Origin of the sequence: Thermocrinis minervae (assembly GCF_900142435.1) — a bacterium.
Lineage (GTDB): Bacteria > Aquificota > Aquificia > Aquificales > Aquificaceae > Thermocrinis_A > Thermocrinis_A minervae.
The window spans coordinates 610,380-722,828 of the sequence record NZ_LT670846.1 but is presented as its reverse complement, the minus strand read 5'-3'; the positions used below and the strand labels follow the sequence as shown (position 1 = coordinate 722,828).

Annotated in this window: 120 protein-coding genes and 3 tRNA genes (2 of these 123 running past the window's edge); 53 read left to right on the top strand and 70 right to left on the bottom strand. The window is 44.1% G+C overall.

What is annotated here, in order from left to right; genetic code table 11:
* The 13 genes in view from metK to thpR are tightly spaced (at most 57 nt apart) and all read right to left on the bottom strand, a layout consistent with a single transcriptional unit that may run on beyond the window.
* Nucleotides 1-781, bottom strand: the 5' portion of a protein-coding gene (metK, locus tag B5444_RS03940; protein WP_079653938.1) for a methionine adenosyltransferase. The gene continues 350 nt to the left of window position 1, outside the view; only the first 781 of its 1,131 coding nucleotides appear in the window; the start codon lies at nt 779-781; its stop codon lies off the left edge, out of view.
* Nucleotides 782-799: 18 nt separating this feature from the next.
* Nucleotides 800-1,060 carry a hypothetical protein gene (locus B5444_RS03935; protein WP_079653937.1) on the bottom strand — a complete coding sequence of 87 codons (261 nt, stop codon included), beginning with the start codon at nt 1,058-1,060 and terminating at the stop codon, nt 800-802.
* Nucleotides 1,053-2,447: a UDP-N-acetylmuramoyl-L-alanyl-D-glutamate--2,6-diaminopimelate ligase gene (locus B5444_RS03930; RefSeq protein ID WP_079653936.1), complete on the bottom strand. Its 1,395-nt coding sequence runs from the start codon at nt 2,445-2,447 to the stop codon at nt 1,053-1,055. The genes B5444_RS03935 and B5444_RS03930 overlap by 8 nt, the downstream gene beginning before the upstream one ends.
* A complete protein-coding gene (locus B5444_RS03925; RefSeq protein WP_079653935.1) occupies nt 2,444-3,442 on the bottom strand; it encodes a 3-dehydroquinate synthase II in 999 nt (332 codons plus the stop codon). Before B5444_RS03925 ends, B5444_RS03930 begins: the two co-directional genes overlap by 4 nt.
* Nucleotides 3,443-3,467: 25 nt before the next feature.
* Complete coding sequence (mgtA, locus tag B5444_RS03920; protein ID WP_079653934.1) at nt 3,468-5,897, bottom strand: magnesium-translocating P-type ATPase; 2,430 nt, start codon at nt 5,895-5,897, stop codon at nt 3,468-3,470.
* Nucleotides 5,894-6,646 (bottom strand): phosphate ABC transporter ATP-binding protein PstB, encoded by a 753-nt coding sequence (gene pstB, locus B5444_RS03915; RefSeq protein WP_079653933.1) that lies wholly within the window; start codon nt 6,644-6,646, stop codon nt 5,894-5,896. The genes mgtA and pstB overlap by 4 nt, the downstream gene beginning before the upstream one ends.
* Before the next feature lie 3 nt (nt 6,647-6,649).
* A complete protein-coding gene (gene pstA, locus B5444_RS03910; protein ID WP_079653932.1) occupies nt 6,650-7,519 on the bottom strand; it encodes a phosphate ABC transporter permease PstA in 870 nt (289 codons plus the stop codon).
* A 9-nt stretch (nt 7,520-7,528) separates the two neighbouring features.
* A complete protein-coding gene (gene pstC, locus B5444_RS03905) occupies nt 7,529-8,449 on the bottom strand; it encodes a phosphate ABC transporter permease subunit PstC (protein ID WP_079653931.1) in 921 nt (306 codons plus the stop codon).
* A gap of 2 nt (nt 8,450-8,451) precedes the next feature.
* Entirely contained in the window at nt 8,452-9,441 is a 990-nt protein-coding gene (gene pstS / locus B5444_RS03900) for a phosphate ABC transporter substrate-binding protein PstS (RefSeq protein ID WP_079653930.1), read from the bottom strand.
* Nucleotides 9,442-9,498: 57 nt separating this feature from the next.
* Nucleotides 9,499-10,296 carry a bifunctional hydroxymethylpyrimidine kinase/phosphomethylpyrimidine kinase gene (thiD, locus tag B5444_RS03895; protein ID WP_079653929.1) on the bottom strand — a complete coding sequence of 266 codons (798 nt, stop codon included), beginning with the start codon at nt 10,294-10,296 and terminating at the stop codon, nt 9,499-9,501.
* Complete coding sequence (bamA, locus tag B5444_RS03890; RefSeq protein WP_079653928.1) at nt 10,296-12,617, bottom strand: outer membrane protein assembly factor BamA; 2,322 nt, start codon at nt 12,615-12,617, stop codon at nt 10,296-10,298. Before bamA ends, thiD begins: the two co-directional genes overlap by 1 nt.
* Nucleotides 12,601-13,605 carry a phosphoribosylformylglycinamidine cyclo-ligase gene (gene purM / locus B5444_RS03885; RefSeq protein ID WP_079653927.1) on the bottom strand — a complete coding sequence of 335 codons (1,005 nt, stop codon included), beginning with the start codon at nt 13,603-13,605 and terminating at the stop codon, nt 12,601-12,603. The genes bamA and purM overlap by 17 nt, the downstream gene beginning before the upstream one ends.
* The gene (gene thpR, locus B5444_RS03880; RefSeq protein ID WP_079653926.1) at nt 13,598-14,155 is read right to left on the bottom strand and encodes an RNA 2',3'-cyclic phosphodiesterase; all 558 of its coding nucleotides are present in this window, start codon (nt 14,153-14,155) and stop codon (nt 13,598-13,600) included. The genes purM and thpR overlap by 8 nt, the downstream gene beginning before the upstream one ends.
* A 167-nt stretch (nt 14,156-14,322) precedes the next feature.
* Here thpR and B5444_RS03875 point away from each other — a divergent pair, with 167 nt between their 5' ends.
* Nucleotides 14,323-16,299: a TonB-dependent receptor gene (locus B5444_RS03875; RefSeq protein WP_079653925.1), complete on the top strand. Its 1,977-nt coding sequence runs from the start codon at nt 14,323-14,325 to the stop codon at nt 16,297-16,299.
* A 25-nt stretch (nt 16,300-16,324) separates the two neighbouring features.
* On the opposite strand, the gene dnaA is transcribed toward B5444_RS03875, so the two are convergent.
* The 6 genes from dnaA to mog form a co-directional block, all read right to left on the bottom strand.
* Complete coding sequence (dnaA, locus tag B5444_RS03870; protein ID WP_079653924.1) at nt 16,325-17,533, bottom strand: chromosomal replication initiator protein DnaA; 1,209 nt, start codon at nt 17,531-17,533, stop codon at nt 16,325-16,327.
* A 105-nt stretch (nt 17,534-17,638) separates the two neighbouring features.
* Entirely contained in the window at nt 17,639-18,625 is a 987-nt protein-coding gene (locus tag B5444_RS03865; RefSeq protein WP_079653923.1) for an aldo/keto reductase, read from the bottom strand.
* Nucleotides 18,622-19,239, bottom strand: coding sequence for a riboflavin synthase (locus B5444_RS03860; RefSeq protein ID WP_079653922.1), 618 nt, complete (start codon nt 19,237-19,239; stop codon nt 18,622-18,624). Before B5444_RS03860 ends, B5444_RS03865 begins: the two co-directional genes overlap by 4 nt.
* Complete coding sequence (locus tag B5444_RS03855; RefSeq protein ID WP_079653921.1) at nt 19,239-19,982, bottom strand: dihydroorotate dehydrogenase electron transfer subunit; 744 nt, start codon at nt 19,980-19,982, stop codon at nt 19,239-19,241. Before B5444_RS03855 ends, B5444_RS03860 begins: the two co-directional genes overlap by 1 nt.
* Complete coding sequence (locus B5444_RS03850; protein WP_079653920.1) at nt 19,979-20,950, bottom strand: ABC transporter permease; 972 nt, start codon at nt 20,948-20,950, stop codon at nt 19,979-19,981. The genes B5444_RS03855 and B5444_RS03850 overlap by 4 nt, the downstream gene beginning before the upstream one ends.
* Complete coding sequence (gene mog, locus B5444_RS03845) at nt 20,947-21,477, bottom strand: molybdopterin adenylyltransferase (protein WP_079653919.1); 531 nt, start codon at nt 21,475-21,477, stop codon at nt 20,947-20,949. Before mog ends, B5444_RS03850 begins: the two co-directional genes overlap by 4 nt.
* A 15-nt stretch (nt 21,478-21,492) precedes the next feature.
* Between mog and B5444_RS03840 the strand changes: the two genes are divergently transcribed.
* From B5444_RS03840 to hisG, 5 genes are read left to right on the top strand one after another with little or no spacing between them, the layout of a single operon-like run.
* Entirely contained in the window at nt 21,493-22,752 is a 1,260-nt protein-coding gene (locus B5444_RS03840; RefSeq protein ID WP_079653918.1) for a nicotinate phosphoribosyltransferase, read from the top strand.
* 3 nt (nt 22,753-22,755) lie between these two features.
* A complete protein-coding gene (locus B5444_RS03835; RefSeq protein ID WP_079653917.1) occupies nt 22,756-23,451 on the top strand; it encodes an RsmE family RNA methyltransferase in 696 nt (231 codons plus the stop codon).
* A gap of 16 nt (nt 23,452-23,467) precedes the next feature.
* Nucleotides 23,468-26,671, top strand: coding sequence for a helicase-related protein (locus B5444_RS03830; RefSeq protein ID WP_079653916.1), 3,204 nt, complete (start codon nt 23,468-23,470; stop codon nt 26,669-26,671).
* Nucleotides 26,664-30,140, top strand: a complete 3,477-nt coding sequence (locus tag B5444_RS03825) for an Eco57I restriction-modification methylase domain-containing protein (protein WP_079653915.1) — start codon at nt 26,664-26,666, stop codon at nt 30,138-30,140. The genes B5444_RS03830 and B5444_RS03825 overlap by 8 nt, the downstream gene beginning before the upstream one ends.
* Nucleotides 30,141-30,159: 19 nt before the next feature.
* Nucleotides 30,160-30,786 (top strand): ATP phosphoribosyltransferase, encoded by a 627-nt coding sequence (gene hisG / locus B5444_RS03820; protein WP_154021732.1) that lies wholly within the window; start codon nt 30,160-30,162, stop codon nt 30,784-30,786.
* On the opposite strand, the gene B5444_RS03815 is transcribed toward hisG, so the two are convergent.
* Nucleotides 30,752-31,345: a hypothetical protein gene (locus B5444_RS03815; RefSeq protein WP_079653914.1), complete on the bottom strand. Its 594-nt coding sequence runs from the start codon at nt 31,343-31,345 to the stop codon at nt 30,752-30,754. The two genes, hisG and B5444_RS03815, sit on opposite strands and share 35 nt — an antisense overlap.
* A gap of 13 nt (nt 31,346-31,358) precedes the next feature.
* Complete coding sequence (gene prfB / locus B5444_RS03810; protein ID WP_079653913.1) at nt 31,359-32,471, bottom strand: peptide chain release factor 2; 1,113 nt, start codon at nt 32,469-32,471, stop codon at nt 31,359-31,361.
* An 18-nt stretch (nt 32,472-32,489) separates the two neighbouring features.
* Between prfB and B5444_RS03805 the strand changes: the two genes are divergently transcribed.
* The 5 genes from B5444_RS03805 to radA are packed head-to-tail and all read left to right on the top strand — an operon-like array spanning nt 32,490 to nt 36,504.
* Nucleotides 32,490-32,858 (top strand): Gfo/Idh/MocA family oxidoreductase, encoded by a 369-nt coding sequence (locus tag B5444_RS03805; protein ID WP_079653912.1) that lies wholly within the window; start codon nt 32,490-32,492, stop codon nt 32,856-32,858.
* Nucleotides 32,859-32,870: 12 nt separating this feature from the next.
* Nucleotides 32,871-33,872, top strand: a complete 1,002-nt coding sequence (ilvC, locus tag B5444_RS03800; RefSeq protein ID WP_079653911.1) for a ketol-acid reductoisomerase — start codon at nt 32,871-32,873, stop codon at nt 33,870-33,872.
* The gene (locus tag B5444_RS03795) at nt 33,869-34,492 is read left to right on the top strand and encodes a CDP-alcohol phosphatidyltransferase family protein (protein WP_079653910.1); all 624 of its coding nucleotides are present in this window, start codon (nt 33,869-33,871) and stop codon (nt 34,490-34,492) included. The genes ilvC and B5444_RS03795 overlap by 4 nt, the downstream gene beginning before the upstream one ends.
* A complete protein-coding gene (locus B5444_RS03790; protein WP_079653909.1) occupies nt 34,489-35,151 on the top strand; it encodes a RibD family protein in 663 nt (220 codons plus the stop codon). The genes B5444_RS03795 and B5444_RS03790 overlap by 4 nt, the downstream gene beginning before the upstream one ends.
* Before the next feature lie 21 nt (nt 35,152-35,172).
* Entirely contained in the window at nt 35,173-36,504 is a 1,332-nt protein-coding gene (gene radA, locus B5444_RS03785) for a DNA repair protein RadA (protein ID WP_079653908.1), read from the top strand.
* Here radA and B5444_RS03780 read toward each other — a convergent pair.
* From B5444_RS03780 to ahcY, 4 genes are read right to left on the bottom strand one after another with little or no spacing between them, the layout of a single operon-like run.
* Entirely contained in the window at nt 36,493-37,236 is a 744-nt protein-coding gene (locus tag B5444_RS03780; RefSeq protein WP_079653907.1) for a pseudouridine synthase, read from the bottom strand. The two genes, radA and B5444_RS03780, sit on opposite strands and share 12 nt — an antisense overlap.
* Nucleotides 37,212-37,769: a sulfite oxidase-like oxidoreductase gene (locus tag B5444_RS03775; RefSeq protein ID WP_079653906.1), complete on the bottom strand. Its 558-nt coding sequence runs from the start codon at nt 37,767-37,769 to the stop codon at nt 37,212-37,214. Before B5444_RS03775 ends, B5444_RS03780 begins: the two co-directional genes overlap by 25 nt.
* Before the next feature lie 4 nt (nt 37,770-37,773).
* On the bottom strand, nt 37,774-39,198 hold the full coding sequence (locus tag B5444_RS03770) for an RtcB family protein (protein WP_231967163.1): 1,425 nt from the start codon (nt 39,196-39,198) through the stop codon (nt 37,774-37,776).
* Nucleotides 39,199-39,216: 18 nt separating this feature from the next.
* On the bottom strand, nt 39,217-40,473 hold the full coding sequence (gene ahcY / locus B5444_RS03765; protein ID WP_079653904.1) for an adenosylhomocysteinase: 1,257 nt from the start codon (nt 40,471-40,473) through the stop codon (nt 39,217-39,219).
* Nucleotides 40,474-40,496: 23 nt separating this feature from the next.
* On the opposite strand from ahcY, the gene mqnC reads away from it, so the two are divergent.
* Nucleotides 40,497-41,582, top strand: a complete 1,086-nt coding sequence (gene mqnC / locus B5444_RS03760) for a cyclic dehypoxanthinyl futalosine synthase (protein ID WP_079653903.1) — start codon at nt 40,497-40,499, stop codon at nt 41,580-41,582.
* On the opposite strand, the gene B5444_RS03755 is transcribed toward mqnC, so the two are convergent.
* From B5444_RS03755 to leuS, 10 genes are read right to left on the bottom strand one after another with little or no spacing between them, the layout of a single operon-like run.
* Nucleotides 41,576-43,594, bottom strand: coding sequence for a primosomal protein N' (locus tag B5444_RS03755; protein ID WP_079653902.1), 2,019 nt, complete (start codon nt 43,592-43,594; stop codon nt 41,576-41,578). The genes mqnC and B5444_RS03755 overlap by 7 nt on opposite strands.
* Nucleotides 43,585-44,079, bottom strand: a complete 495-nt coding sequence (locus tag B5444_RS03750) for a 6-pyruvoyl trahydropterin synthase family protein (RefSeq protein ID WP_079653901.1) — start codon at nt 44,077-44,079, stop codon at nt 43,585-43,587. The genes B5444_RS03755 and B5444_RS03750 overlap by 10 nt, the downstream gene beginning before the upstream one ends.
* Nucleotides 44,073-44,312 (bottom strand): DsrH/TusB family sulfur metabolism protein, encoded by a 240-nt coding sequence (locus tag B5444_RS03745; RefSeq protein WP_079653900.1) that lies wholly within the window; start codon nt 44,310-44,312, stop codon nt 44,073-44,075. Before B5444_RS03745 ends, B5444_RS03750 begins: the two co-directional genes overlap by 7 nt.
* A complete protein-coding gene (locus B5444_RS03740; protein WP_079653899.1) occupies nt 44,306-44,650 on the bottom strand; it encodes a DsrE family protein in 345 nt (114 codons plus the stop codon). Before B5444_RS03740 ends, B5444_RS03745 begins: the two co-directional genes overlap by 7 nt.
* 1 nt (nt 44,651) lies before the next feature.
* A complete protein-coding gene (locus tag B5444_RS03735; RefSeq protein ID WP_079653898.1) occupies nt 44,652-44,954 on the bottom strand; it encodes a DsrE family protein in 303 nt (100 codons plus the stop codon).
* Nucleotides 44,951-45,184, bottom strand: coding sequence for a sulfurtransferase TusA family protein (locus B5444_RS03730; RefSeq protein WP_079653897.1), 234 nt, complete (start codon nt 45,182-45,184; stop codon nt 44,951-44,953). The genes B5444_RS03735 and B5444_RS03730 overlap by 4 nt, the downstream gene beginning before the upstream one ends.
* Before the next feature lie 15 nt (nt 45,185-45,199).
* On the bottom strand, nt 45,200-46,909 hold the full coding sequence (locus tag B5444_RS03725) for a GspE/PulE family protein (RefSeq protein WP_079653896.1): 1,710 nt from the start codon (nt 46,907-46,909) through the stop codon (nt 45,200-45,202).
* Nucleotides 46,902-47,702, bottom strand: coding sequence for a 3-methyl-2-oxobutanoate hydroxymethyltransferase (gene panB, locus B5444_RS03720; RefSeq protein ID WP_079653895.1), 801 nt, complete (start codon nt 47,700-47,702; stop codon nt 46,902-46,904). Before panB ends, B5444_RS03725 begins: the two co-directional genes overlap by 8 nt.
* Nucleotides 47,695-48,018 carry a hypothetical protein gene (locus tag B5444_RS03715; RefSeq protein ID WP_079653894.1) on the bottom strand — a complete coding sequence of 108 codons (324 nt, stop codon included), beginning with the start codon at nt 48,016-48,018 and terminating at the stop codon, nt 47,695-47,697. Before B5444_RS03715 ends, panB begins: the two co-directional genes overlap by 8 nt.
* Entirely contained in the window at nt 48,002-49,822 is a 1,821-nt protein-coding gene (leuS, locus tag B5444_RS03710) for a leucine--tRNA ligase (RefSeq protein ID WP_079653893.1), read from the bottom strand. Before leuS ends, B5444_RS03715 begins: the two co-directional genes overlap by 17 nt.
* Nucleotides 49,823-49,849: 27 nt before the next feature.
* On the opposite strand from leuS, the gene gatB reads away from it, so the two are divergent.
* Genes gatB through ndk form a run of 6 tightly spaced genes read left to right on the top strand, consistent with a single transcriptional unit; the run spans nt 49,850 to nt 53,638 of the window.
* Nucleotides 49,850-51,265 carry an Asp-tRNA(Asn)/Glu-tRNA(Gln) amidotransferase subunit GatB gene (gene gatB, locus B5444_RS03705; protein WP_079653892.1) on the top strand — a complete coding sequence of 472 codons (1,416 nt, stop codon included), beginning with the start codon at nt 49,850-49,852 and terminating at the stop codon, nt 51,263-51,265.
* Nucleotides 51,262-51,705, top strand: coding sequence for a ribose 5-phosphate isomerase B (gene rpiB / locus B5444_RS03700; RefSeq protein WP_079653891.1), 444 nt, complete (start codon nt 51,262-51,264; stop codon nt 51,703-51,705). The genes gatB and rpiB overlap by 4 nt, the downstream gene beginning before the upstream one ends.
* 13 nt (nt 51,706-51,718) lie before the next feature.
* Nucleotides 51,719-52,159, top strand: coding sequence for a F0F1 ATP synthase subunit B (locus B5444_RS03695; protein ID WP_079653890.1), 441 nt, complete (start codon nt 51,719-51,721; stop codon nt 52,157-52,159).
* Nucleotides 52,156-52,653 (top strand): F0F1 ATP synthase subunit B, encoded by a 498-nt coding sequence (locus B5444_RS03690; protein WP_079653889.1) that lies wholly within the window; start codon nt 52,156-52,158, stop codon nt 52,651-52,653. Before B5444_RS03695 ends, B5444_RS03690 begins: the two co-directional genes overlap by 4 nt.
* Nucleotides 52,650-53,183 (top strand): ATP synthase F1 subunit delta, encoded by a 534-nt coding sequence (gene atpH, locus B5444_RS03685; protein ID WP_079653888.1) that lies wholly within the window; start codon nt 52,650-52,652, stop codon nt 53,181-53,183. Before B5444_RS03690 ends, atpH begins: the two co-directional genes overlap by 4 nt.
* Nucleotides 53,184-53,215: 32 nt before the next feature.
* On the top strand, nt 53,216-53,638 hold the full coding sequence (gene ndk / locus B5444_RS03680) for a nucleoside-diphosphate kinase (protein WP_079653887.1): 423 nt from the start codon (nt 53,216-53,218) through the stop codon (nt 53,636-53,638).
* On the opposite strand, the gene kdsA is transcribed toward ndk, so the two are convergent.
* The 10 genes from kdsA to B5444_RS03630 all read right to left on the bottom strand — a co-directional run bounded on the left by kdsA (nt 53,610) and on the right by B5444_RS03630 (nt 62,312).
* Nucleotides 53,610-54,410: a 3-deoxy-8-phosphooctulonate synthase gene (gene kdsA, locus B5444_RS03675; RefSeq protein ID WP_197680861.1), complete on the bottom strand. Its 801-nt coding sequence runs from the start codon at nt 54,408-54,410 to the stop codon at nt 53,610-53,612. The two genes, ndk and kdsA, sit on opposite strands and share 29 nt — an antisense overlap.
* Nucleotides 54,400-55,236 (bottom strand): menaquinone biosynthesis family protein, encoded by an 837-nt coding sequence (locus B5444_RS03670; RefSeq protein WP_079653886.1) that lies wholly within the window; start codon nt 55,234-55,236, stop codon nt 54,400-54,402. The genes kdsA and B5444_RS03670 overlap by 11 nt, the downstream gene beginning before the upstream one ends.
* Nucleotides 55,226-56,203, bottom strand: a complete 978-nt coding sequence (gene lpxD, locus B5444_RS03665) for a UDP-3-O-(3-hydroxymyristoyl)glucosamine N-acyltransferase (RefSeq protein ID WP_079653885.1) — start codon at nt 56,201-56,203, stop codon at nt 55,226-55,228. Before lpxD ends, B5444_RS03670 begins: the two co-directional genes overlap by 11 nt.
* Nucleotides 56,200-56,682 carry an OmpH/Skp family outer membrane protein gene (locus B5444_RS03660; RefSeq protein WP_079653884.1) on the bottom strand — a complete coding sequence of 161 codons (483 nt, stop codon included), beginning with the start codon at nt 56,680-56,682 and terminating at the stop codon, nt 56,200-56,202. Before B5444_RS03660 ends, lpxD begins: the two co-directional genes overlap by 4 nt.
* Before the next feature lie 19 nt (nt 56,683-56,701).
* Complete coding sequence (clpX, locus tag B5444_RS03655; protein ID WP_079653883.1) at nt 56,702-57,940, bottom strand: ATP-dependent Clp protease ATP-binding subunit ClpX; 1,239 nt, start codon at nt 57,938-57,940, stop codon at nt 56,702-56,704.
* A 1-nt stretch (nt 57,941) separates the two neighbouring features.
* Complete coding sequence (clpP, locus tag B5444_RS03650; RefSeq protein ID WP_079653882.1) at nt 57,942-58,544, bottom strand: ATP-dependent Clp endopeptidase proteolytic subunit ClpP; 603 nt, start codon at nt 58,542-58,544, stop codon at nt 57,942-57,944.
* Entirely contained in the window at nt 58,525-59,817 is a 1,293-nt protein-coding gene (gene tig, locus B5444_RS03645) for a trigger factor (protein ID WP_079653881.1), read from the bottom strand. Before tig ends, clpP begins: the two co-directional genes overlap by 20 nt.
* A gap of 19 nt (nt 59,818-59,836) precedes the next feature.
* Nucleotides 59,837-59,920, bottom strand: a tRNA-Leu gene (locus B5444_RS03640).
* 15 nt (nt 59,921-59,935) lie between these two features.
* On the bottom strand, nt 59,936-61,648 hold the full coding sequence (gene rpoD / locus B5444_RS03635; RefSeq protein ID WP_079653880.1) for an RNA polymerase sigma factor RpoD: 1,713 nt from the start codon (nt 61,646-61,648) through the stop codon (nt 59,936-59,938).
* A gap of 31 nt (nt 61,649-61,679) precedes the next feature.
* Nucleotides 61,680-62,312, bottom strand: a complete 633-nt coding sequence (locus tag B5444_RS03630) for a phosphoribosyltransferase (protein WP_079653879.1) — start codon at nt 62,310-62,312, stop codon at nt 61,680-61,682.
* A 61-nt stretch (nt 62,313-62,373) separates the two neighbouring features.
* Here B5444_RS03630 and B5444_RS03625 point away from each other — a divergent pair, with 61 nt between their 5' ends.
* From B5444_RS03625 to topA, 4 genes are read left to right on the top strand one after another with little or no spacing between them, the layout of a single operon-like run.
* Entirely contained in the window at nt 62,374-62,931 is a 558-nt protein-coding gene (locus B5444_RS03625; protein ID WP_079653878.1) for a GTP-binding protein, read from the top strand.
* The gene (locus tag B5444_RS03620; RefSeq protein WP_079653877.1) at nt 62,918-64,000 is read left to right on the top strand and encodes a DUF8082 domain-containing protein; all 1,083 of its coding nucleotides are present in this window, start codon (nt 62,918-62,920) and stop codon (nt 63,998-64,000) included. Before B5444_RS03625 ends, B5444_RS03620 begins: the two co-directional genes overlap by 14 nt.
* Before the next feature lie 9 nt (nt 64,001-64,009).
* Nucleotides 64,010-65,029 (top strand): glycine cleavage system aminomethyltransferase GcvT, encoded by a 1,020-nt coding sequence (gcvT, locus tag B5444_RS03615; RefSeq protein ID WP_079653876.1) that lies wholly within the window; start codon nt 64,010-64,012, stop codon nt 65,027-65,029.
* Complete coding sequence (gene topA, locus B5444_RS03610) at nt 65,026-66,609, top strand: type I DNA topoisomerase (RefSeq protein ID WP_079653875.1); 1,584 nt, start codon at nt 65,026-65,028, stop codon at nt 66,607-66,609. The genes gcvT and topA overlap by 4 nt, the downstream gene beginning before the upstream one ends.
* On the opposite strand, the gene B5444_RS03605 is transcribed toward topA, so the two are convergent.
* The 4 genes from B5444_RS03605 to B5444_RS03590 form a co-directional block, all read right to left on the bottom strand.
* Nucleotides 66,596-67,441, bottom strand: coding sequence for a family 1 encapsulin nanocompartment shell protein (locus tag B5444_RS03605; RefSeq protein WP_079653874.1), 846 nt, complete (start codon nt 67,439-67,441; stop codon nt 66,596-66,598). The two genes, topA and B5444_RS03605, sit on opposite strands and share 14 nt — an antisense overlap.
* 24 nt (nt 67,442-67,465) lie before the next feature.
* Nucleotides 67,466-69,244: a glutamine--fructose-6-phosphate transaminase (isomerizing) gene (glmS, locus tag B5444_RS03600; protein WP_079653873.1), complete on the bottom strand. Its 1,779-nt coding sequence runs from the start codon at nt 69,242-69,244 to the stop codon at nt 67,466-67,468.
* Between the two features lie 12 nt (nt 69,245-69,256).
* Nucleotides 69,257-69,330, bottom strand: a tRNA-Arg gene (locus B5444_RS03595).
* 16 nt (nt 69,331-69,346) lie between these two features.
* Nucleotides 69,347-69,865: a YbhB/YbcL family Raf kinase inhibitor-like protein gene (locus tag B5444_RS03590; protein ID WP_231967161.1), complete on the bottom strand. Its 519-nt coding sequence runs from the start codon at nt 69,863-69,865 to the stop codon at nt 69,347-69,349.
* A gap of 36 nt (nt 69,866-69,901) precedes the next feature.
* Here B5444_RS03590 and B5444_RS03585 point away from each other — a divergent pair, with 36 nt between their 5' ends.
* The 5 genes from B5444_RS03585 to B5444_RS03565 are packed head-to-tail and all read left to right on the top strand — an operon-like array spanning nt 69,902 to nt 74,195.
* Nucleotides 69,902-70,342, top strand: coding sequence for a hypothetical protein (locus B5444_RS03585; RefSeq protein ID WP_079653872.1), 441 nt, complete (start codon nt 69,902-69,904; stop codon nt 70,340-70,342).
* Nucleotides 70,339-72,012, top strand: coding sequence for an NAD+ synthase (locus tag B5444_RS03580; protein WP_079653871.1), 1,674 nt, complete (start codon nt 70,339-70,341; stop codon nt 72,010-72,012). Before B5444_RS03585 ends, B5444_RS03580 begins: the two co-directional genes overlap by 4 nt.
* A complete protein-coding gene (locus B5444_RS03575) occupies nt 71,999-72,730 on the top strand; it encodes a 50S ribosomal protein L11 methyltransferase (RefSeq protein ID WP_079653870.1) in 732 nt (243 codons plus the stop codon). Before B5444_RS03580 ends, B5444_RS03575 begins: the two co-directional genes overlap by 14 nt.
* Nucleotides 72,731-72,733: 3 nt before the next feature.
* The gene (locus B5444_RS03570; RefSeq protein ID WP_079653869.1) at nt 72,734-73,492 is read left to right on the top strand and encodes a glycosyltransferase family 2 protein; all 759 of its coding nucleotides are present in this window, start codon (nt 72,734-72,736) and stop codon (nt 73,490-73,492) included.
* A complete protein-coding gene (locus B5444_RS03565) occupies nt 73,461-74,195 on the top strand; it encodes a 6-carboxyhexanoate--CoA ligase (RefSeq protein WP_079653868.1) in 735 nt (244 codons plus the stop codon). Before B5444_RS03570 ends, B5444_RS03565 begins: the two co-directional genes overlap by 32 nt.
* Here the strand turns inward: B5444_RS03565 and B5444_RS07705 are convergent.
* From B5444_RS07705 to B5444_RS03545, 5 genes are read right to left on the bottom strand one after another with little or no spacing between them, the layout of a single operon-like run.
* Nucleotides 74,178-74,336: a hypothetical protein gene (locus B5444_RS07705; protein ID WP_172838425.1), complete on the bottom strand. Its 159-nt coding sequence runs from the start codon at nt 74,334-74,336 to the stop codon at nt 74,178-74,180. The two genes, B5444_RS03565 and B5444_RS07705, sit on opposite strands and share 18 nt — an antisense overlap.
* 36 nt (nt 74,337-74,372) lie before the next feature.
* Nucleotides 74,373-75,971, bottom strand: a complete 1,599-nt coding sequence (locus B5444_RS03560; protein WP_079653867.1) for a cytochrome c oxidase subunit I — start codon at nt 75,969-75,971, stop codon at nt 74,373-74,375.
* Between the two features lie 12 nt (nt 75,972-75,983).
* The gene (coxB, locus tag B5444_RS03555; RefSeq protein WP_079653866.1) at nt 75,984-76,703 is read right to left on the bottom strand and encodes a cytochrome c oxidase subunit II; all 720 of its coding nucleotides are present in this window, start codon (nt 76,701-76,703) and stop codon (nt 75,984-75,986) included.
* 1 nt (nt 76,704) lies between these two features.
* A complete protein-coding gene (locus B5444_RS03550) occupies nt 76,705-77,481 on the bottom strand; it encodes an SCO family protein (protein WP_079653865.1) in 777 nt (258 codons plus the stop codon).
* Complete coding sequence (locus tag B5444_RS03545) at nt 77,478-78,257, bottom strand: cytochrome c oxidase subunit 3 (RefSeq protein ID WP_079653864.1); 780 nt, start codon at nt 78,255-78,257, stop codon at nt 77,478-77,480. The genes B5444_RS03550 and B5444_RS03545 overlap by 4 nt, the downstream gene beginning before the upstream one ends.
* A gap of 352 nt (nt 78,258-78,609) precedes the next feature.
* Between B5444_RS03545 and B5444_RS07770 the strand changes: the two genes are divergently transcribed.
* The 12 genes from B5444_RS07770 to B5444_RS03490 all read left to right on the top strand — a co-directional run bounded on the left by B5444_RS07770 (nt 78,610) and on the right by B5444_RS03490 (nt 89,171).
* Nucleotides 78,610-78,816 carry a hypothetical protein gene (locus B5444_RS07770; RefSeq protein ID WP_231967159.1) on the top strand — a complete coding sequence of 69 codons (207 nt, stop codon included), beginning with the start codon at nt 78,610-78,612 and terminating at the stop codon, nt 78,814-78,816.
* A 27-nt stretch (nt 78,817-78,843) separates the two neighbouring features.
* Nucleotides 78,844-78,969, top strand: coding sequence for a hypothetical protein (locus B5444_RS07805; RefSeq protein WP_269456710.1), 126 nt, complete (start codon nt 78,844-78,846; stop codon nt 78,967-78,969).
* 138 nt (nt 78,970-79,107) lie between these two features.
* Entirely contained in the window at nt 79,108-80,157 is a 1,050-nt protein-coding gene (locus B5444_RS03535) for a sensor histidine kinase (protein ID WP_172838424.1), read from the top strand.
* 299 nt (nt 80,158-80,456) lie between these two features.
* Complete coding sequence (locus tag B5444_RS03530; RefSeq protein WP_154021731.1) at nt 80,457-81,200, top strand: hypothetical protein; 744 nt, start codon at nt 80,457-80,459, stop codon at nt 81,198-81,200.
* 43 nt (nt 81,201-81,243) lie between these two features.
* Entirely contained in the window at nt 81,244-82,455 is a 1,212-nt protein-coding gene (locus B5444_RS03525; protein WP_079653861.1) for a TolC family protein, read from the top strand.
* Nucleotides 82,452-83,468: an efflux RND transporter periplasmic adaptor subunit gene (locus B5444_RS03520; RefSeq protein ID WP_079653860.1), complete on the top strand. Its 1,017-nt coding sequence runs from the start codon at nt 82,452-82,454 to the stop codon at nt 83,466-83,468. The genes B5444_RS03525 and B5444_RS03520 overlap by 4 nt, the downstream gene beginning before the upstream one ends.
* The gene (locus B5444_RS03515; RefSeq protein ID WP_079653859.1) at nt 83,465-86,497 is read left to right on the top strand and encodes an efflux RND transporter permease subunit; all 3,033 of its coding nucleotides are present in this window, start codon (nt 83,465-83,467) and stop codon (nt 86,495-86,497) included. The genes B5444_RS03520 and B5444_RS03515 overlap by 4 nt, the downstream gene beginning before the upstream one ends.
* Entirely contained in the window at nt 86,487-86,714 is a 228-nt protein-coding gene (locus B5444_RS03510) for a hypothetical protein (protein WP_079653858.1), read from the top strand. The genes B5444_RS03515 and B5444_RS03510 overlap by 11 nt, the downstream gene beginning before the upstream one ends.
* 41 nt (nt 86,715-86,755) lie before the next feature.
* Nucleotides 86,756-87,196, top strand: coding sequence for a hypothetical protein (locus B5444_RS03505; RefSeq protein WP_079653857.1), 441 nt, complete (start codon nt 86,756-86,758; stop codon nt 87,194-87,196).
* Entirely contained in the window at nt 87,171-87,836 is a 666-nt protein-coding gene (locus B5444_RS03500; RefSeq protein ID WP_079653856.1) for a response regulator transcription factor, read from the top strand. The genes B5444_RS03505 and B5444_RS03500 overlap by 26 nt, the downstream gene beginning before the upstream one ends.
* Nucleotide 87,837: 1 nt before the next feature.
* Entirely contained in the window at nt 87,838-88,524 is a 687-nt protein-coding gene (locus tag B5444_RS03495) for a type 1 glutamine amidotransferase (RefSeq protein ID WP_079653855.1), read from the top strand.
* Nucleotides 88,521-89,171: an ABC transporter ATP-binding protein gene (locus B5444_RS03490; protein WP_079653854.1), complete on the top strand. Its 651-nt coding sequence runs from the start codon at nt 88,521-88,523 to the stop codon at nt 89,169-89,171. The genes B5444_RS03495 and B5444_RS03490 overlap by 4 nt, the downstream gene beginning before the upstream one ends.
* Here B5444_RS03490 and B5444_RS03485 read toward each other — a convergent pair.
* From B5444_RS03485 to B5444_RS03455, 7 genes are all read right to left on the bottom strand, one after another.
* Nucleotides 89,149-90,393, bottom strand: coding sequence for a sensor histidine kinase (locus tag B5444_RS03485; RefSeq protein WP_079653853.1), 1,245 nt, complete (start codon nt 90,391-90,393; stop codon nt 89,149-89,151). The two genes, B5444_RS03490 and B5444_RS03485, sit on opposite strands and share 23 nt — an antisense overlap.
* On the bottom strand, nt 90,390-91,031 hold the full coding sequence (locus B5444_RS03480; protein WP_269456715.1) for a response regulator transcription factor: 642 nt from the start codon (nt 91,029-91,031) through the stop codon (nt 90,390-90,392). The genes B5444_RS03485 and B5444_RS03480 overlap by 4 nt, the downstream gene beginning before the upstream one ends.
* Nucleotides 91,032-91,042: 11 nt before the next feature.
* Complete coding sequence (locus B5444_RS03475) at nt 91,043-91,339, bottom strand: hypothetical protein (protein ID WP_079653851.1); 297 nt, start codon at nt 91,337-91,339, stop codon at nt 91,043-91,045.
* Between the two features lie 72 nt (nt 91,340-91,411).
* A tRNA-Val gene (locus B5444_RS03470) sits at nt 91,412-91,487 on the bottom strand.
* A gap of 15 nt (nt 91,488-91,502) precedes the next feature.
* Nucleotides 91,503-92,555 carry a glycosyltransferase family 4 protein gene (locus B5444_RS03465; protein WP_079653850.1) on the bottom strand — a complete coding sequence of 351 codons (1,053 nt, stop codon included), beginning with the start codon at nt 92,553-92,555 and terminating at the stop codon, nt 91,503-91,505.
* Nucleotides 92,546-93,223 (bottom strand): polysaccharide deacetylase family protein, encoded by a 678-nt coding sequence (locus B5444_RS03460; RefSeq protein ID WP_079653849.1) that lies wholly within the window; start codon nt 93,221-93,223, stop codon nt 92,546-92,548. The genes B5444_RS03465 and B5444_RS03460 overlap by 10 nt, the downstream gene beginning before the upstream one ends.
* On the bottom strand, nt 93,220-94,032 hold the full coding sequence (locus B5444_RS03455; RefSeq protein WP_079653848.1) for a serine/threonine protein kinase: 813 nt from the start codon (nt 94,030-94,032) through the stop codon (nt 93,220-93,222). Before B5444_RS03455 ends, B5444_RS03460 begins: the two co-directional genes overlap by 4 nt.
* Nucleotides 94,033-94,144: 112 nt before the next feature.
* Here B5444_RS03455 and B5444_RS03450 point away from each other — a divergent pair, with 112 nt between their 5' ends.
* From B5444_RS03450 to B5444_RS03435, 4 genes are read left to right on the top strand one after another with little or no spacing between them, the layout of a single operon-like run.
* Nucleotides 94,145-95,377: a molybdopterin-dependent oxidoreductase gene (locus B5444_RS03450; protein WP_079653847.1), complete on the top strand. Its 1,233-nt coding sequence runs from the start codon at nt 94,145-94,147 to the stop codon at nt 95,375-95,377.
* A gap of 14 nt (nt 95,378-95,391) precedes the next feature.
* Nucleotides 95,392-95,676, top strand: coding sequence for a sulfide dehydrogenase (locus B5444_RS03445; RefSeq protein ID WP_079653846.1), 285 nt, complete (start codon nt 95,392-95,394; stop codon nt 95,674-95,676).
* A 41-nt stretch (nt 95,677-95,717) separates the two neighbouring features.
* The gene (gene miaB / locus B5444_RS03440; RefSeq protein WP_079653845.1) at nt 95,718-97,016 is read left to right on the top strand and encodes a tRNA (N6-isopentenyl adenosine(37)-C2)-methylthiotransferase MiaB; all 1,299 of its coding nucleotides are present in this window, start codon (nt 95,718-95,720) and stop codon (nt 97,014-97,016) included.
* A 41-nt stretch (nt 97,017-97,057) separates the two neighbouring features.
* On the top strand, nt 97,058-97,549 hold the full coding sequence (locus B5444_RS03435; protein ID WP_079653844.1) for a bifunctional nuclease family protein: 492 nt from the start codon (nt 97,058-97,060) through the stop codon (nt 97,547-97,549).
* Here B5444_RS03435 and B5444_RS03430 read toward each other — a convergent pair.
* Both B5444_RS03430 and B5444_RS03425 read right to left on the bottom strand, forming a co-directional pair.
* Nucleotides 97,541-97,972 (bottom strand): hypothetical protein, encoded by a 432-nt coding sequence (locus B5444_RS03430; RefSeq protein WP_079653843.1) that lies wholly within the window; start codon nt 97,970-97,972, stop codon nt 97,541-97,543. The genes B5444_RS03435 and B5444_RS03430 overlap by 9 nt on opposite strands.
* Nucleotides 97,973-97,983: 11 nt before the next feature.
* On the bottom strand, nt 97,984-99,183 hold the full coding sequence (locus B5444_RS03425) for a sensor domain-containing diguanylate cyclase (protein ID WP_079653842.1): 1,200 nt from the start codon (nt 99,181-99,183) through the stop codon (nt 97,984-97,986).
* A 127-nt stretch (nt 99,184-99,310) separates the two neighbouring features.
* On the opposite strand from B5444_RS03425, the gene selD reads away from it, so the two are divergent.
* On the top strand, nt 99,311-100,291 hold the full coding sequence (selD, locus tag B5444_RS03420) for a selenide, water dikinase SelD (protein ID WP_079653841.1): 981 nt from the start codon (nt 99,311-99,313) through the stop codon (nt 100,289-100,291).
* Here the strand turns inward: selD and B5444_RS03415 are convergent.
* Genes B5444_RS03415 through rimI form a run of 3 tightly spaced genes read right to left on the bottom strand, consistent with a single transcriptional unit; the run spans nt 100,244 to nt 102,217 of the window.
* On the bottom strand, nt 100,244-101,176 hold the full coding sequence (locus B5444_RS03415) for an NAD(P)/FAD-dependent oxidoreductase (RefSeq protein ID WP_079653840.1): 933 nt from the start codon (nt 101,174-101,176) through the stop codon (nt 100,244-100,246). The genes selD and B5444_RS03415 overlap by 48 nt on opposite strands.
* Nucleotides 101,173-101,730, bottom strand: coding sequence for a Fe-S-containing hydro-lyase (locus B5444_RS03410; protein ID WP_079653839.1), 558 nt, complete (start codon nt 101,728-101,730; stop codon nt 101,173-101,175). Before B5444_RS03410 ends, B5444_RS03415 begins: the two co-directional genes overlap by 4 nt.
* Before the next feature lie 52 nt (nt 101,731-101,782).
* A complete protein-coding gene (gene rimI, locus B5444_RS03405) occupies nt 101,783-102,217 on the bottom strand; it encodes a ribosomal protein S18-alanine N-acetyltransferase (RefSeq protein WP_079653838.1) in 435 nt (144 codons plus the stop codon).
* Between the two features lie 19 nt (nt 102,218-102,236).
* On the opposite strand from rimI, the gene B5444_RS03400 reads away from it, so the two are divergent.
* Entirely contained in the window at nt 102,237-104,048 is a 1,812-nt protein-coding gene (locus B5444_RS03400) for a KUP/HAK/KT family potassium transporter (protein ID WP_079653837.1), read from the top strand.
* Here the strand turns inward: B5444_RS03400 and B5444_RS03395 are convergent.
* Both B5444_RS03395 and B5444_RS07650 read right to left on the bottom strand, forming a co-directional pair.
* Nucleotides 104,045-104,422, bottom strand: coding sequence for a zinc ribbon domain-containing protein (locus tag B5444_RS03395; RefSeq protein WP_079653836.1), 378 nt, complete (start codon nt 104,420-104,422; stop codon nt 104,045-104,047). The genes B5444_RS03400 and B5444_RS03395 overlap by 4 nt on opposite strands.
* Nucleotides 104,400-104,654: a hypothetical protein gene (locus B5444_RS07650; RefSeq protein ID WP_154021729.1), complete on the bottom strand. Its 255-nt coding sequence runs from the start codon at nt 104,652-104,654 to the stop codon at nt 104,400-104,402. Before B5444_RS07650 ends, B5444_RS03395 begins: the two co-directional genes overlap by 23 nt.
* An 81-nt stretch (nt 104,655-104,735) precedes the next feature.
* On the opposite strand from B5444_RS07650, the gene sucC reads away from it, so the two are divergent.
* From sucC to B5444_RS03360, 7 genes are all read left to right on the top strand, one after another.
* Nucleotides 104,736-105,893: an ADP-forming succinate--CoA ligase subunit beta gene (gene sucC / locus B5444_RS03390; protein ID WP_079653835.1), complete on the top strand. Its 1,158-nt coding sequence runs from the start codon at nt 104,736-104,738 to the stop codon at nt 105,891-105,893.
* A complete protein-coding gene (gene sucD, locus B5444_RS03385) occupies nt 105,893-106,774 on the top strand; it encodes a succinate--CoA ligase subunit alpha (protein ID WP_079653834.1) in 882 nt (293 codons plus the stop codon). The genes sucC and sucD overlap by 1 nt, the downstream gene beginning before the upstream one ends.
* A gap of 64 nt (nt 106,775-106,838) precedes the next feature.
* Complete coding sequence (locus tag B5444_RS03380) at nt 106,839-107,057, top strand: ferredoxin (protein WP_079653833.1); 219 nt, start codon at nt 106,839-106,841, stop codon at nt 107,055-107,057.
* The gene (locus B5444_RS03375) at nt 107,054-107,251 is read left to right on the top strand and encodes a ferredoxin (protein ID WP_079653832.1); all 198 of its coding nucleotides are present in this window, start codon (nt 107,054-107,056) and stop codon (nt 107,249-107,251) included. The genes B5444_RS03380 and B5444_RS03375 overlap by 4 nt, the downstream gene beginning before the upstream one ends.
* Nucleotides 107,244-107,999 (top strand): MBL fold metallo-hydrolase, encoded by a 756-nt coding sequence (locus tag B5444_RS03370; RefSeq protein WP_079653831.1) that lies wholly within the window; start codon nt 107,244-107,246, stop codon nt 107,997-107,999. The genes B5444_RS03375 and B5444_RS03370 overlap by 8 nt, the downstream gene beginning before the upstream one ends.
* Nucleotides 107,999-108,466, top strand: coding sequence for a YqaA family protein (locus B5444_RS03365; protein ID WP_079653830.1), 468 nt, complete (start codon nt 107,999-108,001; stop codon nt 108,464-108,466). The genes B5444_RS03370 and B5444_RS03365 overlap by 1 nt, the downstream gene beginning before the upstream one ends.
* 9 nt (nt 108,467-108,475) lie before the next feature.
* Nucleotides 108,476-108,898 carry a hypothetical protein gene (locus B5444_RS03360; RefSeq protein WP_079653829.1) on the top strand — a complete coding sequence of 141 codons (423 nt, stop codon included), beginning with the start codon at nt 108,476-108,478 and terminating at the stop codon, nt 108,896-108,898.
* On the opposite strand, the gene thrC is transcribed toward B5444_RS03360, so the two are convergent.
* On the bottom strand, nt 108,895-109,953 hold the full coding sequence (gene thrC / locus B5444_RS03355; protein ID WP_079653828.1) for a threonine synthase: 1,059 nt from the start codon (nt 109,951-109,953) through the stop codon (nt 108,895-108,897). The two genes, B5444_RS03360 and thrC, sit on opposite strands and share 4 nt — an antisense overlap.
* 75 nt (nt 109,954-110,028) lie before the next feature.
* Here thrC and dnaN point away from each other — a divergent pair, with 75 nt between their 5' ends.
* The gene (gene dnaN, locus B5444_RS03350) at nt 110,029-111,114 is read left to right on the top strand and encodes a DNA polymerase III subunit beta (protein ID WP_079654644.1); all 1,086 of its coding nucleotides are present in this window, start codon (nt 110,029-110,031) and stop codon (nt 111,112-111,114) included.
* On the opposite strand, the gene lon is transcribed toward dnaN, so the two are convergent.
* On the bottom strand, nt 111,101-112,449 hold the 3' portion of the coding sequence (lon, locus tag B5444_RS03345) for an endopeptidase La (RefSeq protein WP_079653827.1). 1,030 nt of this gene lie beyond the right edge of the window; the window shows 1,349 of its 2,379 coding nt (coding positions 1,031-2,379); its start codon lies off the right edge, out of view; the stop codon is at nt 111,101-111,103. The two genes, dnaN and lon, sit on opposite strands and share 14 nt — an antisense overlap.

Genomic DNA, 112,449 nt, shown 5'->3' with positions numbered 1-112,449 from the left:
CTTTCCCAGAGAAGGCACTGCCACCCGAATAGGCTACATCACCGTAAGCATCCGAAACTATCTTCCTTCCTGTCTGTCCTACGTCGGCAGCAGGTCCACCCATCACAAACCTTCCTGATGGGTTAACAAGATAACGGGTGTTGGCCCTTATGTACTGACTTGGTATGACTTTTTTGATAGCTTCCTCTACTATGAACTCCCTAAGCCTTTCCACAGATATGTCAGGATCATGCTGGCAGAAAACCACCACGTCCTTGACGTAAGAAGGTACTCCGTCCTCGTAAACGCATGTGATGAGAACCTTTCCATCGGGTCTTAAAAAGTTGGACCTTCCAAACTTTCTTAAGTCCGCTATCTTCTTTGATAGCTTGTGTGCCAGGCTTATAGGTAAGGGCATCAGTTCTTTGGTTTCATCGCACGCATACCCAACAACTATGGCCGTGTCCCCTGCACCTTCTGAAGAAAGTCCTAGCACTATCTCGGGACTCTGCTCCTCTATGGAGACTATGACGGCAGAGCTATCGGCATCAAAGCCATACTCTGGCCTGTTGTATCCCACCTCCTTTATACAGCTTCTGACTGTACCTGGTATATCTACGTAGGACTCTGTGGAGACATGCCCAGCTACGAAGGTCATACCCGCTATTATGGAGACCTCCAGGGACACTCTGCTGTATGGATCCTTCCTTATGAACTCGTCAAGCAAGGCATCTGCTATTAGGTCCGCCAGCTTATCGGGATGACCCTCCGTGGGAGATTCTGCCATCTTTATGCATTCCATGTTTATGATTATACATTCTTAGGAATATCCAAAAAGAAGGTCCAGAATGCCTGCCTCTATCTGTATTTCCCAGTTCTGGTAGCTGTCATCCTTGTTTGTGACAGTGATGTAACCTTCCCGCTCAAGGTAGAGTATCAGTTTGGCTAGGTTGGCAAGGCCACATAACTTTCCGCTGGACAGAGAGGTTATCTTGATCCTTGGTTGTGGTACCTCAGCCTCCTTGTAAATGTTTAAAAGCTCGTTTTTGAGCTGGTACAGGAGGGAGTCAAAATCACACATTGAGGACCTCCTTCACCACTTGTGAATCCTTGAAGGGATACCTAACGCCCTTTATCTCTTGGTAGCTTTCGTGTCCCTTACCTGCTATAACCAACACGTCTCCCTCTCTGCACTCCTTTATGGCAAGCTCTATGGCCATCCTCCTGTCTGGCTCTACTACCACCTTTGTTCTGTCCTCTATACCTGAAAGGATGTCTTCTATTATGTCCATGGGTTCCTCATACCTCGGGTTGTCGGAGGTTAAGAATATCTTATCGGCAAGCTCTTCAGCTACCTTGCCCATGAGGGGTCTTTTACTCCTGTCCCTGTTTCCACCAGCTCCGAAGAGGACCATGAGCCTACCCTTAGCTATAGCCCTGGCCGTAAGCAGAACATTCCTCAAAGCATCTGGCGTGTGAGCGTAATCTACCACCACTAGAAAACCCTTACCCTTGTAAGTCTCAAACCTTCCAGGAACGTACACGTTATTTACACCTTTTTTTATGTCCTCGTAGGAAAGGCCCACGAGGAAACCTACGAGGATACCCAACGAGAGGTTGTAAGCTTGGAAGTTACCCACGAGGTTTGAATAAAACTCGTACCTTCTCCCTTCCCACTCTACTACTAGCCTTGAACCATCGAGCCCTGTATAGAAATCTACTATCCTAAGATCTGCCTTCTTACCGTAGGTGATGAAAGGCCCCTTTCCTTCTTTCAGGATCCTTTGACCATAAGGATCATCCGCGTTTACTATGGCATACCTGTACGGGTATTCGGTGAAAAGTCTTAGCTTTGCTCTAAAGTACTCTTCCATGGTCCCATGGTAGTCAAGATGGTCCTGGGACAGGTTGGTAAATCCTACTATCTCAAAGGTGGTTCCCCACACTCTGTACTGGTCAAGGGCATGAGAAGAAACCTCACAGGATACGGCCTTGGCTCCATCTAAAAGCATCTCGCTTAGAGTTTTATGCCATAGGACAGGATCTGGTGTGGTCCTTCCTTCCTCAAGGTAGACCTTATTACCCAGTCTGTAGTAGAGGGTACCTATAAGACCCGTCTTTATGCCACCTGCGTTCAGTATATGCTCTATAAGGTGTGTACTCGTACTCTTCCCGTTGGTCCCCGTTATACCTATAACCTTTAACTTTTTGGAAGGCTGGCCATAGAAGAGGTCAGAGAGCTCCCCCAGCACCTTGCGTGTGTTTTCTACCTTTATTATCCTGTTAGATTCTAACCCTAGGTCTCTCTCTACAAAGACCCATTTTGCTCCCCTCTGGAGGGCTTCTTGGACAAAGTCATGGCCATCCTTGCTAGTACCCTTTATGGCAACAAATACGTAACCTTCCTGTACTTCCTTTGAATTGGCGGTTATTCCCTTTACACCCTCCAGGAACTTTTGCAGGTTCATTTCTCCGTTATGGTCTCTTCTACCTTTATACCAAAGTGTCTTCCTGCTTCTTCCACGTAACCCAAAACTTCATCCCCTTCCTTTAGCTCAACCACGGACACAGGGCTACCGTCTGGCCTCGTTAGTCTTATGGTCTCTGCGTTCTGCAAGATGGCGCTGACTTTTCTGCCCTCGTACCTCCCTTCCACCAGTAGCATAGGCCTCCTTTCTACCTTGGCCCTACCTACGTAAACTATCCTACCGTTTCCCTTATAGTCGTAAACCATAACCGTGTCACCTGCGCTTAGCTCACAAAGGTACTTGGTCTTACCCGATGGAACTCTTATGTACATGTGTACAGCACCCGCGTTTACCCTGAAGGGCCTTGATGCTACGTAAGGGTTTTCTTCTGTTTCGGCGTGTACCAAAAACATGCCAGCGGATGAATTCCCCACCAACATACCCTCACCACGCGAAAGTATTGATGTAGTGTCCACGCACACCCTGTCCCCGAGCCCTAAGGGTAATATCCTTGTTATCTTTACTACAACCAAGGGCAGCTTCTCCTCTTCCTCTTCTAAAGCTTTCCCAACCCTCTTTATCGTGTTTATATCTTTAGTCTTTAAGACGATACCTTTGACTCCCTTTTCCAATATCTTTATGGCCGTCTTGGCTTCTTCCTCATTCTTCACCACAGCGTAGAGCTCTTCCCGTTGGGCTATTAAGTTCTCCAGCGGTATTATGGTCCAATCGGTAGTTTCCACTATTACTTTTACATTTTGTGGGTACTTGGCAGCTCTCTCTTCGTCCTCCTTTCCTTTTATGAGGACGTAAACCACATCCTGACCAAGCTTTAGATCTCCACCCTCTGGAGAAACCACCTTAACAAGACCTAGCTTTTTGACCTCTTGAACCTTTGCTGGATCCTCTACTATAAGGGTTGTGGCTCCAGATTCCAAAGCGGTGGTGATGAGCTTCTTGTCAAACTCCTCTATCCAGTACCAGAACTCCTTCATAGGTTGAATATTTTAACAGTCCATGTTAAAGGTCTGTTCTACTGTAGAAAATACTTTTCAAAAATTCTATGAGGATAAGATAAGTAAGAGTCACTAACAGAATAAAAAAGTACAGCACCATGGGTAAGGTGTAAACTTCGAGCATGCTTGACAGCGGTGTGAAGGGGATGAGCAGACCAGCGATTACTGTCAAGATGAGTGTAAGCGTTAAGAGCTTTGATGGCCTGCTTTCATAGAATCTCATCTTCGTTCTGAGTATGGCTATAGCGAAAACTTGTGTGGTTAAACTTTCTAAAAACCATGCAGATCTAAAAGTGTGAGTGTCTACTTTGAACACGTAAAGCAAGGAAAGAAACATTATGTAGTCAAACAGGGAGCTTGCTGGACCAAAGACGTACATAAACTTCTTTATAAAGTTTATATTCCACCTCTTTGGCTGCATTATCCACCCACGGTCTACGTTATCCATAGGAACGCTCAAAAGTGCTATCACAGACAGAAGACCAAGCATGAGGACCTGTTTTGGTAGCATGGGTATGAAGGGTACTATGAGGGAAGCACCAGCCATGGAGAAAACGTTACCAAAGTTAGAACTAGTCTGTACGAAAAGGTACTTCATAGTGTTTATAAAGCTCCTTCTTCCTTCAAGCACAGCCGTCCTTATGGTTATTAGGTCCTCCCTCATTAGTAAAACATCTGCGGTATCTTTTGCTATGTCTACGGCGTTTTCCACGCTTATGGCTATGTCTGCTACGCGCATGGCCGCCACGTCGTTTATGCCATCACCCACATAACCTACTACATGGCCAGCCTTCTTTGTGGCCATTATTACTTCTTCCTTTTGAAGTGGAGTAAGCTCAGCAAAAATGGCCGTAGTCTTTACCTTTCTTATCAAAGCCTCCTCTGATAGTCTTTCTATGTCTTTTCCAGTAAGGATGTCACCCTTTAAAGAAAGGGCTTCCTTTATATGCATGGCCACATGTCTGTTGTCTCCTGTTATTATCTTCAACTCCACACCTACATCCCTCAAACTGTTTATGAGCCTTTTAGCATCGGGCTTTAGAGGATCCTGTAAAAGCAGAAAACCCGTAAAGACCATATCGCTCTCATCCTCGTAAGAAACATCTTCTTTAGACACATACTTATAGGCTATTGCTATCACCTTATAACCTTCTCTGCTGTACTTTTCATACAGCCTTTCTATGCTTTTTTTATGCTTTTCTACATCCACAGAGTTGTCTTCTCCTACCTCTACATGGGAGCATACTTCAAGTACATGATCAAAAGCGCCTTTGGTCACCAGTATGTTCCCCTCTTTGGACTTTAACAGCACAGAAAGCCTCTTCCTGTTAAAGTCGTAAGGAAGTTCATCCAGCTTTTGGTAGTCCTCAATCCTGATGGATTCTGGTCTTGCCTCTTTTATAGCCTCGTCCACAGGATTCCTATAACCCGTCTGAAAGTAAGAGTTAAGATAAGCCAGTTCAAGGACCTTTTTGTATTCCTTTCCATCTACACCTACCCAACCTTGGACCTTCATCTGACCTATGGTGAGCGTGCCCGTCTTGTCACTGCAAAGTACATCCATGCTTCCAAGGTTCTGTATAGCTGTAAGTCTTTTTACCAAAACTCCACGCTTTGCAAGCCTTGATGCACCATAAGAAAGACCAACACTTATAACGGCTGGTAGAAGTGTAGGAGTTATGCCTATACCTAAAGAAAGGGCAAAGAGCAAGGAGTCCAAAATTCCTTTATGCATGAGCGCGTTTACCATGAACACAAAGAGGACCAAGAGGGTAGCCACCTGGAGGAGCATAAAGCCAAAGCTCTTTAGACCTAGTTCAAATGATGTTTCCTCTTTACCGAGCTTTAGCCTCTGCACGAGCTTTCCGTATTCGGTATCCTTACCCGTAGCAAAAACCTGGGCTACTCCAAAACCGCTCATAACATGCGTACCCATGTAAAGCACATCTCCATCCCTCTTCTCTACAGGGAAGGATTCCCCGCTTATCAAAGATTCGTTCACAAACAAGTTTTTTGCCTCTATGAGCTTACAATCCCCGGGTATCATATCACCGGCTGTAAGGATAACCAGATCTCCTGGAACCACTTCCTTAAGCGGGATTTGCACTTCTCTACCGTCTCTGATAACGTTGGTACGTACCTCGGTGACTTCTAAAAGCTTTTCTACGGTTATGTTAGCCTTGAGCTCTTGCCAGAACTCAATGAGACTGCTTACAAGTATTATGAGCATTATGATCGCGGCATCTGTGCTGTCTCCCAAGAAGAAAGACAGACTAGCCACTATCAAAAGTAGTATTAAATAGGGATCTTTGAATTGGTTTAGTATGAGCTTTAGATACTTATACCTTTCTTTTTCCTTTACTGTGTTGTATCCGTGTACCTTTAGTCTTTCCTTTGCTTCACGGCTAGAAAGCCCTTGGTACCCTGAGGTCATCCAAACCTTCCGGTTACGTAATCTTCCGTAAGCTTTTGAGAGGGTTTTGTGAATATTTTTTCAGTAAGGTCAAACTCTATGAGCTTGCCCATGTACATAAAGGCTGTGTAATCGGAAATCCTCGCCGCCTGTTGCATGTTATGCGTGACTATTACTATGGTTATCCTGCTTTTGAGTTTTATCAAAAGCTCTTCTATGCTAGCCGTAGATATGGGGTCAAGGGCTGATGTAGGTTCATCACACAAAAGAACCTCTGGCTCTACAGCTATAGCCCTAGCTATGCACAACCTCTGCTGCTGACCACCAGACAGGGAAAAGGCACTCTGCTTTAGTCTGTCTTTGACCTCATCCCAAAGGGCAGCATCCTTTAGAGCTTGCTCTACTCTGTCCTTTAGCTCCGTTCCCTTTATACCCTTAAGCCTTAGTCCAAAGGCCACGTTGTCAAATATAGACATGGGAAAGGGTGTGGGTTTTTGGAACACCATACCCACCCTGCTTCTTAGCTCTATAAGGTCCACATCCTTCCCGAGTATGTTCTTACCGTCCAGAAGGATTTCACCTTCATACCTTATGTTGGGGTAAAGGTCGTGCATCCTGTTAAAGCACCTAAGGAGCGTCGTCTTTCCACATCCGGAAGGTCCTATTATGGCGGTTATCTTTTTCTCGTAGATGGGCATGTTTATGTTCTCCAGTGCTCTGTTCTTACCGTAGTAGAAATTAAGGTCCTTTACCTGGATCTTTACGTTCATCCTTTACCTCCTTTTAAATATGGAGTCCACTATGCCCGAGAAGATCCTAGAGAAGTCCGTGCGTAGCGTAAGCCTCGCGAGTATGGAGAAGAGTAAAACACCCATTGTTAGTATAAAGCCTGCTGCCCAAGCCTGTTTGTGCCAGTAGTCGTATGGCCCCATCACATAGTTGAATATGTTAACAGTAAGAGAAGCCATAGGCTTGAGTAGGTTGAAACTAAGGTCTGTGTTGTTGAAAGCGGTAAACAGCAAGGGTGCAGTCTCGCCAGATATACGAGCTACCCCCAGAAGGACAGCAGTTATTATGCCCTTCTTGGCTGCCTTCAGAGTTACATGCCATATCATCTGCCACTTGTAGGCACCAAGAGCATAAGCGGCTTCTCTCATCTGTTGAGGTATGAGCCTTAACATCTCATTGGTAGCGACTGCTATGACAGGTACCATGAGCAGAGCCAATGAGACGCTGCCAGCAAGGGCGTTAAAGTGGTGTAAAGGTTTCACTAAGAAGGCATACACAACAGCTCCCATCACTATAGATGGTGTACTTACCATTAGCTCTGTTACGTTTCTGAGTATTTCGACGAGCTTATCTTCCCTGTACTCGGCAAAGTATATACCGGCCATTATACCTATAGGGATGCCTATAAGGGTTGCTATGGAGGTTATGATGAAGTGGCCCACAAAGGCAGGTCTTAACCCACCACCCTCTACACCAGGCGGAGTAGGGTCTTCCAGTATCAGAGAAGGAGTTAGGTAACTTACACCTTCCATAAAAACAGACCCAAGGATCCAAAAGAGCCAAAATAGACCGTAAGCTGCCATAAGTGTGAACAAAAACAGCATGAAAGCGTTCTTGAGCTTTCTTCTTTTCATCCTTCTACCTTATCTCTTACCTATCCTCATATAGAGGACTTTAGAAAGTATCAAGGTGGAAAAGGATATAGCGAACAGAACGAGCGCAAGGTAGTATAGGGAAGAAAGATAGAGGTCTGTGTCTGCTTCTGTAAACTGGTTGGCAAGGGTTACAGTAACGGTTGTAAAACTGTCAAAGAGAGATTTAGGTATCTGAGGTACGTTACCGGCCAAGAAGGTGACCGCCATAGTCTCACCCAAAGCCCTACCAGTAGATAGTATAACACCACCCACTATACCCGATGTTGTGTACGGAATAACTACATGCCTTATGGTTTCCCACTTGGTGGCGCCCAAACCATAAGCAGATTCTTTCATTACGTCTGGCACTAACATAAAAGCTTCCCTTACGACAGATGTGGTAAAGGGCATGATCATTATGGATAGAACGAGGCTCGTGGTGAGTACGTCCAAACCTGTGGGATACCCCGAGAAAAGCTGTCCTATGATGGGTATATTTCCAAAAATCCTCTGAAGGAAAGGTTCTACCTTTTGACTCATGAGAGGTGCGAGTACAAAGAAACCCCACATACCGTAAATAATGGAAGGAATGGCCGCAAGGAGCTCTGTAAGGGTTGACAGGATTCCTGCAAGCTTTCTAGGAGCTAACTCCGTTAAAAATATGGCTATGCCTATGGCTACAGGTGTGGCAAGAAATATGGCTATTAAGGTGCTTATTAGGGTGCCCACTATCATGGTAGCACCGCCAAACTCTTCGGCCACAGGATCCCACTTGGTGTTTGTTAAGAAATTCAAAAAGCCAAACTTCTCTATGGCCAATCTAGATTCATGCAGAAGTACCAAGGACATTGCTATAGGAAAAAGAAGGCCCACAAAGAGGGCCCAGAATTTAAGCTTGTAGCCGAATACAGCGTTCAACAGTTTGTTCATGTTTAGAACACCCCATTCTCCTTCCAGTAATCTTCTATAAGCTTCTTAACTTTTTGAGGCATGGGTATGTAGTTCAAACTTTCTGCCATCCTATCTCCATGATCGTAGATCCATTTGAAGAATTGTACCGCCTTCTTTGACCTCTCGGGTTGGTCCTTAGCCAAGAGTATAAAGGTAGCACCAGCTATGGGGTAGGAATCCTTACCAGGTTGGTCTGTAAGGATTTCGTAAAAATGCTGTTCCTTCTTCCAAGAGGCGTTTGCTGCTGCAGCTTGGAAGGTCTTTATGGAAGGTTCTACAAACATACCAGCCCTGTTTTTTACCCTAGCCATGGGTAAGTTATTCTGCTTTGCGTATATGTACTCTACATACCCTATAGCACCGGTAGTTCTTCTTGTATAGTTAGCAACACCCTCGCTACCTTTAGCTCCTATACCTGCAGGCCAGTTCACAGATGTTCCATAACCTACCTTTCCCTTCCACTCGGGGCACACCTTGGAGAGCCAGTTTGTGAATATCCAAGTAGTTCCAGATCCATCGGACCTATGTACTACCACTATAGGGACGTTGGGAAGTTTTACGTTGGGGTTAAGCTTCTGTATGGATGGATCGTTCCAGCTTTTTATCTCGCCCAGATACATGTGGCATACTGTCTGTCCATCCAGGTTTATGGGCACTCTCACCCCGGGTATGTTGTACGTCAGCACAACTCCACCTATTACTATGGGGAACTGTAAGAGATTATGCTTTTTTAGCTCTTCGGGCTCAAGGGGTGCATCCGATGCTCCAAAGTCCACGGTCCTGTTTATGATCTGTCTAATACCACCACCAGAACCTATGGACTGGTAGTTTACTTTGTTGCCTGTGGCCTTTCCGTATTCATAAGCCCACCTTGATAGTATGGGATATACAAAAGTTGAACCTGCACCGGTTATCTCTACAGCCATAGCCACAGAACCCACTAGCGTCAGGAGAGCTATCGCCTTCTTCATCTGGTTACCTCCTTGTAAAAGTATTGCTATGATAATGCTACTTGGTTTTTGTTAAGGTTACGTTAAGGTCCGAAGCGTCCACATATGGTTTAGGGGTCCATGGCCCTTCCCTAGGTTTAAGGAGTTCTCCACAGCTCCCTGTAGGTAGTCCCTTGCCTTTAAAACAGCCTCCTTTAAGGGTAGCCCCTTTGCTAGGAAAGCGCATATGGCTGCCGAGAGAGTACAGCCAGTTCCATGGGTATTCTTGGTGTTTATGCGTGGCCTTTCTATCATGGTAAACTCCTTCCCGTCGTAGAGTACATCCACCACTACAGAGCCTTCTATGTGCCCACCTTTGAGAAGAACATTCCTGGCACCTAAAGAATGTATACTTATGCAGGCTTCTTTCATGTCTTCCACGTTCTTTATCTCAAAGCCGCAAAGCTCCTGGGCCTCTGGTATGTTGGGTGTTATGATGTAGGCCAGCGGGACTATTTCCTCTATAAGGGTATGCCTGTCGTGGAGCCTTAAAAGTGGGTCTCCTGATTTGGCCCTCATGACTGGGTCTACTACGAGCTTCTCTATTTTGAAATCTCTCACTGCCCTGGCCACCGCCTTTACTGTATGAGCGTTGGAGAGCATGCCTGTCTTTGCCGAGTCAACACCTATGTCTTCACATACTACCCTTATCTGCTCGTAGACTACCTCCGGAGGGAGGTCTACCACGCGGTACACTCCTACAGTATTCTGCACTGTTATGGAGGTTATGGCCGTCATACCATACACACCCAGCACGGTAAAGGTTTTAAGGTCTGCCTGTATACCCGCACCACCAGAACTGTCAGAACCCGCTATGGTTAACGCTCTTGGCACCATCAGAAGAAAAATCCTAACACAAAGTGAATCTTAGACCTGGATGTGTCTCCTGGTACCTTCTTTGTTTTGAAAGCCAGATCAAGCTTTATAGGGGCAAAGGGTGTTATGAACCTTATGCCTGCACCAAAGCCACTTCTAAAGTTCTGAAGTTTGAAGTCCTTGAGGTTGTTCGCTCCCAAACCAGTGTCATAGAAGATGGCACCGTAGAGTACGTTTTTGTAAAGAGGATAGTTTAGTTCTGCTGAAAGGATCAGCTCTTTGGTAGAACCCACAGGGTCGTTCGTATTAGGGTCAAGGGGTCCAGCGTAACCATACTTGTATCCTCTTATGGTAAAGTCACCACCTACGAAGAATCTTTCATCCAAAGGAACCGTCTTATTGCTTCCGTAAGGCTCAACGAAGCCCACGGTACCCCTAAGGGCAAGTATTAGACCTGTATCAAAGATGCTATCCTTTATGAACTGTTGGTGGGAGAGGACCACCTTGTTGAACCTTTCGTTACCACCTAGTACCGGCACGGCCACCGAGTAATCTAAGGTAGTTAGGGCTCCCTTGGTAGGCATAAGGTAATTATCCCTTGTATCTCTCTGGATACCGAAGAGAAGCTTCCTGGACTGTCTTGTACCAGCCTCCTGTTGTATCACAGGCGAGGCGTTTGGGGATATGTTGGAGTATCTTACCCTCTGAACGCTAGTACCCACATAAGCTTTCCAGTACTCGGCAAACTCCCTTGAGAATATAAAGTCCAAGCCAGTCCTTTCTACCGTGTATGTGGTGTAGTCTATGCGCCTGTCATAAAGAGAGCCGGTGAGATCTATGGGTTTGTTTAGGAACCACTTTTTGGTGTAAGAGAGGGAATTGTCCTTGTAGTAAGAACCATAAGATACGGATATGCCTGCTATATCTCCCGTTCCTAAGAAGTTACCCTTACGCACGGATACAAAGCCGGAGAGCTTAGTCACTTGGTTGTAGCCCAGACCTATAGAGAACTGTCCCGTAAATCTTTCTATGAGTCTTACATCGAAATCCCACTTGTTCCTCTCCTTCGGTACAGGTTCTATGCTTACATCCTGGTAGTAACCGAGGTTAAATATACGGGTTTTGGACCTCTCTATCTCCCCTTGGTTTGCCAGCTCTCCTTCCTGAAATCTCAGCTCCCTTCTTACCACATAGTCTCTAGTCTCGTAGTTGCCCTTTATGTGTATCTGATCTACGTAGACGGGTTCTCCCTCGTTTACCTTAAGGGTCACCTCAACCACCTTTTCCCTTGGATCCACCTTTTCATCCTTAGAAACCTCTACGTTAAGGAATCCTATGGAAGAGTACAGATCTTTGGCATTTTGGATTATTTTGTCTATGACTTCACTCCTGTAGAAGTTGCCCTTATTCTTTTTAAGGATGTTTTGAACTATCTCCGAGTAAGAGAAGTAGTTATTGCCTTCAACCTTTAGACTCTTGAGCTTGTACCTTGGTCCTTCCTCTATCTTTATGGTTATGTTACGCTTGGGTCCTTCAGCCTTTACACTGTAGGAAACCTTGGCTTCTAGGAAACCCTCGGACCTGTAAAAGTCCTCTATCTTCTTTATATCCTCCTTCAGAACTTCCTCACTGTAGGGTGGCTTGAACCTAAAGGCAATAAGGCTTGGGGGTTTTGTCTCCATAAGATCAAGCAGTCTACCGCTTCTAAAGGCTTTGTTTCCTATGAAGGTTATGGAGGAGACGTACTCGGGTTCACCTTCCTTGATGTAGTAGACCACCTTGGATGCTCCCTTCTTGGGAACTATCTCGTAGCTTACCTCCACGTTGGGATAACCCTCTTTAAAGTAAGCCTGCTGAATCCTTCTCTTTATAAGCTCAAGCTCTTCTAGGCTTAACACCCTTCCAAGCTTTAGCTTCCTCTGGACCTCTAGCTTCTCCTCAAGAGCAGGAGAGGAGGTAAATCCTTTTGTGAGCTCTTCTACGTCTATCTTTCCCACTTCTGTCTCTATGCCTATCTTTTTCTCCAGATCCTCAGACTTTATCTTTTTGTTTCCAACGAACTCTATCTTGTAGATGACGGGAAGGTCCTTTACCTTGTAGATGAGTTCTACTCTTCCATTTTTTTCCTCTTTATAGACCTCAAGGCTCTCGAAGAAGCCAGTTCTCCAAAGCCTTTCTATGTCCTCACGTACAAGGTCGGGTGAGTATTCAGAACCCACCCTGGACTTTAAAAGCCCCGTTATTACGTCCTCGGGCACGTACCTGTTGCCCTCTATGGTTATCCTGTCTATCACCTGGGAGAAGGAAAAGGTAAACAGAAGAAGACTAAGCAATAACCACATCTCTCTCTCCCTCTTCTATGTAGCCGCATACAAAGGCATCTCCTAGCAGAGACAACACAGTATCCACAACAGTAGGACACAGTACAAACATAAAACCTACACCCATGTTGAACACTCTGAACATCTCCCTTTCCTCTACCTTTCCAAGATCTTTTATCCACTCAAACTCAGGCTTTTTTGGAAGCCTCTTTTTCTCTACAACTGCCCTTTTGTTTTCAGGTAGGACCCTTATCAGGTTCCCACCTATACCACCACCGGTGATGTGAGCCATTGCCTTGGGTATCACACCAGCCTCCAGAAGTGTCTTTACCTCCTTCCAGTATATCCTGGTAGGTATGAGGAGGATCTCCCAAACCTTAGCGTTTAGATCCTCAACGAAGTCTGTGTATGATACTCCCTTGTTCTCTAAAATCTTCCTTATAAGGCTGTAGCCGTTGCTGTGAAAACCGGAGGAGGGTAGTCCTACTATAATGTCCCCAGCCTTTATATCCTTGCCTGTTATGAGTCTTTCTTTTTCACATACACCAACGCAGAAGCCAGCAAGGTCGTAAACTCCATCTGGATAAAAGTCTGGCATTTCTGCAGTCTCTCCACCAACCAGAGGAGTCTCGGCCCTCTTGCATCCCTCCACTATGCCATCTATTACCTGTTTTAGAATATCAAGCTCTATCCTGCCAGTAGCTATGTAGTCCATAAAGCCTATGGGTTTTGCTCCCGAGGTTATAAGGTCGTTGACGTTCATAGCTACGAGATCTATACCCACTGTGTTGTGAACACCTACGCTCTGGGCAACCTTGAGCTTTGTCCCAACACCGTCGCATGACATCATGATGACGGGTTCCTTATATCCCTGCAGTTCCACACCACTGGAAAAGCTTCCAAAAAGAAGAGTAGAAAAATCCTTTGCCTTTTTCTTTATGTACTCTACAAACTCATCAGCTCTCTGCAAACTGACACCAGCTTTTTCGTAGGTCCATCCTTCAGCCATTTAGCACAAACTCCTCCAACACGCTGTAAATGGGTCCTACACTAGTCAAGGAACTTTTTATCACAGCTATGCTGTTTATAGTATCCTCGCAGAAAGAGGTCCTTTCGTACCTCCTCAAGAGGTCCTTAAGACCCTTCCTGTTAAACTCCTTTATCCTACATACGGTTACGTGTGGATAAAAAGGCTTGCCGTCTCTCCTGATGCCAGCTGAAAGGTTTGCCCTCTCAACAGCCTTGGCCAAAGCTTTAAGTTTGTCATGACCCTGATCTACACCTATCCACAGAACCCTAGCCCTGTCCAAGTCTGGGAAGACACCCAGGGACCTGTACCTGACCTCTATGGGAGGAAATCTCCTTGAGACGTCCTGCACAGCCTTTATTATACTCATAACTTTTTTCTCATCCACCTCGCCAATAAACTGTAAGGTAATATGTAGGTTTTGGGGCTCTACCCATTTACCCTTGATTATATCCTCAGCCTCTTCCTGCAGCTTCTCAATGTGCTCTTGAAGCTTGTTTGTTACGAAGGTACCTACAAACAGTCTAACCATGTACCTTTAGCATTATAGCATTAAGGACACGGTTGTTAAATTTATGATAAAATTAAAATAGAAATCCTCTCGCATGGTACACCTCCTTCGGGGCTTGGCCCCTCTTTTTTCTTACAAGCTTGTTAATTTATCGTTAAAATATGGTAAAATTTAGGCAGGGGGTTAACATGAGGAGCGTAGTGTTGTTTACAGCCATCTTTAGTGTAGCCTTTGCTCAGGAGCTTCTCTTAGAAGAGATAAGGGTTAAAGCCCAAAGGGAGCCCTTCACTGACTCGCTGGAGATAAGGGAGGTAAGAGAGAGCTCTGCAAAGGATCTGGGTGAAGCCCTTCAGAAGATTCCAGGACTCTACTTTCTGCGCAAGGGTCCTATAGCCAACGAGATAGTGCTAAGGGGCTTCAGAAGGGACAACATACGCATAGACCTAGACGGTGTCTACATCTATGGTGCGTGCCCCAACAGAATGGACCCACCTGAAGCACACGTAGACTTTTCCGAGGTTCAAAAGGTTGAGGTGGTAAAGGGCCCTTACGATGTAAGACATGCTGGAGCGATGGCTGGAACAGTGGTAGTAGAGCTAAAAAGACCTAAGCCGGGCTTCCACATGAACCTTAACCTCTCGGCAGGATCTTTCAGCTTTTTCAACCCATCGGGCAGTATATCCTACGCGGATGACAAGTTCTTTGGGCTGGCAGGCTTTTCTTACAGATATTCAAAGCCTTATAAGGATGGGGATGGTAAGAGGATAACCGAGTATGCAAACTACAAAGCCGACGCCATAAACTCTACAGCCTTTAACATAAGGACAGGTTGGCTAAGGTTTGGGTTCTCACCCATAGAAGGGCACCAACTGGAGGTCTCCTACACAAAACAGAAGATGGATCATGTTCTTTATCCTGCTCTTATGATGGATGCCGTGTACGACAACGCAAATAGGTTTGGTCTAAAGTACAAGGTAAAAGATTTACTGAACTTAGAGCTCTATTACTCAGACGTGGATCATTGGATGGACTCAAGGTACAGGATCTCACCCTACATGGCAACGGATGCCAAGACCAAGGCTTACGGTGGAAGGTTAGAAGGAAACTGGAAAGGTCTCCTTATGGGATTTGAAGCATACTACAGAAACTGGGACGCTATCAACTACATGATGAACATGTCCCAGAACGTAATACCGGACGTGGATGTAAAGAGCTTTGGAGTTTACGGACAGTACACAAAGGATGTAGGGCAAAATCTTAAGCTGACGGCAGGCCTCAGGCTTGACACCACCAAAACCGAGGCGGACAGCTCCAAAGCCAACACAAACCTCTACTTTGACTACCATGGTACAAGGAGCACCTCCAAGACGGACGTATACCCATCCGGAAACATCCAGCTGACCTACAAGCCGGCCAAAGACCTTGAGATCTTTATGGGCTTAGGTCATGCTGTGAGGGTACCAGATCCTCAGGAAAGGTACTTTGCCTTTAAAAGGATGTCCGGTTGGGATTGGGTAGGAAACCCAGAGCTAAAGCCCTCCAGAAACACGCAGCTGGACCTAGGACTCAGACACTCAACACCCAGAAACCTCTTTAAGGCAAACCTCTACTACAGCTACGTGATGGACTACATAACCCTTTACAAGCAAAACAAGATAAACAACACCTCAGGGAGCATGAACAACCAGGCTATGTCCTACGCCAACGTGAACGCACGGTTCTTTGGCTTTGAGTTGGAAGATAGGCTCTCTCTGACAGATACCCTTTTTGTACTTGCCTCCGCCGCTTACGTAGACGCAAGAAAGGATACAAAACCTAACAAGAACATAAAAGACAAGGATGTAGCCGAGATTCCTCCTCTGAACGGAAGAGTGGCTCTAAGGTACGACACTGGTCTGTACTTTGGAGAGCTTGAGATGGTGGCTTTCGCAACACAGTACAAGGTAGACTCGGACGTGAACGAGCAAAGAACATCAGGCTACGCCGTGCTGAACCTCAAGGCTGGTGTAAACTACAAGGGTCTTACTGTAAACGCAGGTGTGGACAACTTACTTGACAAAAAGTATTACTCTTACCTGTCTTACGTGAGGAATCCCTTCTCCACTGGTGTTAAGGTGCCTGAACCTGGAAGGACCTTCTACCTTTCTGCCTCTTACAGCTTCTAAGCCATAGCCAGGGGGCTCTTGCCCCTTACCTTTTCCTTATTGCTTCCAACAGGCTCTTCTCTAGGAAGCTTACCATATAGTTAAACTTTCTGTCTGTCCTCATCCTCTCTTCTACCTTTTTGACGGCGTATATGGCAGTGGTGTGGTCCTTCTTTCCAAAGTACCTGCTTATCTCCACGTAGGAGCAGTTTATCACCTTCTTGGCAAGGTACATGCTTACTTGCCTGGCGTTTTGAATCTTCTTCTCCCTTGAGTCCTTCAAAAGCTCTGAGGGCTTTAGTCCAAAGCTCTTGGCTACAAAGGATACTACAAAATCCAGGTCCACATTCCTCTTTTCCTTAGCGCTCTGAAGGGTTTTTTCAACCCCAACCACCTTCAGTGTCTTAATAGCACCCTCTATCTCCCTTACGTTGTAGCCCGTGTTCTCAAAGATGTAGTTTACTACCTTCTCGTCTATAGGAAGTCCCATGAGAGCAAGCTTTTGCCTTATTATGGATAGCTTGGTCTTATCGTCAAGGCCTACCTGTAGGACGAGTCCACTCTCAAACCTGCTTATGAGCCTGTCAGGTATGTCTTTAAGGTCTTTAGGATGTCTGTCGCTGACGAGGACTATCTGCTTGTCCTGGGCCATCATCTTCTCGGATATCCTGAAGAGCTCTACCTGTGTCCTTTCCTTGCCAGCCAAAAACTGTATGTCGTCCAGTAGGAGTATGTCTAGGTTCGTGTACTTTTCTCTGAAGGCTTCTATGTTATCCGCCTTCAAGAACTTCACCATCTCGTCTGAGAAATCGTTAGCTGAGGTATAGGCTACCTTGTAACCTTTAGAGGCTGCTAGGTTACCTATGGCATGCAGGAGGTGCGTCTTTCCTAGACCTACACCACCGTATATAAACAGAGGGTTGAAGGCTGTACCAGGGTTTTGTGCTACTTCAAGACAGACCTTGTACACAAGCTCGTTTGAAGGCCCCACCACATAGTTGTCAAAGGTGTACTTGTCTACCACATGGTAGGCTATGCCTTTCTTATGCTTCTCTTCAAAGACTACTTCAAGCCTTTTTGGAAAGCCTATGAGCCTTGTCCTTATGTAGTTTTCTGCCCAAGCCTTGTATTCCTCAGAAGGAGCCCTCAACACTACATGATCCTGGTACTCTTCTATCACGAACTTTTGGAATATGGACAGGGCCAGCCTGTCTAACCTCTCTATGAGCTTTAGGAACTTTATACCCTCTTGCATCTTTTACCTATTTAAACCTGTCTTCCTTGTAAAAGGTAAAACTTCATACGTTACCCTCATGGCCTCCTCATGGTGTGTCCTATAACCTAAGGTAAGGACAAAGTTTTATCCAAAGAGGGTGAGAAACCTCTCCTCAGGTATACGAGGAAGCCCGAGGACCTTCACGTTGTGCAAGAGGTGTTCTTTTTTGCTCATACCTACGAGAGCAGTCCCAACACCTGGCGTGTTTATCACGAATGCAAGGGCTGTGAGCACGTCGTCATCGGTACCGAAGAATTCCTTTAGCTTGTGTGGTACCCTTCCTATCACGTTCCCCTGGTATATGCTGGCACTCGTGTAGATGTAAAGGCCAAGCTCTTTACAAGCTTCTATTGTGGAGAGCTTCTTCCCATTTACCTCCTGGTTTTTGAGTGTAAAGGCCTCCGGCATGCCTAGGTTGTATGGAAGCTGTATAAACCTAAGGTGATGATCTTCACCTGCTACCTCCCTAGCTATAGAAAGGATCTGGCTTAGGTCAAGGTATATCCTTGAGGAAGGGCTAACTCTAAAGCCGCTCCAAGTGGCAAGTCCGTAGTACTTTAGCCTTCCTTCCTTTACCTTATGTTCCAAGAGTTCAAAACACTCCCTTAGCTTCCTGTAGAAAGTCTCTCTTGGGAAGAAGTTGAGTTGCTCCTCAGGGTTGTGTAGAAAGTATACGTCTATGTAATCCGTCCTGAGGTTTTCCAAGCTTTTGTTAAAGCACCAGTCTATAAAGCTAGCTCCCAGGTAGTGTCCCTGGGGGGTCATCTCCTCAAGCTTTATAATACCAGTGTTTACAAAGTTCTCGTAGAAGTAATCCTTTGGGTCTTGGCCAAGGTCGTAGTCGTAGGGTACGTATCCACCTTTTGTGGATAGGAAAACCTTTTCTCTTCCTACCTCTTGTAACACCTGGCCTATATCCCTCTCGCTCTTCATGTACCTGTAGACTATGGCCGTGTCCACCACGTTTATGCCAAGCCTTATGCCTTCCCTTATAACCTCTTTGTAGCCTTCGCTAGTCTTCTGGTCTAGCTCACCCAAGTAAGTCCCAATGCCTAACTTAGACAGGTTCATCCCAAAAACTCCTCCAGAAGTTTTTCAAAGCTCTTCTTTGTCTTCGAAAGGTAGTTTATTACATACTTTCCGATCACATCAAACTCCACGTTTACATAGTCTCCTACCTTCCTGACCTTCAGATTGGTGTTGTGGTAGGTGTGAGGTATGACGTTTATGCTTACTGTGTTGCCCCTTATGTAGTTTACCGTCAAGCTTATACCATCTATACCTATAGATCCCTTCTCCACAACATACAGGGTGTCTGGTAACTCCACTTCGAGTGTCCAGTGTTCGCCTAGCTTATCCAGCCTGGTTATCCTTCCCATACAGTCCACATGTCCCTGTAGTATGTGCCCACCCAGGCGATCATCCGCCCTCAAAGCTCTCTCTAGGTTGACAAGGTCTCCCTTCTTCAAAAGCCTTAGGTTGCTCCTGCTTAGGGTTTCCGGAGACAGGTCAAAGGTCATTAGCCCATCCCTACCTTCCACAAGGGTAAGGCAAACTCCGTTAACCGCCACACTTTCCCCTAGCTTAAGGTCCTCAAAGGAAGAGCTTACCACAAGCCTACCACCTGAGGATGATACCCTAAGGTCTTGGACTTTCCCTACCTCCTGCACAAGACCCGTAAACATCAGAGCTCTACCCTATTGGCATCGAATACAGGACCTTCGTAACATACCCTCACGTAAGAACCATTTCTTTCCTTTACCACACATCCCAGGCACACACCCCAACCACATGCCATGCGTGACTCTAAAGAGAGATATATTCTGTAGCCTTCTATCCTCTGAAGTGCTTTGAGCATGGCTTTAGGACCGCATGCATGTACTATCCACGAGCTGTCAAAGTCTTTTAGCACTTCCACCACCTTCCCCTTCCTGCCTAAACTTCCGTCTTCAGTGAAAAGCTCGTATTCAAAACCTTCTTCCTTTAGCCACTCTTCCATGCCGAGGTGTTCCTTTGTCCTACCACCGTAGGCTATAAAAACCCTCTTGCCCTCAGACCTTAGCTCCTTGGCAAGCAAGGTAAGACCTGCAAGACCCACACCACCACCTATGAGAAGATGCTTTTCTCCATCCTTGTTGAAAAGGCCCTTCCCAAGAGGCCCAAAGACTTCAAGGCTTTCCCCTTCCCTTACTTGAGAAAGAAGGTAAGTACCACGCCCGTACACATCGTAGAAGATGAGAAGTCTGTCTTCTCTCAAGTCAGCCACTGCAAAAGCTCTTCTTCCCATAGGATCAAGGCTTTTGGAAACCTTTAGCATCAAAAACTGCCCTGCCTTAGGCGTTTCCATGCCAGGACAGGAAAGTTCCAAAAGGTAGAGCCTACCAGAAATGTGTCGATTCTTTAGCACCCTACACGTATGGTCCTTCATACTCTATTTCTCCTTAAAAGTTCATCACCCAACAGATTAAAGGCAAGCACCAGGAGGAAGATAGCTACACCTGGAGAAAGAAGCCAAGGGTAGTTAGTAAGGACCGTGATATTCTTAGCGTAAGCTAGCATGTTGCCCCAGCTTGGAAAAGGTTCCTGTACACCAAGGCCCAAGAAGCTCAAGGAAGACTCAGCCAGTACGTAGGCAGGAAAGGACAGGGTAGCCGATACTATAAGGTAATAATAAGTGTTGGGAAGTATATGCTTTACTATTATTCTCAAGTGGCCAGCTCCATAAGTCTTGGCAGCAAGAACAAACTCCTTCTCCCTGATAGACAGAGCCATACCCCTTACCACCCTGGCTATACTTGCCCATCCCAAGAAGGAGATTATGAAGATGACCATCAAGAACACCTCAAAGCTCTCCATGGTTATGGGAAAGATGGACCTAAGGGCCAGCATAAGGTAAAAGGTGGGTATGGCCAATAGCACCTCCACCAGCCTCATTATAAAGGCATCTACCTTGCCACCCATGTACCCAGAAAAACCACCCACCAAAGCACCCACCGTAAAGGTCACGAGCACACCCATAAAACCTACAGACAAGGGAACTCTTGCACCGTAGACTATCCTTGAGAATACATCCCTTCCCAGCTGATCAGTTCCAAGCAAGTACACATGACAAGGTTCTCTTGTACTCAAAAGCTTAAAGCCGTAAGTAGTGTGAGTAAAAAACTCAAGCCTGCACGAGACGCTAACATCCTCTTCGTATACCTTAAAGATAGGATCCTTTAGCCTGTATAGGTTTACGTAAGGGAAAGTAAGGCTACCGTCCTTGAAGATATGTACTCGCGTTGGTGGATGGTAAGGAGCTTTACGGTTTTGAAGGTCATAAGGGTAGGGTGCTATGAAAGGGGCAAAGAGGGCCATAAGCAGGAATATGGTTATTATGGTCAGAGAAAACTTCATCCTTTAGGTCTGAAAGCTTTTACCTTAGACTCGTCAGTGGTTATGTAAGGTCCACCTATGAGATCTATGCAGTAGGGAATGGCTGGAAAGACAGCGTCAAGGCACACCCTTATGGACTGGGGTTTTCCAGGAAGGTTAACGATGAGGGTTTTGTTCCTTATGCCAGCCGTCTGCCTTGAGAGTATAGCAGTGGGGACCTGCTTTAAAGACACGGCGCGCATAAGTTCTCCAAAGCCTGGAAGCATCTTTTGACATACGGCCTCGGTAGCCTCCGGTGTAACATCTCTAGGAGCAGGACCAGTACCACCCGTGGTAAGTATAAGGCAACATCCTTCTACATCTGCCATATGTATGAGAGCACCCTCTATAAGATCTCTCTCGTCCGGTACAACACGGTAGACCACTTCAAAAGGGCTTGTGATGACCTCATTGAGGTACTCTATGATAGCTTTGCCGCTTATGTCCTCATACTCTCCCCTGCTGGCTCTATCAGAAACAGTAAGGACGCCTATCTTTGCCTTTTCCATGTAAGATAGTATACTATGCTATCTTTTGCACTCCATACAGACCTCTATGAGCTCACCATGGCCCAGGTGTACTTCAAGGAGAAGAAATTTGGAAAGGCCGTCTTTAGCCTCTTTGTAAGAAAGCTACCTCCAAACAGGAACTTCTTAGTCTCGTGTGGCCTTGAAACTTTAGTGGAAAGGATACAGAACTTTAGGTTTACAGACAGAGAGCTCAAGTACCTCAAGAGTCTTGGTATCTTTGAAGAAGACTTTCTGGACTACCTCGAAAGCTTTTCCTTCAGCGGTGATCTGTACGCCATAGAAGAAGGGAGGGTCGTTTTCCAAAACGAACCCATGGTACAGATAGAAGCTCCCCTGATAGAAGCTCAGATGTTGGAAACCCTAGTTATTAACACAATACACTTTCAAACTCTAATAGCTTCCAAGGCTGTAAGATCCTTTCTAGTAAGCCAAGGCAAACAACTCATAGACTTTGGCCTGAGAAGGGCCCATGGTCTTGAGGCAGGTCTCTATGCTGCCAGGGCTTCCTACGTAGCCGGTTTTGCAGGAACTTCCAACCTTGAAGCAGGTTTAAGGTTTGGCATACCAGTGTTTGGTACCATGGCCCATTCTTTTGTGATGATATACGAGGAAGAGGAAGAAGCATTCAGAGCCTTTGCCAAGGTATACCCAGAAAGAACCATACTCCTCATAGATACCTACGACACTATAGAAGGAGCCAAAAAGGCCATAAAACTCATGAAGGAAGGCTACAGGGTAGTAGGAGTGAGGATAGACAGCGGAGACCTAAAAACCCTTTCAAAAGAGGTTAGAAGGCTCTTTGACCAAGAAGGCTTTAACCACGTTAAGATAGTAGTAAGCGGCGGACTGGATGAGTATGACATCCAAGACCTTTTATCCTCTGGGTGCCCCATAGATGCCTTTGGAGTAGGGACCAAGTTCATAACATCCTCCGACAGCCCATATCTAGACATAGCTTACAAGCTAGTAGAGTACGAGGGCAAACCCAAGTACAAAACAAGCCCAGGCAAAGCTACATTCCCCTACAAAAGACAGGTAATAAGGGAGTACGAAGGTAGTCTCATCAAAAAGGACCTAGTAGTAAGGTACAAGGAAGGTGGCCTGGTTAAAAAAATCATGGAGAAAGGAAAGCTCGTAGAATCTTTGCCATCCTTGGAAAAGATAAAACAGACGCTTATGGAGGATCTCAAAAGTCTACCTGACGAGCTAAAAGGCCTACAGAAAGCCCACTTCACCGTAGAGATAATAGACTAAAATATGGAAAGGTTTTTAGGCAAGAAAATCTATGGACAGAAGGTAGCCATAGAAGGTCAAGAGCTGAAGCACCTAAAGGTAAAAAGGATAAAGGCAGGAGAACTCCTGGAAGTTTTAACACAAGAGGGTTGGTTTTTATGCAAGTTCGAGGGTTTTCAAAAAGATTTAGGCATATGTCAAATAGTAGAGAGGATAGAATACACACCGAGGTTTCCCACCATAACCCTCTACCAGTGCACACCTGTACACCTAAAGACCATGGAGGATGTTATAGTAGGAGTAAGCCAGGCAGGAGCGCACAGGCTAGTGCCCGTCATATCCGAAAGGAGCTTCAGGGACAAGAAAACCATACTGGAAAAACTACCAAGATGGGAAAAGCTATCGCTCGAGTCCCTAAAGCAGTGCGGCAGGAGGGAGCCTCTTATAGTAGACCATCCGGTGGAGCTTTCCAAGCTTGAGACCACCTCAGACTTAAACCTAGTTCTTGATAACTACCAGGAAGGTTTAAAGATCAAGGATCTAAGGCTTGAAGGTGTAAAAAGTATAAGCCTGGTGGTAGGTCCAGAGGGTGGCTTTTCCAGCAAAGAAGTCCAGATGCTCAAAGACAAGGGTTTTATAGCCCTCAGGTTGGAGCCTTACACCTACCGCCTCGAGGCAGCTTCCTTAGTGGCCGTAGCTATACTTACAAACCTAGTATAATTATTAAGGGGGTTGTATGGCATCTGACCTGACCTTCTTTGTAAACGAAGAAGGTGAAACGCTAAAAGACAGGTTCATAAAGCTCATAAAAGATTGCAGAAGCTTTGATTGCATCACAGGTTACTTTCACATAACAGGCTTTCATGCTATTTACAAAGCCCTAGAAAACGCAGAGAAAATAAGGATCCTTATAGGGATGGGGACAACGCCCGAAGTAAGCAAATATATCATAGAAGCTTACTCTATCAAAGATGTAGAGGAGGATGTTAAGACCCGTATAAAGGATGAAATGGACAACTCTGAGGACAGTTTAGAAGTTGAGGAAGGAGTTCGAAAGTTTATTGAGTGGATAAGACAAAATAAGCTTGAGATAAAAGCTTATCCATCCCGTAGACTTCATGCAAAAGTGTACATATTCACCTTTAAAGAAGGGGATAGAGATGTAGGAAGGGTTATCACAGGATCAAGCAATTTCACTCAATCTGGACTTACAGACAACCTTGAGTTCAACGTGGAGTTAAAAAACAGAGCTGATTATGAATTTGCAAAACGTAAGTTTGAAGAGTTGTGGGAACAAGCCATTGACATCACTGAAGTGTTCACTAAAACAATCAGTGAAGAAACCTGGCTGAAAGAAGATATCACCCCTTATGAACTATACCTTAAGTTCCTGTACGAGTATTTTAAGGATGAGCTTTCTTTATCTGATGAGGTTTTCCTACAGTATTTACCTGAAGGTTTTAAAGAATTCGAATACCAAAAACAAGCAGTTTTAAACGCCAAAAAAATACTAGAAGAGTACGGTGGTGTTTTCCTTTCCGATGTGGTAGGGCTTGGTAAAACTTACATGGCAGCAATGCTCGTAAAACAGCTTGATGGTAGAACACTTGTCATAGCTCCACCTGCGCTTATTGACAAAAATAATCCAGGTTCATGGCCTAATGTTTTTTCCGATTTTCGTATCCCAGCTGACTTTGTATCAATTGGTAAGCTAGATGAGGCAGTAGAGTCAATAAAGAAAAGAGAATATAAAAATATCATCGTAGACGAAGCTCATCGCTTCAGGAATGAAACAACCGTTAGTTATGAAAAAATTTCTGAAGTCTGCCGCGGAAAAAGAGTAATCTTGATATCTGCAACTCCTTATAATAACTCACCAAGAGATATTCTAGCACAGATTAAACTATTTCAAAGCCCAAAAAACAGTACTATACCAGGTGTTAGAGACCTTGAGAAATTTTTCAAGAAGCTTGAAGAGAGATTAAAAAAAGTTGATCGCCAAAAAGACTATGAGCAATATCTGAAAACAGTAAGAGAAAACGCCAAGGAAATCCGAGATAAGGTTTTGAAATATATAATGGTTAGAAGGACAAGATCGGAGATTGCAAAATATTTTGCAGAGGATTTAGAGAAAAACAATATTAAATTTCCAGAAGTTGAAGACCCAAAGCCCTTTTATTACCAGTTAAACGATGATGAAGACAGGATATTTATGGAGACCGTAAGGTTAATAACCCAGGAGTTTAGGTATGCACGTTATATGCCATTACTTTATCTAAAGAAGTCCATCACTCGACTGGAAGAACAATCGCAAAAAAACATGGGCAGTTTTATGAAGGTACTTCTCGTAAAACGTCTTGAAAGCAGCTTTTATGCATTCAGAAAAAGCGTGGACAGGTTTATTCGCTCCTACGAAATGTTTATTAAAGAATACGAGAACGGAAATGTCTACATAAGTAAAGACATTAGCATACATAAGATAATTGAATATTTGGAAGAAGGTGATGATGAAAAAATCCAGGAACTTATTGATAAAGGGAAAGTAAAAAAATACAATAGTGAAGATTTTAAACCCGAGTTTAAAGAAGATCTAGAAAAAGACTTAGGGATTTTAAAAAAGATAAAGTCTATGTGGGAATCTATAAATAGGGATCCAAAGCTTGAAAAATTGCTATACGAATTAGAAAATAACCCAATCCTCAAGAACAAGAAAATAATAATCTTTACGGAGTCTAAAGAAACAGCTGATTACTTGGCTGAGAAGATAAACGAAAAGTTTGGTCGAACTGCTCTCCTGTTTCATAGTGGTATGTCTGAAAAGGTAAAGAATGAGATCATAGAAAACTTTGATGCAAGAGCAAAAGATAAGAAGGATGATTATAAAATACTTGTTACGACAGACATTCTTTCTGAGGGTGTAAACCTTCATAGGTCAAACATCGTGATAAACTACGATATACCTTGGAATCCAACAAGATTAATGCAAAGGGTAGGAAGGGTTAACAGAATAGGCACAGAGTTTGATAAGATTTATGTTTTCAACTTTTTCCCAACAATACAAGCAGACTCTGAAATTGAGCTTACAAAAATTGCTCGTTCAAAGATAGAAGCCTTTTTAACGTTACTGGGTAGCGATAGCGCAATCTTAACCGAAGGAGAACCTGTTTCTTCTCATGAACTGTTTGATAAACTGCTTTCGAAGAAAACACTCATGGAAGATGAAGAGGAGGAAGAAAGTGAACTGAAGTATTTGAGGATTATTGAAAAAATCCGTGATGAAAACCCTAAGCTCTTTAAAAAAATACAGAATCTTCCTAAAAAAGCTCGTTCTGCAAAAATAATCCCTCAATCCTTAAGGGATATTGCTCCTCCTAACTCGCTAATCACTTTCTTCAGAAAAGGTAAGCTAATGAAATTCTTTATCTCAGACAGAGAAAAAGAGACAGCCATAGAGCTTGATTTCTTGACAGCCGCAAAGATTCTCGAAAGCACGCAGGATGAGAAAAGAGCAAAATTATCCCTTGAGGATTATTATAAACTCCTTAATAAAAATAGAAATGCGTTCTCTAATGCAACTGCAGAAGAAAACAGTGAACCTCACGGACATGGTGGTTCTGACATTTATGCCAAACTTTTAAAAATCCTAAAAGCAATACAGAGAAACAGTGAACAAATTCCTAAAGAGGATAAAAAGTTCCTGAACATAATCATAAAGCGGCTAGAAGAAAGAGTCCTACCAAAACGAATAGTAAAGGAAATTCTAAAAGAATTAGAGAAACTTGGAAAAGGAATACAGGATCCATTAAAAGTAATAGATGTATTAAAAAGAAAAGTGCCGGCCACATTTCTTAATGACCACCATGCAAAAACTTCTGCTAAAATAAAAGAAAACGAAGAGGTTGTACTCTCGCTTTATCTAGTGAGGGAAGAAGATGGATAAAGAGCAGGCTAAGAAGATCGTAAGAGAAACATTTGAAAAGCCTTTTGATAGGGACAGGTACGTCAGGTTTCTTAAGAATTTATTGAAATCCTTTGAGGATAAACCCTTTGTCTACCAGGGTAACTATATTCCCGATCCCTTTAAACAGTACATAAAATCACTAGAAAGAATCGGTAAATATGTCAACTATGATAAAGAGCAAGAAAAAGAAGAAAAGATTGATCTACTGATAGTCACTCTAAAAAAGGAAACTTCCCTTGAAAGAGCCAGAACAGTGCAAAGGAACTTTGTTGCTTGGTACTTAAAAGGAAGTAGGGGCGGAGAGTTTAAGGATGCAGCACTAGTAGCTTTTGTATCTCCTAATAGTGAAGATTGGAGGTTTTCTCTTGTTAAGCTGGATTATCGTTTTGAAGGAACAAAGGTTAAAGAAGAGCTTACACCTGCAAAAAGGTTTTCCTTCCTGGTTGGCAAGAATGAAAAGAGTCATACAGCACAGAGCAGGTTTGTCCCACTGCTTGAAAAGGATACTCTCATAACCTTGAAGGATTTAGAGGAAGCATTCAGCGTTGAAAGGGTCACGGAGGAGTTCTTTGAGAAATACAGGGATCTATTTATAAGAACAAAAGAAAAACTTGAGGAGCTTAAAGAAAAAGATCCAAGGGTAAAGCAAGAATTTGAAAGCAAAAATATAGACACTGTTGACTTTGCGAAGAAGCTTTTGGGTCAGATTACATTTTTATACTTTTTGCAGAAGAAGGGGTGGTTTGGAGTTAAAAAGGGAGAAGATTGGGGAACAGGACCAAAGGATTTTATAAGGAGGCTGTTTAACAGAGAGTATGGTGATTATGATAATTTCTTCAATGATATTCTTGAACCACTTTTTTATGAGGCACTAAGAACTGATAGAAGTGCAGATGACCATTACTACAGCAGGTTTAACTGCAGAATTCCATTTTTAAACGGTGGTTTATTCGATCCAATAAATAACTATGATTGGGTAAACGTTGATATCCTTCTTCCTAATGAGCTTTTCTCAAACAAAAACAAAACAAAGGAAGGAGATATAGGAGACGGAATACTTGATGTGTTTGATAGGTATAACTTTACTGTGAATGAAGAGGAGCCGCTTGATAAAGAGGTTGCCCTTGATCCAGAACTGCTTGGAAAAATCTATGAAAAACTAAACGCTATAAGATCTGATAACTTTGATGAATACGTGAAGGTTTTAAAGTCTGGTAAGAAAGGAGATGAAACAAAGTTTAACAAAGAGTATGGTGTCTACTACACACCAAGGGAAATAGTCCACTACATGTGTCAGCAAAGTTTGGTTTATTACCTAGAGAGTGAGCTAAGCTCAAGGCTTCCCAACAAGCCCGAAAACCTCAGAGATGAGATTGAAAAGTTTGTAAAAATGGCAGATTCTATCCAAGAAATAGAGCAAACAGCCATTGAAAAACAAGACTTAATTGAAAAAGGGCAAATAAAATCTACAAAATATGAAAGTCAGATACCACAAGTTATAAGAGATAATGCTGAGCTTATTGATGATCTGTTAGCTAATGTAAAAGTTTGTGATCCTGCAGTTGGTTCAGGTGCATTTCCAATAGGTATGTTGCACGAGATTGTAAAGTTAAGGCAATTGCTTTCTGTATACACTGGAAAAGAAATTAAGACATACGATCTAAAAAGACACTGTATTGAAAACTCTCTTTATGGTGTTGATATAGATCCTGGTGCAGTTGAGGTATGTAAATTGAGATTTTGGCTTTCTCTGATTGTAGATGAGGAAGATTTTCATACTATAAAGCCACTTCCAAACCTTGATTATAAGGTAGTTGTTGGAAATTCTCTTCTGGGAATTGAAAAGAATTTATTTAATAGTAAGGATCTTTTGGAACTTGAACATTTAAAACGTCAATATTTCAATGAGACACATCCGATTAAAAAACGAGAATTAAGGGAAGAAATTGATGGTTTAATCCATAAGATAACAAACGGACATAAGGAGTTTGATTTTAAGGTTTACTTCTCAGAAGTGTTCCACGAAGAAAATGGTAAAAAGGGTTTTGACATAGTAATAGGAAATCCACCGTATGTCAGGCATAAAAGGATAAAAGAACTTAAACCACTATTACAAAAGGCAAAATATAAAATTTACGACTCTACAGCTGACCTATACACTTACTTCTATGAAAAGGGATTGGAGATCTTAAAACCCAACGGAATTCTCTGTTTTATAACAAGCAATAAGTGGATGAGAGCAAAATATGGAGAAAAATTAAGGAAGTTTTTAAAACAGGAAACGGAGGTTTTGAAGATCATCGATTTTAGTGGCTATAGGGTGTTTGAGCAGACCGTTGATACGAACATAATCCTGGTTAGGAAAAAAGCTAGCCCTGGAACTCCTACAGGCATGGTAGAATTTGTTAACGTCAGATCGTTACCGCCAGGTGAAGATGTAATCTCATACATTGAAAATAACTACAACTTCATTCCGCAAGAAAAACTTGATGATAAATGCTGGACTCTTGAAGATGAAGAAGTTTTAAGACTAAAAGAAAAAATAGAACGTGTTGGAAAACCACTAAAAGAATGGGATGTAAAAATTTATATAGGGATTGTAACAGGCTACAACGAGGCATTTATAATTGACACAGAAACCAGGAATAGGATATTAGCTAACTGTAGAACAGAAGAAGAGAGAAAAAGAACAGAAGAAATAATAAAACCTGTTTTAAGAGGTAGGGATATTGGAAAGTATTACTATAAATGGGCGGGGTTGTGGGTTATTTTTATTCCTTGGCATTTTCCTTTGCATGATGACTCATCAATTCAGGGAGCAAGCATAAGGGCAGAGCAAGAATTTAAAAAGCAATATCCAAGTATTTATAATCACCTTTTACAATTTAAAGATACACTGTTAAAAAGAAAAAAAGAAGAAACAGGTATCAGATATGAATGGTATGCCCTACAGCGATGTGCCGCAACTTACTACCCCGAATTTGAAAAAGAAAAAATTGTGTGGCAACATGTAAGTGGAAGATACAATTTCGCATATATTCCACCAGGTTTATATCTAACGAATGCTTTATTTATGATTACTGGGGAAACGTCTATTTTGAAATATCTTATTGGAATTTTAAACAGTAAATTCGCTGATTATCTTTTACTGTTATTTACCAATCTGTCAACTCTCGGAAAATATGCTTATGGAGCAAAAGATAAAATAGAACAACTTCCCATTCCCCCCATCACTCCACAAAACCAACATATAGTTAAACAAATAGAAAACCTTGTTGACCAAATCCTTTCTATTACCCAATCTGAAGACTATCTTGAAAATTCACAAAAGCAAGAGAAAGTTAATGAGTACCAACGTCAGATTGATCAGCTGGTGTATAAACTCTACGGGCTTACAGAGGATGAGATAAGAATCGTGGAAAGATATTTTGGGCAATCCCGCGAGTAGTAACGTAAAATGTTTTTCCATGAACTCTTTGTGGTTGACCCTTGCTGTGCCAAAGGGCAGACTTTTTGAAGAGAGTCTAGACTTTCTGATGAAAATAGGGCTCATAACCGAAAGGGTGGAGGAGGGCAGGAAGCTGGTGGTGGATGTAGGAAGCCTTAGGCTATACCTGGTCAAACCCTTTGATGTACCTGTGTACGTAGAAAACGGAGTGGCAGACCTTGGCATAGTGGGTCTTGACGTGCTTTTGGAAAGGCCTGCAGATGTCTACAGGTTGTATGACCTTGGCTTTGGCTTTTGTAGGATAGCGGTGGCCGGAAGGCCAGAGTTTTTTGAAGACTACAAAAAGAGCACACACCTTAAGGTAGCCACCAAGTACCCCAACATAGCCAGGGAGTTTTTTAGCAAGAAGGGAATAAAAACCAGTCTTGTGGTACTAAACGGTTCTGTGGAGCTTGCTCCCTTGCTTGGCCTGTCTGAGTGCATAGTGGACCTGGTGCAGACGGGCAGGACTCTTAAGGAGAACAATCTTATAGTTTACGAGGAGATAGGGACATCCACGGCGCAGCTCATATGCAACAGGGTAAGCTACCGTACCAAAAGGGAAAGTATCCTCAAGCTTGTTCGCACTCTGTTAGAGGTTTGCTGACGGGTGGCAGCTTTTCCAAAAGGCTCTCTATGAGTTCTATGGCCTGTCTGTTGGATAGACCTTCCACGGATGGGACTTCAAGACCAAGCTTGTTTAGCTCCTTGCTTACAAGGTAAAGCTTGCTGTCTATGTCTGGGTATATGTCCTTTATGTAGGTGACTACATCGTAGGAGAAGGCCACGACCCTAGGATAGGATGCTATCTTCTTTATCATATCCTCAAGGGTGGTTTGGACGTACTCTTCTATACCTTGCTCTGTCTTTATGGCAGCCACAAGTCTGTCTCCATCAAAGACGGCATGGTATATCACGTAGCTTTTGGGCACTTCTTCCCATCCGTACTCCATGCATAGGGTCAGGAAGGCTCCCATGGCCTCCTCTTTACTCTGGAATATGCCTACTAGCTTTTCAAAGTCTTTATCCTCTACCCTTGCCACGTACAGAAAGCAGTCCCCGTAGGGTATCTCCTCCAAAGAGTAAGAGAGCTCCTCCCAGTTTCTAAAGGGCTCAAGGGCAGTCTGAAGGTCTTCCTTGCTTTTTAAGACTATTTGAAGTTCCATGACACGCTCCTTTTTATTGGGTTTTTACTTTATCCTTGGCTTTCCAACGTAAGTAAGCTTCTATAAAACCGTCTATTTCTCCATCCATGACGGCTTCTACGTTTCCCTCTTCGTGACCTGTACGCAGGTCCTTCACAAGCTGGTAAGGTTGGAACACATAAGACCTTATCTGGTGTCCCCAGGCTATGTCTGTCTTCTCACCCTCAAGGGCTTTTTTCTTTTCTTCAAGCTTTTGAAGCTCAAGCTGGTAGAGCTTGGCCTTTAGGAGTTGCAGAGCCTTCATCCTGTTCTGGAACTGGGACCTTTCCTGCTGGCATGTGACTACTATACCCGTTGGCTTGTGCCTTATCCTGACGGCCGTGTCTGTCTTGTTGACGTATTGGCCACCAGCTCCACTTGCCCTAAAGGTCTCCATCTCAATATCTTCTTCCCTTATCTCTATGTTTATGTTTTCATCTATCTCTGGAACCACAGAGACGGATGCGAAGGATGTGTGTCTTCTTGCGTTGGCGTCAAAGGGTGATATCCTCACAAGCCTGTGAACACCACTCTCGCCTTTCAGGTATCCGTAAGCATATGGACCCTTTATGAGTATAGTGGCGCTCTTTATGCCTGCCACATCGTCGGGGTTTATGTCTATTAGCTCCACCTCGTAGCCATGCTTTTCTGCCCAACGCCTGTACATCCTCAAAAGCATGCTGGCCCAGTCGCAGGCCTCTACACCACCGGCACCAGCCTGCACTGTAAGGTAGGCGTTTTTGGGATCCATCTCGTCAGACAGGAAGGTTTTTATCTCCAGATCTTTTACAGACTTCTCTAGGTTTTCTACCTCTTCCTGCAGCATGCTCAGGGTTTCAAGGTCTTCGGGGAGTGTGATCTCTAATATCTCCTCTACATCAGTTAAGGATTTTTCTACCTTCTTCAGGTTTTCCAAGGACTCTTCAAGCCATTTTCTCTTTTGGGTGAGCTGCCTTGCCTTCTCCTGGTCGTTCCAGAAGTCAGGTGAAGACATCTGCTCGTCTATGAGTTTTAACTCCTCCTCCATACTCTGGGGTCTTAAGCTCTCCTTTATCTCCTGGAACCTCTCCTTTAGCTCGTCTACTTTTTGTTTTAACTCTACAAACATAGATTTAAAATATAAGCCATGCGAAAGATAAACATAGCCATAGCTGGCCTTGGAAGAGTAGGAAGCCAGTTCTTGCAAGCCCTCCTTGCGGTAAACAGGGACGAGGTGAAGGTAATAGCGGTGGCAGAACCTAAAGAAGACCTACCAAGCGTAAAGCTTGCCAAGGAGAAGGGAATAGCCTACTTTAGAGATGCTAGGGATATGCTACGCGCTTTAGAGGACAGCATAGACATACTCTTCGACCTTACGGGCGATGCCTTGATCAGGTCAGACCTTCACGATATACTTATGCAGACGGGAAACAAAAAAACCGTTTTGGTACCAGAACCTGTAGCTTACCTCATATGGGTACTGATAACCAAGAGTGCTTCCGAATATCCTTACTGAGGGGGGAATAAGATGGCTAAAGTGTATTACGACCAAGATGCAACCCTTGAGCCCCTTATAGGCAAGACCGTGGCCATATTGGGTTATGGAAGCCAGGGTCATGCTCATGCTCTGAACCTAAGGGACAGCGGCATAAAGGTCATCGTAGGGCTTCCAGAAAACAGTAAGTCAAGGAAGAAGGCAACAGAAGATGGCTTTGAGGTTTACATTCCTTCGGAAGCTGCAAAGAGGGCAGACATAATAATGTTTTTAACACCCGACACGGTACAGCCTGCCATTTACAAAGAGTGTGTGGAGCCACATCTGGACTCTTCTAAGACCCTTGCCTTCGCCCATGGGTTTAACATCCACTTTAAGCAGATCGTTCCCCCGAAGGATGTGGATGTGTTCATGGTGGCTCCAAAGGGACCGGGACACTTGGTAAGATGGATGTACGAAGAGGGTAAGGGTGTTCCTGCCCTGGTTGCCATATATCAAGATGCTTCTGGTACCTGTAAGGACAAGGCTTTGGCTTATGCAAAGGCTATAGGAGCTACGAGGGCAGGTGTTATAGAGACCACCTTTAAGGAAGAGACGGAGACGGACCTATTCGGAGAGCAGTGGGTGCTGTGTGGTGGAGTGACTGCCCTCATAAAGGCTGGATTTGAGACCCTTGTGGAAGCAGGATACCAGCCAGAGGTGGCATACTTCGAGTGTCTTCACGAGCTTAAGCTCATAGTGGACCTCATATACCAGTACGGCATAGCCGGTATGAGGTACTCCATATCGGACACGGCTAAGTACGGAGATGTAACCAGGGGCGAGAGGATATACAAGATGGTAAAACCTCTCATGAAGGAGGGTCTTGAGGAGATACAGAAGGGCGAGTTTGCCAGGGAGTGGGTGCTCGAAAACCAAGCAGGAAGACCCGTATTCAACGCCCTCCTGGAAAGGGATAGAGAACACCTCATAGAGAAGGTGGGCCAGGAGCTAAGAAGGATGATGCCCTGGATTACTCAGAAGGAGCTAAAATGAACCTCACAAACAGAAGAGAAAGCCTGAAGAAGATATACACACCCGTCGGTGTTCTCCTCTACAGGCTTGGATTTCCCCCCAACCTTATAACCCTTCTCTCACTTATGTTTGGTATGGCCTCGGCCTACGCCTTCTACGAGCACAAGCTGCTGACGGGTGCCTTCCTATTGGCTATGTCTGGCCTCTTTGACCTGCTTGATGGTACAGTGGCAAGGCTCTCAGACAGGCCTTCTAAGTTTGGTGCTGTCTTTGATTGGGTTGTGGACAAATGGGTCGACGGTTTTGTCTTCGGTGTGGTGGCCTTCTTCTACAGTAGTCCCTTCGTGGCTATAACCCTCATAACCTCTTCCATGATACACTCCTTTATAAAGCCCACAGTCTACTCGGAGATAGGCTACCAGGCTAGGATAAAGGGTAAGATACAGGACCCTCTGGAGGGTGTGGGCTTCTTCGGAAGACCCGAATCCCACATAACCCTGATAATCTTTACCATCTTTGAAAGGTTTAACCTTCCCCTTGGGCTTTCCTTCGGCGTTAAGCTCATAACCGTCCTGACATTGACCTCCCTTATCCTCAGGATAGTCTACCTGTACAAACACTTCGGGAGGGAATACGAATGAAAAGGCCCTACATCATCATCGTCTCTGAGGTGAGCGTAGACGGGAAGCTTACTCTGTACAGGGGAGCTTCTAGCAAAGAGCTTATGACCCTTATGGACCACGAGGCTTACAGGTACCTACACGAGATGAGGGCAAAGGTGGATGCCATAATGGTGGGCTGTGAGACAGTCAGGACGGACAACCCTAGCCTCACCGTGAGGTACGTGGAGGGTAAGAACCCGATAAGGATAATACCCTGTTCTACTGCGAACGTTCCCCTGGATGCCAACATATTCTCAAAGGACGCTCCCACCGTCATAGTGACTACTCTTAGGGCTCCTAAGGAGAGGATAGACAAGATAAAGGAGCTGGGTGCTGAAGTTTGGATAGTGGGCGAAGACCTTGTAGACTTTGACAGGCTTATGCCCATAATGGTAGACAGAGGCATAAAGAGCCTTATGGTGGAGGGTGGAGCCTCCATAAACTGGGAGCTGGTCAAAAGAGGCTTTGTGGATGAGATAAGGCTCATACACATACCCGTTATAGTAGGCGGCGAGAACGTGCCCACCCTGGTTGGGGGAGAGGGCTTTAAGAGCCTTAGGAACCTCCTAAACCTAAGACTTAGGGCTCACTTCAAGAGGGGACACCACCTTATAACCGAGTGGGAAGTGGTCCGTTAAAGACCTATCTTTAAAACCTGTATGAAGAAGCTAAAGACTAGGTATGTTTGTCAAGAGTGTGGGTATGCCAGTGTAAAACTCTACGGAAGGTGCCCATCCTGTGGAAGCTGGAACTCCATGGTGGAGGAGGTAGAAAGTCCAAAGGTTCAAAGCGTTCCCTCCACTTCAGAACCCATACCCCTCCATATGTGGGAAGAGGTAAAAGAAGAGAGGAGGAGTAGTGGCTTTCCAGCTTTAGACCAAGCTCTTGGTGGGGGCCTTGTCCTTGGTCAGGTGGTACTCATAGCTGGAGAACCAGGGATAGGTAAGTCTACTCTTCTCCTGCAGGTGTGCGACAGGTTTTCCAAGGAAGAGGGACCTGTACTCTACGTTTCAGGTGAAGAATCAGGAAGACAAATATCCCTAAGGGCAAAGAGGTTAAACATAAGGTCAGAAAATCTATACCTGTACACGGAGACTAATCTTTCCAAGATAGTCCAAGCCATACAGAACATGAGGCCTTCCTTGGTGGTAATAGACTCTATCCAGACCATACACTCGGAGCTCCTCGAATCTTCGGCTGGTTCCGTGGCCCAGGTTAGAGAATGCGCTTTTAAGATAGCTGAGGTATGTAAAGGTTTGGAGATTCCTGTCTTCATAGTGGGTCAGATAACCAAGGAGGGATCCATAGCCGGTCCCAAGGTATTGGAACACTTAGTGGATACGGTCCTTTCCTTTGAGGGTGAGAGGTTTAACTTCTACAGGGTGGTGAAGGTGGTAAAGAATCGCTTTGGGTCTGTAGGAGAGATGGCCGTCTTTAGGATGACGGACGCGGGTCTGGAGGAGGTGTTGGAACCGTCTGCCTTCTTCCTACAGGAGAGGGTTAAAGCTCCCGGTAGTGTGGTCTTTCCTTATACAGAAGGCAGTAAGCCTGTGCTTGTGGAAGTTCAGGCTCTTACGGTGGATGCTCTATACACCACACCCCAGCGCAAGACACAAGGCTTTGATGTAAACAGGCTTGCCCTTATCCTGGCCATACTTGAGAAGGAAGTGAAGATATTCACCAGGGACAAGGATGTGTTCATAAACGTGGTAGGTGGACTATCACTGAGGGAGCCTGCTGTAGATCTTGCTGTGGCCCTGTCAGTGGTATCCTCTGTTAAAAACAAAGCTATAGAAGATGCAATCATCTTTGGCGAGTTGGGACTCGCTGGGGAGGTCAGGGCCGTACACTTCTCGGACATAAGACTAAAGGAGGCTCTACGCTTTGGTTTTAAAAAGGCTATTGTTCCAAAGGGTTCCATGGTAGAGGTAGAGGGTATGGAGATCTACCCTGTATCCTCCATAAAGGAGGCTGTGGAGCTACTCTTTTAGACCTAATGCCTTCTTTAGCTTGGCTACCTCCTCCTTGTTTAAGTATCGCCACTTTCCTGGAGGAAGCTTTCCAAGCTTTATGGGACCTATGGCTACCCTCTTGAGCCTTAAGACCTTATGACCAAAGTGGGCCAGGAACCTTTTGACTATATGCTTCCTTCCCTCGTGAAAGACTATCTCAAGAAGTGTGTTATCCTCTTCGTACCTTATGATGCGAACAGAGTCTGGTTTGGCAAAACCGTCTTCAAGCTGAGCACCTTCTAACATACGCTTTAACGTGTTAGGGTGAACCTTACCTCTTACGAGGGCGTGGTAGACTTTGGGAAGCTTGTAGCGTGGGTGGAGTACCCTGTTGGCCAGCTCTCCATCATTGGTGAGGAGTAGGAGTCCTTCAGCATTGTAGTCAAGCCTACCCGCTGGGTAAACCCTCACGGGCACATCCTTCAAAAGCTCTTCTATGGTCTTTTTGCTGTCCTTGGAGCTTCCAAGCTGTGTAAGGTAACAGCATGGCTTGTTGAGGATTATGTACACAAAGCCCTTTGGCTTTACTACTTTTCCGTCTACCTCTACCGTATCCTTCTCAGGGTCTACCCTGTAGCCAAACTCTCTAACCACTATGCCGTTCACCTTTACCCTGCCAGCCTTGATAAGTTCGTCTGCTTTCCTACGGGATGCTACACCGCACATGGAGAGATATCTGTTTAACCTTACCAGTACCTTTCCTCCTTCCATGGGTCTCCCCTCATGTGGTAGCCCCTCTGCTCCCAAAAACCTGGCCTGTCCTCCTCCATGAACTCTATGCCACAGACGTACTTGGCACTCTTCCAAGCGTAAAGCTTTGGTACTACCAATCTTAGAGGGTAGCCGTGTCTCTTGGGCAGCACTTGTCCGTTCATCTTATAAGCCAAAAGGCTGTCCTCAGCCAAGAAGTACTCTATGGGTAGGTTTGTGGTGTAGCCCTCCAGGCAGTAAATCATAACGTACTTGGCCGTAGGTTTTACCTTGGCCAACTCTGCTATCACCTTGGTAGGCACGCCTTCCCACTGTATGTCCTTTACGCTCCACCTTGTAACGCAGTGAAAGTCGGCTACTATCTGGACGGAGGGAAGCTCTAACACCTGTTGGTAGGTTAGCTCCAGCGGATTTTCCACCTGACCAAATACTCTAAGCCTGTAAGAATCCATATCCCAGTCAGGGATATGGTCCACTATGTCGTAGACTATGGGAGTTGGTATCCATCTTTGTCCTGGTGGTAACCTTTCCATGAGATTATCCTTTTAAAGTTCCTACAGGTCTAAGCCTTAGTACCATCTTGGCTATGCCCAGGGCGTCTACTACTCTGACCACCTCAGAGACGTCCTTGTATGCCTGTGGTATCTCCTCCATTATGGTTCCCTTACCTCTTGCCACCACTACAAGGTCCTTTAGTATCTTTTCCAATCCTTCCTTCTTTACGAACTCCTTGGCTTTAGTCCTTGACATGACCCTACCCGCGCCATGGCATGCGCTTCCGAAGCTTATCTCCATACTCCTGGGTTGACCTACAAGTAAGAAAGAGTATCTGCCTATGTCTCCTGGTATGAGTACAGGCTGTCCTATGTCCCTGTAAGCTGGCGGTACCTCTGGGTTGTAGGGTGGAAAGGCTCTCGTGGCTCCCTTTCTATGCACTAGGAGTTTCTTGCCCTTATGGATCTCTACCTTGCCTATGTTGTGGGCAAGGTCGTAGATTAGCCTGTAACCAAGTTCTTGCCAGGATATCCTCAAGAACTTCCTTATGGTGTCGGCTGTTATAAAGCCTAGTATCTGCCTGTTGGCAAAGGCATAGTTGGCAGCGCTGTTCATGGCCTTAAAATATGCTTGACCTTCCTCTGAGTTTATGGGCATGCACGCCAGCTGCATGTCAGGAAGGTCTATGTTATACCTCTTTAGGCTCTCCCTAGCTATCCTCAGGTAGTCCACACACACCTGGTGTCCAAAGCCCCTTGAACCTGAATGTACCATTATGCATACCTGTCCCACATCCAAACCAAGCTTTTTAGCGATCTCTTGATCGTATATTTCATCTACCACCTGAACTTCTACGAAGTGGTTTCCTGATCCGACAGTACCCAGTTCATCGGAACCCCTGTCAAAGGCATCTGTAGAAACGTAGGAAGGGTCAGCGTTAGGAAGGGCTCCAAAGCTCTCTATATGTTCAAGGTCCTCCTCAAAGCCAAAGCCTCTTTCCACAGCCCATCTGGCACCCTTTACAGCCACCTCCCTCAGCTCGCTCCTGGAGAGCTTTATCTTACCTGTGGATCCAACGCCAGCTGGCACCTCCTGTAGTATCCTCTCCATGAGCTGCTTCCTTACTGGGACTATGTCCTCAGCTCTTAGATTTGTGGCTATGAGTCTGACTCCGCAGTTTATGTCGTAGCCTATGCTACCGGGGCTTATGATGCCGTCCTCCAGTCTTGTGGCCATGACACCACCCACAGGAAATCCGTAGCCCACGTGTACGTCTGGCATTACGTATATGGCTCCTTCCACACCGGGAAGGGTGGAGGCATTTGCCGCCTGCTTTATGGCATCTTCCTCAAGGAGTTCAAAGAGTTTGTCACTTAGGTAAAAGTAGACGGGTACCTTCTGTCCCTGTACTGTTCCTTTCGGAAGCACGTAGACGTAATCACTTTCCTTTACCAAAAGCTCCTTCATACTTATTAAAGTTAAACCTTAGGTGCCATGCTCCCAGGAGGAGAGGTACCTGATCTGGTCCGGAGTGAGCTCGTCTATCTGTATACCCATAGCCTTCAACTTTAGCATTGCCACCTGCCTGTCTATCTCGTCGGGAACCTTATAGACATCCTTCTGTAGGTTGCTGTGGTTCTTAAGGATATACTCAGCCGAGAGGGCCTGGTTGGCAAAGGACATGTCCATAACAGAAGCCGGATGTCCTTCAGCCGCAGCAAGGTTTACAAGCCTTCCTTCAGCCAACAGGTATATCCTTCTTCCGTCCTCAAGGGTGTACTCTTCCACGTACTCCCTTATCCTCCTCTTGCTTTTGCTTAGCCTTTCCAGGGCCTGGATGTCTATCTCCACGTTGAAGTGTCCCGAGTTGGATATGATGGCTCCATCCTTCATAAGCCTTATGTGCTCCTCCCTTATGACGGAAGTGTTCCCCGTGACTGTAACGAAGAAGTCTCCTATCTTGGCAGCCTCGCGCATGGGCATCACCAAAAAGCCATCCATACGAGCCTCCAGTGCCTTTATGGGATCCACTTCTGTGACTACGACTATGGCTCCCATGCCCCTTGCCCTTTGAGCTACACCCTTACCGCACCAGCCATAGCCGGCTACCACAAAGTAAGAACCCGCCAGTAGCCTGTTGGTGGCCCTGAGGATGGCATCTATGGTAGACTGGCCAGTCCCGTACCTGTTGTCAAACATGTGTTTTGTGTAAGCATCGTTGACGGCAATTATGGGAAACCTAAGGACTTTGTCTCTGGCCATGGCTTTGAGTCTTATCACTCCTGTGGTAGTCTCTTCCATACCACCTAGGATCTCCTCAGCCAGGGAAGGGTACTCTTTGTGTATGGTGGAAATGAGATCTGCACCGTCGTCTATCACTATGTTTGGCCTGCTCTCTATCACTGCCCTCAGGTGTGAGTAGTAAGTCTGCGTGTCCTCTCCTTTCACGGCAAAAACATGTATACCAAAGTACTTAACCAAAGCAGCCGCTACATCATCCTGGGTGGAAAGGGGATTGGAGGCAGCCAGGAATACCTCTGCTCCACCCTCCTTTAGGGTTAGCACCAGGTTGGCTGTCTCTGTGGTTACGTGCAAGCAGGCACCTATGCGCATACCCTGGAAGGGTTTTTCCCTTGAAAACCTTTCCCTTATGGATCTAAGCACGGGCATATCCTTCTCGGCCCACTCAATACGGTCTCTACCTACATCAGCCAAAGACAAATCTTTCACATGGTATTGCATAGTATCTTATATTTTAGAATGTTATGAGAACGTTAAGCTTGGAATCTATACAGGTAAAGGTATTGGAAGGTAAGAGGATAAGCCAAGAAGAAGCCCTCTACCTCCTGGAGAAGGCTGACCTTTCAACCCTTGGCCTTCTAGCCGATGAGGTCAGAAAGAGGTTCCACAAAGATGACATAGTTACCTTCGTCATAGATAGGAACGTAAACTACACCAACATCTGCGTTGCCGGTTGCAAGTTCTGCGCCTTCCAGAGGAAGGTAGGCTCGCCAGAGGGTTACGTACTGGATATAAACACGATACTTCAGAAAGTCAAGGAGCTTGTGGACTGGGGTGGTACCACCCTCCTCATGCAGGGTGGTCTAAACCCAGACCTACCCTTGAGCTACTATGAGAATCTCTTTAGGACCATAAAGGCGCACTTCCCACACATACAGATACACTCCCTCTCAGCCCCCGAGATAGTCTACCTTGCCAGAATAGAAAAGCTGAGTGTGGAGGAAGTTCTAAAGAGATTGAAAGATTCAGGCCTTGACTCCATACCAGGTGGTGGAGCGGAAATCCTCTCTATGGAAGTAAGAAGCTTTTTGAGCCCTGGAAAGTGTACTGTGGAAGAGTGGGAACTTGTTCACACGACTGCCCATAAGCTTGGTATGACTTCAACGGCCACCATGATGTTTGGGCATATAGAGAAACCTCAGCACATAGTGGAGCACTTGGAGAGAGTGAGGCGTATACAGGATCAGACAGGTGGTTTTACAGCCTTCATCCCTTGGACCTTCAAGAAGGGAAACACTCAACTGGACCACCTTCAAGAAGCTTCCCCCGTTTACTACCTTAAGGTCCTTGCTCTATCCCGTATATACCTTGACAACTTCAGGAACATACAAAGCTCACACGTGACCCAAACCATGCAAGTAGGTATGGTGGGTCTTCACTTTGGAGCCAACGACATGGGCAGCGTGATGATAGAGGAAAACGTAATATCTTCTACCAGTTACAAGGTGAGCATACCCAAGGTGGAAGACATGGTCCAGGCCATAAGAGCAGCTGGCTTTATCCCAGCTCAGAGAGACACCTACTACAACATAGTCAGGGTATTTCAGTAGACGTACAACCTGATAGGTTTGTACCTTCTTACATGGGCAAGGACCTGCGGGGAGTTCCTGTGAGGAACGCACAGATAGACTTGTTTTAGACTTCCCGTCTTTACGGTCCTCATCCAGTGGACCAACTTCCTTATGGGTATAAGGTACCTCTCGTCAAAAGTATCCTTGTAGTAGGCTACTATCAGTCTTGTAAAGGGTGGGAGGTTCTCCTCCTTGCGCTCCAAAAGTTCTTCCTCTAAGAAGATCTTAGGGTCTTTTTTCATCAAAGCTTGGAAGACTACCTCCTCAGGGTAGAAGGTTTGGACTATTAGCCTTTCCTTGGCCACGCTAAGGGCGGTAAAGAGGTAGCTAAAGAGCTTTTCCCGGGCTTCAAAGCTAGCCACCGAGAGGATGTTGTCCACGTTCAGGACTAAAACCTGCTCGTACTCCTTCCAAAAGCTAGGCATGGCCCTAACGTCAAAATCTTTTAGGTTCTTCCATGTCTCTTGAACCTCCTCCAGAACCTTCTCCACACCAAAGCCTAAGGGTCTTACAGGACTATCACACTTAGGACACACGCTAGTCTTGTAGCCACAGGAGGCGCAAAAGACCCTGCTACCATCTTTGGACAGACTAAGCATCTTGCCGCATACAGGACACTGACATATCTCCGCACACCTCTCACAGTAAGCGTAAGCATACCCAGCCTTGTTGACGAGCAGAAGAGTGCTTTTGTTTGGATCCACAAGCCTTTTTAGACCTTCGTCTATGAGATTCTCTCCGCGTCTTTTGAGAACAAAGACCTGCGCGGTGTAAGATAGGTCCATTCCCTGAAAGGTACCATCTTTTATAGCCATGTATAGATAGAGGTTGGGTACAGAGTTAAACACTACCAAGTCTGCACCCACAAGCTTGGAATAACGGAACAAGAAGGTAAGGTAGCTGATGCCGTTATGCATGCGGCCATCGGGAGGTCCAAAGTACACGATAGTTCCCAGATTTTTAACAGGAGCTAGAAGTGACTTCTGACTTCCCAAGAGGACACAAGGTTCATCCAGAGAAAACCATGACTGAACCAAATCTTTAGGCCTTTCCTTGGAAGAGATGACCTTGAGCCTTTCTCCAAACAATGACCCCAACGTATCTTCCAACCCAGAGAGCAGCTCAAGGCTAGGACAGAAAACAAAAGTGGACCTTTCATCGGACAGGTTTCTGTGGGTTAAAGATGTGAGCATGTCTTGTAGCTTTTTTAGGCTTCCGTAAACCACCGAGTTTTTACCCAAGGGCCTTAGAAGTTCTACCGATGGCTGTCTTAGGAGCTTTATCTGAGATCTTATTGCACTCACGTACCCCACTTCCTCCCTTACTATCCCCCTTTTTACAAGGTCCCTAAGAACAGACCTGGGTACGCCTATCTCCGAAAGCTCCTCAGATGATACCACCCTATCTTTGAGGTAAGCAATAAGCGTAAGCCTCTCTTCCTTCTTTCTAAGCCTTCCTATCCTCCTTAGGGCCTCTTCAAAACTCACCCCAAGGCTGTAGAACTTTACTTTAAGGTTGGGTGCCTTCCAAAGGTCCTCTTCCTTCAAAAAGCCCATCCTTAGGAGTTTGTCAACAATGTCTTTTCCAAACTTTTCCACCAGTTTGTCTTTCTCCATCTTTCCTCTAGACCTTACGTACTCTATAACCTCCAGGACTTTCTTGTCTAAGAAAGAAGGAGTCTTCCCTGTGTAAGATACCACCGTAGTCTTTCTCCATAAGAACTCCGAAGGTAAGAGCTCAAAGAGGAGAAGGTTGGGTATAAGGCCGTAAGCCTTAGCTACAAACCTTACCGCTTCTATATGCTGGACAGTGGTGACAGGTTTATAGTCAGGAAACTCCACCTCCTGCCTTTCACCCGCTGTAGCTATCCCGGTCACTATACCCGTGGTGTTGTTAATCAGCACCCTATAACCTAGAGGACTGGTATCAAAGGGAAAGTCTGCATCTACACTGATGGTCTTACTGTTTGGGAGGGAAACCCTCAGGTACATTCAGAGTATTCGGCCTTGGAGGTAGCAGTTTCCCAGAGGACAACCTTTACTACCTTAACCTCTTCTAAAAGCCCAGCCTCCTTTAGTTTTTCTTTGAGAAAGTCATAGAAGAACTTGGCCAGAGCTTCAGCGGTTGGACAGAATTCTACAGGGAATATCTTAAAGGCCCCATACTTCTCCGCCACAGCTTTGAGCTCTGGATATATGGGATCGTGCACGTCTATTATAAAACTGTGGTCTATCTCCTCTATGAGGTCCTTAAGGGCATTTTTTAGGTGATAAAAGTCCATCACCATCTCCTGCTGGCTTAGGGTGTCAGAACCAAGGTAAACCTCTAAGACGTAACTATGGCCGTGTAAGTTTATGCACTTGTTCTGGGGTATTTCTTTGGTAAACACAGAACCCCTTCCCATGGTCAAGTTCTGCTTCCAGACGCGGTGTCCTGCCTCAAACCTAAAAGTTTTGCTTATTACCCACTTTACCATACTACCACCTTCTTGGCCTTAACCACCAGCTCCGCTATTTGAGAGTAGGTTAGAAGCTTGTCCTCCGGTAGCTTTAAACCTCTCGCCAGGGTATCCTCCTTGCAGGCATACCAGTTTTTCTTGCTTGGAAACTTAAGAACTCCGTCCTGGATTAGCACAACCACATCGTCCTCTTGAACCAGGTCAGAGGAAAAGTCTCCTAGCTTCCTCACCAGCCACAGAGTGTTCACCATACTAACACAGCTCCAGCCTGATCTATGAGCTTACTTATATCCTCCACGCTCATAAAGATAGGCTCCTTTATAAAGTCCTTGGGCTTTAAACCCCTTTCCTCTGCGGAGCTATCCTCAACCACGAGCTTGGCGTTTACATACTCTATGTTCTCAAGGAGCTTTTCAAAGCCATATATCTGAAGATCTTCTGGGCTCCATCTTGAGAGGGCATAGACCCCATCCCTGATGAACACCAAGTAAACCTCAGAGTTTATGGCTAGCGCCAGGCCTACCCTTACAGCTTCATGGGTCTTCCAAGAGAAGGGATCTCCTTTTATCAAAAACACTATGCTCTTCATGTCAGTTAAAGGCTATTATCTTATCAAACTCGGGCAGCATCCTGGAGAGGTTATAGGTTGAACTGCTCTCAAAGAAATCCAAAGGCTTTTCTATACCCCTTTGATGGACCGAGTGAGCGCAATAAAGCATACGTATACCGAGGTCATGAAGCTCTTTACACTCTTTCCTGAGGATATAGTAAGCACCGTTTCCTGAAAAGAAGATGACCACCTCGCCGTGATTTTTTAATTCTTTAGCAAGTTTGAAGACTGTATTGTAGTCTTTGGAGAAGGGATTGCTTGTTACCAAAAGCAGAAACTTCATCTTACCTTCCTGATTATTATCTCCCATTCTTTAGGGCCTATTTTGTTTACCGACAAAACTTCCTGACCCTCTTCCTTCATACTTTTAGGGACACTCTCAGCAGAAGGCTCATAGTCTACTACGACCCTAAGAATTTGTCCTACTTGCATCTGTTCAAGCACAAGCTTGCTCTTGACGAAGGTGAAGGGACACACCTCACCTCTTATATCCAGCTCCTTGTCGTACTCCATAGAGATTAAAGTATATCACTTGGCTAAAACCCTGGCCACCTCATACAGAGAGGTTATACCCTTCCTTACCTTCAGGAGACCAGCTTCGTAAAGGGTCCTCATACCCTTTTGTCTTGCTAAGTCTCTTATGTCCTCCGCCGTGGCACCCTTAACTATAAGTTTCCTTATCTCTTCATCCACGACGAGTATCTCGTGCACGGCTGTCCTACCCTTGTACCCTGTATAGTTGCACTCCTCACACCCACCTTCTTTATGTGTATATATGACAAGGTTTTCTGAAATATCTTTTAGAACACCCATCCTAACAAGAGCTTCCCTGGGTGTTTGATCGGGAACTTTGCACACAGGACATAGCTTCCTTATGAGCCTTTGGGCTACTATAAGTATGACGGAAGAACCCACAAGGAAGGGTTCAATACCCATGTCCACTAGCCTGGTTATAGAGCTTGGAGCATCGTTGGTGTGTAAGGTTGAGAAGACAAGGTGTCCGGTTAGAGCTGCCTTTATACCTATCTCTGCCGTTTCCCTGTCCCTTATCTCACCTATGAGTATTATGTCCGGGTCCTGTCTTAGGAAAGCTCTTAGCACCGTTGCAAAGTCAACACCCGCCTTTTCGTTTATCTGCACCTGGTTGAGTCCCGGTATTGCCACCTCAACAGGGTCTTCGGCTGTCATTATGTTAACGTCCGGGGTGTTCCTCTCCATGAGAGCCGAGTACAGGGTTGTAGTTTTACCCGAACCAGTAGGACCTGTAACCAAAACCATTCCCCAGGGCGTCCATATGGCCTTCCTAAACTTTTCAAGATCATCGGGTTCAAAGCCTAAATCTTCTAACTTCACATTAAGATAGCTTTCAGCCTTCTGGATACGCATGACCACCTTCTCACCATGTATGGTGGGTACTGAGGAAAACCTAAGGTCTATCCTCCTACCATCTATCTTTAGCCTTATCCTCCCGTCTTGAGGTTTTCTCTTTTCTGAGATATCAACACCAGCCATTATCTTAAACCTAGAGATAAGGCTCGCTTTTAAGGATGGTTGTTTAAACTCATGGTAAACCCTCAGTATACCGTCTATCCTATACCTTACAACCAAAGACTTCTCATACGGCTCTATGTGTATGTCGGATGCGCCTTTTTTTACCGCCTCTGTTATTATAGCGTTCGCGAGCTTGACCACTGGTCCTTCGTCCGCAGCTGCAAGAAGAGCTTGATCCGAAAAGTCTATCTCCTCCTGTTCTATCTCTACCTCACCTTCTGGTTCAAGATCCTCTAGAATCTTTCCAACAGTGGGAAAGAGCTTATCAAGAACTGCCTCTATAGTCCTTCTAGGAGCAAACATCGCGTTAACTTTGTCTATTCTGGTTTTGAACCTAAGCTCGTTTATGATCTGCTGGTTGTAAGGGTTAAGAGTTATTACTGTGAGTACACCATTTTTGTAGGACACAGGTGCTATCATGTTCCTTCTTAGTAAATCTTCAGGTAATTCTTTTATGATGTTTTCTGGTATTTCTACTTCTTCAACATTACCATTCCATATTTTACCTGGGAGATGCTTTTTATAAAAATCCAAGAGTTTATTGTCATCCAGAGCACCTATCTCAAAGAGCACATCTATAACATTTCTTGATCTATCTTTCTGAAGTATTTCAAAAGCTTTTTCAATATGCTCTTTCGTTATGTAACCCACTTTGTAAAAATGTTGTATTAGGGCTGTTTCATCCATAGCTCTCTTCCTCAGAAGGATATATACCCTTTTCCACCTCTTCCTTAAACTGAATAAGGGCTTGTCTAAAGATCTTAGCACCCTCTGCGTACCTTTTGACAAACTTGGGCTTTATCTCCTCCACTAACCCCACAAGGTCATGGAAAACTAGAACCTGCCCATCGCAGTAAGGTCCAGCTCCTATACCTATGAGTATACTCCTTGAGTTCTCCCATAGTTCCTTAGTCAGATCCATGGGTACAGCCTCAAGCACCACCATGAAGGCTCCCGCCTCCTCCAAGGCCTTAAGATCTTTTTTTACCCTTTCCCTTTCTTCACCTTTACCTACCACTCTGTAACCGCCTAATACGTTTATGCTTTGAGGGGTAAAGCCCACATGACCTACCACGGGTATGCCTATGCTGGTGAGCCTGTAGACGAGCTCCGAGATCTCCTCTCCTCCTTCTAGCTTGACGGCGTTGACTTGTGCTTCCTTTACAACTCTCCCACAGTTCCTTAAGGCTTCCTCCAAGGAGACCTGATAGCTCATAAAGGGCATATCCGCTATTACAAAAGACCTTTTTGCCCCACGCCTTACAGCTTTAGCGTGGTATATCATATCCTCCAGGCTCACATGCAAGGTGCTCTCCATACCCTGAAAGACCATACCCAACGAATCACCCACGAGTATGCAATCTATACCCACCTCATCACAGAGCTTGGCGGATAGGTAATCGTATGTGGAGATCATAGTGATCTTCTTACCCTCTTTTTTCTTCTGGAAGAGGGTCCTTATGGTTACCTGCCTATCCATTGGAGCTTTTCTGCTCTGCGCTTAGCTCCTGCTGTACTCTATCCAGAAGGTCTAAAAGGGAAGCTACAGAGTCCTTCAGAGCTTGAAGATCTTGAAGGTCTCTCATGTTCTTGACTACTTCAAAGAGCACCTTAAGGAGCTCTTCCTTCCTTGGACCATCTCCTACCCTTACCTGATAGGCGGATGCGGTCACAGGGTTTATTATGGCGTTAACAAGCTGCCTTGCACTTAGCTTATCTTGGGCCTGGCTCAAAGCCTCGAGTTCCCCTCTTACCTTCTTGAGTAGCTCCAAACCTATCTCAAACTCCTTTGTCATAGAAGACCTCCATAAGTTTTTTTCTGAGTACATCCAAATCATCCTCTTCGGAGAGATCTAAGTACTCCAAAAGTTTACCTACGCTTACCCACCTCTTTAAAACCATACCTTGGGTTATAAGTATATTAAAAGGTTCCAAATCTTTTACAAGACCAAGGTCGTAGAGGAACTTCTGGAAAAACCTAGCATACAGAAGGTGCAAGACTGCATGCTCTATACCGCCTATGTAAAAGTCCACATTCATCCAGTAGTCTACCTTCTCCTTTGAGAAAGGCATCTGATGGTTATGAGGATCACAGAAACGCAGGAAGTACCAAGAAGAGTCAAAAAAGGTGTCCATTGTGTCTGTCTCTCTCCTTGCAGGTCCACCACACTTGGGGCACTTTGTGTTTACAAACTCCTCCACCTTCTCAAGGGGATTACCATGTCCCGTTATGTTTACGTTCATGGGAAGCATCACAGGAAGCTCCTCCTCGGGTACGGGAAGGATGCCACATCTGTCACAGTATACTATTGGTATAGGTGTTCCCCAGTACCTCTGCCTTGATATGTTCCAGTCTCTCAGCCTGTAGGTTACCTTAAAATATCCAAAGCCTTTTTCCTCAAGCCACTTGGTTATTAGCCTCTTGGCTTCTGAAGATTCTTTGCCATCAAAAGGGTCTGAGTTTATCAAAATACCCTCATCTTCATAAGCTCTATCCGCAGGAGGGTTACCCTCTCTTGGCACTATAACGTACCTTATAGGCAGGTTGTATTTTTTGGCAAACTCGTAGTCCCTCTGATCGTGGGCTGGCACCGCCATTATGGCTCCAGTTCCATACTCGTAAAGGACGTAGTTGGCCGTCCATACGGGGACCTTCTGACCGTTGGCTGGGTTTACGGCGTATACACCCAGGAACACACCTTCCTTTTCCTCTACAAGACCTCTCTCCCTGGTAGACTGAGACTTTATCTTCTCAAGAAGAGCTCTTGCCTCAGCTTCTTTACCTCCTCTCCTGGCAAGTTCCAAAGTTAGGGGATGCTCTGGAGCTAGCACCAGGAAGGTAACACCAAAGACGGTATCTGGTCGTGTAGTAAAGACCTCTATGGGTATGTCTTCAACGAAGAACTTTATTATGGCACCTTCTGACCTACCTATCCAGTTCCTCTGCTGGGCTATAACCCTCTCGGGCCACTTACCCTCAAGGAGTTTAAGGTCTTCCAAAAGCCTTTCAGCGTAATCGGTTATCTTTATATACCACGAAGGGATTTCCTTCCTTACAACGGGAGTAGAACATCTCCAGCACCTTCCTTCTATGACTTGTTCGTTGGCAAGTACTGTCTCATCAGTGGGACACCAGTTTACTTCAGCAAGCTTTCTGTATACAAGACCCCTTTCATACATCTTTAAGAATATCCACTGATTCCACCTGTAATATTCAGGATCGCATGTGGCAATCTCTCTACTCCAGTCATAAGAAAACCCAAGGCTTTTAAGCTGTTTTCTCATGTAGTCTATGTTTTCGTAAGTCCACTTTGCAGGATGGACACCGTGCTTTATGGCCGCGTTTTCCGCAGGAAGACCGAAAGCATCCCATCCCATGGGATGTAGGACGTTGTAACCTCTAAAGCGCAGAAACCTGGCTATGGCATCACCTACCGTGTAGTTCCTCACGTGACCCATATGGATACGCCCAGAAGGATAAGGAAACATCTCAAGCACGTACCTCTTTTCTCCTCGGTTTTCTTCAGCTTTGAAAACACCCAGATCTTCCCAGATCTTCTGCCATTTCTCTTCTATGCTTTTGGGATTGTAGGCTTCCATAGGTGAAAATTTTATAATATTTAGTGCATGGAGTTTGAACCTGTTATAGGCTTAGAGATACACGTCCAGATAGACACTAGAAGTAAGATGTTTTGTTCCTGCCCTGTGGAGTTTGGAGCCGAACCCAACTCCAACGTATGCCCCGTATGCCTTGGCCTTCCTGGAAGCCTACCAGTGGTAAACAAGAAGGCTGTAGAGAAGGCCATAAGGGCAGCTTTAGCTCTAAACTGCCAGATAAACACCAGGTCCATCTTTGCCAGGAAGAACTACTTCTACCCTGATCTACCCAAAGGCTACCAAATATCCCAATACGAAGAACCCTTGGCTGTGAACGGTTGGATAGATGTGGATGGTAAAAGGATAAGGATAAGAAGGCTTCATTTAGAAGAAGATGCTGGCAAGAACATACACGAAGGAGACAAAAGTTACGTGGACCTAAACAGGGCAGGCACGCCTCTCATGGAGATAGTAACAGAGCCAGACATAGACTCTCCAGAGCTTGCACGTATGTTCTTAGAGGAGCTAAGGAGCATAATGCGTTATGCAGGTGTCTCAAGGGCAGACATGGAGAAGGGACAGCTGAGATGCGACATAAACGTCTCTGTGAGACCTAAGGGATCTAACATTCTAGGTACAAGGGTAGAGATAAAGAACGTAAACTCCTTTAAGTTTGTGCAGAAGGCTATAGAGTATGAGATAGAAAGACAGATACAGATAATAAGAGATGGCGGCAAGGTAGAGCAAGAGACAAGAACCTTTGATCCATCAACGGGCAGGACCTACAGCATGAGGTCCAAGGAAGAAGCTGAAGATTACAGGTACTTCCCGGATCCAGATCTCCTACCCTTGATAGTACCAAAAGAGTGGATAGAAGAGATAAGGTCAAGCATGCCCGAGCTACCCCACCAGAGGAGGGAAAGGCTAGTTAAAGACTATGGCATAACCCAGAAGGAGGCTAGCATCTTAACATTGCATAAGGAGCTTGGAGACTTCTTTGAGGAGGTTCTAAAACATTACCCACAAGATCCAAAGATGGCCTGCAACCTTCTTTTGAACGACCTTCTTGGATACCTAGGAGAAAAAGGACTCAGCTTAGAAGAAGCTCCCATAACCCCCGAACACTTGGCCCAGCTTATTAAACTCCTTAAGGAAGGCGTGCTATCCTCCAAGCTCGCAAAAGAAGTTCTCAAGAAGATGGTAGATACCGGTAAGCTACCTAAGGTAATAGTGGAAGAAGAGGGACTTGTACAGGTAAGCGATGAAGAGACAATAAGAAGGCTTGTGGAGGAAGTCCTAAAAGAGCACCCGCAGGAAGTAGAGAGGTACAAAAAGGGAGAGGAAAAGCTCTTCGGCTTTTTTGTAGGACAGGTTATGAAAAAAGCAAAGGGTAAGGCAAACCCACAGAAGGTCAACCAGATACTAAAGGAGGCCCTAAGCTCATGAGGATAGCATTAGGAGCAGATCATGCAGGTTTTGAGCTAAAGGAAGAGATAAAGGTATACCTAATCAATATAGGACACGAAGTTTTAGACTTAGGCACCAAGGACACCACCTCAGTAGACTATCCCAACTTTGCCCAGCTTGTAGCTCAAGCTGTCCAAAAGGGTCAGGCAGAAAGAGGAATTCTAATATGTGGAACCGGCATAGGTATGTGCATAGCCGCCAACAAGTTTAAAGGAATAAGGGCTGCACTCTGTTTAAACGAGTATATGGCTAGAATGAGTAGAAGACACAACGACGCCAATGTCCTATGTCTTGGTAGCAGGGTAGTAGGTAAGGAGCTCGCCCTCTCTATAGTGGATGCCTGGCTTAGAGAGGAGTTTGAAGGAGGTAGGCACCAACTCAGAGTTGGCATGATTGAAGAGTTTGAGTTAAAATGTTAGTTGGAGGAAAGGGATGGACATACAGCAAGCTCTTTACCCAAATGTAACACTCTTCTTTCAACTCATTCTGTTCCTAGTGTTTGTCTTCTTGGTCAACCTGCTGTTAGTCAAACCATATACGCAGGCCATACAAGAGAGGGAAAGGTTAACATCCCACAACCAAGGTAAGGCAGAGGAGTTTTTGGCTCAAGCCAAAGACCTTATAGACAAAGCAAAGGAGATCCTTGAGAAGGGAAGACAAGAATCAAACGCTATACTGGATCAGGCTAGAAAAGAGGCAGAGAGGGAAAGACAGGAAAGGCTTTCCCAAGCAGAGGAAGAAGTAAAGAGGCAGATAGAAGATGCAGTTAGAAGCATAAGGGCCCAGCTTGAGCAAGAAAAGGCCAACGTGGATGCTCATGTGAAGGCTCTTGTAAAAGATATAGTCTCCAGGATAACGGAGGAGGCAGCATGAGTGAAGCTTCACACCACGCATTAGAGCTCTTCTGGAAGGGTTTTAACATACTTCTCTTCCTGGCTATAGTCTACTACTTTGGTAGAAAACCTATATCCCAAGCCTTCAACGAATTTTTCCGTAAGCTCACAGAAGGTTTAGATAGCTCAGAAGAAACCCTAAAAAAAGCTCAAGAAGAGTATGAAAGAGCAAAAGCTCAGTATGAAGATGCTCAGAGGAGATACCAAGAACAGCTAAAGCTTGCCAAAGAAACAGCAGACTACATAAGAGAAGAAGAAAGAAGGAAAACAGATCAAATGGTAGAGAGGATAAAAGAGAAAGCCAAAGAAGCCATAGAGGTAGAGCTCACTAGGGCAAAAGAAGAGCTATACAGGTATGCTGCACAGAGAGTAAGGGAAGAAGCGTTTGCTACGCTTAAGGAAACTTTTAAAAACCCAGAGGTTCAAAAGAAGTACCTTGAGAGATCTCTAAAGCTTTTGGAGGCTGAAAGATGAACAGAACACACATAGCTTCTCAGATAGCAAAGGCCTTCCTCAAAAGAGTTAAAGATGACAAAAAAGCTCTGAGTAATCTTTTGGACTTCCTTACCTTCCTTGAAAGCTCCTACAAAAGGGTGAAGGAGATAAAGGCCTTTATGCTTAACCCTACTGTACCAAAAGAGGAAAAGCTTAAGTATCTAAAGACTCTGAGAGAAAAGTTTGGTCTACCAGAGGCTGTAGACGGTGTACTGGAGCACGTAATAGATCTGAATGCTATACGTTTCATAAGCGACGTGAAAAGAATATACGCAAAGGAGATGGAAAAAGAGCTTAGAATGTCCAGGGCAAAGCTCATAACAGCCCATGAGATTCCTTCCGAGTATATAGCAAGGATCTCCCAAATCCTTAAACAAAGGCTTGGAAGGGAGTTTGAGCTAGAGCTACAGAAAGACGAAAACCTAATAGGTGGTTTTGTAGTAGTAACGGATTCTTTCGTACTGGACGCATCTGTTAAAAGAGCTTTAGAAAGATTAGGAACTCTATAAACCATATTTGTTCTGAAGGAGGTAAGGAAAGCATGGAAAGGACCCTGATAATCATTAAACCTGATGCCGTTGAAAAAGGTGCAATAGGTAAAATTCTGGACAGGTTTATCCAGGAAGGCTTTACCATCAAAGCTCTAAAGATGTTTAGGTTCACAAAGGAGCAGGCCCAAAAGTTTTACATAGTGCATAAGGAGAGACCTTTTTACGGTGAGCTGGTGGAATTTATGACCTCTGGCCCTGTGGTTGCTTGTGTGCTTGAAGGTCAGAACGCTATAAGCAGGGTAAGGGAGATAATAGGTCCCACAGACAGTGAAGAGGCAAGAAAGGTAGCTCCCAACTCCATAAGGGCATTGTTTGGTACTGACAAAGGTAAGAATGCCATCCACGCTTCGGACTCACCAGAGTCAGCAAGTTACGAGATACCCTTCATATTCTCTGAACTTGAAATCTGCTGAGGGACTCTCTAATAGCCTGCACTATTTCTAGGACGTACCTGAGATCCTTAAGGGGAAGCATGTTGGGTCCATCTGACAGTGCCCTGTCCGGGTCTGGATGGACCTCCATGAAGAGTCCATCGCAGCCTACAGCTACAGCTGCCTTTATAAGCGGTATAACAAATTCCCTCTGGCCAGAAGATCTATCACCTGCACCGCCCGGCAGTTGTACACTATGGGTGGCGTCAAAGATAACCCTGGTAAAGTTCCTCATTATGACCAAACTTCTAAAGTCTACCACCAGGTTGTTGTACCCAAAGCATACACCCCTTTCCGTAATGTAATAATCCTTACATCCTACATACTCAAGTTTTTCAACTACGTTTTTTACGTCCCATGGGGCCAAGAATTGACCCTTCTTAACGTTTACCGTCTTGCCGCTTCTACCAGCCTCAAGAAGCAAGTCTGTTTGCCTGCTTAAAAAGGCAGGTATCTGTACTATGTCAACCACCTCTGCCACAGGCTTCACTTGGTAAGTCTCGTGAACATCAGTAGTTACCTTTAGACCAAGTTCTTCTTTTACTCTAGCCAAGATCTTTAGACCTTCATCAAGCCCAGGACCTCTGAAAGACTTTACAGAAGACCTGTTGGCCTTATCGAAGGAGGATTTAAATACAAAGTCAAAACCCTTGAACTCCTCTGACAACCTCTTTAACTCTGTTGCTACTTCGAACACTACTCTCTCGTTCTCTATAACACACGGACCTGCTATTATGAGCATCCTATAGTTCATCGCTGAATATAACCTCCGGTATGGGTGCCTTTATGATACCTGTCTCTTTTCCCATGTTAAGCAGGAGCCTTACGCTCCTCCTTCCGTCTTCTCCGTAGTCTATGGTCCTTTCGTTCACGTACATGCTGACAAACCTCTGGGTTCTGTCTGGATCCTCCTTTATATCCCTGGCGTACTCTCTAGCGTAAGAAAGAGCTATATCCTTGTGCTTCAATGCGTACTCCACACTCCTTCTCATGACCCTTTCAACCTTCCTTATGTTCTCTAGACCTAAATCCTTTCTTACAACGTTGCATCCTAAAGGTAGCGGAAGCCCTGTCCTTTCTTTCCACCATGCTCCCAGGTCTACCACTTTAAAGAGTCCCCTGTCCTGGTAGCTTAGCTGTCCCTCGTGTATGACAAGACCTGCATCTACAAGGCCTTCCTGTACAGCATCCATTACCTTGTCAAAAGGTAAGACTACCTCCTCAAAGTCTGGCTCGTAGAGCTTCAAGACCAAGAAGGCAGTAGTTAGCTTGCCAGGGACTGCTATCTTCAGGCCTTTCAAACTCTGGAGCTCTTTCTTGCTAACCACTATGGGACCATACCCGTCACCTACGCTACCACCGCTCGGCAACACTAGATATTTATCCGCCACGTAAGGGTAGGCATGGAAAGATATGGCAGAGACTTCGTATGTACCCTTTAGAGCTTCCTCGTTTAGGGTCTGTATGTCTGCGAGGATGTGTTCCACTTCTAGGCCTTCTGTGTCTATAAGACCTTTGACCATAGGGTAAAACATAAAGGCATCGTCCGAATCTGGACTATGCGCTATCCTAATCTTCATCTCTTCTACCTCTAAAGAGCTCTGGTAGCCTCAGAAGGTATAAATATATCCTCCTCCACCTAGTCCATTCAATGGCTGGGAGGTTTGCGCCGTAGACCTTACCAGGTTCAAGGTCATAGGCCACACCAGACTTGGCTGTGACCGTAACACCATCCCCGATTTTAACATGGTCTGCAACACCCACCTGTCCCGCCAGTATCACATCTCTTCCTGTCTTAACACTACCAGACAAACCTACCTGCGAGACTAATACGTTCCTTTCCCCTACTTGACAGTTATGCCCTACCATAACCAGGTTGTCTATCTTGGTATCCTTCCCTATCTTTGTGCTGTCTATAAGAGCCCTGTCTACAGTAGTATTTGCCCCTATCTCTACATTATCCTCGATCACCACGTTGCCTATATGTTGCAGCTTATAGATACCTTCTTTAGTTATATGGTATCCAAATCCGTCGGCTCCTATCACAGCCCCGCTGTGAATCCTTACCTTCTTACCTATTACCGTCCTTGGGTATATGTGTACCCCGCTGAAGATAACGCTTCCCTCACCTATATGGGAGTAATCCCCTATGTAAGAAAAAGGGTAGACCTTTACTCCGTCCTCTAGAACAACTCCCCTACCTATGTACACAAAGGGACCTATGTAAACATCTCTACCTATGGTTACACCATCTTCTATGTGGGCTTTCTCTGAGATTCCCACAGGATGTTCTTCTGTGTAGAAGTGCTCAAGGGCTTTCGCGAGGGCAAGCCTAACGTCCTTTACCAGTATATGAACTTTATCCTCTAGAGCTTCAGACACTACAGGAATGCATCCTTCAGGAAGGTTTAAAGCCTCTTCTCTGTTTCTGCAGAAGACAAGGGTACCTTTTTTAGGATGTTCTACGGAAGATACGCCGTAAACCTCCAGGTCTTCAGGTCCATAGAAGGTACCTTCAAGCAACCTCGCTACCTGCGAAAGCTTCATCTACTTTGATCTAACCTGTTTATGACCTCTTTTGTTATGTCAAGCTCCGGTTGTATATAAAGGAAGGCACCACAATCAAGTATACCAGTGTAACCCTTCTCTTTAGCTATTTGGCTTCCTATATTCCTGACTTGTGCAAGAAGCTCACTTTCTAGTCTACTTTTGAGCTCCATAAGCTCAGCTTGGGCCTTCTGTTGAAGCTCTATGCCTTTTGCCTCAGTCTGTTGATATTCTTTTATCTTTTGTTCCCTTGCCTGCTGGCTTATACCCTTGCTCTGAATCTGGTTCTTGAGTTCCTCGAGTCTTTTATTTACCTCTTGCAATTGACTTTGATAATCCTGAGCCTTCTTTTTTAGCTCTTCTTGTTTTTGAGCTACCACCTTAGATTCAGCTATTATCCTGTTAGGGTCTACACATACAAACTTCTGCTCTGCATAGGCAAAGCTTCCTACCAACAACAAAATTAAAAGTCTCTTCATGATTACCTCCTTCTTGTCATTATACTGCCTTTTCGTATATGTATTTGGGTTTTGTTCTATTTTTCACAGTTTGTTCATCTACGATCACCTTCTTTATACCTGGTATGGAAGGTACCTCAAACATAACATCCGTCATGATCTCTTCGAGGATGGCCCTAAGACCCCTTGCACCCGTCTTCCTTCTTATGGCCTCTCTGGCTATCTCTCTTATTGCTTCCTCTGTGAACTCAAGCTCTACACCGTCCATAGCAAGGAGTTTCTGATACTGCTTTATTAGAGCGTTCTTTGGCTCCACCAAGACCCTCATCAAATCTTCTTCTGTTAGCTCGTGCAACACAGCTATAACTGGAAGTCTTCCTACAAACTCTGGTATGAGACCGAAGTGTATGAGATCTTCAACCTCTACAAGATCTAGGATGTGCTGGTCTTCTTTGAGGTTCCTTATTTGAGATTCAAACCCTACTACAGATTTGCCCAGCCTCCTCTTTATTATGTCCTCCAGGCCTACAAAAGCTCCTCCGCAGATGAAAAGTATGTCTGTGGTGTCCACTTGTATAAACTCCTGGTGTGGGTGCTTTCGTCCACCCTGAGGTGGTACATTGGCTATGGTGCCCTCTAGTATCTTAAGAAGGGCCTGCTGCACGCCTTCACCAGAAACGTCCCTAGTTATAGATGGGTTTATACCAGACTTTTTGGCTATCTTGTCTATCTCATCTATGTAGACTATACCTTTCTGGGCAAGTTTAACATCGTAGCCACAGTTCTGCAGGAGTCTGACAAGTACGTTCTCTACGTCCTCTCCCACATAACCAGCTTCTGTAAGGCTTGTTGCATCTGCTATGGCGAAGGGCACATCCAGGAGCTTGGCTAAGGTTCTTGCTAAAAGGGTTTTGCCTGAGCCTGTAGGACCTATAAGCAGTATGTTGCTCTTTTCCACTTCTGTATCTTCCATGTTCAGACCTAGCTCCTTGTTCCTTATCCTCTTGTAGTGGTTGTAGACTGCTACTGAGAGTATCTTCTTTGCTTTCTCTTGGCCTATAACGTACTGATCTAAGTACTTCTTTATCTCCTCTGGCTTGGGTAGATCCTTAAGGGTACGTGGTTGTAGTTGTTTTTTGTGCTCCTGGACTAGCCTGTAGCCTGCTTCCACACATCTGTCGCATATGAAAGCATCACCTATGCCAGATATCAAGAAGAGAACATCTCTCGCTGGTGAGCCACAAAAGGAACACCTATCTTCTATATCCTTCTGCTTCATCTTACTGCCTCTTCTCTATAACCTTGTCTATTATGCCGTAGGCCATTGCCTCTTCTGGAGACATAAAGTAGTCCCTCTCTACGTCTCTTTCTATCCTTTCTAGTGGCTGCCCTGTGTGTTTGGCCAGGATCTGGTTTAAGAGGTTCTTTATCCTCCTTATCTCCTCAGCGTGGATTATTATGTCAGTAGCTTGTCCTGATATCCCACCTAAGGGTTGGTGGATCATTATCCTCGAGTGTGGGAGTGAATACCTCTTACCGGGAGCACCAGCAGCCAAAAGTACTGCTGCCATTGAAGCCGCTTGCCCTATGCATATGGTAACTACATCGGGTTTTATGTACTGCATCGTATCGTATATGGCAAGGCCAGCTGTCACAGAACCACCGGGCGAGTTTATGTACATGTATATGTCCTTTTCTGGGTCCTGAGCCTCCAAGAAAAGGAGCTGAGCTACTATTAGGTTTGCCACATGGTCATCTATAGGATAGCCAAGCAATACTATCCTGTCCTGCAGAAGCCTTGAGTATATGTCGTAAGCCCTTTCGCCCCTGGGTGTCTGCTCTATTACAATGGGCACTAGCTGATTAAGAAGATTGTCCTTCATCCTTATTTTCCTCCTCTTCTGTTACTTTCACCTTAGACAGAAGATCTTCAAAGGCCTTCTGCCTTATTAGATCCTTCCTTATCTGCTCTTCCAAACCCCTTTCCTTTACATACTCTTTGAACTCTTCCTTTGAGGTATTGTAGCTGGATGCCAGCTCCTCGTAGTATTTTTCGAGCTCCTCTTGGCTTACTTCAAAACCCTTCTCCTGGCTGTACTTCTCTAGTATGTACCTGAGCTTTATGTTCTGGACTGCAAAGGGGAGGAGTTCTTGAGATAGGAGTCTTATGTCCACGTACCTTGGATCTACACCTAACTGTTTTAGGGTCTCTAACCTTCTTCCTACTAGGAAGGAAAGCTCCCTTGAGAGGAGTGTTTTGGGAACCTCAAAGTCGTGCATCTGCACAAGCTTCTGTACCAAGGCCTCAGATATGGCCTGCTTCCTCAGGCTTTCTATCCTCTCTTCTAAGGATCTTCTTATCTTCTCTTGAGCTTCCTCCCAAGTTTCACCTAAACCCGCTTCCTTTGCAAACTCATCGTTAAGCTCTGGTAACTTCTTCTCCTTTACTGCTTTTACTACAAGTTTTACCTTTGCCTTACCCACAGGTTTGCCTTCGGTGCTGTAAAGGTCTAGCTCTTCAAATACCAGCTCATCTCCCTCTTTTTTGCCTATGAGCTCCTTTTCTATCTCCTGTCTTAGCATCCCTTGACCGACTATAGCAGAAGTCTCGTCCTTGATAACTTCACCTGAGCTCAGTTCTTCTATCTCATAGTCCAACACCACTAAATCCCCTTCCCTTATCTCTCTGTCTACAGGTTCCCATACGGCATGTTCTTCTCTGAGCTCTTCTATGGCTTTTCTGAGCATTTCATCGTTTAGCTTTATGGGTTTTATGGTTACCTCCAAATTGCTAAGGTCTTTAAGCTCAAACTCTGGCTGTGTTTCAAAGGAAACTTTGTAAGAGAGCTTTAAACTTCCTTCGTCCAGCTGGATATCCTCCAGGTATATGTCGGCTACAGGTTCCACGTTTGCCATCTTGATGGCCTCGTGAAGGGTAGCATCTGCTACCTTCTTGCCCGTTTCTTCCTTTATGGTTTCCTTGAACCTTGCCTTTATTATCCAAAGGGGTGCTTTACCTCGTCTAAAGCCTTCTACCTCTGCGTTTTCCATTAAGTACTGGTAGACTTCCTTAAGGGCGTTGTCCACTATAGCACCTTCTACCTCTACCCTTAGCTCTTTGAAGAGGCCTTCTCTAGGCACTAATTCTACCTTCATTCCTTCCTCCAGGTTTTTATGCGGGTGGAGGGAGTTGAACCCTCACGGCCTTACGGCCACGGGATCCTGAGTCCCGCGCGTCTGCCAATTCCGCCACACCCGCTTTATGAAATTTAAATTATAGCTCAAAGTCCTTGAGGTACTTAGCCCTACTTGGATGTCTAAGCTTTCTTATGGCTTTGTTTTCTATCTGCCTTATCCTCTCCCTTGTGACGTTGAACATTTTGCCTATCTGTTCCAATGTGTACTCGGTACCATCAACCAAACCGTACCTGTACATGAGTATCTCTCTTTCTTTCTCTCCCAGGGTTTGTAGCACCTTTATGAGATGTTCTCTCAGTACCCTACGGTGAACTTGTTCCTCTGGAGATGGTACGCTTCTGTCCTCTATAAAGTCCCTCAGGTGTGTATCTTCATCGTCCCCTATAGGTGTGTCAAGGGATATGGGCTCTTGTGAAGATTTTAGGACCCTCTTTACTTTTTCCACAGATATTCCCAAACGCTGAGCTAGTTCTTCAGGCGTTGGTTCTCTACCATGGTCTTGGAAGAATTTTTTGGCTTCTCTGTTTATTTCATTCATTGTCTCTATCATGTGTACGGGTATACGGATGGTCCTGGCCTGATCTGCTATGGCCCTAGTTATGGCCTGCCTTATCCACCAGGTGGCGTACGTGGAGAACTTGTATCCTTTCCTGTAGTCGTATTTATCTACTGCTTTTATAAGGCCCATGTTTCCTTCTTGTATGAGGTCTAAGAAGTGCAGGCCTCTGTTTACATACTTCTTGGCTATGGATACCACAAGCCTTAGGTTACATTTGACCATAACCTGTTTAGCTTGGACTACTTGCGTCCTTCCTTCCTTTATTATGCTTATAACTCTATCGAGCTCTTCTGGTAGAATACCCATTTTGTTTTTAAGTTCATTTATTTCCTTCTTAAGGGTTAGGTACTCATCCCTGAGCATTTGAAACTTTACAAAATCGTAGCCAAGTCTCTCTGCCCTTTTCTGGAGCTCCTTATTACTGTCGTAGAGCTTTATGAGTTCATCTACGTTAGGATGGATCTTTTCTAGCTTTTCCTTCCTTAGCTTATATTCTCTGAGCTTCTTCGTATACTTTTGGTAAAGGTTTAGGAGCTCGTCGGCTATGCGTTCAAACTTGGAATATTTAAGATGAAGCTCTTTCAGTATTCTGTTCATGCGTGCGTGCTTTTTCAAATATTCCTTTTTGTATTCGGGTGTAGGATATTTAAGGTAGAGCTCTCTCCACTGCAATGCTTCCTTGTAAGCCTTCGCTAGCTCAAGACCCTTATCCATGAAGTATCTTTCTAACTGTTCTTGAGTTTCTTCGTACTCTTCTACTGTCTTGCTCGTGTCCATGGTGTCCATAAGGTCCACGGCCTTTACCTTACCGTTGCATACGTTGGCCCATTCTGTTAGGACCTTTTCTACAAGGAAGGCTGTTCTTAAAAGGCCTCTTCTCATTATTTTTCTTCCTCTTTCTATCTGTTGCGCATAGAATATCTCCTCTTCTCTGGTGAGGAGTGGTATTTTACCCATATCCCTCATGTAAAGCTTTACAGGGTCCCCATCCTTTGCGGAAGAGTACAGACCATCTGTTGAGACAGTAAGTTCATCTTCTTCATAATCTAGGGTAACATCTTCTTCACTCTCTACTATCCTTACACCCCTCTCTTGTAAGAAATCCATTACCTCTTCGTAAATCTCCGGATCGGTGATATCTTTACCTAGCGCTTCACTAAGTTCTGCATAGGTTACATACCCTTTCTCACTGAGCCCTATAAGTTTAGCCAATAGTTCCCTATCTACCATGACCATAACCTCCTATCAAAAGGTCTATAATTTATTCCTGGGAAAGTACTTCTTCAACTTCTTCGTCAGTGACCTGTCTGAAGTCTCTGTAGAAGATGCCCACAGCAAAGGAAGAGTCTCCTACAACGTGATAGCAGTAAACTTTATCAGCTACCTTGGTGAGCCTTTGGATAGTGCTTGCAGGACACACAGGCGCGGCCACGTATATACTCTTGGCTCCCTTTCTTCTTAGATAACCTATGCCTGCGAGAACAGTAAGACCTGTCGCTATCCCATCGTCCACTATAAGCAGTTGCTTACCCTCTGGATCTATAAGAGCTTTCGCAAACCTTCTTTCTCTTTCTCTTATCTTTTCCAGCTCGTTCCTGACCACCTTCTTTATGTCTTCCTCGGAGAGTCCAAAGTAGTCTACCGTACTTTGGTCTAGATAGACTTCACCGTCTGGATCTACAGCACCGAAGGCGAGTTCTGGGTTTGAAGGTACACCTAGCTTTCTTACAAGGAGCACACCCAAGGGTTTGCCTAAGGCCCTTGCTACCTCTTTAGCTACAAGTACACCCCCCCGTGGTATTCCGAGCACAACATCAACATGGTTTTGTACCATGTTTTCCTTTAAGTACTCTCCCAAAAGCTTACCTGCATCAGCCCTGTCAAAAAAGGTCATATAATTAAACTTTATTTACTCCGACAAATCAGACAAGTCAGGCAAGCCGTAGGAGGGTGTGGTGAAGCTTAAAGTTGTCTACTTTGGTTCTAGCCTTGCCGGAAAGAGTACAAACGTAAAGATGCTCAACAGAATCCTCAGGGAGAAGGGCATGGCTGGGGAGCTGGTGAGCATGGAGACGGATGAACAGAGAACGCTTTTCATGGAGATGTTTGTAAGCAACGTAAAGGTCGATGACCTTGAGCTGGATATAAAGGTCTTGACCACTCCAGGACAGTTTAGACTCCACCCATTGCGAAAGGTAATCCTCAAAGGTGTGGATGGTCTTGTCTTCGTAGTAGACAGCTCAAGAGAGAGGGCGGATGTCAACTTTTTGGTGCTAAGAGAGACGGCAGCCGTTCTAAAGGAGCTTGGTGAGAATCTTATGGACTTTCCCGTGGTGGTACAGTACAACAAGAGGGACTTGCCCGACGCCATGCCCATAGAGGACATGGAGATGAGGTTCAACCCATGGGGTGCACCTTACGTGGAGGCTGTAGCCGTAGAGGGTAAAGGTGTTTTGGAAACCTTCAGACTTATCCTATCAAATATCTTGGTAAAGAGGTATGCAAAGGGTTAAAGTATACGGAGATCTTAGTACGGATAGCGTTGACTGGAGGGGGTTGCTTGCTGACTTTTCAGAAAGGAGGCTAACAGGCTACATAAAGCTTACTTACTGGGATAGGGAGGATTATCTCATCCTGGTTGAAGGTAGCTTGAAAGAAGGTCTTAGGAAGATTAAAGGTAGCAATATCGTACACATTAACCCTAGCCAGTACGTACCATCTGGTTCTGGAATAATAGACGTTTTTCAGACTACCCTCTGTGTAGTCCATCGTATGAGGAGCTTTAAAGACATGCCCTTGAGCCCTTACACCTTTGCTGGGTACGGCACTCTTGCCTTTCCCTACGTTAAGCTCGCGAGCATAAACCTAGCTAAGCTACTTCAAAACATAAGAAATGTTGGCCTTTACGGTTATGCTGTCTTTAGTACCGTACATGACATAAAGCTTATGGTTGTCTTTCAAGATGGTACGCCTATACTCTCTTACTACGACGATGGCTACAACCTTGAAAGATACCAAAGCCTTATGCTCTCTCCATCGGAGGTCTTTCTTGAGGTATACTCCACGGACAAAGAGTTACCCCTACTGCTCTACTCCATGCGTACAATCAGGGAAGTAAAAAGAGAAGAGTTCAAGAGTTCTATGGCAGGCATACATGTAACGGAAGTAGACAGAGGGTCCCGCTTCTACGTTTTTTACCATAGGAGTAGGCCTGTCCTTTGCATCCGTTCTCACCTGGAAGGTTTTGATCACCTGGAAGAGTGTCCCCCAGCAGATACAGGTACCTTCTTCTCCATGCAGATAGAGTATAGCCCACAGCCCATAGAGATAAGGTTTACAGAACCTTCACCTTCTTCTAAGATCAATCCAGGGTCTGTGCTTGAGCTAAAGAAGTACTTCACGGAAGAGATAGGGCCCATAGGACCGCTCATATGGAACAAGGTACTAAAACACTTAGGCCTTTCGGAGGAAAGCATGGATGAAGAGTCTTTCAAAAGGCTTATAGATGCCCTTTACATGGAGATACCTGACAAGCTGCATGCAGAGAACTTTCTAAAAAAGGCCAAGGGTATAGTGTTATAATCCTTTAGAGTGAAAACTCCCTTCTACAGCATTCACAAGGACATAGGCGCTCGTTTTACGGATTTCAACGGCTGGCAGATGCCACTAGATTATGGATCGGTAAAGGATGAGGTACTTGCCGTCAGACAGTCTTGTGGCATCTTTGACGTATCCCACATGGGCAGGTTCCTGGTAAGGGGTTATGAAGCTTTACAAAAGCTAAACTACCTTACCACCAACAACCTCCAAAAGTTAAAGGTGGGTAAAGTCCAGTACAACCTTATAACCAACGAGAAAGGTGGGATAAAGGATGATATCACCGTCTACATGCTTTCAGAGGATGAGCTTCTACTCTGTGTGAACGCAGGCAACAGACAAAAGGTTAAAGAGCATCTGAGCAACTTCGTGGAGGTTCTGGACATTTCTCAAAACTTGCTTCAGATAGCTGTCCAAGGCAAAGAAAGCCCTGAGGTTATCTCTAAGTTCTTTCCCGTAAAAGACCTAAAGTATTATCACTTTAAGAGAATGGACGACTTTATAGTATCAAGGACTGGATACACGGGCGGACCGGGATATGAGATATACGGGCCTGTGGACAGAACGCTGCAGCTCTTTAGAGAACTGCTAAACTACGCAAGGCCGTGCGGTCTTGCCGCGAGGGACGTGCTCAGGATAGAGGCAGGCTTTCCCCTCTACGGGAAGGAGCTTTCTGAAGATATAACACCATTAGAAGCAGCGTTGGATAAGTTTGTGGACTTTGAGAAGGACTTTTTGGGAAAGCAGGCCATGCTTTCAAAAAAGGTAGAGAAAAAACTCTTCGGGTTGGAACTCTTGGAGAGAGGGGTACCGAGGAGCGGCTACAGAGTGTTGCACGAGGGTAAGCCAATAGGGGTAGTTTCAAGCGGCACTTACTCGTACACACTAGACAGAGGTATAGCCCTATGTTTTGTGGACGTAAACTTCAGACAAGAAGGCCTTGAAGTTGAGGTTGAAGTAAGAGACAGAAGGTTGAAGGGAAGGCTTAGAAGCTATCCCTTCGTCAAGGCATGAAGCTTCTCGTAGTAGAGTCTCCCACAAAAGCAAGAACTATAAAAAAGTTCCTAGGTGAAGGATGGTGGGTCTTTGCAACCAAGGGACATGTAAAAGATCTTCCTGAAAACGAGCTTGGTGTAGACTTAAACACCCTTGAGTTTAGGGTAGTTTTCGTCAGGGGTAAAAAGAAGCTCCTGGATGAACTTGCAAAAATAGCCAAGAGGGCAGAGGAAGTTTACATAGCCACAGACCCAGACAGGGAAGGAGAGGCTATCGCCTACTGGGTCTGGGACTACCTTAAAAGGTTCAACAAAAACATCTGGAGGATAGCCTTTTACGAGATATTACCTTCCGCCATAAAGAAAGCCCTACACGAGAAGAGAAACATAGACATGAACTTAGTCTACTCACAGTTTGCGAGGCGTGTGTTGGACAGGCTTATCGGCTATCTTATCTCACCAAAGGCAAGCAAAGACCTAAAGACCACCATCTCAGTGGGTAGGGTTCAAAGCCCAGCCCTAAGGCTCATAGTTGAAAGGGAGGAACAGATTGAAAACCACAAAAAGAAGAAAAGTTATTACATAAAAGCAGTTTTTGAAAAAGATGGCATTACCTTCCAAGCTACACTGCCCTATAGGTTTGAAAAGCCATCCAACGCAGAACCCTTCCTTAACAAGGTAAAAGATAGCCTTTTCATGGTCAAATCCTTTAGCATTAAGGAGGAGAGAAAGCCACCACCCAAACCTTTCAACACGGCCGAGTACCTAAAAGAGGCAAACCAGAGGTTAGGGCTTACAGTAAAAGAAGCTCAACAGTTGGCCCAGAAGCTCTACGAGCTTGGCTACATAACCTATCCAAGGACGGACAGCCACAGGATAAGCGAAGAAAAGCAGAAGGAGTTCCTTTCCTATATATCAGACACATACGGAAGAGATTACGTGGGGAAGCCAAGAAAGTTCAAAGAAAGGCAACACTCTCAACTTGCCCATGAGTGTATAAGGCCTACAAGGTTAGATTTGTTACCCTCAGAGATTAAGGAAAGGCAGGTGTTTGACCTTATAAAGGTTAGGACTCTACAAAGCCTTATGGCTGACTGGATCATAGAGGATCAGAAGGCCATTTTGGTACCTCTATCTGCCGAAAACCTCGAGTTTGAAGCTGAGGGCTTCAGAACTCTATTCCCAGGCTGGACCATCTTTGAAAGGGTACAGGACCAAGCACTCCCACCTTTAGAAGAAGGCCATATCCTAAAACCAAAAAAGGTGTTCTTAGAAGAAGTTGTCTCTAAACCTCCAGAGAGGTACACAGAAGGAACTCTAATAAAAAAGCTGGAAAGCCTAGGCATAGGAAGGCCATCCACCTATCAAACGCTGGTGGATACTTTAAAAAGTAGAAACTACGTAGTAGTGGAAAAGGGAAGGTTAAAACCCACAGGGCTTGGACGCACTCTAGTGAGCTACCTTATGGAAAACTATCCAAGACTCGTGGACTATGGCTTTACCAAACTTATGGAAGACAAACTTGATGAGATAGAGGAGGGAAGGAGAGACTGGAAGGAGCTAGTCAGAGAACTCTACCAGACGGCTATCCTCCGATGACCACTATGGCACCCGGTCTTTTTATCCTCGGTGCTAACACCTCCATTACTCTGAACTCATGGACCATGTTGGAAGTCTCTACGTAGACCAGGGTCATGTCCATACCTATTACTATGTCCATGTTCTGCGGGCCTGCTGATAGGAGTATGGCCTTTCCTTCAGGAACTATAGGTGTATAGAAGACTTCTTTTACTAGCTTCTTTATCTGTTCAAGCTCCAGAAGACCTGTGTTATGGTAGACTCTGTTTAGCTTAAAGTAATCTTTAGGGTTTAGAAGAAGGTAGTAAGGTCCAAAGAAGCCTGAGTTGGCAAGTTTGGAAATACCAAGGGCTACATCGTTGAAGGCGTTACCCATAACGTCCCAATCGCTCATGGAAAGGGTCTGCCTTCCTTCTACAGAGAGAAGACCTTCTATACCCAGCTCTGGATTCCCGTGTATTATCAGAGTGTCCTCTGCCACAGCTGTAGCAAAGGCACACGCGGAGGCAGCTGAAGTATCCAAAGGCAGGTTAAACTGGCGGGAGTACTCTAAGTCTCTCCAGCTTATGGCAAAGGGTTTGTATATGGTGGGAAGGACTATATGCTTCCTTATCCCAGTCCTTATGGGTTCGCACCTCTGGGCCTCTTCTCCAGGTCTCACCTCGCAGCTACCTGGTTCTACACCTAGAAAGACATCGTAAGATATGAGCTGATGTCCTACTCCTATCGGACCTACTACAGGCATGAACCTTCTACATACTAAAACGTTTTTGGCAGTGCTTATGATGGCATCTTCAAGGAGCTTCCATTCTTCCACCGTAAGGGGAGAGTTTTCAACGCCAAAGAATTCCATAATATACCTCCCTTCCTATAGATTTTATTCCACGGTTACAGTCTTTGCCAGATTCCTCGGCTGATCCACGTCAAGACCCAAAAAGTCAGCTATGTAGTAAGCGAAGAGCTGTGTAGGTATCACAGTCAAGAAGGGACTCAAATCTTCTTCCACATGGGGTATGCTTATGACATCCTTTGCCTTCTGTCTAAGATGCTCATCACCTTCAAAACCGATAGCTATCACATTACCCTTACGGGCAAGTACCTCCTCCACGTTGGACAAGATTTTCTCATAGGTACGATCTCTTGGAGCTATCACAAAGACGGGCATTTTCTCATCTATAAGAGCTATGGGACCGTGTTTCATCTCACCAGCTGGGTAGCCTTCAGCGTGTATGTAGGATATCTCCTTCAGTTTTAAAGCACCCTCCAAAGCTATGGGATAGCTCAGGTACCTTCCAAGGTATAGCATGTTTTTGGCACTACTGTAAGATAGGGCTATCTTCCTTATATCCTCAGCCCTAGACAGGATTTCCTCCATCAGGGATGTAACAGAAAGGAGCTTTGCCATGAGTTGTTCCCTTTCCGGTGATTGGCTTACAGCAAGGCAGTAAAGTGCAGCTAGCTGCGCGGTAAAGGTCTTTGTAGCCGCTACCCCTATCTCTGGACCGGCATGCGTGTAAAGAGTATAGTCTGACTCTCTGTCCAAAGCACTACCCACCACGTTGACCACTGATACAAGGAAGGCTCCCTTTTCCTTTGCAGCAAGGGCAGAAAACCTCGTGTCGGCTGTCTCGCCTGACTGGGATATGGCCAGAACTAGGTCCTTCTCGTTTATAGGGTTGTCCGAGTATCTAAGCTCTGAAGCATACACCACTTCTACCGGTACCTTCGCATACTTCTCTATCCAGTATTTGGCTACGAGGCCTGCATGGTAGGATGTACCACAAGCGGTTATGAGAACTCTCCTGAACTCATTCAAAGAAACAGGCAGCGTGTACTCTCTTGATATAAAACCCTTTATGGTATCCGCCGTAGTCCTCGGCTGTTCAAATATCTCCTTCAGCATGAAGTGCTTAAACCCACCCTTCTCGGCAGATATTATGTCCCAAGGTACTTCTATGACCTCCTTCACTACCCTGTTACCTTCAAAGTCGTATATGTCCACGCTGTCCTTCCTCAGGTCGGCAACTTCACCGTCCGATAATGGTATCACCTTCTTGGTAAAGGGCAGGAGTGCTGGTATGTCTGATGCTATAAAGTTCTCACCATCACCCAAACCCACAACGAGTGGATTGCCATGTCTAACCCCCACTATCCTGTAGGGCTCTAAGCTTGAAAGGACTACAAAGGCGTAGGCTCCTTTTAGCTTGGGAAGTACGCTTAAAACTGCCTCAAGTAGATCACCCTTATAATTCAGAGCTATAAGATGGGCTATAACCTCTGTATCAGTTTGAGATCTAAACTCCACACCTTGCTTTGTTAGCTCCTGCTTTAGCTCCAAGTAGTTTTCAATTATGCCGTTATGGACCACTGCAAACTGTCCTTTCATATCCGTGTGGGGATGCGCGTTAATCTCGCACGGTTCACCGTGAGTGGCCCAACGTGTATGACCTATACCAACTGTACCCTTTAAGGGTTTTCCCCAAAGGCTTCTTACGAGCTCCCTTATCTTTCCTACCTTCTTCTCTACAAAGAGCTTCTCGTCCTCTATAAGGGCAACTCCAGCAGAGTCATATCCACGGTACTCTAGCCTTTCAAGACCTTGAAGGAGTACAAAGATAGCAGGATTATCTCCTACGTAACCTATTATTCCACACATGCTTTTATCCTTCCGGTCCGGCGGGAGTCGAACCCGCAACCTCGGGATCCGTAGTCCCGCGCTCTGTCCAGTTGAGCTACGGACCGTCCCTTTAGTATTATATTACCTTCTATACTTACCTACAAGCCTGCCTTCAGCTAATACTTTCCCCCTTATACTTTCTTCCACCTGCTTTTTGGTAGCTTTTGGGGGAAGGTTTAAGCTCTCCACGCTCAAGACATACAGCTTAAAGATGTACCTGTGGTAACCGTGACCCTTCGGCGGGCATGGACCTCCATATCCTACGTAGCCAAAGTCATTAATTCCTTGCTTTATACCATCTACCTGATCTGCCTTAGGAAAGCCTTCCTTTAAGCTCCTTACGTGTGCTGGTATATCGTAAACCACCCAGTGGGTAAAAGTGCCGTACGGTGCGTCTGGATCTTCCATTATGAGTACGTAAGATTTGGCACCGCTAGGGGGATTTTCCCAACTAAGCTCGGGAGATATGTTTACACCATCACAGGTATACTTTCTGGGGATCTCCTGGCCGTTTTTAAAAGCAGAGCTTTTAAGCTCCATACCTTTGCTCTGGAAGGAAAGAAAACCAAGGAATACCATACTCGCTACCAATGGTCTCATCTTGACACCCTCCCATGGACTATAATTTAAGATGCTATGAGGTACTTAGGAATAGCTGGAGTGTTTTTAATACCCTTGGGTTATTACCACGTGCTCTTTAGCCTCATTGGTATGGTATGCCTTGGAATAGCCATGAAGGATCTCCTCGACAGAGCAGGTCATGGTGATTACTACATTAAATATCTTATAGGTCTTGCGCCCGCGATAGTGGGTGGTTACTGGCTAAGAGGCATACTCGGAGAAGAGGAAATAGGACTTCTGTACCTAACGCTCTTCACAGTACTCGTAGTAGGCGGCATATACCTTCAATCTGTAGGCTATGCCAAGGTCTCTGAACATTTTAAGAGTGACGAGCTTGCTCTGGGTGGGTATCTTCTAACCGTTGGTTCAGCCCTCGCGTTGTTTTACGTAGGGCTTCCCATAATGGCACTGGCAGTGCTTCTTATGGCTTACGGCTTTTATAGAATAGACGTATGAACATAACCCTGGCCCAGGTAAAGTCGCATCTAGCAGATCCAAAAAAGAATGCAGAAAAAGCCTTAGATATATGGACTGAGTACGACAAGCAATCCGACCTTGTGGTTTTGCCTGAGCTGTTTCTAAGCGGTTATGCCTGTCAGGATCTCTTTCTAAGGCTTGATTTTTTAACTTCATGCATGTCAGCGCTGGATTACATAAAAGAGAAAAGCTCAGATCTATCCTCCACCCTCGTGATAGGTACGCCATACTATGAGTATGGAAACGTTTACAACGCTCTAGTACTCATCAATAGAGGAAGGATTATAGGTGTTTACAAGAAATGGTACCTACCCAACTATACGGTCTTTGATGAAAAAAGATACTTCAAGGAAGGTAAAGATCCTCTTGTGGTAAAGTTTGGTAATAGTCCTGTAGGCTTTGCCATATGCGAAGACATATGGTATCCTGATGGTCCTCACAGGCTTTACGTTTCTGCAGGGTGTCCTCTCGTTGTAAGCATAAACGCATCACCCTTTTATTTAGGTAGGTATAAACCTGTAGAGAACCTAATTAGTAGCCGTTCTTTTGAAAACGTGAGCTTTTTTGTATACCTTAACAAAGTGGGTGCTGAGGAGGAGTATGTGTTTGATGGAAGAAGTATGGTGTTTAATGAGGAGGGTAAACTACTGTGCAGGTTAAAAGCCTTTGAGGAGCATGTGGCAACTGTAACGCTTGACCTTGACAAAGCTTACGTAAAGAGACTTTCAGAGAAAAGGCTAAACTCTGTCTATTTAATAGAGAGTGCGCATGTAGAAGAGAGGGAGCTGCCAAGGTTGAAGGCTCCCATAGAAGAGAGTCCAGGAGAAGACCAAGAACTTTACATGGCCATATTGCTTGGTATTAAGGATTACGTAAGCAGATCTGGTTTTAAAGGAGCGTTGATAGGTCTTTCCGGTGGTATAGACTCTTCTCTTTGTGCATGCCTAGCCGTTGATGCCTTGGGTAAGGAGAGGGTAGTAGGGGTCTTCATGCCTTCGGAGTACACTTCTAAGGAAAGCCATGAGGATGTTCACGAGCTTGTAAAGAACTTAGGTATAGAGCTCATAGTGTATCCTATAAACGAGCTTTACCATTTGTACAGGAAACTCTTAGGATCTTCAGAGCTAACAGTTGCCGAAGAGAACTTACAGGCAAGGATAAGGGCTAACATACTCTTCTACCTCTCTAACAAGCTTAACTATTTGGTCCTTTCCACCTCCAACAAGAGTGAAGCAGCCACAGGCTACGGAACCATATACGGAGACATGGCAGGCGGCTTTATGCCTCTAAAGGATGTGTACAAGACCCAAGTCTACAGACTTGCCCTGTACAGAAACTCCATAAAAAGGGACATACCCGAAAGGGTTTTGGTAAAACCCCCATCGGCAGAGCTAAGACCTAATCAAACGGATCAGGACACGCTTCCCCCTTACCATATCCTAGATAGGGTACTGTACCTATACATAGAGGAAGGACTTTCTGCAGAGGATATAGTTCAAGAAGGTTTTGAGAAAAGCTTGGTAGAGAAAGTGATAGGTATGGTAAACAGAACTCAGTACAAGAGAAGACAAACTCCCCTCGGTGTAAGGGTAAGTAAAAAGTCCTTTTGTATGGACTGGAGGATGCCGGTAAACCGTGAAGGTATATAAGAAGTTCGTGTACGAACTTCCTAATGAAGACTTTGAAAAGCTCCTTTATGAGAAAAACCTTAGTCTAGAGGTCATCTCAAGAGATCAAGGCAAAGTAAGGTTTGCAGTCTACCAGGAACCGTTGGAAGGTTTAGATCCAGTTGAAACCTATGAGGTAAAGTCCAAAAACTCTGTATTCCTACCTAAAAAGGTGGGTAGCTTTCTGATCGTCCCCTCTTGGCTAAAGCCGCTAATCTTGCATCCAGGTAGTGCCTTTGGTACAGGCTATCATCCTTCTACACAGGTAAGCCTCCTACTCCTCGAAAGATTCTTAAAGAAAGGTTATAGAGTGTTGGATGTAGGCTGTGGTAGTGGCATACTATCCATAGCCGCAGGTAAACTTGGAGCTTCTGAGATCCTTGGCATAGACATAGACAGAGTATCCGTAAAGGAGGCAAAAAAGAACGCTAGGTTAAACGGCCTTAAGATAAGCTTTAGAGTGGCAGAACCCAAGGATATAAAGGATCAGTTTCACCTAGTAATAGCAAACCTCGAGTTTTCTATATTTGAAAAGGTCCTAAAGGACATACTTCCACTAAGTCTGCGCATTCTCATACTTGCAGGCTTATACGGAAAAGATGAAGCAAAAAGGATAATAAGTATGGTAGAAGGTTTTAAACCTGTAAAGGTAAAAAGTTTAAAAGGTTGGTACGGTGTAGCCTTTCTAAAGAAGGGATAGACCATGCTTTCAGTGTTGATAAGGACAAAAAACGAGGAAGAGAATATAGCTAGAGCTATAAAGAGCGTGTTAGATATTGCCGATGAGGTAGTGGTTGTCGATTCTGGTTCCACAGACAGAACGGTGCAGATAGCTAAATCTCTAGGTGCTAAGGTTTTTTTCAAAGAGTGGGAAGGTTACTCTCAACAACTAAACTATGGACTTACCCTATGTCAGGGCCCCTGGATACTCGTCTTGGACGCAGATGAAGAAGTATCCGCAGAATTGAGAGATTCCATAAGAAAAGAGCTAAAAAAACCCAGGTACGACGCTTATTACATCTCCAGGCGTACCTTTTACCTGGGAGCCTTTCTCAAACATGCCTGGTATCCCGAATGGAGGCTACGGCTCTTTAAAAAAGGAACTGTAAAGTTTGAAGGTGCTTTACACGAGAGAGCCATATTTAACGGTAGGGCTGGCAAGCTAAAGGGAGATATATTTCATTACTCTTTCAAAGACCTAAGATATCAATATATAAAAACTCTGGAGTACGCTAGAATAGTGGCTCAAGAGTTGAGGAAGAAGGGTAGAAAGTTCCGGCTTTACAACCTCCTTCTTAATCCCGTATGGGCTTTTATAAAAGTATACTTTCTTCAACTTGGCTTTTTGGACGGTATAAGAGGCTTATCGGTGGCCTTCTCCGCCTTGGTATACGTTTTTCTAAAGTATCTCTTCCTGTGGGAGATGGAACATGTGGAGCGTAAGGATGAGGGCAGAACTTGAAGGAAAGCATGTATCTGGAGCCGAAAGGCTTGTAAAGGAGGAAAAAGATATACGTAAAACCCTTCAGGAGCTAATAAGAAGGCCAAAGGTATATGACAAGATGGTTTTAACGGTAGAGAAAGTACAAGTATACAGGGTTATTAATAAGGCCTTGCCTATCTACAGCTACGACTTTAAAAGTCCAGAGGAAGCCCACTCTTTCGCTGTAATGAAGCTGAAGGAAGAAGGTATTCCGGAAGAGATAGGTAGGCTTGGCATAGAACTTCTCAAAAAAGGACCTAACCCAAAGGGTGGCAATATGAGGGGAGCCGTTCTCCTTGACGTAGAAACAGGTCAGAGGTTAGAACCTGATATGGAAAGAGGTATAAGAACCGTTAGAGTGGATTGGGAGGATAGGAGTAAGATAAGGGAAGAGCTAAAGAGGCGTGGTATAAAAAAACATTACTTGAATAGATTGATGGATGCACTAGCCATAGCAACCAAGAACATACACTGCGGTGTTATTGCAGAACTATGCTGGAGTGACGATCCCGACTACACCACTGGGTACGTAGCCGGTAAGAACATAGGGTACGTACGCATAAAACCTATGAAGTATGAAGGTATTCCTGTAGGTGGTAGAGTTTACTTTATAAAAAACACCGATATTCAAACCTTGATAGAATGTTTAGAAAGGAAAGTTTTTCTAATTAAACGTCTTTAACCTTCTTTTTACTCTACTCTCGTATTCTTCCTGGAGCTCCTTAATCTTCTTCTGTCTTGCTTCTTTGGAAGAGTAAACGTATATGCCAAAAAGATAAGATAAAAAGGCTAAAGAGAGCAGGAGGAAGAGCCACTTTTTCATCCTTTGAAAGAGGGGGCAGAGCCCCCACAGTGATCACTAGTGATGCCCATACTGGTATGGAGTCCAATTTGGTGGAAGTTCTGGAGTCTTATCAAAGTTATGAGGTGGTGGTGGAGAAGGTATGCTCCATTCCAAAGAGCTTGAACCCCATGGATTGTTTCCAGCTTTCTGACCAGCTACTGCAGAGTAAATCCAGTTTATGAAGGTCAAAAGTATTCCGAAGGCCAGGATAAAGGCGCCTATGGTTTGCCAGTGGTGTAGCTGCACAAACTCAGGTATAGGTGGATAGTCTGCGTACCTCCTTGGCATACCCTCTAGACCAACTATGAACTGTAGGAAGTAGAAGAGGTTGGAACCTATCATTATGAGCCAGAAGGATATCTTTCCAAGGGTTTCGTTGTACATCTTACCCGTAAGCTTGGGGAACCAGTAGTATATACCACTGAAGGCTGCTAGAGTAACAGCCATACCCAGAACATAGTGGAAGTGTGCAACCACAAAGTGAGAGTCTTGCACGTTTATGTCAAAGGCTGGTAATGCAAGAGGTATACCTGTAAGACCACCTATGAGGAACATGAATATACCACCCAGTGTGAACATCATCGGTGTTGTGTACCTTATGGATCCCTTGTACAGGGTAGCTACCCAGTTGAATATCTTTATACCGGTTGGAACACCTATAAGCACAGTCGTGTAGGAGAATACTATCCTCATCCAGTCTGGTATACCAGAGGTAAACATATGGTGAGCCCATACCATGAAACCTACAACGGCTATAGCCCATATGGCTAGTGCCATAGCCTTTTGACCAAATATGGGCTTTCTGCTGAAGGTAGCTATTACTTCAGAGAAAACACCAAAGGCTGGAAGTACCATAACGTAAACTGCGGGGTGTGAGTAGAACCAGAAAACGTTTTGGTATATAAGCGGGTCTCCACCAAGCTCAGGTTTAAAGAAGTTTGTACCGAGATATTTGTCTAGGAAAAGCATGGTAACTGCACCCGCAAAGGATGGAACACCCAGCAACTGTATGACGTTAGCAGCAGCTATACCATGAAGCAAGAGGTTCATGTTTGAGAAGGTTATACCTGGAGCCCTCATCCTCAGGGTGGTTACAAGAAAGTTTACAGCACCCATTATGGAGGAAACTCCGAGTATGTGTACGATCATGACGTACAGGGCAGTTACACCAGCATCGTCGTTCAGTGAGTAGGGTGGATATCCAGTCCACATCATCTTAATGTGGTTGCCTGGGAGCATTGTAAGTATTGCCAAAACGCTTGCTGCAAAGAAAGCCCACCAGCTTAGGGCGTTAAGCCTGGGAAAGGCTACGTCCCTAGCACCGATCATAAGGGGTATAAGGAAGTTGGCAAATGCTGACCATACACCGATCGCCCACCAAAGCAATGCAACAATACCGTGCACTGTAAGCAGGTAGTTATAAGTCTCTGGAGACATAAACTGCATGCCAGGTTCCCAAAGCTCTAACCTGATCCCTAGAGCTGCAAGACCAGCTATTGAAAGGAACAGTAGAGTGGTTACCCCATAGAAAAGAGCTATCTTCTTGTGATCCGTGGTAAACAGCCACTCTTTTATGCTCGCGCTGTACCACGGTCTATAAGCTACTGCCGCCATGGCACACCTCCTCTATAAAGATTTTTGATTACTAACACCTTGATTTACCCATTTATCAAACTCTGCTTGTGGAACAACCTTGAGTATAGCAACCATTCTAGAATGTTGTGTCCCGCAGTATTCTCTACAGAAAACCCAGTATTCGCCAGGTTTGTTTATCTGGAACCAGAGGTGTGTTATCCTACCAGGAACAGCATCTTCCATGACCTTAGCAGGACGTACGTAGAAGGAATGAATAACATCTCTGGAGGTTAAAAGTACCTTTACTGGTTTGCCTGCTGGTATAACTATTTTTTGCTCTTCAGGTATTTGGTACTTATCGTTGAAGAAAGCGAATACTTTCTTACCGTTAGGGTAATCTACTTCCCAACCCCACATAAAACCTGTGACCTTTAGCTCCATAGAATCCGGTGGAGCAGTTCTTTGCTTTTTGTAAAAGGCAAAAGATTGAGTAGCCAAGTATATGACGATTATGAGAGGTATAACTGTCCAAGTAATCTCCAGTGCATGATTACCATGTATGGGTACACCTTCCTCGTTTTCTCCCTTCTTGTACCTGTACTTTATCATGAAGTAGAGCATAGGTATGGCCACTATAAGGTAGATGATCACAGACACCAGAAGCCATATGTAGTATATGTTGTCAAAGAGGTTGGCAGGATAGGCCAAAGGTTCTGCAGATGCAAAGCCTACCACAAGAAGTGACAATAACAGAAAGCGACTTACACGCATCTTAAACCTCCTTAGGTTTTTTATAGAAAAAGCTCAAGGCTAGCACACCTGTAAACAAGGCAATACCCGCAAGGGGAAAGATAACAAATGGGTCGAACACGTACCGACTCCTAGTAGGGTCATACCTATAGCAAACCAGTAGGGAAAGGTCTAGCAGATTGGTTACAGATGGATTTTCCTTTTGAGCGTCCAACAGAGCCAGCTTTACGTCCTTTGTTTGAGGAAAAGTACCAAATAGGTATCTCATCACCTTACCTTCTGGGGAAAGGAATATTAGCACGTTGGGGTGGACAAACGTCCTATCCTTCTCCGAGTAGAAGAATTTAAAGCCTATCTCTTTAGTCAACTTTTTTATGTCATCTTCCTGAAGAAGACCAAAGGTCCAGTTAGGAGGAACGTTCCCAAGCTTTTTCTTAAAAGCTTTCAGCGTGTCTATAGTATCCTTTCTGTCAAAGGATAGAATCAACACGTTAAAATCTTTAGGATCTATGTCCTTTACGGCCCTCAACAGATTCTGAGTGAGTATGGGACAAGAAGCATCACATGTGTAGTATGCAAGCTGAAGTATGGTAGGTTTGTTTCCTATTATGGTCTTTATGTCCTTCCATCCTCTCTCTGTAAGCACGGTGTAGTTACCTAATTTTTTACCTAGGTACATCTCTTGGTCTATCTGCAAAACCGATGGATCGAACACACCCATCTTATCGGTAGCTGTGTTGTAAGAAGCAAAAGAAAGGGCAAAGGCCGCAAGAAGACCGAGTAAATACCTTCCCTTCATACCAGGCTACCTATCAGATAAACGCTTCCAGCTACTAAAAGCCACATAAGGTCTACAAAGTGCCAGTACAGGCTAACAGCTTTGAAGAGAGTAGTCCTGTGGGAGCTCATCTTACCAGTTGCCACAAGGTATAGAACGTAAAGTTGAGATATCAAACCAACTATTACGTGGGAGGTGTGGACACCTGTGAGAGAGTAGAAACCGGTACCGTACATATTAGAAGAAAGAGTAAAACCTGAATGCCACAGGTGTGCCCACTCTTGAAAGTGTATGATTACGAAGGCTGTACCTAAAGCTATAGTTAGGAGAAGTAAGATTATAGACATACCTCTATTGCCGGCCTCTAAGGCTTTTTCCGAGAAAAGTATGCTTATACTAGAAGACCAAAGTATAAGGGTGAGTATAGCTGGTATGACAAGATTCATATGTGGCACCCACTGAGGCCATACATCTGCATGTGTGACCCTTGCAGTCCAAAAGGCAGCAAAGAGCGTACCGAAGATAATAACTTCCGTAGCTATGAACAAGGATATGGCCAGACCACCAAACCCTTCCTCGTGTCCCTTGCTGAAGAACTCGTTAGCCCAACCTATTAGACCAAATATTATGAGCAAGAAGGCTACACCACCCAGCACTAAACCTAGCATCTCTTTGTGCCATGCGAAGTAGGAAACTACACCAATGGGAACGAGCAATATACCCATACCTACCGGGAAAGGCCAGAAGCTAGTCTCATGATGACCCAAATGATGGTGATGCATCTCCTGGTGAGCCATGCTCAACCTCCGTTTTATTTACTAGCTATATCAGTATAGAGTTAAGTGCATCAGCAGGCAATAAAATTAGCTAATAGTTGTATTAATGATTTATATCGTATTAAAGAAAAACAGAGTCTTTTTTATAAAAATTATCTAAGGAACCCATCTGAATACAGGGAGTTTCATATACCGAATGCTATAAACATCCCCTTTTTGAATACCAGGAGAAGAAGCTTATAGGCTTAGTCTACAGAGTAAAACTCTTAACTATTTTGGCATTGAAGTTCTAAGACTTAAAGGTGGCTATAGAGCATACAGGGAGTATATACTCAAAGACCTGGAGAGAAGGTTAGAAGAACCAACTCTTCTGGTGCTTACAGACAAGACAGGTAAAGGTAAAACAAAGATGTTGAGAGGATTGAAGAGGGAAGGTATACCATTGGCAAACTCGGAACAAAGGACTATGTTTCTCAAAAGATGTTTGATTCACTGCTCTATGAAAGCAGATGCTTTCTGGAAAAGAAAAGAAGAGGGCATCTTTATAGAAAATTTACAGCAGATATACACGCAAGGATAAAAAAACATACTTGAGGAATACACTAAGGTGGAATGTTGGGAGGAAGAAGTGCTACATGCCCTGCTACGCATAAGGAAGCATATGTCGGAAAACATCTTTAGAGAAGCTTTAAAGCTACTAGAAAGCAGAAAATACTTTGCAAGGAACAACTGATTGAAATATTTAAGTATTTTCCTCAATTAACCCCAACGGCTAAGGTAAAATATCTTTGAATGGTAAACAATGAGTGTACTTAAATTATTCTTTTTAAATTTCTTTAAGTTTTTTATACCTACAAGCTTCTTTTTTGTAATGCTCTGGTTTATATTTAACCAGGAGATGGTTAAACTAGAAGAAGAATACCTGACAGAAGCCACTAATAATATGATAAAACTTCTCTCAGCAGATGAGGATTTATTAAATAATCAGTACATCACAAGCACATATATTATGATGTTAATTAAAGATAGGTCAATAATAGGGGCTGTAAATGTAAAGAACTCGGATTTTAACACGTTTAAAAGTATGCTGGAAGAGACATCGGATGGTTTAAAAGAAAGTTCAAAATATTTGATATATACCAAATCTTTTTTGTGTAATAAATCAAAGTGCAGAATTCTTCTAGCTTTACCAAAAGAAAGGATAATAAGGAGAAAGATGATCCTACTCTTTTCTGCACTTATTTCCTCTGTTTTTACAAGCTTTGTTATAGCAATACTCTCGATTATGAACGTACTAGGTCAAGTCAGGTGGTATAAACTTTATTCGGAAAGGCTAAAAAAGATGGCCGTGTATATATCTCACGAGATAAAGACTCCACTTAGCATTTTGCTTTTAAACCTTCAAAACGTTAATGTTGATGAAAACACAAAAATTGTTATACAAAAAGCAATAAACAGAATAATAAAGTTGACTGCAAAGCTCAAGATTATAGCTAACATAGACATAAAACCCACGAATATTTCTAGATTTAATTTGATGCAATTAATAAAGGATATAGTGGATTTCTATCAGCATGGTTTGCAGATTAAGAACTTAATTCTTAAAACTGAGGGTCTAAACCACGTGGAGGTGCAAACTGACTATGAACTACTGTACTCTCTTATTACAAACTTAATAGATAATGCTGTTAAGTATGCCAAAGAGAATACTCATATAGTTCTAAGATTAGAAAAAGGAGAAAAGTATGTAAACCTAAGCATAACAAACGTAATAGGAGAAGATAGCAACCTGATGGAAGAGTTATCATATGGCGTGGGACTCTCTATAGTAAGAGAAGTTGCAAAAAACCTAGGTATACTTGTGAACTTTCACAAAAGCAACGACAAATTTGTATCTGTAATTAAGATACCCTACACATGAGTACTATTTTGTACGTGCTTTTTGCTTTTTTAGATAGCCTAATAGCTGTTTATATTCACTATGTACATCTACCTTCCTTCCTATACTCCAACTATAGGGTAGAAGCTTACGGGACTCTTATATTCCTAATAGATATCATAGGATTGTGTTTGTTGTGGATCAGCTTATACGTGAATAAGGAAAAAGCATACACAATGTTTATATGGCTTCTTATACTTGTTTCATTATCCATAACAGTTGTTAACAATACTGCATTTCTTTTAGTTCTCTACTTAGCCTTTCTAGCTTTACATATACCATTGTTATTTTGGTACGAGGTTTCAGCCATAGAGTACGAAAGATTTGAAACTGTAGTAGGTTTGTCTTATGCCTTTGGTTTTCTGGCTTTAGCAATAGTACTTGTCTTAGAAGAGTTTAACTTAAAGCTTATGTCTTTGTTGTTTGCTTTTTCTTTGTATGGCTTGATGTTCACTAAAAAGATAAGAAATGTAAACTTTACTGCAAGTCATCTTTTTTCAAAAGAGTTTTTAATAGAGTTTACTGCTATACTGGTCCTCGGAGAGTATATTGAAATCCTATCTTCTCTGGGCTACTATATAGTCAGAGATCAATCAGGTTTTACAGATGCTCATGCTAAAGTTCTTATATCTGTGGCTCTAGCTTCTGCTTTTGTGGTTTCTCTACTTTCCGATGCTCTATTTAGCTTGCTGAAAATTAAAAGATTTTCCATTTTACTTGTTACATTCAGTGTAAGTATACCAATAATGTTCAGTTTAGGAACCTCCTATTACGTAATAGCCCTTATCCTCGGCGTAAGTGTATCTCTTTTTTGGTTTTTCTTGCGCGTATATTTGTACGTTAAATACAAAGATGAAGACTATGTAAGCAGGTTCTTTTTCTTCTACATAGCTTCACATGCAGGTGGTACACTGCTTTACTCAAGTATGCTTACCATAGTACACTCCCATGTAATAGCCCTATACATCGTGGCTTCTATCGTATGTATAGTATGGTTACCTTTTATCTTAAGGTTAAGAATTTAGGCACTTTATATTTTCTTTATAAACCTTACGTATACTCCTTCGTATGATTTTGATTCTTTGCCTTTTAATTTTCTTTTCTGTAGCTCTCCCTAAAGATAGGTATATCGGAGAACTCTGTGACCTTGCAGAACAGAGGAATTATGATATAAAGGCTTCGGAGTTTGAGGTTCTAAAGTCTGAAGGTTCGTACATTCAGTCAAAGGCTTTTCAGAATCCTACGTTTTCTATTAACTACACAGGTCTTGATTTTAGCAAGGGTTATCCTACTGACACTAGCAATTCCCAAGTTACGGTCAGGGTAGACCAGCCTATAGAGCTTGGAGGTAAAAGAGAGTACAGAATCAAAGGGGCTTACCATCAACTACTTTCTACTAAACTGCAAGCTTTGAGCGTTAAAAGGTTAGTTTGTTTAGATCTAACACAAGTATATTTCCAAACTCTATCCGATAGGGATTTTTACAACTACCTAAGACAGGATTTGGAAGACTTTACAAAAATCCTTGAAGTGCAAAGGGAAAAGTACAATAGGGGATTCATAAGCTACCTTGACTATCTAAAACTAAACCTTTACAAGTTGGATTTGGAGAATGCAATAGCTAAAGCTGAAGCATCTTATAAGAAAGATCTTAAACAGCTCAGTTATATGCTCGGTGGTCTGAACTACGAACCAAAAGCAGAAGAAGTAGAAATAGAACTTAAACCCCTTAACCTGGAAAGACTAACGGCGTCTGCAATGGAAAAAAGGGAAGATGTAAAAGCTATAAAAGAACAAATAAAGTCTGCAGATTACAACATTAAGTTACTTAAAGCATACTCTGTCCCTGACATATCTTTAGGGGTTGAGTACGATTCCTTTGGTGTTAGACATACCCACGCAATGGGCTTTGGTTTTGCACTCAACATACCTGTGCTTGATAGGAAAGAGGGAGACCTACTGACGGCTATAGCCTCAAAGGAACAATCTATGGTTAACTTGAAGAAGTTAGAGTTATACATAAGGACTCAGATAGAACAAGCCTACGAAGATTACATGTCAAGCTTAAACACCTATAAAGCTTATTTAAGATACAAAGAGCAGATGGATGCACTGTTGGATAAAACAAAGAAGTCGTACATCATAGGTGGTATAAGCGTGTTGGACTTTCTTGACACGCTCAGAACTTACAGAGCTTTTATGAATTCGTTTTTGCAAGCAAAGTACAACTATCTTAACTCTTTACACACATTGTTACTACTTTCTGGAGAGGAACCATGAAACGCCTTTTAGTATGTCTACCTTTGCTATTTGTACTTGTATCTTGTAACAAGTCAGAACCACCAAAACCTAGGGTGGAGGTACCTATAAATACAGCAAAAGTACTTACAAAAGAAGTACCTTTCTCCTTGTGGTCAACCCTTAGCGTGGTACCTGATAAGGACAGCATAGTTCGGGTTAGATCAAAGATACAAGGTACAGTACAGAGCATAAAGGTACAAGTAGGAGATAGAGTAGAACGTGGTAGTTTACTTGCGATTGTCAAAGCTCCAGATACCACTGATCTCTATTCTCAAGAAGTCTCTCTACGTATACAAACTGCCAATGCAGAGAGAATATACAGACTTAAAAAGGAACTGTATGAACTTGGTGCTATTCCTAAAACAGAGCTGTTGGATGCAGAAACTAACCTAAAGGTACTTGAATCACAGCTTGAAGCTGTAAGACGCAAGCTAAAGCTTTTAGGTGGTGGTTTTGGTTATGCAAGCATCTACTCACCAATAGATGGAGTTGTTTATCAGATAAACATCAACGTAGGTGACACGGTTGATACTTCTACCGATATGATAAGTATTGTAAAACCTGGTAAGACTCTTTTTGTTGCATACCTGCCACCTGAAAAAGCATACTTGCTTAAGGAACACCAAACGGTAAAGGTTCTGGTGGATGATCAGAGAACATACGAGGCTACAGTACTGTACGTAAGCGATGTAGTGGACCCAAGCACTAAGTCTGTTAAAGTGTACATGAAACCACTAGAGGTATCTGATATCAAGATAGGGTCCTTTCTGAGTGTAAGGTTGATCTTAGGAACTAGAAAGTACCAGGTAATACCTAAGAGCAGCCTAGTGTACAGAGAGGGTAAATACTACGTGTACGTTCTTGAGAACAACAAACCCAAAAAGGTAGAGGTGCAGATGATAGAGGACCTGGGTGATGGCAACGTGGCCGTGTCAGGTCTAGAAGAAGGGAAAGAGGTCATCACCAACCCAGTGGTGGAGGGATCTTTATGAAACGATGGATAAACTTTGTTTTGGACAACGCGAAATTGTTCGTCATACTGGGAGTATTACTGTTTATAGCGTCGGTTTTCTTGATTAGAGGATTGAACATAGAGGCCTTTCCCGATCCATCACCACCGGTGATAGAAATCGTAGCACTGTATCCAGGGAAATCTGCACACGATGTGGAAAAGCGAATAACTATACCTCTAGAGATTGCACTCTCTGGTATGCCTGGCCTTAAAGTCATAAACTCAATATCCACGTACGGGCTTTCAGACATAAAATGTAAGTTTTCTTACGAAGTAACTTATCAACAAGCCAGACAAGAAGTTATAAACCGCATATCCATGCTAAGCCTACCGGACCAAGTCACTCCTCAGATAATACCAAACCCCACCGGTGAAGTAATGCGTTATATGCTCGTTGGAAACAGGAATCTAATGGACCTTAGGACGATACAGGATTGGATAGTTATTAGATACATTAAAACGGCTGAAGGTGTAGAAGACGTAGGTAGCTACGGAGGCTATATCAAAGCGTATACGGTTGAAGTTATCCCTGATAAGCTTGCCAGGTATGGACTATCTGTGAGCGATGTAGTAAATGCTTTGTCCAATGCGAGTGCTACAGCTAACCTATTTCCCATAGATTCAGGTTCTCAGTATTACATGGGGAGGGGCATGGGTTTAATCTCCTCCGAGGAGGATATAAAGGACAGCATAGTGCTGTACAAGGATGGCCATCCCATCAGGGTTGGAGATATCGCGGATGTGAAGGTGGGTAACCTGCCGCGCACAGGTATAGTAGGTGTTAACAATAAAGACGACGTGGTTATGGGCATAGTAATACTGCGCAGAGATTTTCCAAGCCTACCAGCCATAAGGTCTATAAGACAAAAGATAGAAGAGTTAAACTCTTACATACTCCCGAAAGATGTTAAGGTTGTACCTTTTTATGAAAGGGGGAATCTGATATTCAGAGTAATAGAAAAAACCACGGAGGCAGCTACTGTTGGAGTATTTTTGGTGTTTTTATTCGTTTTTCTGTTTTTGGGTAGTTTAACTGGAGCCATAGCCGTATCTGTTGTTATGATCCTAGCCATGCTTATTTCTCTGGCTGTAATGTCAGTTAGAGGCGAGTCTGCGAGCTTTCTTTCTATTTCTGCAATAGACTTTGGTATACTTACCGATATCCCTCTTATCCTCGTTGAAAGTTATTACAGGAACGCAAGACAATTAGGACTTTCAAGGCGAGCATTTTTAGGCTCTTCGGAAGAGGTAGGTAAAAACTTAATACTCTCTATACTCTTCATAAGCGTATCCTTTCTGCCTGTACTCCTTATGGAAGGTGCGGAAAAGCGTATCTTCTCTCCCATGGTTAAAACGTACATATATGCAATATCTTCTGTCGTAGCATTAACTTTCAGCTTTCTTATAGCCGTGATCTACCTTTTTGAAAGAAAAACACCCAAAGAGAATCCCATAATAAGGCTACTAGAAAGACGCTACGTAGCTTTTCTGTATGGTTATAGACCTTTAGGTCCCAAAAGTTTTCTTTTGATAATATTGCTGATACTCGGCTTATCCGTATTTTTTATTAGCAGAAACGGCATGGAATTTATACCAAAGATGGACGAAGGTAATCTTTACATAAGGGTTATTTTTAACTACGACTCTTCTTTGTCTAGCACGTATGAAAATGCCAAGAAGATAAGGGATTTTCTCCTAAAAATCCCTGAGATTAAGACTGTAGAGTTTCAAGTGGGTAGACCAGAAGATGGGACTGACACTGTAGGTCCGTACAACTCTGAGTACTTTGTAGACTTGAAGCCTTACAAGGAATGGAAGAACTTTAGAAATAAGGAAGAGCTTGAAGAGTACGTCAGGGAAGGACTAAGACAGATGTTCCCCTATGCAGATATAGACGTTTCTCAGTACATGTATGACAACCTACAAGAAGTGTTAACGGGTGTAAAAGGGGAAAACGCCGTTAAGATATTCGGAGACGATGTATACGCCCTTGACAAGATAGCTAAACAGATAAAAGAAAGGCTAGAGAAGGTAGAGGGTATCACCGATGTAGGAATAGTTAAGGAGGTTGGTCAGCCAGAGCTGGTAATAGAGCCTGACAGGAAGAAGCTACTTCTGTACGGACTTACTGTCCAGAACTTGATGGATACTATAAGTGCAGCCTTAGGTGTGAAGGAAGCAGGGCAGGTAATAGAAGGTGACAAAAGCTTTCCTATAGTAGTGAAGTTTCCAGACAGTGTGAGAAGCAGTATATCAGAGCTTCAGAATATACCCTTAGTCTTACCCGATGGTTCTGTCATACCGCTGTCATCCGTAGCAAAGGTGTACATAAGAGAAGGCCTGTACTACATATACAGGGAAAACTACAAGAGGTATGTGGCCGTAAAGTTCTCAGTAAGCTCCAGAGATCTTTCAGGAACTATAAAGAAGGCACAGCAAGCAGTAAAGGATATAAAATTGCCTGAGGGTTATTATCTACAATGGAGTGGGCAATACAACAGCCTTCAGGAAGCAATACACAGACTACTTATCACGGGCAGCTTAACTTTTCTCATACTTCTTATACTGTTGTACGCTGTAAACCGTTCTGTAAGGAATGCATTAATAGTTCTGAGTGCTGTTGTCTTTTCCTTTTTTGGCGGTGCCCTGAGCTTATATATCACAGGTATGCCTTTTAGTTTATCCGCTTTCGTTGGATTTGTATCCATATTAGGTATAAACATGCTCAATGCATCCATTATGTTGGAAGTTTACAAGAAAGCTATTTTGCGTGGATTGTCTAGGGAAGAAGCCATTAGGACTACACTTCATGATAGGTTTGGAGCAACGTTTATGAGCTCCGTCGTTGCAGCCTTTGGCCTATTACCAAGCGCCCTAGCACAAGGGGTTGGTACTCAGGTACAAAAACCTCTGGCCGTAGTTGTGGTGGGTGGTATGCTTACATCCGGTATGCTTATGCTCCTTCTATTCCCACATGCATTGAGGTATAGCCATGCGGATGAAGAGTAAACTTTTAGCTTCATCTTTATTTGTTCTTAGCTTGTTACTAAACAACGATGATGAACCTGTTCCATTGTACTTCTCACCAGACCTCAAGCTAAGCTATGACCTAGACCAAAGGTCTTCTATAAACGTAGGTATCTCCTCACCAGACGACATAGAAAGGGTAACCAACAAGGATAAGGTGTTTAACAAGTATATCCTTTGGTTTTCAATAAGATTCTGACTTTATAAAAACTTTATACAGCTGCCTTAATAGTATTATCCGTGAAAGTAGCAAAAGTAGAGTCCGGTGAATTATTTGAAAGATTAAAACACCTGGAGTTAAAAGTTTGGCGAAGTATAAGTTACTACAGCTTCTCTGAGTTCAGTGGAAGAAGAAATGCCTACATCTTTATAGAAGGTGATAGGGAGGTAGGTTATATTGTATATTCTTACAAAAAGGATAGGGTGTACATAGAAGATCTTGTAGTAAACAGTCCATCCAATTTTATAGAGATTCTTAGGTTTATAGATAGGGCCTTTGCACCTCACCACATAGTAGCCCTCGTGGAAAAGCATTTTGAATGGTTATTTTCCGATAGGATTGTGAACCGTGTACTAAAAAACACTGGTTATAGATTAAGAAAAACAAGGAAATTTAGAATATTTAACGAAGAATGTTATTATGTTATGCTAAGCTATGAAGATCCTTCTAATAGAAGATGAATTAGACCTCGCATTATCTATAAACAACCTACTTTCTAGTAAAGGTTGGGAGTGTTCCATAGCTAGGAGTGTAGAAAGAGCTTTCGAACTTCTGGAAAAAGAAATTTTTGATATTTGTATACTTGACCTCATATTGGGTAGGGACTTAGGTAAGAAGATTCTACCAGTGCTAAAGCATATGGGCATACCCACCATAGTGCTCACTGTCATAGATGATCCAAAGGAGAAGGTAGAGTGTCTAAGGGCAGGCGCCGATGATTACCTCACAAAGCCTTTCTATCCTGAAGAACTCATAGCGAGGATAGAGGCGGTACTAAGGAGAAGGCTTGGGTTAAGAGATAACGTGATAAAGTACTATGATTTAGAAGTAGACTTCTCTTCTTTAGAGGTTAAGGCAGGAAATCACAAGCTCTTTCTTCCTAAGAAACAGGCTATGATACTTATTAAACTGTTAGAAAACGCAGAAAAGGTAATACCATATCAGATCTTACTCCGATACGCTTGGGATAGCAATGAAGAAATTTCCCTTGAAAGTTTAAGAACTCACGTGTACAATCTTAGAAAAATTTTAAAAAGCTATGGATATACTATCCTAAGCTATCCGGGAGTAGGCTACATGATAAAGAAACAGGAGGACTAGCATGAAAAGAGTATTGGCTATAAGACACGTTTTTATTGAAGACCTTGGTATGTGGGAAAGTATACTAAGAAACTTGGGCTTTGATGTGGATTATCTAGATACTGCACAAGGTCAAAGGCTTTTAAGACCTCTTGAAGATTACAGCCTGCTTGTTGTCCTTGGGGGCTACATGGGTGCCTACGAGGAAAATCTATACCCTTTCCTGTCTTACGAGTTCAGGGTAATGGAAGAAGCCATAAAGAAAGACATAGCTGTTTTGGGAGTATGTTTGGGAGCTCAGATGCTTGCCAAGATGTTGGGTGCAAGAGTATACAAAGGAGAAGAGGGTAAAGAAATAGGTTGGATGGAAGTTTACAAGGTTTCAGAACATCCTTACTTTGAAGCTTTTCCAGAAAAGCTCTTAGTTTTCCAATGGCATGGGGATACTTTTGACCTTCCAGCGGGAGCAGTTAGAGTTTACTCCTCAAGAAAGTATTCTAATCAAGCCTTTGTTTATGGGAAGGCTGTTGGTCTGCAGTTCCATTTAGAGGTGGACAAACTATCGCTACAAAGATGGATAGAAGTGTACACGGATGAGTTAAAGCAGGAAGGTATAGAGCCTACGGAGATCCTTAACATTGGAGACGAGCACGTGCACATGTTGAAGAACCTTTCGGAAAGTTTGCTATCTAAACTACTGTTCGCATGAAAGCTATTACTTTACGGGATGTGAGCAAAGAATACGGTAACGTAAAGGCTCTAAAGAGTATAAACCTGGAGATAATGAGTGGGGAATTTGTGGGTATCATGGGTCCTTCTGGTTCTGGCAAGAGTACTCTCCTGTACCTCATAGCTGGTTTGGAAAAGCCAACGAGCGGCAGCATAGAGGTGCTTGGTACTGATGTCACGAGCATGAAAGAAGACCAACTTTCGGAGTTTCGTAAGAACAACATGGCCTTTGTGTTTCAGTTTTACTACCTTCTGGAAGACTTCAACGTACTTGAAAACCTTACCATAGTAGGTGAACTTGCGAGGGTAAAAGAGCCTAAAAAGAAAGCCTTGGAGCTTTTGGATTACCTTAGACTTTCCCACAGAAAGAACCATAAACCTAATCAACTGTCCGGTGGTGAACAGCAGAGGGTGGCAATAGGTAGGGCTCTTATGTTAGAGCCTAAGATAATACTGGCGGACGAACCTACGGGAAACCTAGACATGGAAGACAGTTTGCGCATCTTTAATCTGTTTAAGAGTCTAAACGAGGAGAAGGGAATAACCTTTCTGATAGCTACACATAACGTGGAGCTCACAAGCTACTTTGGTAGGATCGTAAGACTCAGGGATGGGATGCTTGTTTAGGAACGGTTAGCTTTACGACTATTAGGTAGATACCTCTAGAAATCTGTTTCTGTCTTATGGTTATGTCGGCTCCTACTACCTGTGCTAGGTTTTTAGCCACGTATAGACCTATACCTGTATACTTGCCCTCAAAGGGTTTAAACATCTTATCAGGTTGTATTGGCTTTTCAGATAGGTTGCTTATGAGGACTTCCGCGTAAGAAGGCTTGTCTTTTATCAAAACCCTCACCTTACAGTTGTTCACACCGTGTCTAAAGGCATTGTCCAAAAGTATGTTAAGTATTTCCAGCAGTATTTGCCTGTCAGAGAAAACGTAACAGCTTTTACCTTTTAGTTTAAGCCTACTTCTGTCGTACAGCCTTAGGCTGTCCATGATAAGGGAAAGAATGTCTAGTCTTTCCAAGCTTACGATCGCCTTACTTTCCTCAAGCTTTGCCATCCTGAGGAAGAGGTTGATGTTGTTCTCAAGTCTCCAAAGCTCTTCCTTTAGAGGGTCTAAATCCTTTCTTCCCGAAAGTATAGCATCCTCTATCATGAGTATGGCTACAGAGAGAGGAGTTTTTACAGAATGAACTAACGCAAGAAGTAAGTTTTTCTGTCTTAAGGATAGCTCTTTTAGCTTTTCTGTGTACTCTCTAAACTTGCTAACTAGAGGTTCAAACTCTTTGTAGGTATACACGCGGTTTAATTCTTCCCTGGTTATAGCTTCTCCAAGGTGGACTATAGACCTCTGTATAGGTGTCAGAATGAATAAGTAAAGTAAGATAAGTAAGCATACAAAGAAAAACCAAGATAAAAAAAGAAGCTTTTTAAACGTATGTAGAAAGGATATTTCTGAGGAGATGTTTATAGCGTACTGTGCTATGAAGTTGTTGTTCATCCTGTAGCTTATCATCCTATAGTAATTGTCGTTAACCTTCACGGTGCTAATCTGTGGAAGCTCTTTCACAGAAGATGGTGGTGGAAGTAAAATATCCTCTGAGCTGTCAAGCACGTATCCTTGCGGTGTTCTCACTGTGTAAACTTCAATACTACTCCTTTCCGGTTGGCTTCCAGAGAGATAAGAAGATTCAAACGTCTGAGTATCCTCTAAAAGGTGTTTGTCTATCGATGAAAATAGGGCATAGCTTACCATGTAGTAAAGAACAAGGTGAAGTAAGGTGATGAGTATAAAGAACGTGAAACCTAATAGCCTAAACCTTGTAGTGAGAGATCTTATCATTCCACTATGTATCCGAAACCTCTGGCGGATTTTATGAAATCTCTGATCCCAAGCTTCTTTCTAAGTCGGGATATGAGCACCTCCACGCTGTTACTCTCAGGTTGGCTCCTGGAAGATAGTGCCTTTAAAAGTATCTCGTCTCTGCTCACAAACTTACCCCTGTTTAGGAGTAGATATTCTAGTATGGAGTATTCACTGGCTGTTAACATCACTTCCCTGTCGTTAACGTAAACCTTCTTCTTTGATGTATCCACTAGCACTGGTCCTGCTTTCAACAGGTCTGAACTCTTCTTATAACTTCTTCTTATTAAGGCCTTTATCCTTGCAAGCAGTTCTTCCAAATGGAAAGGTTTGGTAAGGTAGTCATCAGCTCCTATGCTTAACAGGTCTACCTTTTTGGACACGTCCGAGACGACGGTAAGTACAAGGACGGGGGTGTTTACCCCCGCCTGTCTTAAAGACTTAAGTAAGCTTTCACCGTCCATGGAAGGTAGGAGAAAGTCCAGCAGTATGAGGTCAAACTCCTCAGTTGTAGCAAGCTCGTAACCTCTCTTTCCATCAAAGGAAATTAGGACCTCAAAGCCCAGCTTTTCTAGAAGAGATTTTAAAGTCCTCGCTAACGTGGGATCATCCTCTATGAGGAGTATCCTCAGGGCGATGGTTTAACCTCCTCCATCATCCTTTGACGCATCTGAGAAAATTCTTCCCTCATATGAGCTCTCACATCTTTCAGACATGCCCTCATCTCCTCAAAGGTCTTTGATTTTTCAACGCATTCCTTCTCCTTTGGGAGATACTTTTCTCTTATACGTATGGCTTCCAACTTGTGGGCCTTGCACTTATCAAAGTTCTGCTGGCACCACATCTCCATCCTATGATGCATCATCATAGGATTGGAAAGGGCTACAAAGGGTAGAACGAGCATGAGTCCTAGCACTTTCTTCATGACACACCTCCTGATGGGATTTCCTGAGGATTAAGATACGTAAAAAGGATTAACGGAGTATGAACAGTGTTATGGTAGGCACGGGGGGACTCGAACCCCCGACCTCCGCCTTGTAAGGGCGGCGCTCTCCCAACTGAGCTACGCGCCTTCAGATCTCATTTCATTATATTACTTTTGAGAGAGATTGTAAAGCCCCGAGGAAATTGTCTATCACCCTATCTGTGGAAAATTTATTCCTGTAGAGCTCAAGGGATGCTTGTGAGAAGCTTTTCCAGTTTTCTATGGCAAGCTTTAACTTTAACAAAAGGTCTTCTATGTCTCCGGCTCTGAAGACAAAGCCATTCTTACCTTCTATTATTGCCTCCTTTGTTCCACCTACGTCAGAAGCTACCAGGGTACATCCACATGCCAATGCCTCAAGGGCTACTCTTGGAAAAGCTTCTGTGTACTTGGAAGGTATTACAACTACATGGGCATTTCTGTAATAATCTTCCACGTTGTGAGTGTATCCTACAAGCTTTACCTTTTGGGTAAGCCCGAGGGAATGAATGCGTTGGAAGAGTGATTCTTTATGCTTACCATCACCTACGTAAACAAGGGTTACATCTTTCCTTTCGGTCATGAGAAGTCTGAAGGCTTCAAGAAGGTCAAAGATACCTTTCCCTTCGTCGAGCTTTCCTACAAAGAGTATTCTTATAGAGTTTTCCTCCTTTGGCTTGTAGTAAAACCTCTCCTCGTCAACAGGGTTGTAGATCACCCTAACCTTGTCTGGTTTTACACCCTCCTGTATAAGCTTTTGTCTTACGTGATCACTCACTGCGAAGAACATGTCCACATAGGGAAAGACAAACCTTCTTACAAGGGGATTTTTCATCCTCTCCATGTGTCTAAAGAAGGCAACCCTTACACTAGCTAACTTTCCAGCCAAAAGAGCGTTGGGATACTCCTTGCCGTTGTTAGCTACAAGGACATAAGGCTTTATGTGCTTAAGGAGTTGATACAGCTTTAGAGTGTTGTAGAGAGCAAGGCTATTTCCTATGGTTAGGTAGAACTTTTCTATACCTTTGGGTGCGTTTCTGTCTACATAAGATCCCTCAGCACACAGGAGAACTAGGGGCACCTTTCTCTTGCTGAGCTCTTTTATCATCTGCAATGTGTGGAGTTCTGTCCCACCAAAGTTGGGGTTTGGATTGGCGTTTAACCACGCTATAAGCATTTCAGAAAAAACTTTGGTAATAAGTCGTTTCCAAAGATGGTTATCCTTCTTACCTCATAGATGTTTGGGCTGTCTTCAAAAGATCCTTTTTTGGTAGTAAAAGCTATCCTGTAGCCTGCCCTAGCTACCATATCCCTCACCATGTTGTTATAATCTCCGTACGGATAGCAAAAGGAGACTACTTCAACCCCCAGTTTGTCCTCAAGGATCTTTTTAGAATCCTCTATCTCCCTAGCTGCCTGTTCCGGTGGAATACGCGAGAGGAATGGATGTGTAAGAGTGTGAGAGCCTATTTCAAAGCCTTCTTCCACGAGCATTTTTATTTGATCCCAACTCATTATAGGCTTCTTTACTCTAAGCTCTTTCCAGTCCCACAGGTTAAACTTGCCTACGCACATCACAGGAACAAACACTACGGCGGGTATATTGTACCTTTTTAACACAGGATAAGCATTTTCAAAGAAGTCCGAGTATGCATCGTCAAAGGTTAGAAGGACAGACTTCCCGGAAAAGTTCCCAGAAAGTACCTCTGATAGTCTGAGAAACCTAAAGCCCAGAGTTTTCAAAAGCCAGATCTGTCTTTCAAAGGCTTTTGGGTTAACGTAAAGGGTTTTCAGCCTTGCCTCCTTTGGTGGTATGCCTATGCTGTGGTACGTCAGGACCTTCATGATAACCTGTTTTTTATAAGATAATCCAACAGTTCCCCTGCATTCTTAAACCTTCTTGTATGATCCTTGGAAAGCATCCTTTCCAGAAGATGTTCCATCTGAGGAGAAAGACCCTCTGGAAAGGTTAACAAGCCTTCCTTGTTTTTCTTTAAAGATTCCGACGGATTCTCAGAATAGAAAGGGTGCCTACCTGTTAGCATAAAGTAAAGAACACATCCTAGAGAGTACACGTCGCTACTTCTATGAACCTCACCCTTAAAAACTTCGGGTGCTATGTAGCCCACAGTACCCTTTACATCCACCAAAGCACCCGATCCTCTGATACGCACTAGGCTAAAATCACCAAGCTTCCAGAGGACATCCCTGAGCACTTTTTTACCAAATATGTTTTCAGGTTTTATATCTCCGTGAATGTAACCCCTTCTGTGTATGTAGTCCAGCCCTTGTGAAACATGAAACAACACCCTTAAAGCTTCTTCCTCAGAGAGAGTTCCCCTTGATAACACATGGGTCTTAAGGTCTGTATCCATAAGCTCATACAATACAAAAAGCTCGTGTGTATCCTTCTTATGTATGTAGCTTATAAGAGACACTATATGAGGATGGTTAAAGAGCAACAGAGTTTGAGCTTCTTTCATAAGATAATGCACCGTGTTAGGATCTTTTGCTATCTTCATAGCTAAAACTTTACCCTTATACCTCCCCTTTAGCACTAAAACTTTGTAAACCTTTCCAAAGATACCTTCTCCAAGAAAGGAAAGTACTTTGTAAGTTTCAAAAAGTATACTACCCTCCGATATCTCTCTCATAGATGCAAAATTATATAAGCTTAGTTTATGCATTCTATTAAAAGGTTTTATTGACATAGAGTAATTAGCTGTTATACTGTGTTACTTTGTAGAAAAGTTTGGAGGTAAAAGCATGGACAGGAGAAGCTTTCTAAGAAACTCGCTGGTTGCTACCGCAGGTGGAATACTTTTACCTAAGATGGCCCTATCTGCGGTAGACCCGAGGCTCCTGGGAGGTGCGGAAAAGGAACTGCCTTCTGGTGTACTTGAAGAGCAGGTGTTAGAGGCTCTACCCGGTAAGAAACCCCTCATAAAGAAAACCTACAGAGCACCAAACTACGAGACCCCTGTCACCTATTTTGAAGAGATCTTTACTCCCAACGAGGCCTTTTTTGTGAGGTATCACCTTTCAAACATACCCATGGTAGATGAAAAGACCTGGAGGTTGAGGATAGGTGGAGATGCTGTAGAAAGACCTTTGGAGCTGTCGCTGGATGATCTAAAGAAGAACTTTGAACAGGTGGAGATAGTAGCACTTTGCCAATGTTCTGGCAACAGAAGAGGTCTGATGAAACCTCACGTACCGGGTGTACAGTGGGGTTATGGAGCTATGGGTAACGCCAAATGGAAAGGTGTAAGGCTAAAAGACATCTTAAACAAGGCTGGTATAAAGGCCAACGCCCTTGAGGTGGTGCTAAACGGTGCAGATGGACCCGTACTCAACGAGCCTGACTTTGTCAAAAGTATACCTATCTGGAAGGCTCTGGATGAAAACGTGATACTTGCTTACGAGATGAACGACCAGCCGCTGCCACATTGGAACGGTTTTCCAGTAAGGGTAGTAGTTCCTGGTTGGACTGCCACATACTGGATAAAACACATAGTGTCCATAGACGTAGTATCCCAACCATACAAAGGCTTTTGGATGGCTACAGCTTACCGTCTGCCTTTGGGCAAGTTCCCTATGGTGGAAAGGTTTACCTCCCAAGAGACTGCCGTCAACACACCCATAACTGAGATAGTGGTGAACTCCCTTATGCTACATCCTAGAGACAAACAGATATTCAGAAGGGGCCAGGTCATAGAGGTAAAGGGCTTGGCTTGGGACGCAGGCTACGGTATAAAGATGGTAGAAGTATCCATAGATGGCGGTAAGACATGGAGAGAGGCCGAGCTCGGAAAAGACTACGGTAGGTTCTCTTGGAGACAATGGAAGTACACCTTCAAAGCAGACAAGAAGGGCAAGTACGTCATAATGGCTAAGGCCACCAACCGCATAGGTCAAACGCAGACCTTTGAACTCATATGGAACCCTGCCGGTTATCATCACAACGTAGTTCAAAGAGTAGAGATAAACGTGGTATGAAAGGAGGGTAGAACATGAGGAAGCTTATATGGCTCGGTCTTATGGCCATTTCCGTAGTATGCTTCTCCGGAGAGGAGAGCATAAGGCTAAAGGACGGTCCAGGTAAAGAGCTGGTGATGAACAGTTGCGCTACCTGTCACAGTCTTGACTACATCCAGATGAACTCAGTCTTCATGAATAAGAAGCAGTGGGAAGCCACTGTAAACAAGATGGTTAAGACCTTTAAGGCACCCGTGGACGAAAAAGACATTCCAGCCATAGTGGAGTACCTTACGAATTTTTACGGAGTGAGGCAGTAAGCCTCCTCCCCTTTACTTCTTTTGCAATAAATTAAATACTCATGAAGTACTACATAAAAACTTTTGGCTGTCAGATGAACTTTAACGACTCTGAGAGGATAAGGGGTATTTTACAGACCCTGGGTTACGAACAGGCAGAAGATTGGCAAGAAGCAGACATAATCCTTATAAACACATGCACCATAAGGGAAAAGCCAGACCAAAAGGTATACTCTCACCTAGGAGAGTACAGGAAGATAAAGGAGAAAAACCCTAAGGCCATAATAGGAGTTTGCGGTTGTCTTGCTCAAAGGATGGGAGAAGAGCTCCTCAAAAAAGCTCCAGATGTAGACCTTATGTTCTCTAGCTTTAACATGCATCAGCTTCCTGAACTGATAAACCAAGTACAGGCTGGCTACAAAGCTATAGCCATACTTGAAAACCCCCCAGAGGACGAGGACAAGCTTTGGGAATACCCTCTAGTTAGAGATAACCAATACTGTGCCTACGTGACTGTTATGAAAGGTTGCGATAAGAACTGCACTTACTGCGTGGTACCTTCCACAAGGGGTAGGCAAAGGTCTAGATCTTTAGAAAGCATACTAAAAGAGGTCAAGGCTCTAGTGGACGATGGTGTGAAAGAAATTCACCTACTTGGCCAAAACGTGACCGCATGGGGTCAAGACTTAGGTATACCCTTTGAGGAACTCCTATACCAGGTTGCAAGCGTAGAGGGTGTGGAGAGAATAAGGTTCACCACAGGCCACCCGAAAGATCTCACGGAGAGTATAGCTAAGGCCATGGGTGAGATACCGCAGGTCTGCGAACACCTTCACCTGCCCTTCCAAGCTGGTTCCAACAGGATACTAAAGCTCATGGACAGAGGGTACACAAAGGAAGAGTACCTGGAGAAGATAGACATGCTCAGGCACTACGTAAAGGGCATAACCTTCTCCACCGATGTGATCGTGGGCTTCCCTACGGAAACAGAGGAGGACTTTGAAGAAACCTTGGATGTCCTTAGAAAGGTGAAGTTTGAACAAGTATTTTCTTTCAAGTTCTCTCCAAGACCTGGTACACCAGCCTCCACCATGCATGGACAAGTGCCGGATGAAGTCAAGACGGAAAGGATGTCAAGACTGATAGAACTCCAAAAGTCTATACTCTCGCAAATAGCCAAGAGCTATGAGGGCACTGTTCAAGAGGTACTTTTTGAAGATTACAAGGACGGCATACTTATAGGGAGGACTAGGACCAACAGGTGGGTCTCGGTGGTTGGCCCCGAGGAACTTTTGGGAAAGACTGCTCTGGTAAAGGTGACTGCATCAAAGCCCTACAGCATGGAGGGAGTACTAGTATAAACTTAACCGGTATAAATTTATAGAGGTGGAGGTACTTCATCATGATAGAGATGTTCGTGCAGGGTATAAGTCTTGATCCAGTGTCTCAGATGCCCATAGTACTCCTAAGGGCTAAGGATGACGAGGAGACAATCCTCCCCATATGGATAGGTGGATTTGAGGCGGAGAGCATACTAAGGGAACTGCAGGGTGTCCAACCCCCAAGACCCATGACCTACGAGCTTACCAAAAACATCATACAGCAGCTTGGCGGAAGACTTGAAAAGGTAGTCATAAGCGACCTAAAAGACAGTACATACTATGCTGAGATCTACATAACTCAAGGAACAAACACCTTAGTTATAGACTCAAGACCTAGCGATGCTATAAACCTAGCCCTTAGATTTGGAGCTCCCATCTTTGTAAACCCTGAAGTCTTAGAAAAATCGCATGTACCAAAGCCTGAACCAGAGGAGGAAGAGGAAGAAAAGAAAAAACTAAGAGAATGGCTTGAAAATCTAAGACCAGAAGACTTTGAAAAGGGTCTAAGTTGATAGAGACCTCTCTAAACACATGAGCATTATCTCCTCCGGTGGGCTTCCCACATCCACCACCGGTCTTACCATATCCACAGATTCTCTTGCTTTCATCATGTCCAAGAGCAATCTAAAAACGTTAGTAAGACCGTCGGTAAAGTTTACACCCTCCTTGAACACGTAAAGACCTAAGTCTTCTCTGTAGTGGGAGATATAGTAACGATCTAAATCTTTTATGTCCTGGTCTACACCTATGGCGTAAGCTTGTCCGTACTTGAGCACTGCATCTGCAGGCAGGTAATTACTTGCATAGCATTCCATCTCAACGGCTTTCAAGATATCCTCCGCTGGTATGGCAACTATGTAAAGAGCTGATTCCTCTAGCTTCTTTCCGTCTTTGGTTATACCCTCAAGTGCTATAAGGTAGTTCCACGACCTCATAAACAGATAATCTATTCCAAGTACTCTACTCTGTTTTTACCTTTTGATTTAGCCAAATAGAGAGCCTTATCAGCCCTTAAGAGCATAGTATCCATAGAATCTCCTTCTTTGTAGCTAGTAGACCCTGCAGATATGCTAACCATCCCCCTAAAGGACTCCTGGACTTTGCTCCTTAGCTTTTCGGCGATGGGTATAGGGTCCTTTACCATGGGTAATATCACCAGAAACTCTTCACCACCCCAACGACCTATCACGTCTGACTTCCTTAGGTTCCTCAGTATAAGCTTAGAAAGATCCTTTAGTACAGCATCACCCACCTGATGCCCTAAGGTGTCGTTTATCTTCTTAAAGTCATCTACATCTACAAGGATTATACTGAAGGGTGTTCCATACCTTTTAGATCTCTCTAGCTCCTTCTGTAAAAACTCCTCCATTGCTCTCCTGTTGTAGAGTTCAGTAAGGTAATCATGTGTAGAAAGGTATCTGAGCCTCTCCTCCGTTTTTTTCATAGAGGTTATGTCTATAACCACACCCACACCGGCAGGCTTACCTCTGTAAAGCGCCGCGGATGAGCTTATACGAACGTAGATATACTTCCCGCCTTTTTTCCTAAGCCTTACCTCATATGTAATGGGTGTTTTCTCACCTACGTCCCTCAACGCCATGACCGTCTTTACCTTCTCTTTATCCTTAGGATGGATCAGCTCAAGGACGGGTAAACTTATCAGTTCTTCCTTTGTGTAGCCTGTGATCCTCTCAAGCGCCCTGTTTACGTATACCAGCTTGTCCCCTTGCCTTAGGAACATGCCCACAGGGGAAAGCTCAACCAAAGTGTTAAAGATCTCTTCTCTTTCGTGTCTATCTGTTGTATCAATCAGATAGCTGTAGTACACTGAAGTTTTTTTCTCTTCGCAAAAGACACACGTGGTTATATCAAGCACCCATTTCACTAAACCTTCTTTTGTTATTATCCTGTAGTCCTGATGAACCCAGCCATCCCTGCCCGAAAGGATGCGCTCTTTAACTTCCCTTTCAACCCTTGGTAGGTCTTCTGGATGTATTAGATCTCTGTAGTTTACCCTACCTTCTGAAAAATCCTCTGGGCTGTAGCCTGTAAGCTGTGTAACGTTTGGAGATACTGACTTGATCTTCCAGTGCTCTTTACTTTCCCAAACAAAGAAAAATAGCTGATTACTCTGCTGGTCTGTCATGCGAAATTTTAAAAGGAAATTTTAACATGTTTTCTGAAATTTAGAAACGTGTGTCTGTAGGATTATTCTATGATTTTTTTTTATGGAGCTGCTCAGACTCGTCAGGGCTTCTGGTTGAGCGGCGAAGGTGGGTCCGGCGGACCTGGAAAAACTGGTTGAGGGACTGAACCTTTACAAGGACCCAAACACCCTGGTGGGGGTAGGGGATGATGCGGGTGCTTACAAAGTGGGGGAGTCTATCCTTTTACAGACGGTAGACTTTATCACTCCTGTGGTAAACGATCCGTACCTCTGGGGAGCCATATCTACGGTTAACTCTCTAAGCGATATATACGCTATGGGTGGGATTCCGTTGACTGCCCTTGCTGTGGTTGGTTTCAACAGCTGTGACCTTTCTGTTGACGTTTTAAAAGAGGTTCTCAGAGGTTGCTCGGATAAACTCAGAGAGGCCAAAACTGTACTGTTGGGAGGGCATACTATAGACGATAAGGAACCTAAGTTTGGTCTTGCTGTGACTGGTATTGCTCCAGGAGGTAAGTTTCTAACCCAGTCTGGAGCTAGAGCAGGAAATCTGCTTTACGTAAGCAAGCCCATAGGTACCGGAGTGCTAGTGAAAGCCCTAAAGGAAGGTAGGATAAGCCAGGGGGATATGGAGGAAGCTTTAAGTTGGATGCTAAAACTCAACGACTTGGTAGGAAGTATAGCCTGGGAGTTTGCTACTGCCTGTACTGATGTGACGGGTTTTGGCCTTCTAGGCCACGCTTACAACATAGCAAGAAAGTCAGGTGTCGCCATCTATATAAATTACTCCTCAGTTCCTAAGTACGAGGAGTCTGAACACTTGGTAAAGGAAAAGATCTTCCCGAAGGGAGCTACGGAAAACCTAAACTTTGTGAAAGATCATCTTAAGGCTGATGGAGTTGATGTTTACAAGCTTATCCTCCTCTCTGACCCTGTAACTTCCGGTGGATTGCTGTTTACAGTCCCAGAAAGCTCAGAGAGGGAGATGCTTGAAAGGGCAAAAGAGCTCTGCGTTGAACTATGGAAAATAGGCAGGGTATTAGAGCCAGGAGCTTACCCCATAGGTCATATCGTGGTAGATGGATAGAAGGGCCTTGGCTCCTTCACCGGCCGCCGTGATTATCTGCTTGGCAAACACGCTAGTGCAGTCGCCAGCTGCATATATCCTAGGCTCCGATGTCCTGTTGTTACAGTCTATAACTATCTCGCCCCTTGAGTTGAGGATAACGCCGAGTTTTTTGGCCAAATCCGTGTTAGGTGTGAGTCCTACCTCTACGAAAACCCCCTCCACTCTGAGTGTGTATACTCTGTTAGAGCTTAAATCCTCAACAAGGACTTCGTTAAGGAGCTTTCCATCTCCTCTTATCTCCAAGACCCTATGTTTGAGCAAGGGAACCACCTTCGGATTTGTCAAAACCTTTTCCTTTAAGACTTCATCAGCCCTAAAGCTGTCCGATATCTCCACCAGGTATATCCTGTTGGCGTAGTTTATAAGCTGCTCTGCGGCTTCAAAGCCTGAATTCCCTCCGCCCACCACCACGACATCCTTACCCTTAAAGAAGGGAGCGTCGCAAGTGTAGCAATAAGAAACTCCTCTTCCCGTGTATTCCTTCTCGCCCGGGATGTTTAACCTTCTGTGTTCAGAGCCTGTGCATAAAAGAAGGTATTCACACTGATACTCCTGTCCAGAAAGACCCACAAGCCTAAAAACCTCTCCATCTTTCCTTGCATCAACTATCTCATCCAGTATGGGCTCTACACCAAGCCTTTTTAGATGTTCTATCATCTTCTCCACGAGGGATATACCGTCAACCAAGGTATAACCCAAGTAGTTTTCTATCTCGCCTGCCTTTATCACCTGTCCACCTAACTCTTTGGTTATGAGGGCAAAGTCTATCTTCTTCCTTGATGCGTATATGGAGGCAGATATGCCGGCTGGACCTCCACCAAGTATTATCAATTTCTTCCTCATATGACTATCTTAGCAAACCTCTTTCTTCCCTCTTCAAAGATATCACCGCCGTAGATGTCGTTGGCAACTATAACAGGAAAGTCCTCCACGTAAAGCCTTCTTATCGCCTCAGTACCAAGGTCTTCGTAGGCTATGACTTCAGAAGACTTTATACACTTGGAAAGCAAAACTGCCACACCACCGACGGCAGCAAAGTAGACGGCCTTGTACTTTTGAAGGAGCTCCTTAACCTGGGGTGACCTGTAACCCTTTCCTATCATACCCTTAAGGCCAAGCTTTAAAAGTGGTTCCACATACTTGTCCATCCTTATGGCAGTGGTTGGACCTGCTGAGCCTATTACCTGTCCGGGCTTCGGAGGAGTAGGCCCCACGTAGTAGATTATCTGTCCTTTTACGTCAAAGGGTAAAGGTTCTCCTCTTTCAAGGGCTTCCACCATCCTCTTGTGGGCGGCGTCTCTAGCCGTGTATATGTAACCAGATATGAGAACCTTGTCACCAGCCCTTAAGCTTTCCACTACCTCATCTGTGAGTGGCGTTTGAATCCTCTTCTCCATGGGAAAATTATCCAACTCTGAAGGTTACCAGTCAAGATTTATATGACCTTAATCAGAGGTCTAAGACCATAAAATAGGCGTTCTCACCATCCGAGTAGTAGCTCTTCCTCTCGGCTTCGATCCTAAAGCCCAATGATCTGTAAAGGTTTATGGCCTGTATGTTTGACTTCCTCACGTCCAGAGTGATCCTTCTTATACCACCCATTTTCCTAAAGTGTTCTATGAGGTGCTGCAAAAGCTTCTTACCGTATCCTTTACCCTGCCACTCTTTGTCTATGGCGAAGCTCATTATGCTAGCTTCATCGTAAACCACCCAAGCTATAGCGTAGCCTATCACCTTACCATCCTCTTCCCATACTAAGGCATGAGAATAGTCCAAGCTTAGCTCCCTTTCAAAGGCTTGCAGAGGCCAGGCGTCTGTGGTGAAGTTCTCCGAGTTTATCCTGTAGACTGCCTGTAGGTCTTCTTCTCTGAGCCTTCTTACCACGTCGTTATAATTCTAAGCCATGGGTTCTTTGATGAACATCATTAGGGCAATGGGGGCTGTCTTTGGTGACATAGGTACGAGCCCTCTGTACACTCTAGCGGTTATAGCACTTCTCACTAAACCGCAGAAAGATCAGATATTTGGCATAGTTTCTCTGATAATCTGGACGATGATAATATTGGTCACCGTTCAATACGCTTGGTTCGCTATGAATCTAAGCATAAGGGGAGAGGGTGGTACTGTAGTCCTTGGAGAGATAGCCAAGTCCCTCTCAAACAGCAAGAAATTAAGATCCTTCATAAGGTACCTAGTAGTAATCGGTCTTGCCTTTCTTATAGGGGACGGGATAATAACTCCAGCTATAACCATCCTTAGCGCTTCAGAAGGTATTAGGTTTATACCAGGATTTGAAAACACTCCCCAACAAGATGTACTTATTCTAGCCATTATCATCACTATTCTCCTGTTCTCAGTACAGAGTAAAGGAACTGGTAAACTCGGGGAATACTTTGGGCCTATAATGCTTGTTTGGTTTACCTCAATAGGTCTTATAGGTCTTTACTATGTTTTAAAAGCACCTCAAATACTGCTTGCTCTTAGTCCTCACTATGGAGTGGAGTTTCTCTTAGAAAACCCACTCAAGGGGTTTCTAGTTTTGTCAGAGGTCATATTGGCAGCTACTGGTGGTGAGGCTCTTTACGCCGACATGGGGCATCTCGGAAGGGTAGCTATAAGAAGAGCCTGGATGTATGTATTCCCGATGTTAGTACTCAACTACATGGGTCAAGGAGCCTTCTTAATGTTAAACACTGCAGACTATAAAAACAATCCCTTTTTTGAGACTGCAAGACAGCTTCTTGGAGAAACATTATATATACCATTCCTAATACTTGTAATACTGGCTAGCGTAATAGCTGCACAAGCACTTATCTCCGGTGTTTTTTCTATCATATTCCAAGCTATCAACATAAGAATAGCTCCACTACTTAGAATAAAACACACCTCTACAGAGATAAGCACACAAATTTACGTACCATTTGCAAATTGGCTACTTTTTGCAGGTGTCATATTCATGTACATAAACTTTAAAACTTCTGATTCTATGGCCGCAGCTTACGGTTTTTCTGTAAACGTAGTCATGGTTATAACAGGCTTCCTTCTTACCCTTATACACTTCCTGAGAAGGGAGATCTTCTACACTATTGGATCTTTATTACTCTTCCTTGTGGACATTCTGTTCCTTATGTCGTCTATGAACAAGCTACAGCACGGAGGTTACTGGTCCGTAGTCTTTGCCATGTTTCCCATGTGGATGTTCATCCTGTACATGAAAGGCCAGGAAAGACTTTACAAGAACATGGAGTTTATGCCTTTTAAAGATTTTGTACTTAAGTTTGAAAATGCCTACAGGAGCACAGAACCCATACCAGGTACAGCCATATTCCTCATAAGGGATCTAAAGTTCATACCCCCTTACGTGATAAATACTATGTTTGAACATGGTATAGTTTACGAAGATAACGTATTCCTCTCTCTGATTAAAGATGATAAACCCTTTGGTGTAGAAGGCTTTATTAAGGGTAGCATAACAAAAGGCCTAAGGCTGGCAGAAATAAGATACGGATACATGGAAATACCAAACGTGGAGGAAGAACTTAGAAAACTGGGTATAAAAGAGAGGGTTATCTTCTATGGTATGGAGCAGGTCTATACAGAAAAGTTTGTATGGAAGATATTCGGTCTTATAAAGCGCGTAAGTCCTAGCTTTGTGGAGTTTTACAGATTTCCAGAAGATAAGCTACATGGTGTTACAGTAAGGGTTGAGCTTTAAACTTCTTGGCTCACGCTTTGATGATTCTTAAAGCTGTACCTACAAAAAGGACAGACCTTAGCTTTAAGGTGTACTTCGGAATAACATTCAGGACACCTTTTTTTGCCCTTAAGCAGCAGGAAGAGGTTTATATGAAGAGTAAGCTTTAGAATAAAGTAAAAGGCAAAGAAAAGGAATATTATGGCCCAGGCCTTTGTAGGTGTTAGAAGATCAAAGTTCTTAATCCATAAATAAGTAGTGGCCAAAGAAGATATCCAAAAGGCTACCCTTCTGTCTACAAACACTTGTGCTAGTATATGTAACAACGCCATCCAGACGAAAAAACTAACAAGCTGGTCTGCAAACAGAAGCTCAACACTTTTTAACAAGTCCATTGAAGACAGTACTCCTCAAATAGGTTTGGAGCACAAGACCACACACAAAACCACCAACAGAGAATGTTAATCCATCCCATCCTAGACCAGTATGCATGTAATAAAGCAGAATAGAAAATATTACAACCCTTAAGGGCATGCCAAAATGTACCGTTTTTGAACTTAACCTCGTCCAAAGGTATAGGACCTCTGCGTACAGTATGCCCACCAATAAACCTACAAGGAAATGCATCAGCATAAATTTTACTACCACCATTTACCTTAGTAAACAAGACAGTTAAAACCTTATGATCTCTCTTATAATATTTTTGCCATGAAGCTACATGAGCATCAAGCTAAAGAGATACTTTCAAAGTATTCATTGCCAGTTCCAGAGGGTAAAGTTGCATACAGCTTAAAAGAAGCCGAAGAAGTAGCCCAAGAGCTAGGTACCTTTCCCCTAGTAGTCAAGGCACAAGTTCACTGCGGTGGAAGGGGTAAGGCTGGCGGCGTGAAGGTAGTCAAGGACATGGACGAGCTTCTTAAGGCCGTTGAAGGCATGCTGGGTAAAGTCCTAAAGACCTTCCAGTGTCCAGACGGAAAACCGGTAAGCAGGGTTTGGATAGAGAAGGCTACGAAGATAAAGAAAGAGTACTACCTTAGTATCACCTTGGACAGAGCTGTTTCCAAACCTGTGGTCATAGCATCCGCAGAAGGTGGTATGGAGATAGAAGAGGTGGCCAAGGAAAAACCTGAGGCCATAATAACCTTCCACGTAGACCCAGCCCTTGGACTTATGCCCTATCAAGCCAGGGAGCTAGCCTTTAGGCTTGGTCTTCCTGTAAACGAGTTTGTAAAAATCCTTACAACCCTATACAAGGTTTACATGGATTACGACTGCTCCCTCCTTGAGATAAACCCCCTTGTCTTGGATGAAGAAGGAAGGATAGTACTTCTGGATGCCAAGATGGAGATAGATGACAACGCTCTTCTGAGACATAAGGATGTTGAAGAGCTTGAAGACCTTTCCCAGCTTGATCCCCTCGAGGTAGAGGCTAAGAAGTATAGCCTCAACTACATAAAGCTTGATGGGAACATAGGCTGTATGGTAAACGGAGCAGGTCTTGCTATGACTACCATGGACATAATAAAGCTGGCGGGTGGTGAACCAGCCAACTTCCTGGACGTGGGTGGAGGTGCCAACGTGGAACAGATAGCCAACGCCTTCAGGATACTCATGGCAGACCCTAACGTGAAAGCCGTTTTCATAAACATCTTTGGCGGAATCCTAAGATGTGACAGGCTTGCAGAAGGCCTCATACAAGCTGCAAAGATGGTAGACATAAAAGTACCTGTAGTCGTAAGGATGGAAGGTACCAACGTGGAAGAGGGAAGAAGGATACTAGCTGAGTCCGGTTTGAGATTTATAAACGCCGAAGATATGTGGGATGGAGCCAAGAAGGCTGTAGAACTTGCTAAGGGGGGAATGTGATGGCTATACTGGTTAACAAAGATACTAAAGTGGTAGTTCAGGGAATAACTGGTAAGGAAGGTTCCTTCCATGCCCTCCAGTGTAAAGCCTATGGTACACAGGTGGTGGCTGGGGTCACGCCTGGCAAGGGTGGCCAAAAGGTGGAGGACATACCAGTATTCAACACAGTGAAGGAGGCAGTCAAAGAAACGGGAGCCAACTGCAGTCTTATCTTTGTACCACCAGCTTTCGCCGCAGATGCCATAGTGGAAGCCTTGGACGCTGGTATAGAACTCGTGGTATGCATAACGGAAGGCATACCCGTAAGGGATATGATGCAAGTAAAGTACTACATGAAGAACAACTACCCAAACGCCAAACTAATAGGTCCTAACTGTCCTGGTGTTATAACTCCTGGTGAGGCCAAAGTAGGCATAATGCCGGGGCACATCTTTAAGAAGGGAAACATAGGCATAGTTTCAAGGAGTGGTACTCTTACGTACGAAGCAGCTTACCAACTTACCAAGTACGGCCTAGGACAATCTACAGCTGTAGGTATAGGTGGGGACCCTGTTCATGGACTCTCACACAAGGATGTGATAGCTATGTTCAACCAAGACCCAGAAACCAAGGCCATACTCATGATAGGGGAGATAGGTGGCACAGCTGAAGAAGAGGCCGCGGAGTACATAAAGGCTGAGGTCAAAAAACCTGTATTCGCTTACATAGCAGGTATAACTGCTCCACCAGGCAGGCGTATGGGACATGCAGGAGCCATAATCATGGGAGGTAAGGGAACGGCTCAAGCCAAAATGAAGGCTCTATCAGAAGCAGGTGTACACGTGATAGAAAACCCAGCTTTTATAGGGAAAACGGTGTGGGAAGTCCTGCAGAAATTATGATTAAGCTTATAGCAAATTACTAAAAGCATGATATACTTTAAAAAATCTCTTTGGAGGTGCTACTATGGCCATAAAGACCAAGATAGACTTTGATACCTGCACAGCCTGCGAGCTATGCTATGACAGGGTGCCAGAGGTCTACAAGAACAGGGGTGATGGCATAGCTACGGTGGTGAATCCTGGGCCAGACGGGTGGATGGTGGTACCCTCAGAGCTAGAAAAAGATGTGAAGGAAGTAGCTGACGAGTGTCCTAGCGGATCTATCCTAATAGAGGAAGGATGAAGATCCGGATAGAAGAATATACCTGCACAGCTTGCGAGCTGTGTTATGATCGTCTCCCCTCTGTCTTCTCCGACAGAGGGGATGGCATTCCTATAGCAGTGCTCAGATCACCCATAGATGACCGTTTAAAAATAGAGATAATAGAGATCGCCGAAGACTGTCCTAGCGGTTCCATAATCCTTGAGTTTGAATAGGATAATCTTCATAGGTACGGCCGGTGGAAGAGGTAGTGTCTTTAGACTCCTGAGAAGGTCTGGGGGCTTTCTTATTTACCTGTCAAACACCTGGATGCATGTAGATCCAGGTCCTGGGGCTTTCGTATACCTGCATCAGATGAACTTCGATCTAAGGAACTTAGACCTTGTTGTTCTTTCTCATGTCCATCTGGATCACTCTTCAGACATAAACGCGGTGCTTGAATCTTCTACAGACGGCGGTAAACTTAACCATGTGGGAGTGTTCGCTCCCAAAGAGGCATTTGAAGGTAAGAACAGGGTAATACTTCCCTTCTTGGTAGAAAGGCTCCGGGTAAAGGGCTACTTCCAGGAGGGTGAGCCATTGTACTACAAGGGTGTAGAGATTTTGCCAGTCATGAAACATACCCATCACGGTGCTGACACGTATGCTCTTCTGTTCAACAAAAGGATCCTTTACGTTTCCTGTGCTCTGTATGAGGATAGGATGCTAGCTAAGTACCCGAAAGAAGTAGACGTTATGATAATAAACACTACCCTCTACAAGAAGACAAAGCCCATAGACCACCTTTCTGTAGATGATGCAAAGGTGCTCATAAAGAACCTAAGGCCCAAGCTAGCAATACTTACGCATTTCGGCTGGGAGTTCCTCACCCATCATGATCCAAGGAAAGTTGCTAGAGAAGTAGAGGAGTACACAGGAGTGAAAACCATAAGCGCGGAGGATGGTATGGAGGTCCTTCTCTGATGTTTGAAGCTTTAAGAGAGCAGGCGGAAAACTTTGTCTTTGAACACGGTTATACAGCTCTCTTTGTACTGTCCTTTACAGAGTCTCTATTCCAACCTATACCACCGTATCCTTTCATAGTGGGTGCTTCTCTCTTTAAGCTCAATCCCTACCTGGCCGGTCTTGTGGCCTTTCTTGGGAACATCCTAGGTGCAATAGTTGCCTTCTTTCTTGCAAGATTCTTGGGTGAGACTTTTGTAAAAAGGGTTTTAGGAGAAAAGCTTTACCTTAAAGGCCAAGCACTTTTTAACAGGTACGGATTTTTTGCTGTAATTATAGGAGAACCTTACAAGCTGGTCTGTTGGGGTGCAGGCCTCTTTAACATGTCCTTTGTCTCTTTTCTGATAGCTTCCATCATAGCTAGAGCTGTGCGCATAGGTGTCTTTGTTATCTTTGGAGATGTCTTAAAGAAGTACATAGGCCTATAATTACATCCCATGTGGTTTATAACCTTCCTTATGTTTGGTCTGTCCTTTGCTCTTGATGCGTGCATAAGGTCTGTGGATAACCCTTACCAAGATCCTTACCTCGACTATCTTCTTGTTAAAACTTTGGAAAAGGCACTTCAAGAGTCTGGCAGGAAACTGAACTGTGATAAAGATGCTCAGGATTTTTACCTGAAAGTAACAAGGCTTAAGGAGGAACCTACAGCCTACACACCTTTTAAGCGGGTGAACGCTTATAATTTGACTTTAAGCCTTGAGCTTCGCTCCGGTGACAAGAGCAAAACTTACAGCAGAACCATTAACTACTTTTTACCATCTGGAGCTTACGGAAATCTACCAAAAAGAAAAGCTTTAGAAGACCTCTTGAACATAATCTACCTGGATCTTCTTCAAGACCTCAAAGTGTACTTCTAAATGTCCAGATGTTTTATCACTTCGTTGATGTCTGGTGGGAGGGTTATGATTTCGTTGCACACCTTCATAGCTGTATCCGGATCCTTGAGGCCATTACCTGTTAGAGTACACACCACCACATCTCCTTGTTTAAAGAATCCTTCCCTTATGAGCTTTATAAGACCTGCCACGCTTGCAGCAGAAGCAGGCTCACAAAATATGCCTTCCTTTGATGCCACAAGCTTATAGGCATATAGGATTTCCTCATCACTTACTGCGTCTATCCTACCACCTGATTCCTTTGCTGCTTCTAGGGCGGATTGCCAACTGTAGGGGTTACCTATTTTTATGGCTGTGGCTATAGTCTGAGGGTTCTTTATCACGTAGCCTTTTACTATTGGTGCAGCACCTTCGGCTTGCCATCCCATCATCTTAGGAAGCTTTTTTATCTTCCCATATTGGTAGTACTCCTTATAGCCTTTCCAATAGGCGGTTATGTTTCCTGCGTTACCCACGGGTATAAAGTGATAGTCAGGAGCTTCTCCTAAAGCATCGCACACCTCAAAAGCAGCCGTCTTCTGTCCCTCTATTCTGTATGGGTTTACCGAGTTGACCACCTCCACAGGGAACATCTGTCCTATCTTCCTTACTATGGATAAAGCATCGTCGAAGTTACCTTGTATGGCTATAACCTTAGAACCGTATATAACAGCCTGGGATAGCTTTCCTAGGGCCACTGCACCCTTTGGCAGTATTACAAAGGCCTTTAACCCAGCCTTGGCTGCATAAGCGGCCGCTGAAGCTGAAGTGTTGCCCGTGGATGCACATATTACAGCCTTTTTTCCCATCTCCACTGCTTTGGAAATGGCCATAGTCATCCCTCTATCCTTGAAAGAACCAGTAGGATTTAATCCTTCGTACTTCAGGAATATTTCACCCTTAAAGCCTATCTCTCTGGCTAAGTTCTCAGCGCGGATGAGTGGAGTATTACCCTCGTAAAGGGTTATGATTGGAGTTTTATCAGTTACAGGTAAAAACTCTCTGTAATGGTGTATTATTCCTCGCCAACCTAACACCTTTTCTAATTATATTACATGTGACCGGAAGACCTTACAAACGACCCAGTGCGGGTTTGTGTAAAATATATGCTTATGAAACTCATAGTAGATAGGGAGGAGTTCTACGAAGCTCTTGGGAAGGTAAAGTCTGCTACGGAGAAAAAGTCAGCTTTACCTATGCTAAGAAACGTTCTCATTCAAGCAACCTCTGGAAAGGTAATGCTCAAGGCCACCGATCTAGAAAACTATCTGGTCTACGAGGTTAAAGCTAGAGTACTAGAGGAAGGTTCTGTAGCCTTACCTGCAGATAAGCTTACAGCCATTTTCAAAAACCTTGTAGGTGTTGAGGCAAGCCTTGAGCTAAAAGACGAAAAGGTAATTATACAGGCTGGTAGAAGTACGTTTAAACTTGCGGTGTTGAATCCAGAGGATTTTCCGGAGTTTCCACAACCTATTATGGATAGCTCCCTGCCTCCCGAGATAATAAATAGGGCAATAGATAAGGTTGAATACGCTATATCTAAGGAAGACTCAAGGTATGCATTGCAGGGGATGCTCATAAGAGGCGTTGGAGATAAAACTCACTTTGTTGGCTCAGATGGTACCAGGCTTGCTCTGTACGAAGGACCTATTGAGTCTACTGTTGATGTAATAATACCAAGGAAGAGTCTTAAAGTACTAAAGAATCTTGTAAAGGACCAGATACATGACCTTTCTGTAGGGAAGGATGAGAGCTTCTTACACATAGGGGGTGAGGGTTTTGTCCTATCGGTAAGGTTGCTGGAAGGCGAGTATCCAGACTACCTAAGTGTCATACCTCAGGATTTTAACGCTATAGTGCTTGCTGATGCTGAGCTTTTACGTGGTGCTATAAAAAGGCTATCTAGCATAGCTGAAGGGTCTGCATTTCCTGTAAAGGTATCTTTCCTCTCGGGGGCTATGCTCCTTGAGATATCAGAACCTGAATACGGTGAGGGTACGGAGGAGATAGAGATAGACTACGATGGCCCTAGCATAGAGCTTGGCTTTAACGGCAAACACCTGCTTGAAGCCCTGGACAGCTTTGACGTGGACAAGGTATACATAAAAGTGGTAGATGCGGACAGTCCTGTAGTCATAGAAGCAGAGGATTACGAAAGAGACCCATACAGATGCGTAATAATGCCTATGAGGTTGTAGGTTTGTAAAGAGCTATATCAAAAACTTCTTCCAACCTGCTTACAAAGTGAAGCTTCATCTTGTCTCTGACATATTCAGGTAGTTCCTCCAGCACCTCATCCTTGTTCTTCTCCGGCAGGATTACCTCGTATATGCCCGCCCTTTTAGCTGCCAGTATCTTTTCCTTAAGACCGCCCACGGGTAGAACCCTACCTCTCAGAGTTATTTCGCCTGTCATGGCTACATCCATTCTGACCGGGATCTCTGTAAGAAGGGAAAGCATAGCCGTTGCCAACGCCACGCCCGCAGATGGTCCATCCTTTGGTACAGCTCCTTCAGGAACATGTACATGTATGTCTATCTGTGAGAAGATGTCTGGATCTATATGGTACTCTTCTGCCTTTGACTTTATGTAGGAGAGAGCTGCTTGAGCAGATTCCTTCATCACATCTCCTAAAGAGCCGGTGAGGATAAGACCTCCCTTACCCTTGAACTTGGTAGCTTCTATGAGCATTATCTCACCACCTACCTCTGTCCATGCCAAACCGGTAGCTATGCCCACCATAGGTGTTTCTTCCTTCTGCTCGTACCTCCTAGGAACTCCTAAGAACTCCCTAACATCCTTGATGTCTACGGTAAAGGGACCGGTTTCTCCTTTTAGCTTTTTAAGGGCTATCTTGCGCAGCACTGCGCTTATCTGCCTTTGAAGGTTTCTAACTCCAGACTCCCTTGTGTAACCCCTTATTATTTCAAGGATGGCTTCATCCGTAAAACGGACCTCTGAAGGCTCAAACCCATGATCTGTGAGCAGCTTGGGTATAAGGTGGTTTTTTGCTATGAAGACCTTTTCTTCTTCTGAGTAACCTGATAGATGCAACACCTCCATCCTGTCGAGCAGTGGCCTTGGTATAGTATCTATCCTGTTAGCGGTGCATATGAAGAAAACGTTGGATAGGTCAAAGGGTAAACCTATGTAAAGATCTACGAAGTTCTTGTTCTGCTCTGGGTCTAGTACTTCAAGAAGTGCTGCAGCCGGATCTCCTTGATAGGATATGGCTATCTTGTCTATTTCGTCAAGCATGATAAGAGGATTACTGGTTCCTGCTTGCTTTATGGCCTGTATTATCCTACCAGGCATGGCTCCTACATAAGTTCTCCTGTGACCTCTTATCTCAGCCTCATCTCTTATTCCACCCAAAGCTATCCTTACGAACTTCCTACCTAAAGACTCGGCTATGGACTTCCCTAGAGAGGTTTTACCCACACCTGGAGGCCCTACAAAGCATAGTATCTGGACGTTGGAACTTTTACCCTTTGTAAGCTTCTTTACAGCAAGGTACTCTATTATCCTTTCCT

Coding starts and splice junctions, on each gene's coding strand:
- B5444_RS03935 (WP_079653937.1), bottom strand. CDS start 1,060: ATGTGTGATTTTGACTCCCTCCTGTACCAGCTCAAAAACGAGCTTTTA.
- B5444_RS03930 (WP_079653936.1), bottom strand. CDS start 2,447: ATGAACCTGCAAAAGTTCCTGGAGGGTGTAAAGGGAATAACCGCCAAT.
- B5444_RS03925 (WP_079653935.1), bottom strand. CDS start 3,442: ATGAAGGAGTTCTGGTACTGGATAGAGGAGTTTGACAAGAAGCTCATC.
- mgtA (WP_079653934.1), bottom strand. CDS start 5,897: ATGACCTCAGGGTACCAAGGGCTTTCTAGCCGTGAAGCAAAGGAAAGA.
- pstB (WP_079653933.1), bottom strand. CDS start 6,646: ATGAACGTAAAGATCCAGGTAAAGGACCTTAATTTCTACTACGGTAAG.
- pstA (WP_079653932.1), bottom strand. CDS start 7,519: ATGAAAAGAAGAAAGCTCAAGAACGCTTTCATGCTGTTTTTGTTCACA.
- pstC (WP_079653931.1), bottom strand. CDS start 8,449: ATGAACAAACTGTTGAACGCTGTATTCGGCTACAAGCTTAAATTCTGG.
- pstS (WP_079653930.1), bottom strand. CDS start 9,441: ATGAAGAAGGCGATAGCTCTCCTGACGCTAGTGGGTTCTGTGGCTATG.
- thiD (WP_079653929.1), bottom strand. CDS start 10,296: ATGGTGCCAAGAGCGTTAACCATAGCGGGTTCTGACAGTTCTGGTGGT.
- bamA (WP_079653928.1), bottom strand. CDS start 12,617: ATGTGGTTATTGCTTAGTCTTCTTCTGTTTACCTTTTCCTTCTCCCAG.
- purM (WP_079653927.1), bottom strand. CDS start 13,605: ATGGCTGAAGGATGGACCTACGAAAAAGCTGGTGTCAGTTTGCAGAGA.
- thpR (WP_079653926.1), bottom strand. CDS start 14,155: ATGGTTAGACTGTTTGTAGGTACCTTCGTAACAAACAAGCTTCAAGAG.
- B5444_RS03875 (WP_079653925.1), top strand. CDS start 14,323: ATGAGGAGCGTAGTGTTGTTTACAGCCATCTTTAGTGTAGCCTTTGCT.
- dnaA (WP_079653924.1), bottom strand. CDS start 17,533: ATGCAAGAGGGTATAAAGTTCCTAAAGCTCATAGAGAGGTTAGACAGG.
- B5444_RS03865 (WP_079653923.1), bottom strand. CDS start 18,625: ATGAACCTGTCTAAGTTAGGCATTGGGACTTACTTGGGTGAGCTAGAC.
- B5444_RS03860 (WP_079653922.1), bottom strand. CDS start 19,239: ATGTTTACGGGTCTTGTGCAGGAGGTAGGGAAAGTCCAAGACCTTAGG.
- B5444_RS03855 (WP_079653921.1), bottom strand. CDS start 19,982: ATGAAGGACCATACGTGTAGGGTGCTAAAGAATCGACACATTTCTGGT.
- B5444_RS03850 (WP_079653920.1), bottom strand. CDS start 20,950: ATGAAGTTTTCTCTGACCATAATAACCATATTCCTGCTTATGGCCCTC.
- mog (WP_079653919.1), bottom strand. CDS start 21,477: ATGGAAAAGGCAAAGATAGGCGTCCTTACTGTTTCTGATAGAGCCAGC.
- B5444_RS03840 (WP_079653918.1), top strand. CDS start 21,493: ATGCTATCTTTTGCACTCCATACAGACCTCTATGAGCTCACCATGGCC.
- B5444_RS03835 (WP_079653917.1), top strand. CDS start 22,756: ATGGAAAGGTTTTTAGGCAAGAAAATCTATGGACAGAAGGTAGCCATA.
- B5444_RS03830 (WP_079653916.1), top strand. CDS start 23,468: ATGGCATCTGACCTGACCTTCTTTGTAAACGAAGAAGGTGAAACGCTA.
- B5444_RS03825 (WP_079653915.1), top strand. CDS start 26,664: ATGGATAAAGAGCAGGCTAAGAAGATCGTAAGAGAAACATTTGAAAAG.
- hisG (WP_154021732.1), top strand. CDS start 30,160: ATGAACTCTTTGTGGTTGACCCTTGCTGTGCCAAAGGGCAGACTTTTT.
- B5444_RS03815 (WP_079653914.1), bottom strand. CDS start 31,345: ATGGAACTTCAAATAGTCTTAAAAAGCAAGGAAGACCTTCAGACTGCC.
- prfB (WP_079653913.1), bottom strand. CDS start 32,471: ATGTTTGTAGAGTTAAAACAAAAAGTAGACGAGCTAAAGGAGAGGTTC.
- B5444_RS03805 (WP_079653912.1), top strand. CDS start 32,490: ATGCGAAAGATAAACATAGCCATAGCTGGCCTTGGAAGAGTAGGAAGC.
- ilvC (WP_079653911.1), top strand. CDS start 32,871: ATGGCTAAAGTGTATTACGACCAAGATGCAACCCTTGAGCCCCTTATA.
- B5444_RS03795 (WP_079653910.1), top strand. CDS start 33,869: ATGAACCTCACAAACAGAAGAGAAAGCCTGAAGAAGATATACACACCC.
- B5444_RS03790 (WP_079653909.1), top strand. CDS start 34,489: ATGAAAAGGCCCTACATCATCATCGTCTCTGAGGTGAGCGTAGACGGG.
- radA (WP_079653908.1), top strand. CDS start 35,173: ATGAAGAAGCTAAAGACTAGGTATGTTTGTCAAGAGTGTGGGTATGCC.
- B5444_RS03780 (WP_079653907.1), bottom strand. CDS start 37,236: ATGGAAGGAGGAAAGGTACTGGTAAGGTTAAACAGATATCTCTCCATG.
- B5444_RS03775 (WP_079653906.1), bottom strand. CDS start 37,769: ATGGAAAGGTTACCACCAGGACAAAGATGGATACCAACTCCCATAGTC.
- B5444_RS03770 (WP_231967163.1), bottom strand. CDS start 39,198: ATGAAGGAGCTTTTGGTAAAGGAAAGTGATTACGTCTACGTGCTTCCG.
- ahcY (WP_079653904.1), bottom strand. CDS start 40,473: ATGCAATACCATGTGAAAGATTTGTCTTTGGCTGATGTAGGTAGAGAC.
- mqnC (WP_079653903.1), top strand. CDS start 40,497: ATGAGAACGTTAAGCTTGGAATCTATACAGGTAAAGGTATTGGAAGGT.
- B5444_RS03755 (WP_079653902.1), bottom strand. CDS start 43,594: ATGTACCTGAGGGTTTCCCTCCCAAACAGTAAGACCATCAGTGTAGAT.
- B5444_RS03750 (WP_079653901.1), bottom strand. CDS start 44,079: ATGGTAAAGTGGGTAATAAGCAAAACTTTTAGGTTTGAGGCAGGACAC.
- B5444_RS03745 (WP_079653900.1), bottom strand. CDS start 44,312: ATGGTGAACACTCTGTGGCTGGTGAGGAAGCTAGGAGACTTTTCCTCT.
- B5444_RS03740 (WP_079653899.1), bottom strand. CDS start 44,650: ATGAAGAGCATAGTGTTTTTGATAAAAGGAGATCCCTTCTCTTGGAAG.
- B5444_RS03735 (WP_079653898.1), bottom strand. CDS start 44,954: ATGAAGTTTCTGCTTTTGGTAACAAGCAATCCCTTCTCCAAAGACTAC.
- B5444_RS03730 (WP_079653897.1), bottom strand. CDS start 45,184: ATGGAGTACGACAAGGAGCTGGATATAAGAGGTGAGGTGTGTCCCTTC.
- B5444_RS03725 (WP_079653896.1), bottom strand. CDS start 46,909: ATGGATGAAACAGCCCTAATACAACATTTTTACAAAGTGGGTTACATA.
- panB (WP_079653895.1), bottom strand. CDS start 47,702: ATGGATAGGCAGGTAACCATAAGGACCCTCTTCCAGAAGAAAAAAGAG.
- B5444_RS03715 (WP_079653894.1), bottom strand. CDS start 48,018: ATGACAAAGGAGTTTGAGATAGGTTTGGAGCTACTCAAGAAGGTAAGA.
- leuS (WP_079653893.1), bottom strand. CDS start 49,822: ATGGAAGCCTACAATCCCAAAAGCATAGAAGAGAAATGGCAGAAGATC.
- gatB (WP_079653892.1), top strand. CDS start 49,850: ATGGAGTTTGAACCTGTTATAGGCTTAGAGATACACGTCCAGATAGAC.
- rpiB (WP_079653891.1), top strand. CDS start 51,262: ATGAGGATAGCATTAGGAGCAGATCATGCAGGTTTTGAGCTAAAGGAA.
- B5444_RS03695 (WP_079653890.1), top strand. CDS start 51,719: ATGGACATACAGCAAGCTCTTTACCCAAATGTAACACTCTTCTTTCAA.
- B5444_RS03690 (WP_079653889.1), top strand. CDS start 52,156: ATGAGTGAAGCTTCACACCACGCATTAGAGCTCTTCTGGAAGGGTTTT.
- atpH (WP_079653888.1), top strand. CDS start 52,650: ATGAACAGAACACACATAGCTTCTCAGATAGCAAAGGCCTTCCTCAAA.
- ndk (WP_079653887.1), top strand. CDS start 53,216: ATGGAAAGGACCCTGATAATCATTAAACCTGATGCCGTTGAAAAAGGT.
- kdsA (WP_197680861.1), bottom strand. CDS start 54,410: ATGAACTATAGGATGCTCATAATAGCAGGTCCGTGTGTTATAGAGAAC.
- B5444_RS03670 (WP_079653886.1), bottom strand. CDS start 55,236: ATGAAGATTAGGATAGCGCATAGTCCAGATTCGGACGATGCCTTTATG.
- lpxD (WP_079653885.1), bottom strand. CDS start 56,203: ATGAAGCTTTCGCAGGTAGCGAGGTTGCTTGAAGGTACCTTCTATGGA.
- B5444_RS03660 (WP_079653884.1), bottom strand. CDS start 56,682: ATGAAGAGACTTTTAATTTTGTTGTTGGTAGGAAGCTTTGCCTATGCA.
- clpX (WP_079653883.1), bottom strand. CDS start 57,940: ATGAAGCAGAAGGATATAGAAGATAGGTGTTCCTTTTGTGGCTCACCA.
- clpP (WP_079653882.1), bottom strand. CDS start 58,544: ATGAAGGACAATCTTCTTAATCAGCTAGTGCCCATTGTAATAGAGCAG.
- tig (WP_079653881.1), bottom strand. CDS start 59,817: ATGAAGGTAGAATTAGTGCCTAGAGAAGGCCTCTTCAAAGAGCTAAGG.
- rpoD (WP_079653880.1), bottom strand. CDS start 61,648: ATGGTAGATAGGGAACTATTGGCTAAACTTATAGGGCTCAGTGAGAAA.
- B5444_RS03630 (WP_079653879.1), bottom strand. CDS start 62,312: ATGACCTTTTTTGACAGGGCTGATGCAGGTAAGCTTTTGGGAGAGTAC.
- B5444_RS03620 (WP_079653877.1), top strand. CDS start 62,918: ATGCAAAGGGTTAAAGTATACGGAGATCTTAGTACGGATAGCGTTGAC.
- topA (WP_079653875.1), top strand. CDS start 65,026: ATGAAGCTTCTCGTAGTAGAGTCTCCCACAAAAGCAAGAACTATAAAA.
- B5444_RS03605 (WP_079653874.1), bottom strand. CDS start 67,441: ATGGAATTCTTTGGCGTTGAAAACTCTCCCCTTACGGTGGAAGAATGG.
- glmS (WP_079653873.1), bottom strand. CDS start 69,244: ATGTGTGGAATAATAGGTTACGTAGGAGATAATCCTGCTATCTTTGTA.
- B5444_RS03590 (WP_231967161.1), bottom strand. CDS start 69,865: ATGAGACCATTGGTAGCGAGTATGGTATTCCTTGGTTTTCTTTCCTTC.
- B5444_RS03585 (WP_079653872.1), top strand. CDS start 69,902: ATGAGGTACTTAGGAATAGCTGGAGTGTTTTTAATACCCTTGGGTTAT.
- B5444_RS03580 (WP_079653871.1), top strand. CDS start 70,339: ATGAACATAACCCTGGCCCAGGTAAAGTCGCATCTAGCAGATCCAAAA.
- B5444_RS03570 (WP_079653869.1), top strand. CDS start 72,734: ATGCTTTCAGTGTTGATAAGGACAAAAAACGAGGAAGAGAATATAGCT.
- B5444_RS03565 (WP_079653868.1), top strand. CDS start 73,461: ATGTGGAGCGTAAGGATGAGGGCAGAACTTGAAGGAAAGCATGTATCT.
- B5444_RS07705 (WP_172838425.1), bottom strand. CDS start 74,336: ATGAAAAAGTGGCTCTTCCTCCTGCTCTCTTTAGCCTTTTTATCTTAT.
- B5444_RS03560 (WP_079653867.1), bottom strand. CDS start 75,971: ATGGCGGCAGTAGCTTATAGACCGTGGTACAGCGCGAGCATAAAAGAG.
- coxB (WP_079653866.1), bottom strand. CDS start 76,703: ATGCGTGTAAGTCGCTTTCTGTTATTGTCACTTCTTGTGGTAGGCTTT.
- B5444_RS03550 (WP_079653865.1), bottom strand. CDS start 77,481: ATGAAGGGAAGGTATTTACTCGGTCTTCTTGCGGCCTTTGCCCTTTCT.
- B5444_RS03545 (WP_079653864.1), bottom strand. CDS start 78,257: ATGGCTCACCAGGAGATGCATCACCATCATTTGGGTCATCATGAGACT.
- B5444_RS03535 (WP_172838424.1), top strand. CDS start 79,108: ATGCTCTGGTTTATATTTAACCAGGAGATGGTTAAACTAGAAGAAGAA.
- B5444_RS03525 (WP_079653861.1), top strand. CDS start 81,244: ATGATTTTGATTCTTTGCCTTTTAATTTTCTTTTCTGTAGCTCTCCCT.
- B5444_RS03520 (WP_079653860.1), top strand. CDS start 82,452: ATGAAACGCCTTTTAGTATGTCTACCTTTGCTATTTGTACTTGTATCT.
- B5444_RS03515 (WP_079653859.1), top strand. CDS start 83,465: ATGAAACGATGGATAAACTTTGTTTTGGACAACGCGAAATTGTTCGTC.
- B5444_RS03510 (WP_079653858.1), top strand. CDS start 86,487: ATGAAGAGTAAACTTTTAGCTTCATCTTTATTTGTTCTTAGCTTGTTA.
- B5444_RS03500 (WP_079653856.1), top strand. CDS start 87,171: ATGAAGATCCTTCTAATAGAAGATGAATTAGACCTCGCATTATCTATA.
- B5444_RS03495 (WP_079653855.1), top strand. CDS start 87,838: ATGAAAAGAGTATTGGCTATAAGACACGTTTTTATTGAAGACCTTGGT.
- B5444_RS03490 (WP_079653854.1), top strand. CDS start 88,521: ATGAAAGCTATTACTTTACGGGATGTGAGCAAAGAATACGGTAACGTA.
- B5444_RS03485 (WP_079653853.1), bottom strand. CDS start 90,393: ATGATAAGATCTCTCACTACAAGGTTTAGGCTATTAGGTTTCACGTTC.
- B5444_RS03475 (WP_079653851.1), bottom strand. CDS start 91,339: ATGAAGAAAGTGCTAGGACTCATGCTCGTTCTACCCTTTGTAGCCCTT.
- B5444_RS03465 (WP_079653850.1), bottom strand. CDS start 92,555: ATGCTTATAGCGTGGTTAAACGCCAATCCAAACCCCAACTTTGGTGGG.
- B5444_RS03460 (WP_079653849.1), bottom strand. CDS start 93,223: ATGAAGGTCCTGACGTACCACAGCATAGGCATACCACCAAAGGAGGCA.
- B5444_RS03455 (WP_079653848.1), bottom strand. CDS start 94,032: ATGAGAGAGATATCGGAGGGTAGTATACTTTTTGAAACTTACAAAGTA.
- B5444_RS03450 (WP_079653847.1), top strand. CDS start 94,145: ATGGACAGGAGAAGCTTTCTAAGAAACTCGCTGGTTGCTACCGCAGGT.
- B5444_RS03445 (WP_079653846.1), top strand. CDS start 95,392: ATGAGGAAGCTTATATGGCTCGGTCTTATGGCCATTTCCGTAGTATGC.
- miaB (WP_079653845.1), top strand. CDS start 95,718: ATGAAGTACTACATAAAAACTTTTGGCTGTCAGATGAACTTTAACGAC.
- B5444_RS03435 (WP_079653844.1), top strand. CDS start 97,058: ATGATAGAGATGTTCGTGCAGGGTATAAGTCTTGATCCAGTGTCTCAG.
- B5444_RS03430 (WP_079653843.1), bottom strand. CDS start 97,972: ATGAGGTCGTGGAACTACCTTATAGCACTTGAGGGTATAACCAAAGAC.
- B5444_RS03425 (WP_079653842.1), bottom strand. CDS start 99,183: ATGACAGACCAGCAGAGTAATCAGCTATTTTTCTTTGTTTGGGAAAGT.
- B5444_RS03415 (WP_079653840.1), bottom strand. CDS start 101,176: ATGAGGAAGAAATTGATAATACTTGGTGGAGGTCCAGCCGGCATATCT.
- B5444_RS03410 (WP_079653839.1), bottom strand. CDS start 101,730: ATGGAGAAGAGGATTCAAACGCCACTCACAGATGAGGTAGTGGAAAGC.
- B5444_RS03400 (WP_079653837.1), top strand. CDS start 102,237: ATGGGTTCTTTGATGAACATCATTAGGGCAATGGGGGCTGTCTTTGGT.
- B5444_RS03395 (WP_079653836.1), bottom strand. CDS start 104,422: ATGGACTTGTTAAAAAGTGTTGAGCTTCTGTTTGCAGACCAGCTTGTT.
- B5444_RS07650 (WP_154021729.1), bottom strand. CDS start 104,654: ATGCATTTCCTTGTAGGTTTATTGGTGGGCATACTGTACGCAGAGGTC.
- sucC (WP_079653835.1), top strand. CDS start 104,736: ATGAAGCTACATGAGCATCAAGCTAAAGAGATACTTTCAAAGTATTCA.
- sucD (WP_079653834.1), top strand. CDS start 105,893: ATGGCTATACTGGTTAACAAAGATACTAAAGTGGTAGTTCAGGGAATA.
- B5444_RS03380 (WP_079653833.1), top strand. CDS start 106,839: ATGGCCATAAAGACCAAGATAGACTTTGATACCTGCACAGCCTGCGAG.
- B5444_RS03375 (WP_079653832.1), top strand. CDS start 107,054: ATGAAGATCCGGATAGAAGAATATACCTGCACAGCTTGCGAGCTGTGT.
- B5444_RS03365 (WP_079653830.1), top strand. CDS start 107,999: ATGTTTGAAGCTTTAAGAGAGCAGGCGGAAAACTTTGTCTTTGAACAC.
- B5444_RS03360 (WP_079653829.1), top strand. CDS start 108,476: ATGTGGTTTATAACCTTCCTTATGTTTGGTCTGTCCTTTGCTCTTGAT.
- dnaN (WP_079654644.1), top strand. CDS start 110,029: ATGAAACTCATAGTAGATAGGGAGGAGTTCTACGAAGCTCTTGGGAAG.